Raw genomic sequence first — 115,343 nt, 5'->3', positions numbered from 1 at the left:
GAAATATGTATAATATTGAAGATTTCTTTACTAAACAATCTGGCCCAATATTGAAAAAAGTTCAAACAGCACTAGCTAACCTGCCCCGTTAGCCATCCATGCAGCGCAAAAATCAGCGCTGCACCACAGAGAATGAAAATATGTCGAACTGTTCATACTGATTCTTAATCCAGTCAATCCAATCCAAGTTCCATTAATTGCGGCCACTCTATTTTTTCAAACGAATTAGATGGGTCTTCTTTGATACTCTCATTTTTCGAAGCACTACTAATGGCAGTTGTATTAGGTATGAATTGCTTTCTATGAGGAGTTTTTTCCTTTAACTTATGTCAGAATAGCTTTATACTACGTTCTCTGCGATTTGCTTATACCATTTCTTATTATCTATAAAACCAGTTGTGAAATTCCAATTAATCAATAAGTATATTCTTTCGCTGGTTAACGTTATTATAAGTGGTTCTCCTTTTGTAAAATAACCGAGCCTATTGTCGCCGTTATTGTTATCCTTCCAAATAAATCGTCAAACTCACAAGTAATAGATTGAATTTCATCCAAGTTAATTTCTTTCCAATTTTCCAATTTAACCTTTTTATCTGTTAATTCAATATTCCCACTATACTTAAACCTACATTTTGGATGAATTAATCCAGTTACTTTATCTGATAAAGAAAAATTTTGTAACAGCTCATCAGTAGTACCAATATATTTTGCAATCACAATACCCACTCCTTTAATTTAGGATACTTTCTATGTACCCATTCGTACTAATCATACAATATTTTGTGAAAAAACCCATATTTAACCTACCAAGTTCTTCACCAATCTGTTCGATTGTTGAATAAAGGATAATGACAATTGTTAAACTATCCTGCCCCTTTAGTTGAACAAGGCTGTTAAGTTCAATAATATAGGCGAATTGCGAAGTAAATGGTCACATCAAATAAATATACAGGCACTCATTTTTTTCATTACAATATGATGTATTTGAAGGAGTGATGACTATGCCATGGCAACAAAAAGTTAGATACTTGATTGGTCAGCCTGTTGGTATTTCAATGACAAATGGACAAGGGGCGTCAGGAATTTTGTGCGGAACATCTGACGGAAAACTTCTTGTAATTGAATATATGTATCAAACACAATTCGCCTTAAAGCAATACGATTTTCATATGATTCAGGATATTAATGGATTCCCTCCTTGTCAGAACCAGCAGCCATTATATTAATGAACCTCCCCTTATAGAGGGGTTTATTTTTTTGCTTACTTCCGCAATATTTTTCAAATACGACATATAAGAGAGATGAAATACAATCTCTCTTGTTACACACACTATGCTCCATTAGTTGAATAATGATAAAGAAAAAGGCAGCCTCAGCAACCCATATTATTTTCAACTCTTGCAGCCTTTAAGTTCATTTCCAATAAAAAACGCTTCTCAACTTTTTTACAGTCATGCTAGATACCGAACTCTTTAGATCGAAATTCAATTTATTGTAACTTATATTATAATTAATTATAATTGTTATAGGTTGTCAACTAGCCATTTTTTAGGAATTAAAGGAGGCTCACTTTTGGAATTTAGAACTGAAAGATTAACAATTAGACCCTTTAAGAGTCATGACTTACATGATGTATTTAATATATATAACAACGATGATACATGTAGATTTCTTTTACATGATAGGTGGACATATGAAAATATGCAGGAGAAATTTAATACAAAGCGAGCAAATAGTAAACTTACAAAAGAAACAACTTTAAGTTTGGCAGTAGTAAACAATACTAAAGTAATTGGTGATTTATCTGTATGGTATACGGATATGAAAGATACCATTGAGATTGGTTATAGCTTTTCTGAAGAATCATCAGGTAGGGGTTATGCAACAGAAGCTGTGAGTAGTTTAGTAAAGAAATTATTTGAAAAATATAATGTGCATCGTATACAAGCAAATCTTGATGCAAGAAATAAAGCATCACAAAAATTGTGTGAGCGTATAGGTATGAGAAAAGAGGCTCATTTTATTCAAAATTTTTGGAATAAGGATGAATGGACAGATAGCGTTGTATATGGGATGTTACTTTCAGAAATAAATTTGCGGAACTAACAGAAGGCATACACTTAGATTTTATAAGACGACTTTATAAAATCTAAGCATTATAAAAAGATTACTCAAATTTTGAGCAATCTTTTTATAATGCAGATTCTATTCTAAACACACATACCAAAATTTGATGATCTCGTTGTCTTTACCCGACAAATATTTTTCGTCGATCATAGGCAAAGAAAATCATCGTTACACCTAAGATAGCACAAATCATGTACATAAAGGAAAATGAGAAAAGATCTGCCATTGGTCCCATAATGACACCACCTAGTGATACACCTAAATCAGCCATCGCAATAAACAAACCTAGTAACACGTTCCGGTTCACTTTTGGTAAAACAAAAGATAAATAGGTTGTTAATGTCGGATAAAGGAGTGACTGAGCTAACCCCATTAAAATGGCACCTACATAGAAAAAGATTGCTCCACCCATCATAGAAAAGCTTACACATTGGGCGGCAAGTGCCAAAATAAACATAGTTCCCATGATAAAAGATGAATGCCATTTTCCATCTGAAGGTATTTTTTTTCTTAATGCGAAACGAGAAAAGACTACTGTACCTGCCTGAAGCATGAGATAAATTCCAGCATTACCACTTTTTAATTGCATTGCGTAAAGTGGTATAAACGTCGTAATTGCCCCGAAGACAATGGAAGATACTAACATTAATACACTACATTTAAACAAATACGGATTTTTAGCGATCTGACTAAATGACTTGAGTGTACTTACTCCCTGCTCAGTACTATTTGTAACAGGCTCATCTTGCCCTTTTTCCATTTTGACACTATAGCCAAACACCCCTGTAAAGAGGGCAATTGTTATCATTACAACTGTAAAAGAATCCATACCTCCTTGCCAAATGCCTAATGCAAGTAAGGGACCAATAATACCTGGTATATAGGAAAACAAAGAATAAAGGGAAATGCCCTGAGATCGATCCTTCTCTGGCAGTGCATCAATAATGCCTATCTGTAATGCCATTGAAAAAAAAGCTGTCGATACCCCTTGTAACATACGGGCAACTAAATAGCCCCCTAAACCAGTAAATGTATATAAAATTAAAGCAAACCCATTGATAATGAGAATAATCCGTAGAACCTTTATCGGTCCATGCTTTTGAATCATTTGGCCTGCCCATGGGCGGAAGAACATCGTTGTAAACAAATATGCCCCCATGATCAGGCCGATTGCTGTATTGTTGGCCCCTAAAGCTCCCCCTTGTAAGGGGATAATCACATTTAGTATAGAATTGGCACTGAAGTAAAGAAGAACCAACAAATACAAACGTAGAAATGGCCATGACATAGCTCCACTCACAAATTTCTCCTCCTAGAGTCGTATAACAAGTTTGATGACTTTATGTATTTCATCTTTTCTAATTTTGTAGCCATTTCACTCATCACACAAAAAATACATTTTGTTTCTTTTCACATACGATGAAGAAGGTATTTAAGGATACACACACCCAAAAAAGATATCCCCGCTTGCCTTATTACTTCAGAGTAAATAGAATTAAAACGTTATTAATGCCTGTAATAACTTTCTTGCGTAAGCTGACTTAACGTCCTTTAATCGTTCGATTTCAACCATTTCTTCAATTTGACCATCTTTAAAAATAATTACTCTGTCACAAATATAGGCCGCAGCCTGTATATCATGAGTGATAAAAATATAACTCATCTTGTAAATCCTTTTTAAATCTATTAATAACTCAAGCACTTGTGTTTGCACAGATACATCTAAGGAACTGATTGCTTCATCTAGTAAAATACATTTTGGTTCTGTTGAAATGGCTCTTGCAATACACACTCTTTGAACCTCACCCCCTGATAATTCATGAGGATATTTATTTTTATAGGACGGATTTAATCCTACTTGAATTAATAGATGATCAATCTTGTCTTGATTTTCTTTTCTGACCTTATTATGAATGGTTAAAGGCTCAATAATTGCGTCTTCAACAGTGAAAAATGGATTAATGGAAGATTTATAGTCTTGAAAAACTGCGCTCATGTTACCTAATCTTACTTTTCTATCTAATACATTTTCTCCATCAAACAAAACGTTTCCACGATCAGGCTTCTCAATTCCTACTATCAAACGCCCTAATGTTGATTTTCCACTTCCACTTTCTCCGATAATACCGAGACATTCTCCATTCTTACATTCAAAACTAACATTCTTTACTACGTTCTGTCTCTCTGAAGAAAATAATCCACCTTTTTTATAAGATTTCTCAACACTATCAACCACTAGCAACGCTCGCCCCTCCCAACATTAGTTTCTTAAAATGATCACTCAGGGCTTGTCTAGTCGAAATTAAATATTTAGTATAATCATGTTTCGGTTCAGAAAAAATGGCTTGCGTATTTCCTCTCTCAACAATTTCTCCATCTTTCATTACTAATACTTCGTCCGCAATTTTTCTTACAACACCTAAGTCGTGAGAGATAAAGATCATCGAACATCCCGTTCTTTCTCGTAGCTTAATAAATTGTTCCACTACCTCAAATTGTGAAATCGTATCAAGCCCTGTTGTCGGTTCATCTGCGATAATAATATCGGGCTCCAAGACGATGGCTAGAGCAATCATCATTCGCTGTAACATACCTCCGGATAGCTGATGTGGATATTTGTTCAATATCTCTTTTGGATTTTCCAGCATGACACTTTCCATGGCATTTATCACTTTTTCTTCTATTTCGTTTTTACTCCAGTTGAAATGTTCAACAAGTGTTTCCTTTACATGAACACCAATCACACAAGAAGGATCAAATGCACTCATACCATTTTGTAGAATCATACAAAGGTTTTTTCCCCTTTTCTTTCTCATCTCTTTTTCAGATAGATTGTTTATGTTTTCTCCTTCAAATAAAATCTCCCCTGATTGGCGAAGTGAGGGTTTATTTAATCTCATTATTGCCCTACATGTTAAAGACTTACCACTTCCACTTTCTCCGACTATTGCTAGACAGCTACCTTTTTTTAAATGAAATGAATGATTATGAATAATCACTTTACCTGTATTAATGTCCCAAATCTTTAAATTTTCAACTTCTAATATATTCATCATTTAATTAGCCACCTCTTTTTGTTGAAGTTTCATTTTGGTGTGAGTTAGATGATCTTTATGCTTATTTTTTGAATTGACTAATTTTGGGTCTAAAGCTACTTGAAGTCCATCAGATAAAAAATTAAATGCCATTACGATCATAATAGTGGCTAAACCGGGTGCTAGCATTAACTCAGGTCTTGTAAACATAACTTCCCTCGCCTCATTTAACATCATTCCCCATTCAGCATTTGGAGCTTGCATGCCTAAACCAAGGAATGATAGCCCTGATATTTGCAAAATCATTGACCCAATCGAGCTACTTGAAATGACACAGATATCAGAAAATGTAACAGGTACAATGTGCTTATAGATAATCTTTAGATCACTAATGCCAGCTGCTTTAGAGAATTTCACATAGTCTAATTCTGTATACTGCATAACAGATGTTCGGATTATTCGCGCAAACCATGCCCACTTAATCAAAATAAACGCAATTAATATATTTTCAAGACCCACGCCTATAATACCAACAACCGCTAATGCCAAAACATATCCCGGAAATGAAAGCATTGTGTCACAAATTCTCATAATAAAGGTATCTACTTTTCCTCGATAGTAGCCTGCTAGAAAGCCTAATATAGCCCCAATCAAAACAGATAGTATTAATGCAACTAAAACCCATAAAACACTAGGTCTGATTCCATAAATTAATCGGGATAAAATACATCTTCCTAAATGGTCATTGCCTAATAGGTATTCCCAAGATGAGCTTGCATACCGTAGGCTCATATTTACTTCATTAGGACCATGTGGAGCAATTATAGGAGCAAATGTACCAGCGATAATAATTACAATAATGACAAATAAAGATATCGCAGCTAATTTATCTTCCATTACATTTTTCAATCGTGTCATTTAAAGATCATTCCTTAACTTCGGATTCATCGCAGCATTTATGATATCGGACATCGTATTAAACAAGACAAAGGCAACTGCTAATATAAGAACATACGCTTGGATTATTGGGAAATCCCTGCTTAGTATGGATCTAACACTAAGACTCCCTAACCCTGGCCAAGCAAACACATTTTCAATAACGACTGTACTCCCTAATATAATTGGTATCGCCATACAAAAGATTGAAATGGCAACTTGCAATGAATTCCTTACTATATGCATCGTGATTTTCCTCTCTGTTAGGCCACATGCCCTTCCATACAGAACATAATCTTCATTTAAATTGCTTAACATTGAACTTCTAACGACTCTAAAATAAATCCCGGCATAACTAACAGCTATGATAATAACTGGTAAAATGTAATTCTTATAGGTATCCATTCCACTAGTTGGTAATAAATCCAATTTCACAGAAAAAAACCAAATCATAAGAGCAGCCAGCCAATAGGAAGGCATGGCAGTTAAGAAAAATGAAAAGCCTCTAACCGACTTATCGATTAATTTCCCTTCATTCATCGCACAAACAACACCCAATAGTATCGACATTAGGATAATAACAACAGATGAAATGAACGTTAACTTGAACGTATTGACAAAAGCTGGCCCTATTAATGTCCAAACCGGTTTTCCAGTCACATAAGAATTCCCAAAATCTAACTGTACACTAGCCATAACCCAATCAAAGTATCGGTTAATAAATGGTTTATCCATCCCCAACTCTTCTTTCGTGGTGGCAATTAATTCTTCAGTTATTGTTGGTACCCCTTGTGCTTGTAAAACGACTTCGGCTGGATCTAAAGGGGAGAGATTAATTAATACAAAAGTTAAGAATGAAATGACTAGAAGTAATGGGATAGATATGAATATCCTTTTAATGATGTAACGTCTCAAAGAAAATCTCCTTTCATTAGAAAATAGCCTTCCCAACATATAGAACAAACCTTGCTATACGAATGAAGTGTTTATCATAAAAATCCTGCCCTTCATATAAATAAAAAGGAGAATTTCTCCTTTTTATTTTGTTATTCAAAGTTCATTCGTTCAAATGGCAACTCAAATTGGGTTTGCTTAAATGAAATGTCCTTTACATTTTTTGGAGCAACGACAGTGACACTCCCATTTGAGATCGGAATAAAGACTGCCTCATCATGAACAATGGTCAAAATATCAGCATATAACGATTTCCGTGTTTCTTCATCCGTGGACAGCATAACTTCATCAATCTTCTTGTAGAGTTCATCTGCTTTCGTTATCCCACTTGTCGTATGTAAATAAGAGGCCTCCGAAGTAAAAGCAGCGATTGTACTTTGTGGATCATATGCGAGACCCCATGTTTGATTGAATAATAGGTCATACTCACCAGTTGATCTTCGATTAGCAATTGACGTTGACTCCTCACCAATAATCTCTAGCTGAATACCTATCTCTTTTAATGAATATTGAATAAATTCAGCCTCTATTTTTTGGGAAGAAGAATTACTATCATAGTAAAGTTTCATGGCTAATTTGTTGCCGTTTTTCGTTCTAACTTCAGCACCATCGCTCAATTCCCAACCGGATTCTTCTAAGATCTCTTTCGCTTTATCTAAATCAAAACCTCGTTTCTTCAAATCAACATCCGCATAATTGACGTTAGATGAAAACAGTGTATTGGCTACTGTTTCTGTCCCATTTAAAAGATCCTTAGTAATTGTTTCCCTATCGATTGAGTACCAAATGGCTTCACGAACAGCCGTCTCACTCACTGGATTATCAGATTTACTACTATTAGCTACGATCATTTTTGTATTCATTGGTTCACTTCTAACAAGTTGATACTCACCCTTTTCAACTAATTGGTTCATTGATTCTACATCAAGACTGTCTGCACCTCTATCATCAGTGAAAGCAAAATTCACTTCTCCTTTTTGTAAGGCTAAAAATGTCGTTTCCCCTGCTGGAAGAACTTTAGAGGTAATTTTCTTAATTTTAGGTGAGCCACCCCAATAGTTTTCATTTGCTTCAAAAATGGCATACTCTTCGGCCTTATGTTCAGTGAGAAGGTATGGTCCAGTCCCGTTGTACCCATTTACACCATCTTTTGTTTCCCCGTTAATAAAGTTTTTCGGTGATATGAATACATAAGGTCTAGTCATAGACAATTCAACTAAAGTTGGATAATAGGCTTCTGACAGGACTAATTCAACTGTATACTCATCTACTACAATACAACTCTCTATTTTTGTAGCTAACTTAATCCAAGCATGCTTCTCTGCATTTTTTTGGACAGCATCAATATTTTGCTTTACTGCCTCTGCGTTAAAAGGTTCCCCATCATGGAATTTCACATCTTCCCTTAAATGAAATGTGTACACTTTTCCATCTGTTGAAATATCCCATGATTCAGCAAGTAATGGCTTAATTCCCTCTTCGGTATTTTCAACTAACGATTCATACACCATCCCTTGAGCTGGCATAGAGCCTGTGTACAAATGAGGGTTCATATCATTAATATCTTTGGCTGATGCATAAACTAATTCTTTTGTGGTATCCGTTACATCCGAGTCTACCTTTTCCTTATTATCAGTGTTTCCTGTAGCTGCTGAGCAGCCAACTAGAATAGTTAATGTAAATAAAACAATAGTCGCTAGCTTACATCCTTTATTGAACAAAAAATCCCTCTCCTTTAACTCTTACTAAATTGAATGTAAATCCTTTTGGTAGATAAACAGATAATGGTTTGCGTAGTCATAAAACTCATTTAATAAACCGAAATGATTCCTATTTAAATAATATGATAGTCCAGTACATTTATTACAAGTCTTAAACCGTCTTTGACTCAAAACCTTTTCCGATTTCACTGCAGATCATTTTTATGTCTTCATCAAAGCTTTGAACGGTAAATGCTTTAGATAGCCATTCACTCGGATGAGATTGTGCAACCATTACAATTTTATTCTCATAGGTTTTAATAAACTTATCTATGGTTGGGCAAGGTGTTTTTGTATAGTTGGCAATTCCTTGGATTATTTTTATTCGATAATAGTCTTCCTTAGGCATTCTCGGGACATCCAAATACCCTTCTTTATTAACGAACATTTTCCGAAATGGAACAGCAGAAAAATCAAAATATTTTCCTTCCTTATCAGGTTCCGAAAAGGGATCAATCAATAGTGAGGTATAACGTATATACAATAAATATTCTTGATGAATACTCTCTAATTGATTGAATTGATCAATATCATGACGTGATAAATTTTCCAATCTTACAGGATAATTATCATCTGTCATAAATTTAAGTAAATTCATCTGTTTTATATTCAATTTTTCTATGATATTCATAATCTCTTTCCATTGGGTCAGCATATCACGTATTAAATATTGCGTAATCGGCCCCTCAGGGTGAACTTTGTAGACATATTTCGTTGTTTCTAATTCATCAAATATGGCACTTAAAGAAAAATCATTCATAAACAACGGTGGATGTACATATAAAGAAATATTTCTTGTTTCCGCTTCAATTGGCGTTTTCATCATTTCAAGAGCAATACCTAATTGATCATACAGCTTACATAATCTTTCGACATTTTTAGACGGATAGTTTGTAGAGCCTATATAAATCTTTTTCTTTACCGCTGTTGTTAACACATTATTTTGCGGTCTGTCATCCATCCATCGAGTATCTCCAAAATATGTAGAAAAACTAATAATTTCCGCATCTGAATTAAGATCGTTTATATAATGCCGTATTAAACTATTCGAACCAAAAGTCGGAGATATTAAGACGATACATCTAACTTCTTTTAATAGCTTTTCATTGATTTGTTTTAATACTTCGATATATGCATCTGTTGTTACAGAAAAAATAATCGTATCCCATTCACCTTTAATTGTTTCATAGCCATTAAAAACTTGATCAACGAAGCATTCCCCTGCCATATTTCGATGCTTCTCATTTTGAACGCTTACACGAATTTGATGGTCACTTTGCTTAAGTGCCCCGAAGACTTTTTCAGAACGAACAGATTCTCTTCCCGAAATCCCCGTATAGCAATTCAATTGTTGTTTAAAATTTACCGCAAGTTGGATTGAGGTAGGACCAGTACCTACGATTAAAACTCTCTTAAACACACTCATAAAAGCCTCCTTTTTCTACAAACTAGTAAGTTACGCTTTTTTATACAAGGCAATATCAAACACATGATCTGCTCGGATTATGCTCTCAACCAACACCCACTTTTGTTCATCTACGTTTCTCATTGGAAAATTAAATAATGACTTCAATTGATCACCATATCTCATCGCCACAACCACATTTTCATTCGTCAATGTATGCAATTGATCCAATATCTCATATTTGATTTCAACAGTTGAACTAAAAATGATATGGGTCGCATCTTTTGTAAAATGGAGATTTTCTACTAATTCTTTTTCTAGTCTAATATTTAATCCATTTCCTAATTTCTCAACAACGCGTATTCCAAGTTGAATCGACTCATCATCAATATCAATGCCAACAACCTCTGCTCCTGTTTGTTGCGCAATTAACAACAATGTCATTGGGTAAGATCCTGAGCCTATTAATAATACCTTGGATTCAGAAGTGATTTGGAAACTGCCAAATTCTTTTTCAATACATGATTCTATATTTTGGAAATAATTAGTTATTTCCTCATTTCCATTCAGCAACTTCAAGGCACGATATTTCTCCATAATAGCCACACATTGTGCTGATTTTTTTCTTAGATCCACTGCAAGTTGATTCAAAACACTAGATTCCTGTAATTCAAGTTGTTCCCAGACTGCTTTATTGCTCTCGTCGGTAATGAATGTTGAATAGCCGTCTATTAAAATCTCTAACTCTGAACAATTATGGATTGTATGATCATATCTTTCAGCTAAATCGTTAAATTTTTCTAAGAAATCACTTAAATCTTTTTGAAACGTAGCTACCGCATTCATTTCTACTAGATTCATTCATTTCACTCCCATTCAACGTAAAATTAACCCGCTATAAAAGCTTTACCTTTTGCAACAATTCCGACAGATCCTTCAATCCTAAGATTGGTTAATTCTTCATCAAGACAATTAGCAACAACATTAATCGTGCCTCCGGGTTGCTTTATTTGTGCAACAATCTCCTCTTTATTCTTCCATGCTAGATAGGCGCCTATGGAGGCTGTTCCTGAACCACACCCCCTTTCCCAAATCATACTATCTAGATGTGGGATATAAATGAGCGGAGCCAATTCATCAGATTCCGATTTATACAATAATATCCCGATCAAGTTATCTCCTATCGTTATGCCAAGTAACTTTGCTAATGATTGCGCTTTTGCCCGTATGTTTTCGCTAAATTCCGCCACTTCTACCACAATATGTAGAAACTCATCATATCTAACGATAATCAGATCCAAATCGATACCATCATACTGAATGGTTCTCGGTTCTAACTTTTTAGGTATAGGCATAGTAACGGAACAGTAATATTCATCTAAGGTTCTTTTCACTTGACACTTTATTAATTTATCGGTCCCTGAAACTTCTAATAATAGTTCCGTCAAATCATTTTGTTTTAATCCTTTTTCAGATGCAATAAAAGCTGCTAATGCCATACATGCATTACCGCAAAACTCCCCTCCGGCCATCTGTAAATGTGCAGCTGCTATATGATTTATCGGTTTTTCGATAAAACCTACTTGTTCTGCATACACGCTATCATATGACATAATTTTTGAGGCAATTTGCTTATACTCCTCAACTGGGTAATTCGCTTTAACAAGAATTGTCATATTTTGTGTTGGATTACATTTTATAAAATCAATTTCCTGTTTCATCACAGCTACCCTGTACCTTTACCTTTTTTAATTGTTTCAAAAGTATCATCCTCCATACAAATCGTAATAATTACGATTTGTTATTTTCTACATGAATTATAACATGATGTTAGATAATGTCAATAATGTTCTTTTTATACTTTTTTCTAGTAGTTGAAAATGAGACGTTCCTATTCCGTTATCTATTTCCCTACAAACTGTATAAGAGGCGTGATTTAGATAGCTACATTTATCGTTCTAGAAACATAGAGGAATATAGGAAATATTGCAATGGAGAATGAAAATAATGATTGAACAATTAGCCTAAATGGTAGAGGGAAATTTAATAGGGCAGGTGTATTCCATAGATTTTGGAAAAAAGAAGGTGTTTCGGTGTCCCTTTTTTGCTGGATTGAGCATAGTAGAGAAAAACAAAAAACTGTCCTATCTTTCTTATCGGACAGTTTTTTCTCCTAATGACTCTTTAAGGAAAGTAGTTAAGTAATCGACATTTGTGATTTTCTTGTTGCATTCTGTGCTATCAAAGCAAATATAGTTTCCTATCGCCTTATAGTAATCAGGATTTTTAGCCTTTTTCGCTTTTGTAACAGTGGAGATAAAGGCAACCTGACCAAATCGATTACAGAAGGAACAGATATTATCCTTATTTAGCTTTGAAAATTTGCATTCTATACCCACTATTTTCTCATCTAGTTCATACACGATAAACTTCTTATTTGTTCCGGTATCCACCCAGCTTAAATACGTAAGTTGATTTAGATTCATGTTGTCTAAGTCAGGAAGCTTTAATTTTTTATTTTTGGGAAACAGCTTTTTCATTTGTGTTTCAGTGATCTTTGGAAATGGTATTAGATAGTCATAAAGCTGCTGAATGTATCTGTCATATTCCTGGTAGGTTTTAAGTGAAGAAAGATCTAACTTTTCCTTTTGCTCATTCGTTGCATCGGGAAACAGTTCGATTATTTTCGTGTTCGCTATGTCCTTTACGGCCTGGATTACATTAGGCGACACATTCTTTTTGTAGCTATCTTTAATCAGATCTACCTGTTTTTGAATAAAATTAAAGTCAGCGTTCTTCATATACTTTTCGGTCATATTTACGGCCCCCTTCCATTCATTATAAAAAATAACGTTGAATGGGGAAATGGAAAAGACAACTTAGAAATGTTCTTTACCTAAGACTGTTACCGCAAACTTCGTTGCTATATACCAAGTAGTTGGTGTTGTTGTTTACCGCTCCGATCAACGTTAATTCGTTTTCGGATAAATTACAGTAATCTATTAGAATAGAGCCATACCCATACATAAAAAAGCACGGACAAAATCATCCATGCTTTGAATACACTATTTTTTTGATTGTTTCGATTGAAAGAAAATATTCATCAGCTAACTCCTGAATACTGGTGCCGCTAATAAAGTCGCTTTTTATTTTAACATTGCGCTTATCTAGGAGTTTTCTTCCACCACTAAGGGTACCCCATTTTCGATAAGTCGTTTCCGGTTTCGGAATATAAATCGTTTCACCTTGTACATATTTTTGGATTTCCATGATTAGATTTTCAGGTAAAATGTTACATGCATTTACATATTTCATCACTGCCAGCCCCTTATTTGTTAATCGATTAAATAAGGTGCAAAGCCAAGATATGTAAGAGACGATAAGAATTTTATTTAGTTTTGCCCCATGCAAAGTATCGCCGTTTCCATATTAGGCTTTGCATGAGTGGTAGAAGTACCAGACAATCTCGAAGGATTCTCCAATTTTATGCACCCCCCTTTTTGACACTATTATAACAAAGGAAATCTATTTCTTGTTGATTTTTATTTAATAATTCTGGGATCGTCATTAATGTAAAAGTAAATGAGGATATCGTTTAAGAAGTATATCTTTGGGGAATTAAAAACGATTAAAAGAGAGAACCGTATTAGATATACCGGTGCTCTCTCTGATAGTAAACATGAAATTTTTCTACTATTTGTTCAAGAATAGTATATTCTGCAATTCGTTACTAGCTGTCTGGGACGAACCGCCACTCCCGAAAAAAACGAATTTATTCAAGGTAGAGTACCTAATATTTTCATTTTCACAAAATAGTCTTGGAACCTTAAGTATCCCCTGAACTATTGAGAATAACTTTCTCATTCTATGCTATTATCTAGGATATTCCAGTTTAATAGTCTCAATACCCAAGACATGAAATATAATTTAAATAAGAATAAATCAATTAAATGATTATGATTGCTCTCACTTCATATAACGATATTCCAGCAAACTATTTAAAATAGAGATTTCCTTCAATAATTCCTCGCCAACATTCGTTTCTAGCACTTTTTTTCTCTCTAGTTCTTTGTCCACCAATCTTTTTACGGATAATACATCTGTCCCATTTAGTAGAACTTCTTCTTTTGAATTAAAATGTTTATGGGCGACAAGCTGCATACCGAAGGAATTATATAATAACGTATATCCAGCAATACCTGTTGTTGATTGATAAGCCTTTGAAAATCCTCCATCAATAACAATCAGCTTCCCGTTTGCTTTAATTGGATCTTCCCCGTTAATTTCCTTAACAGGTGTATGGCCATTAATAATATGACCTTGATCTGGGTCAAGATCAAATTCTGCTAGGATTTGGCTGCAGGTATCCTCATTTTCACGTAAATAGTAGTATGGGTTCTTTTTCTCTTTATGGGTAGACTTATCCTTAATGAAATATCTTTCAAAGGTAGTCATTGATCTTTTTCCAAACAGTGATGAATTTTCACCTGTCCATAAATACCAAACCATGTCTGTTGCAAGGTCATCTGTCTTTTCAGGGTGTGCAAAAGAATAGCGTAAATATTGTTCAAACACGTCAAGTAATTCACGACCTGCATAGTTTTTTTCTTCGATGACCATTTTTTCCATATTCCCTTTCTCATCTAAAGGAATACAGCCATGTAATAATAAGTTTCCGTTATATTTTAAATAAAGACTTCCTTTTTTCATTAGAAAATTCATATGTCTGGCAAGCTTTTCTGAATGTTGCAAAGAAAATAATAGCTTGTCCATTACTTGCTCTTCCTCTTCTAAAAGTTGGTCAGGTTGCTCTGGATTAATCGTTGTAAAGCAAGGATTTTCAATTGGGTATGTATGGCCATGAATCGTAATTTCGTTGTGATCATAATCTATTTGTTCAAGTAAGAGCCTTTCTGACATATTAAAGGTCGGACGCCTCTTTATGATCGGGCTTTCAAGCTTGAACTGAATCATCGCTATCGCTTGATGGATTTTTGTAATTTGTAATTGTTCTTCCTCAGATAACGTTTCATCTAATTGAATCTTTGGTCTAAAGGCGGGATTGTCTAGATAGTATTTCTCCGCTAGATTAAGGAGTGGTCTAAGATTGATTCCATATACATCTTCAATAATATCTAAATTGTTGTATCTCGCACAGATTCGAATGATATTCGCAAGACAAACCTTTGAACCAGCAAAAGCACCTATCCAAAGAACATCATGATTTCCCCACTGAATATCGACTGAATGATAACTGATGAGTGCTTCCATAATTTGATCTGGTTCAGGTCCACGATCGTATATATCTCCGACGACATGAAGATGATCCACAACCAATCTCTGAGTTGTATAAGCAAGACCTATAATGAGCTTATCGGCTTGACCAAGGGAAAGAATTTGTTGAACAATTTTTGAATAATAGGGTTCTTTAAAATTTGTAAATTCATCTGTTTTATATAGTAACTCCTCAATGATATAGACAAACTGATCAGGCAATGCCTTACGTAATTTCGAACGTGTATACTTGGAGGAGGCATAAGAAATCAGCTTAGTCATACGCTCAATGATGACTGTGTACCATTGGTGTAACTCTTCTTCATTGTCAAAGTCATTTTTTATTAACCTTATTTTTTCCTCTGGATAATAAACCAATGTTGCAAATTCTTTAATTTCTTTATCCGTTAAGACCTTTTTATAAATGTCCTCTATTTTCTCTTTTACTTTACCAGACCCATTTCTTAACACATGCTGAAAGGCTTGATACTCCCCATGTAAATCACTAACAAAATGCTCTGTCCCTTTTGGAAGATTCAAAATCGCCTCTAGATTAATAATTTCAGTAACGACCTTTTCTTCACAATCATATTTTTGGGCCAGTAAATCTAAGAATTTTGTATTCAATTTGATGTATCCCCTTTCAAACTCCAACAATATTCTATGTCTATAAGATCAAATTAACTATTTATATTCTAAAGCTTTCGCAATAGAATAGTATCTTTAAAGTCATATGATCTCTATGTATAACCTGATTTACTCTCTATTTGTTTTTTGTGTCCTAGAAAATAGACACCGTATCTTTTAGTAGAATATAGGTAACCAAACAAATTTAACCAAATAAAGGTGTTACCAATATGTTATCTAAAAAATAATCATTTGTCCATCTCTCACGATGTATAAAAACAGATTTTTCAGAATTAAAAGGATGTAAATATTTTCTTTGGCAAGTAACGGAGTAGCACCCATAATAGTAATCTTTTACTGGTGACTCGATATATACACTTTATTCACTACATTTTGATTGTACTTCAAGTGAACACGAATTTTCGTGCCAATGATACTAGTTTAATGACGGCTACAATTACTGCTGGTAGCTTGTTATTGCTTTATCAAGTTTGAAAGTTGAGTTAATGATTAGTGAAGATCATTATTGTGATATAAAAAACCTAATGTCTCAGTGTTATATATGAGACATTAGGTTTTTTTATCGCGAAAAGTCCGGAGGTTCTTATTCATGTCAACACTGAAGTGTTAGCTAATTGGTACGACTAACTGTATTAAAGCAGAATCACATTTAAATCGGAACTATTGGATAAGGCACATGGACTCTTTCATTGACAACTTTATTTTGATAATCTATTAATCTACCTTCAAAAATCAATTGAAAATTATCTGAATGGGGCAAGTCACTTGGTTCAACCAGAGAAAGATCTTTTTCATAGTCAATGACTTTGCTTTCCTTTAGAACAGATGCCACAAACTGAGAACAGAAGAAAGCATTCTTTCTTTTTATCGGTTTTTTTAACATCACACCAAATAATCCTATAAAATTATAGCGATATTGTTCCTTTTTTGCAGCTATTGCTTGGATATATTGATACATCTTTTGGAATTCATCATTAGTTATGGTTAAAGAATAGATCGCGCCATTTGTTTGTTTAAATAAGACGGATTGAATATCTTCTCTAACAAACCCTCCAATAAAAGGGTTTTTCACTGTTTTTCTCCCGAAACTATATACCTCATTTAATTCAGCATCAAAGGCTATTGAAGCATGATTATATGGTTTTTTAGTATAGGACTTTATCAGTCTTGTTAACATCGTTCCTGTATCAGTTAAAAGGATATAAATCTTTTTTTCTATGATCATAATCCTCACCTTAAATCTTTTTATGTGATTATTATAAAGGAATAAACTTAAGAAAAACCTAACAATTTCTTATAAAAAATTTTAATTTATGACTATGCTAAAGATCCGACTTTTTTAAAAATGGATTCTTATCAGTTAAAAAATGGACCAGGTTCTTTCCAAGTGAATTCTTCCCCTTAACCTGCTTTAACGTTGCTACTATAAGAAAGCTAACAATCACTAATAATAGCCATGAACTCACCTTTCCTAAATGAACGAGACTCCATGCGTCGGTTTGGTTTGGATATTCCCAAGCTCCAAAGAACGTTGCAATATTTTCGGCTATCCATATAAAAAATCCGATGAGCACAAAAGAAAGTGCGAGTGGCATCCGGTAACGAGTTCCAGCAACCTCGTATGTGACCCATGATTGCCAAAAGACGATCATGACAAGTCCTGATAACCAATAGCGAACGTCAATCCAAAAATGGTGGGTGAAAAAATTCAAATAAATCGCCGTTGCCAGAGGGACTACAACCCAAAACGGTGGCCACTTAATCAGTTCAACCTCTAACCTCCTCCATGCCTGGCAAAGATAACTCGCTACACTTGCGTACATGAATCCGCTATACAAAGGCACTCCAAAAATTTTGGAATATCCTTCCTCAGGATATGACCAGGAACCCATATGTACCTTAAAAAGTTCAAGAACAAGTCCGATAAGGTGGAACAAAGTGATCACCTTTAGTTCATCCCGTGTTTCAAGCCCAGAACGCACCATCCACCACTGCATAAGAAGGCAGATGATCAGTAGCCAGTCATACCGTGGTAGGAAGGGAAGTGGCATGATTTGTGTAAAAGCCAAAGAAGCAAAAATAACGACAGGAAACAAACATGATAGTGCCTGCTCCCAACCAAAACGAACAAGTTGCTTTAGTCCTCTCATGATTTATGCCTCCTAAGGATTTTTCTGATGAAATGAAAGTCCTATTTAGTTGGTCTCTTCATCACTTCGGTATTCTAATACATCTCCGGGTTGACATTCTAAAGCCTTACAAATCGCTTCTAAAGTTGATAATCGAATCGCTTTTGCCTTACCGTTTTTCAATATCGAAAGGTTAGCCATCGTTATGCCAACCCTCTCAGAAAGTTCTGTCACACTCATTTTCCTTTTAGCCAACATCACATCAATATTAATTATAATTGCCATTGTTTTCACCTCAGACTATTAAGTCATTTTCTGATTTTATATCGATGGCTTCTTGTAAAAGCCTTTGAAGAACAGCAGAAAAGACTGCAATGACCATTGAAGCAAAGACAGGAACCATTCCAACTATAATAAGTCCTGGTGCATCGTCTAACTCTGCTACGAGAAAAACAAACGGGATCATTACCACATACAAGGTACTGATTGTGATTGCACAGTATTTTATTTTCTTTAAGGCTCTTACAGAAACTTTAGAGAAAGCTTTGTTCTTGTCAATGTAACTTAGAAGTCGAAACGCCTGATACAACGCAATAAAAAATGGGATCACTGATACATACATAATAATTACAATCGGATATAGGATATGGGCATAATCTGGATTTACAGGATTATTAGCTAACGAAATTAAGCCCCATATACATATAGCAAGAACTGGTATTGCCATAAAAAAAACAGCTATTTTTAAAAATATTGTTGTTCCTTGTCTCATAAAAGCACCTCTTCTATTTATTTTCAATTTGATTTTACCACCTTATTTATCGTTTTTCAATAAACTTTTATTATTTATTGTTCATTATTTATTGTTAACATTAGAAAAAAGCATTCCTTCCAACGAAGAAATGCTTTTAACGTTAACTATTTTATTATGGTGCACCGTTTATTTTTGTTTATATGAATTCATAGATAACCCAATACTATTCATCAGTCTATTAGACATAGATAAATAACAGTGCTTTTTCATTGCTTTCTCCTTTTTATTGTAAGAAGAAGGAGCAGTTTAAAAAAGACGTTTGATCTCGACTTAACCACAAATCATAGCTTCCTCGTTCAAGTTGTGAATGGAACTGGAATTCAAACCGACCCTCTTTCAATAAAATGAAAAGAAACTTCATCATTCGATAATTCCTCGTTTATTGCTTGAAGGAAAAGGTTTTTGCCCATTTCTACAAGCGGAATATCAATAGTTGTAATCTCCATCATTTTAGCTATTGGTTCATTATCAAAACCAATAATAGCAAGTTTGTCAGGTATTGATATCTCCTGCTTTTGGCAATAGGTCACAATTCCTGCTGCTACTTGGTCACTTGTAACCAATAATGCTGAGGGAGGATTTTTCATCATATTAAGTTGCTTTATGACTTTTTCTCCATCTTCAAAATAGAGACACTGATCAATTATATATTCAGGTTGATAGGATAGACTGTATTTTTTATGGAAGTCTCGATAGGCAAGTTCACGATGTTGACTATTGGTTCCTGATTTTCGGGCTATACAATAACCAATATTTTTGTGACCTTTTTGATACAAATATTCTAATGCTTTAATGAAAATGATATATTGATTTACGAAAGTTGATGATACCTGTTTCCCCTTTACATCTTCACATAATACTATGGGACCAAAGGGTAAATACTCTTGAATGGTTGACCAGTCGCAAGCCCTTGAGCAAATGATTAATGAATCAATCTGCTTCTGTTTTAACATTTGTAATGCTTCCAATTCCATCCTTTCCTTGTAATCGGTTTGAAATAAAACCAGCTTATAGTTATTATCCAATGCTTGTTTGGCAATGCCCTTTAATAATAAAGCAAAATAGGGAGTATCCGAGAAAGGGAGAACGACCCCAATCATCTGAGTTTTTCCCTTACTTAAATGAACGGCATTTATATTCTGGTGATAATTACTAACTTTTATAGCCTCTAATACGGAATTCCTTTTTTCTTCACGTACATACGGATGATTGTTTAATACACGAGATACAGTGGTGACCGAAACTCCAGCCATTTTTGCTAGATCTTTAATATTTGTCATTCTCTCACCTTGTTGAATTCATTTGTACAAATTTATTTACTGTGATACAAAAGTTGTTTCCAATTATTCTACCATTTTAATCAATGAAATAATCTTCGAAGGATTGAATTGTTCTTACTTCTAACGATTGTCCAGAAGATTTCAAACAAAAATAAGTTGAAATGTAAATAAAAAAGCAAAGTATAATTAATGGTAACATAAAATACTCTCCTCGCTTTCTGTTATTTGTTCTAAGTGTAAATTATGAAACGCGTTTCAGGTCAATCCCAAAATTACGTTTATTAAACGAGAGAAATAGGACCGTTATTAAATGGTCCTTAGTTAACGATGGCATAATAGATATGACTTTTTAACCGCTTTATTTTAAGTTTTATAACCGTAATGTATATACAGCCCGGTCGTTTGATAATAGAAACAAAAAAGAGCGTCAATCCTTGTTGGATTAACACTCTTGATGGAGCTATTTTTTAACATCTTACATATTTACGTTTAAAACCAAGCCTTCCCTTATCCATTTCTTTTTGGATACTTTCGGAAGCATTGAGGAAACTGCTTTTTTTCTTGTCGCGTTGGACTTCTACTATACCTACTGCCCTTGCTGTCTCTATTGCCTTTTCATTAAGCGGAGAATATGAAATCCCCACGGTATTTAGAAAATTATTCATAGCTGATTTCGTTCGTTCTGGAGAATCGTGAATCGTATTTTTCACAAGATCAAGCATATTTGAAATCTTGCTTTCTGAAAATTCTTCGTCTTTACGATTCCCTAAAAGCCAGCAGTAGCAACTCCAGCCCGCTGACATTCTCAGCTCTTCCCCGCTTGCGATCCATTTGTCAGCAACGTCTTGTGCAATAGGTGACTCTGATAAAGTTACTGCCACAACATAATCGGACAACATATAAAAATACGCCGCATCCAGCCAACGATCAAAATCCGATTCAGTCATTGCTTTTGGGTCTGCAATAATACCTGCAAAGTACATTGCATCATAGTTACCTGTGGCATAAAGCTCTTCAGCTAAAGGTTGATTTATTTTTATTTTCTTAGCAATTGGTTTCATAGCGCCTGTAGCCACACCAAAAAGCGGTTCGTGCGCACCATTAGATATGTATATTTTTTTCATTCGTTCTTTACCGAGAGCTTCAAGCTCCTGGATCACTGTTTCAAAATCCATTGTTTTGCACTTCCTTCCTACTAGTAATACTCATTTCATTATAAACCAGAAACAATTTTATAACTAAACTTATAGAAGGGGGAGCTTCAAGAAAATGCGGATTTACAACGTTTAGGAAATCCAAATATAAAAAAGCTTTATTCTTGGTGTTACTGACATCAAGAATAAAGCTTAATCCCTTCACGTTGTCACATACCAATAAGATCTCTTTCTAATTAGTTAACGCCAGCCATTGCCGTAATCAAGAATTGGCTATATGGATTATCTTCTGATAAATCGGGCCATGTATCTTTTAATGATTTTATGCTTGTCTTTTTGCGCCGTATGTTATCGATCAATTCAAATAGATCTTGTGTACTACGAGTGATTCGAGTTAAGTCTGTAACATACATGATGTCATCTTTCTGTAAATCCTCTAACATTTTTTGAAGTTTCTCACGATTCCTTATTGCTCCTGAAACTTTATCTTTATATCTAATATCCATTCCGATCTCGTTCAGCGGCTGAAATTGCCTTGAAGGATTCTGGCTAGCGAACTGACGAAAATAACCGATTTTTCACAAAAATATCACCTCGTTTTTGAGACAAGTCTTATGAGACACTGTTAACTATGAATGTACCAGTACAGTCTACTACACTTTTTCCAAATGGGACTTAGAAATCATTAACAAGCGAAGGAGAGAGGAAAATTGTTTAGGGTTTGCTATTCAATTAGCTGTTTTTCGGTATCCCGGTTGGCTATACACATAAAGGAACCATCGGGGGCAACCTTCACCCCGAAACATTTCTAAGAGTAATAGAACGACTCGAATACATACGAGGAATGGATTTAGAACGGTACAAATTAGTCATTTACATCTCAATCACCTGTTATAGCTATCTCGCTTGGTAGGACCCCTATAAGAGATTAATATGATACAACCAATTTGGAATGGGGCATTTATTATTAGCATTAAATTTTTATAATCATTCGTTCCTCCATCATCTAACGGTAGCTCATGATGAACCTAATAAAGGTGCCTTTGACCCAGTATAGTCATACTTTACTACACGGGGGCAGGCACCGCTTTTTAATAAATATAGGCTTTCAAGATGGGTTCCATCTCACAGGTGATCAGTTCCCCATTTCAATTTAGCTGTCTATGAAAATTTAAACCCTTAGAGAACCACGGAACCCTCTGGCACCATAGTAAGAGTCCGCACCGTTGTGATACGTGAAGACGTGCCCAAAGCGAAAATCGCAAAAAAGGGCACCGCCGAGTTCTCTAATATCAGAGGGGGTTTGCACCCAGCTCGACGTTTTTAGATCGAAAGTTCCAAGTTTCTGCAGCTCTCGGTATTGTTCTTCTGTTAATAGTTCAATGCCCATGGCAGTTGCCATATCAATAACGTTATTTTCTGGTTTGTGTTTTTTCCTTGATTCGAGCGCTTCAAGATCGTAACAAACACTTCTCCGACCTTTAGGGCTTTCCGCTGAACAATCATAAAAAATGTGTTCGTCCTTACTTTTATCATGGCCAACAACATCCGGTTCACCGCCAGTTCCTTCCATTTCATTGAGCGACCACAGTTTTTCAGGATTAGCTTCGAGTTTAGCTTGTACTTTAGCCCAGTCAATATCTTTATGGCGGTTCATGTTTTTCTCAAAACGGGCTTTTAAAGTTTTAAATAGTTCTTCACGTTGTTCTAGTGACAACTCTTTATTTTTCTTTGTCATATTCGTTTCCCCCTATTGTTTTAACTCATAATGTTTAAGGACTAACCTTCTCTTTCACACAATAAGTACAAAGCGATGACATAGCTAAATTACATTACATCATCGCTAACAAAAAACCTTAAAACATAAAAATGATTATAACAAAGATTAGAATTTCAATAAAATATCTATCATTCTGTAAGGTATTCAGCCATTACAATAATTCGATATACCCTTCTGTTCCATGCACGCGAATTCGTTGTCCGTCTTTTATGATTTTAGTAGCATTTTCCACTCCAACAACTGCTGGTAAGCCATATTCACGTGCGATAACAGCTCCATGGGTCATAAGTCCACCAACTTCGGTGACCAGGCCTTTTATGGATACAAACAACGGTGTCCAGCTAGGGTCAGTAAAAGCTGTGACTAAGATATCTCCATCTTCTAGATTTGCCTCTTCCATGTTTAAGATAACACGTGCTCTCCCCTCTATAGCTCCGGAAGATACAGGTAGACCTACAATCGCTTCGGCTGGGAGATTTTCACGTTTGTATTTACCTGCGATGATTTCACCATCAGATGTAATCACACGTGGGGGCGTTAGTTTTTCATATAATTTGTATTCGTCTTTTCTTTTGCTGATGAGTTGGTCATCCAATTTATTAGTCCGTACGACTTCGTGAAGTTCTTCAAAAGTGAGATAGTAAATATCATCTTTCTCATGAAGAACGTTAGCTTGGACGAGTCGTTCGGCTTCTTTCAGTAAAGCCTGCTTATAAACGAAGTAGCGATGAATCATGCCGTATTTTGGATATTCACGATAGCCGATGAAATTCCGGATTAGGTCGATCATTTGTTTTGTTTCTTTGGCTTTTTGTTCTCCATCCGGTAATTGCTTCAATCGACCTAGTAACTCTTGTTCTTCTTTCAAAGCAACACGCAGCCCCTCCTCAAATTTTGGATTACTGGCATTGGGCTCAAAGTTTTTTATATTACTGAGAATCATCGGTACAAGCGTCGTTGGTTTTTCGCTCCAACGTGTTCTTGTTATATCGATTTCACCCGCACATCGCATTCCGTATTTATTGAGGTAATCTTTTATTGCTTCTTGAGCTTCCAGTCCACCATCATACATAACCAGTTCATCCAAAAAGGTATCATCTTTTACTTGTTGTAAATAATTGATTACTTCTGGATATGGACGAATCACGTCTGCTACGTCCATTAGATCCAGACCCATTTTCGACGTAATATTGTTAGGTACAGATTGAGAAAGCGTGTCTGCCACGTTCGTTTCACCTAACCACTTCTTCATTTTATCATTGATCCATGATGAAGCATTCATAGCAGCCATAATCACAACCGAACTTTGAGGGTCAAATAAAATCTTCTTTAATACCTGGATATCATCTAAAATAAAATCAAATAAATCAGATCCTGTTTTCGTTTGGATGTTATGCTTTAACTCTTCTATCGAAGTTTGACTTTTCTTAATCAAATCAGAAACGATTGTGGGATTGTTTTCGATTTGTGCTTGAAAATCTGTATCTTTTCCACTGGGACTCGGTGCTTTTTCATCGTTTGGTATCGATTTAATAAAGTCTCCTCGCTCAATTATCGTTATAAGTGCGTCTTTTATGAGCGGATCAGATTGTCCCAGGGTATTTATTAACATGTCTCTGCTAACAGGTGAAGCCAGATTATGTGTGATATCAACAAACAACCTTCCACCAGCTTTACGCATTGGGGCAGGCGTCGTTAACAGGAAAAAAGACAATCCTAATGGTTTCATGGAATCGGTCATCATTTGTTGATGACCAACGGATACATAGACGTGATTTTCTTGATCATTCGCTTCAGGAATGGGGTATAAAGTAGTGATTGGACGACTCTGGACAATATAAAATGTATCATCAACCAAACACCATTCAATATCTTGTGGGCAACCAAAATTAGCTTCAATCTGCCTTCCGATGCGTGATAGGTGTAAAATTTGTTGTTCATTTAGAGTTTGAATCTTTTGCTGATCAGGAGCGATCTGTTTTGTCTCAGTACCGCCTTCTTTTAGTCCATAGATCGCTATTTTTTTGGTTGCTATCATCTTGTCGACGATTTTATCTTCCTGTACTTTATAACAATCGGGAGAGACCAAGCCAGAGACCACTGCTTCTCCAAGTCCAAAACTGGCATCGATTGATAGCAGTTTTCGGTTAGACGTAACCGGATCAGCGGTAAATAAAACCCCTGAAGCCTGTGGGAAAACCATTCTTTGTATGATAACGGATAAATAAACTTGTCTGTGGTCAAATCTATTTTTCATTCGGTAGATAATCGCACGATCCGTAAATAGGGAAGCCCAGCATTTGCTGATATGCTGTAAGATTGCTTCTTTTCCAATAATATTTAAATAGGTATCTTGTTGACCAGCAAAAGATGCTTGTGGTAAATCTTCAGCAGTCGCACTAGAGCGCACTGCATATGCATGTTCATCACCAAACTGGGAGAGATAATGATCAACTGCACCCGCAACATCGGAAGGAATGGCTACTTCGATAATGAGTTGTCGAATCTTCCTACTGATTTCACTAATTTGATCTCGATCCTCTACTTTTAGCTTTGTTAGTTGATCCAACAATGCTTGAAACGTTTCGTTTTGTTCGATGGCTTTTTGATATCCTACTGTTGTAACACAAAATCCTTCTGGTACCTGTATTCCTTGAATTTTTGATAATTCCCCTAAATTTAACCCTTTTCCGCCAACGAGCAAAAGCTGTGTTTTTTCCATTTCCTGAAAATCGAGAACTAAAGAACTCATATTATATCTCTCCCTCTCAACAATTCTAATTAAAGTTCTATTGTATTTTAGCAGTAGCAAATGAGAATAAATAGTCTATTTTGACCGTTTTTTATATGCTATAATTAAACTAGGAAGAGAATACAGGAACCTGATAACCCGATTTATCCCCTCAAAAGTAACTCATATATCTTTAACTTTTGTCATTTTATATAGCATAGGTGTAGTCGATAAAACTATGTATAGTCATTAGTGTCTATACAGCTTTTTAGTATTGAATAAAAGGGGAAATAAACATAAAGTTTCAAAAAATCAATGCCAACCGTTAATTCGTACTATTTTTGATACAGCAAGAGTAGGAAAGGAAATCAAAATAGTACGAATAACCACTGATGTTTTTAAACCTCCGCTTTTTTCTTTTTTTCTACTATCCATAGATTCAGAAGGATGACCACAAACATTAATAGAAAAGAGGCCACGCTAATCATAAGGATTGTTTCATCACTCCAGCTCGTAAATCGCGTAAAAACATCTGGAATAAAAAGAAGAGCTGGTAGCCAAATGGGAACCCACGCTTTACTCCAAATCGCTGTTGAAATAAAAATACAACTGCAAATCACAATGACAAAAACATCTGTTTTCCTATCACCTATATAAAACGGTTCAACCACAAAATGACTTACCAGCAATATGAGAATTGCTGTAAATGTTACTAACGAACTGGCGATCATTCCCCCAATAAAAAACCTCTTCTTTGAATATTGCTTCCTACCAGCTTGCTGTAAAAAGTAAACGTAAATGACAAGCCCCAACACAGCTATAATAGGTAACCCAACAACCTGTATGATGTTTAATTCAAACTCCCCTCTTATAGCAGGTCCCATCAGGAAATAGGCAATGACCCCCAGAATATAGATTGGAAGGTGTTTTATTAGATGTTTATAATCCGTCTTCATTTCCTTTTTTAGTGATGCCATATATTGTTCTGGTGTACGATCAATCATATCATCTATGCTTCTCCCACTTTTCTCCGCTTCCATGAGATGATCCTTTAATTCCTCTATCAATTCCTTAATTTCTCGTTCATTTTTCCCTGACATCATCAAGTACATTCTAAGATTATCTATAAATGCCTCACTTTTCGTTGAAAGCATATTCTTACCTCCTATCCCTTGGCTTACACACCTTTTATTTTTTTACTCACATACATGGCTAACAAAAGTACGCCCCCAACAAGTAAAGATGCCCACCAAGAAAAGTCATATGACGGTCCTATTTCAGGTAGAAATTTAACTACAACCATTACAGCAGCCATTCCTATTGCACCAACAAGGCCTGCTTTGATTGTATCTTTACGTGTATTGCGTTTTTCTTTGAACAATGAGCGTTCTACAAGCTTTAGGATATATACAATCGTTAAAATGACAAAGACGGCAATGACAAGTGCAATCCATAACACGGAAAACGGGTAAACCGTTGTTTTCACTTCAGTAAATTGTGATATGACAAGGAGGAGAACACCTCTAATGATTAATACCCAGCTGACAATATCCCCAATGATTCCTCCTAGAAATGGAATAAGCTCTCGTTTTTCCTCCTTTGGGAGATGATCAATAATTTCATCTGCAAAGCTCCTTGGGTCATCACCAAATATGTCTTTCGCGTTTTTACCAGCATGTTGTGCATCAAGTAAATGATCGAGCATTTCCATCAATACCTCTTCAGATTTCTGCTCTGAAAGGGTAAATTTGAGTCGAATGTAAATGAGCAAATCACTATAATATGCTTCATTTTCTTGAGTTAATAATTCTCTTTTTTGATTGTTTTCTTCAATTAATTTTCTGGCGTTCATCATTCTCTCCCCCTTGTCATTAACTTGTTTACCGGCCGCGAGATTTGCTCCCATTCTTCGGTAATGACCTCTAACGTTTCCTGCCCTACTTCTGTCAAAAAATAATATTTCCGATTTGGTCCTGATTCAGAAGGTCGCATTTCTCCCCGAATAAGTCCATTCTTTTGGAGCCGTAATAAAATTGGGTAAATGGTTCCTTCACTCACATCGGCTAACCCGATATTCATCAGCTTTTGTGAAAGTTCATAGCCATAGACAGGCTCCTTTTCAATCACAGCCAATACACACCCGTCTAATATTCCTTTTAACAATTGGCTTCTTATTGACATTTTCATTATCCTTTCTTCACTAACATGTTATACAAGATAGCGAACAATAAAAAATAAGGTTCTCCTTAGGTACTTGGTAAAACAAGATATCTCTTTAAAAAACTTCTATCTTGTTATACATGGTAGTTGTTTTTAGTGTAAATATTTTTCAATTTTTTGTCAATAGGCTTTTTTCTGTTAATACCCAGTAGCTTGTTATACCCAGCTAAACTTCTCATATGAAGATAGCTGGGTTCTATTAGTTGGTGGTGAAAAATAGCACTTAAAATTAGTGCAAATTATTGTCCAAAGTGACGGATAGGTAAACATTTTTGAAATGACTTTGTTAAAGAATAGGCATAACTCGGTGACACTGTTCTTTAATTGATATTTACTGATGACTTCATTGATAACTTTAGGTGTTTTATTATGTTTTTTAATCAACTAGTAACTCCAGATAATATTTATCATTTTCTTCTATTCCCCTTAAAAATTCTTCAAAAGAAGTCGCAATTTGAATATCATAATAGTAAACCGGACTGCTATTATTTTCATTCAATTCGATTGACATTAAAGCTGATTCACTACCTTCAAAAAATATTAGTTTGTCACTTTCAAATTCATCATAGATTTCTATGTCGGGATAGAACTCAAAATCATTCATTCTTAACCGAAAATCTCTTACTGAATAAGGGTCCATGATACGATTAATATTAAACTCTGAACCTTTAATAAACCCGTAGCCAATCTCTATATAAAAATTAACTAACACCTCAGGAAATTTTAAATCGAGTTCCTTCTCAACCTCCTTTATTTCGTTTTCAGCCACTGGATTAAAACAATTTTCTTGGTTTGCCTTAATAAATTCATAGCTCATTATTTTTTACCTCCTTTAATTTCCTGTAAGCCCACCCTGTCTATTTCAAATACTTCTTCATTTAATTTGGCTCCACTAATTCCTTCTTCTCTGAAAATATGTATCAAATTCAAGCCTTGTTCCTTACAGGGGTAGCGTCAGGAAAATGCGGATTTACAACGATAAGGAAATTCCAAATTAAAAAGCCCAACTTCTCTACAAATCAAAATAGAGAAATAGAGCTTTTCAGTTACTTCATTTATTTATTGAATTCATTAACTGGAAGAAGTATTCAGGTTTATGAGTCTTATTTAGGTTATACCATGAATGTAATGTATCTGGTGTAAATACATCTATTTTTTTCAGTACCTCCATTGCAAATTCCAGAGGAGCTATTCCTGATGCAGTAACTAAATTCGCATCAGATACCGCAGATCCCAACTCATAGAACTTTTCTCCTTTATAGTTAGGACATACCATTTTAGTATATTCTAAGTTATTACTTGTATGTTTTCTAGTATCTAAGTATCCCATATTCGCGAGTCCCTCAGTTGCACCACAAATTGCAGCAACAAAAGTGCCCAGCTTTAATGCTTGACCAATTCTTTCCAAGATAGGTTGATGAATTTCTTCACTCCAAGTAGTCCCTCCTGGTAAAATTAAAAGATCTTTACTCACAAGAGTACATTCATCAAGGGAAATATCTGGTTTTATGCTCAGTCCTCCCATAGTAGTAATCATTTCTTTATTAGCTCCTACTGTAATGACTTTTAAAGGTGCTAAATCTTTTTTGAAATATCTTCCTGAGTTTAGTTCAGCAATTAAATATCCATATTCCCAGTCCGACATTGTATTAAATACATATAGAAAAACTTTTTTTGTTTGCATCCAATAACACTCCAATCACAATTGATATAGCTATTATAATATAACTTCCCTGACAGATAACGTCAGGGAAGTTATCATACTTGATGAAATTTTATTAATTCTGACAGAACTTCAATGAGTCTTTTCTTAAGACTTATTGGCTCAATAACTTTAATAGATTTATTGTAGGGTAAAAGCAAATAAGGTACATATGTATGTATCATATCTTTTTCAAGAAGAAAAACTGCTTGATTTGAAGTCCGTTCTTGTAAATAATGTCCTAAAAACCAATGTTGGCAAATATCAGCCAATACACTTTTATCCCCATTAATAACCAAAGAAATAATCCCTTCCTTATCTTCTATAGTTGGAAGAAGACTTTTTATAAAAAAGTCACGTGCTGAAAAATTTTCTGGCCGGTTAAACTTATTTTCGGTTAGCATTAGACTTTCAATTCGATCTACTCTAAAACTACGGATATCATTCCTAAGATGACAAAATCCAATCACATACCACTTATTATTCCAATAGATAATTCTGTACGGATCGACCAATCTATAATTTAATTGCTTTTCGCCACTTTTATGGTAAAGAATTTTTACTGAGTACCCGTCAGCTACGGCCTGCTCCAACTCCTTCAAAAAAGGTTCTATAGAGAGTGAACTTAATCGACTTATTACTTCAAGACTAGTTAAATGTTGGTTTATCTTTGTTTCCTGCTCTTGATTTGAGTATTTACTTAGTTTTGAAATGGCTCTATTTAGTGCTTCACCTCCATAATATCCGGCTTCTTCTGCAAAAACAGCAGCGTGAAATAGTGAAGTTTGCTCCTCAAAATCAAAAAAAAGAGGAGCCTCAATAAAATTGTTCATTAAAGTGTATCCACCGTTATGTCCTGGTTCTGAAATTATAGGTACGCCACTTGTTGAAATTGTATCAATATAACGATACACAGTCCTTATATTCATCTCTAACCTTTCTGAAATTTGTTTTGCAGTAATTTTTTCACCTGAACGAAGCATCCATAGAATTGCTAACATATTGTCAATTTTAGGCATATAATTCCACCTCTATATGAAATTTATTTTCTATTATATATTTCCGATTTTTGGTATAACTCATCAACTGTTCCTTTCCGATAGCTTTCTATATAATGAGGCCCTAGACACATTTGTAATTTCACAAATTTGATTTACAGTCATATCTCCCTCTTCATAAAGCTTTACTGCATAATTCATTCCTGTATGATTTTTATGGTACTTCTTTAACCGACCTTTAAACTTTCCTTCTTTCTTAGCCAGATCAATTCCTTCACGCTGCCGCATACGGATAAGATCACGTTCTAATTGGTTCCACCCGCCATAACCGTAATTAAGAATTGGCTGTAGGGATTATCTTCTGATAAATCTTGCCATGTATCTTTTAAGGATTTTAAATTTGCCTTTTTACTCCGTATGTTATCGATTAATTCAAATAAATCTTGTGTACTACGAGTAATCCGAGTTAAGTCCGTAACATAAATGATGTCACCTTCTTGTATATCCTCTAACATTTTTTGAAGTTGCTCACGTTCTTTTGTTGCTCCGGAAACTTTTTCTTCAAAAATAATATCCATTCCGATTTCGTTCAGTTGCTGAAATTGCCTTGAAGGATTCTGGCTAATTGAACTGACACGTATATAACCGATTTATCGCAAAATATCACCTCATTTTTGAGACAAGTCTTATTAGACGCTCTTAACTATGATTTTATCAGTCTCCTACACTTGTATCAGTAGAGTACACTCTATTGATACATAATTGAACTAATTAACTGAATAATTACAGAAATGAGATGATACTGTATGAAATTTGCGAGAGGTAGAGAATTGCTTACACCAGAACAGCGGCTGGCCCTTATGCAAATTCCTGAAGATGAGTGGGTGCTAGGAACCTACTACACTTTTTCCAAACGAGATTTAGAAATTATAAATAAACGATATTCGATATTAACCGTCTATTTATTACATCTTACTCATGAGTTAACGGATAAAGCTTTCGAAATTCATGACAGACAAATATTAGATGGACCATTCATGCTAAAACCTAGGTTATCATAATAATCTGAATTTAGTAGTCTATTAACGCCGTCTCTAACCCCATTAGCAAAAATAGTACCACCGCTTACTTCGTCACTTACAAATTCTCTTGTTTCTACTTTGAATCCTTTAATAATCTCATTCTTTTTACCATCTTTTATTTTTATATCGTTAGCTACACCTTGTAATGATCCTCTACCATCAATAGTAAGTTTTGACATACTTGGCTTAGGTTTGGTAACTCCACCAACCACTGTGCCCGCTCCGCCTGTTAGTATACTTGCCATACCGAGGCTGCTATACCAGTGCTCTTTTGAGAAACTTTCCTCTGGGTTTATTGCTCCGTTTCCCAGATCTAATGTGCCATTGCTTAGGTAATTCACAAAATCATAAGGAGAGTTCATCGCGACATTAACTCGATTTTCCATGCCTTGGTAGGAGGCTTTTGCTCCATCGAAGGCTCCTAAGGTCAGATAATTTCCGAAGTCGTACATTGAATTGAGTTTGTTTTCATTTCGATTATCTAGGCTGTCAAGAAATCATTGCCCATTTCTTTGAAACTATTCATTGATTTTTCAGAGGTTATTAGTCTTCAATTTCTTTCGACTAATGATTCGGATACACCAACACCCATAAAGTATATTCACTGTCTAATTGATGACCACTCCTAGCAAAAAAACCTTGAAGGGCATCTAGCCATTCAAGGTGGTGGAAATCACTTTAAGTAATCCAATATTGAATATACACTTTTTACAAACTAACTTGGTTTTTTATAGTGTCCATTATTGGGTTTTAGTGTACCCTGCATCAATACTTCGTATATTTAAAAGATTATCCCGATATAGTTATTGTTCTTATTTTTATAATGACATTCCTTTATACAACTCTATAATGGTTCCATCTGCCACTGCTTTTTCTTTAATCATTCTTTTTTGATGTGCAGTTAAATTATCTACACCTGGAAAGGATTTACTCCATGACCATTAAAAAAAGCACTCGTCACCTAACCAACAAAAATTCAAAATACTACATACTTCCCTAGTTTCTTAGTCTAGTAATTTATCTAGAAAAAATCCTACCTCTTGCACTCTCAACTGTTACTATATTCCAACATTTACTCGATTTATGTCCAATACGTATGATATCTTTTTCTCACTCATCTTTTTAAGTAGATACTCATGACCTTTTTCCAATGCAAGATTTCTTTCTTCTTCATAAATTGGAACGAGTTTATAAATCTGTATGTTTCCCTGTTTAGTATAAACGTTATTTAACCCATATTCTTTGGGACGACATACCATTATGCATGATAACTTTGTATTTGATGCAAATGGCTGAGGGGGTTCTCCATTTGGAAGAATAACCCCTTCCTCAAGCCATCCATCATAAATATGTGGAATATGAGCCACTTTCCTTAACCATCCAAAAGGCCAATAATTATTTTGATCTTTCATTTTATCTTTCTCAACTATCCAACTTGAAGGTAATTTTAATAACAACTCTGCATATTTAAAAACACTTTCTTTATCTGAATAGTCCATAGGTTCATCACTCATACCTGTAGTTACGAGAGTTACGAAATCTTTATTCATTGTTGGAGGAATTAAATGAATATTGACCGACACTTTACTACCAGGAACAGTTTCACTTATAGTGTTTTTGATAGGGCCAAAGTATTTAGCCACATGCTCTAAAATCTCAGTATGATGGTCTTTATTATTATCGTTTGTTTCAGTTGCAGTAGTAGAAAACTCTTTTTGATTTTCTAACAACTTAACGATTTCTTCTTGCCCTTGTTCCCTAGCAAAAGTTAATGCGTCCATATCTTTTTGAGATTCACCACTATATTTAACATCAGTATCTATACCACTTTCAATTAATAGTTTTGCTATATCAACATGCTCATTACTAATTGTACCAAACAAAGGATTTCTCTCTGGTTCGCTTACGTCCATATCAGCACCACAAGATAATAAATATCTTACTATATCAATATGTCCTGCAGAAGCAGCTTCGTTCAATGCTCCACCACCGTATACTCCGCCTAGAACATTAATATTTGAACCAAGTTCTATTAGTTTTTTGACAATATCCAACTCTCCTCTAGAAGCAGCAACATGAAGCCACGTACCAAAAGGAGTCATCATATTTAAAAGTTCAGCATTAGAGTCGATTAATTCAACTACTTTTTCAATATGACCTTTTTTTATAGCAGACCGAATTTCTTTTGCAACATGTTTATTATCCATCTCTTAACTATTTCCTCCTTTTTGCAATATCATCAAGTTTATTAAGCATTTCCACCATATCGTCTCTGTCTCCACCAGCATCCCTTACTTTTTTAATGTTATCAACAACATTTCTAAGTGCTTCAATCCCATGTTGACCTTTAACTCTATTTGGTGCCCAAACCAGGTTATCGAGTCCCCAAATAGGGTCAATGTCATATTCTCTTAATACTTCTTGACCTTCCTTTACTAGTTCCTTTTGAGCTTCCCCATTTCCTTTCTTAATGGATAGGTTACATTTAGTTGGACAGATAAGATAAGATAAGGGGCTGTAAACTCAGACTATTAATATAAGGAGCGTGGCTACTATCCACGTCAACGTCGAACTTTTACACCCGAGTTTAAACTGCAATTAGTGAAGCTTTATGAAAATGGCAAATCTCGTACGGACATTGCCAGAGAATATGATATTACACCTTCAGCTTTAGATCGTTGGATTAAAAATCATCAGGAAACATGTTCGTTCTCAGCGAAGGACAATCGGACATAAGAAGAAAATGAATTGGCTTGTTTACGTAAAGAAAACCCACGTTTACTGATGGAGAATGATATTTTAAAGCAAGCAGCGCTGATCATGGGACGAAAATAGATGTGATTCGAAATAATGCTCACAAATATTTAGTATCAGCAATGTGTGACGTCCTTGATATTCCAAAAATATAAAGAGCTTTTAAAAGAAATTGGCCAAATATTTAAAGAAAGTCGTAACAATTATGGTACACGCAAAATTAAGAAAGAATTAGCGAAGTTACCGGAACCAAAGCAAGTTTCACGTCGCCGAATAGGTCGATTAATGAAAGAATTGGGAATTGTTTCAACTTACACAGTGGCACAATTTAAACCCCACAAATCAACATGTAATGAAGCACCTGTGAAGAACGAATTACAACGTCAGTTTAAGCAAGACGAACAAATCGCTGTTATCGTGAGCGATTTAACATACGTACTTGTCGGAAAAAAGTGGCATTATGTATGCATGTTTGTCGATCTTTTTAATCGCGAAATCATTGGTTATAGTGCAGGTAGAAATAAGACAACAGAGCTTGTGTATCAAGCAATCGCCAGTATTCAAACAAATCTGAATGACGTGAAAATGTTTCATACAGACCGTGGTAAAGAGTTTGATAATAAACTAATTTCAGAGGTACTCGAAACATTCAGAATCCAACGAGCCTTGAGCATGAAAGGATGTCCTTATGCAATGCCGTGGCTGAAGAAACATTTAAGGTATTTAAAACAGAATTCACTAACGGAGCTCATTTTTCTTCCCTTGAACAACTAGCTCTTGAACTTGATGATTATGTTCATTGGTTCAACAACATTCGGATTCACGGAACACTGGGCTATTAACGCCTATGGAATTCAAGCAACAGCCCTTATAATTTTTGTCCAGTTTAGTGTTGACAGTTTATCGCAACGAGCCTTGTCATTCTCGTTAGTTTTTTAGCTATTCCATACAATAACTACCCCTGCCATGTAAAATGTCATCTCGCCTATTTATCTTATTATTTTCACAAACCAAGTATTAAAGCAGAATGCCTTGATGGTACAACCATCATGAGTTATGAATTCCTTACAATTATGTTATAAGTTCTCCAAAGCAATAATCACTCACAAAAAAAGCATCTGTTGCCTTTAGACAATCAAATGCTTTAAAAATCATTGTACAATTTATTTGAGTATCTCTAAAAATTCAGTAAAGTTATCTGCAATTTTATAAAATACAGGGTCAAACTCACCTGCTTCTTCATGTGACCAGACACACACTGCAGGATTCTCTTTATTAACTCTAAAATCCAAACATACAAAATCACCTGCGAAAACAGCCGATATTGGCAATACTTCTGCACCTAGTAAATCTTCATTATTAGTTAATCTTTCCCCTATTTGTGAAAATACAACATCAACATCATAGATACCATTAGGATTATTTTCAATGTCATCCAACATACATAAAAACCTTTCAATCACATAAATACGACTGTTACATTCAAAGGTAGCATCTTCTACCTCTGCTCCGTTATTTTTTTTTAAGAAATTCAAGTATGATTCAGGTAACTTTAGTCTCCAAAACTTTTCATGTTTCTTAATCAAATCTTCTGAAGGTAATGGTTTTACAATAGTATCCTGTTTTATTATCATATTATTACCCCTTCCTTTAGTTTAATTATCTTGGAGCATCAGCCCACATTCCATGTGACCTTCCACCATTGTGTATGGTAATATTGTGTATTCCAAAAGGGACTAATTCCATCTTACCTGGTATTTCTGTGTGATGCCAAGTCATACCTTATGGTCGTCCACCTATTGCTTTATCAAGCCATTTAAATTGTTCTTCGTCTGGTAATAACCATAGCTTTTCTGGTAATTGCTTAGTATCAACAACAAGCCCAACACTTTTAAAATCAGCATACCCATATCTCATTCCTTCTACTTTAGTAACTTTCACATCAGGAATCAAACCATCAGCCATTGCTTTTTCTTTAATCAATCTTTTTTGACGAGCAGTTAAATTATCAGCACCTGGAAAGGATTTATTCCATGACCATGTCGTATTTGAGATAATTTTCTCTTGGTACAACTTTGCATAGTCTTCAATGACTTCATCAAATTTCTTATTGCCATATATAAAATCATCAATATTTCTTAAATTAGTTTCACTAACTCCTTACCTTTAACCGTAGCCTTACCACCATTACCTCTTAAAGAAAACTTACTCAAAACACCATCTATCTTATCCTGAATTACCTTAGGATTAAATACATTCCAAGGATTAGATGGACCATTCATGCTAAGACCTAGCTTTTCATAATAATTTGAATTTAGTAGTCATTAACACCGTCTCTAACCCCATTAGCAAAAATAGTACCACCACTTACTACGTCACTTACAAATTCTCTCGTTTCTACTTTAAAACCTTCAATAACCTCATTTTTTTCACCATCATTTATTTTTATATTATCGGCTAGACCTTGTAAAGATCCTTTACCACCATTATCAAGTTTTGACATACTAGGCTTAGGCTTGGTAATTCCACCAACCACTGTGCCCGCCCCGCCTGTTAGTATACTTGCCATTCCGAGACTGCTATACCAGTGCTCTTTTAAGAAACTTTCTTCTGGGTTTATGGCTCCGTTTCCAAGGTCCAATGTGCCCATGCTTAGGTAATTCACAAAATCATAAGGGGAGTTCATCGCGACATTCACTCGATTTTCCATGCCCTGGTAGGAGGCTTTTGCTCCATCGAAGGCTCCTAAGGTCAGATAATTTCCGAAGTCGTACATCGAATTGAGTTTGTTTTCATTTCGATTATCTAGGCCTGTCCAGAAATCATTGCCCATTTCTTTGAAACTATTCATTGATTTTTCAAATGGATTTAGGTCTTCAAGTTCGGCTTCTGTCTTTTTGTTTGCTTGTATTTCTTCATTAGATGTTCTAAGTTCTTCTTGTCCCTTTTTGTAGGTGAGATAGTCATTCGTTTGCTGCTCCAATTGGTGTTTATATTTATAAATCTCACTATTTTTGTAAGCGTCTGTGTTGAAATGGACTGGTGAGATCGTGTTGCCTTGCCGGGATGCTTCAATTAGTTGTTGAAAAAGTTTGAAGGCATATTCTTCTTCACCTTCTGATAATATGTACTCTACTTTTAAATCATAGTCTAGTTGTTCAACTGCTTTTATTGTTTCTTTGCGTTCTTTTTCTGCTTTTTCGATTGAGTCATCAAACTTCTCTTTTGAGATTGGGTTTAAGGATATAATGTCATTAATTCTGTTAAAGATCTGTTTGAGTTCATCTTGTTGATCTGACACTCTTTCTTTATTTCTTTTTTCATGATTTGATAATTCGTTGTCGAGAAATGGGACTTGGATCGTTGTATTTCCTGATAACTCCATGTTTTCAGTTACCTGAGATGCTGTTAAAAAATGCGATGTGGCGATCGACAAGGCGTAGCCAAAGTTATTGTACTAGAAAAAGATCTTATAGGTATTAAACAGATTTCCCCTATTGTCTTTGTAATTAATTTCACCCGGTATTAGGGAGTCACAAAAAAACCTTGAAAGGATTTTCTAGTCTGAACCACATAATCGGGATTCAGCTATTAATCCAATCAAGATTTTTTCTATTAACTCAAAAAAGTTGGCAATTGATTTAACCATTCTTCAAAGTTGTCAGCTTCTTTTTCTATATTGTTTTCTTCATGTGAATAATAATAGACTCCTGTGTTGGGACACTCATTTGAAAGAACGCAAAAGTAGTCACCATTCCCAATGCTATAAAATAGAATAAATTCCTCCTTCCATCCCCCTTGTTTCATTTCATAGTCATAGGTAAATTCAATAGTATCATTTCCGTTTGTTTTACCATTGGAAACATTTAAGATGTCCCCGGGAAAAGAATATTCAGACATTAATTCGATAAAAAATCTAAATTCCTTTGGAAATTGACACCCGAACTTACGCTCTATCTTTGACCAATCACTGGCTTTAGTAATATCTAAATCCCCTAATTCTTTATCTAAAATACCTTCTAATAAATTTGCAATATCCTCTTTTGTCATTAAAGTTTCCTCCTTTAAATCCCTTCTCCTGGTAGTATATACTCTTTTCCTCTTTCTTTATAATGTTCTCTAATTTCCTTGGCTCTTTGAGAAGGAATTAACTGGGATGGTTTATCATGACGTGTATGATTTCCCCCTCCTCTATGAGTTCTTTGTTCTAATTCATCTAATATCCCGCCTTTTTTAACAGGGACTTGTTGTCTATGATGTGCTTCTATATTTTTATCACCATGTGTCATTTTAGTTGTTGGTCCTTTTCCTGACGCATTCTAATGACTTCTTCTATTGTTTTTGTCTCATATCTTACAGGTGGTAGATACATTGGTGGATCTGGATTTCGATAATTCGAAGGACTTAGTTTAGCAGATTAAAAAACCACCTTAAAAGGTCTTTAGCCCATTAAGGTGGTTTTAATTATATTTTAATACTTCATCTACAGAATTGCTAAACATGTTTGGGTCTTCACTTTTTATGTCTCTTAATAAGTTTATTATTACCTCTTTTGTCTTGTCATCTAACTTAGCTAGTACACTACCGTATATTCTTCTTACTTGTTCATGATTTAAAATTCTGTAATGTAAAACTTCCATCCATTCTCTTGCCCTATCAATAACACTAGGGACAGCTAAAGCGATTAAGTATAATCCTTCTTCAATATTTTCTTTATAGAGATGCTCTATGCCATGTACTAATCCGAACATTACTTTATATTGTTCAGTATCATCATCAAATCCCATACATAATCCTGTAATAACTGATTTATCTCCTAAACCAATGAGATTACCTAATGCTTCTTCAAATGAGGATATTTCTTTTTGAGATTGTAAAAGCCTATTTGTGTAGACTTTCTTTAATTCCGATTTCACATCCATACACTCCACCCCCACTTACTTATTAAATAATTCAGGATATAATTCTCTATTCTTTATAATCGTATTTAAAAGCCCTGCTCTTACTTCAGGTGTGTAGACACCATTCTTCATGTATATCCTTCTTGCGTCTAATATATCATGAGTAAGGGCATCACGGTAACCTAGGTTTAAATATTCTACTAATTTATTTCCACTTAAACCATAAGTATATGTTTCTCTATGCCTACTACCTACTCCTGGATGGGGCTGTTCCATATTCATACTAACTCCATCGTTCCTCTTTACTCCTGCCTGTTTCATCTTAGCAGCAGAAGGCATATGATGCGGTGTAATATTATCAAACGCTGAACCTTGTTTTGCAAGTTCCTTAAAAGTCCCTACTTTACCTTCCGTAGGTAAAAGAGGATTATCTATACCCTTACCTACAACTTTCGATACTTCCCTGACTTTCCCTACTTCACCTGCAGTATCATTCATCTTATCTAACAATTTCCCTGATTTATTAAATAAAAAGAAACTGGATAAAGCTTTTTCCTCTAATGAAGCATCATCGCTGATAATTGTTCCAACGTCCTCAAACATAAAATTTAATACGTTTGAGGCAATCGCCCCAGCTTGTAGCATATCACCGGCTAATTCAGAATTTGGATTACCAAAGACCCTTTGATAGCTATAGAAATCTAGTGTCCTATTAGTGTCTACTTGACAGGGGTAAGACCATTGTTCCGGGGTCATCTTTTTTAACCCCCATTGGTATCGGTATGAATTATAGTAAGCCATATAATCTTCAATTACACTACTTAGTTGAGTGAGTGTTTGACATGAAGACGCATCAATCTCATCTTTTAAGTGACCAAAGAATGATTCTATTGGTGCGTTATCCCTGCAGTTTCCTTTACGAGACATTGATTGTGTAAATCCAAGCATTTTAATCCTTTGTCTATACTCTGGATTTGTATAGTGAAAACCTTGATCAGAATGGAGAATGGCTTCTGGATGGACGTTTCCATCCAAAGCAGCTATCAAGTTATCAAGTGTGCGATAAACAAGTCTCATTTCTAATGTTGTCGAGAGATAATAGGCCAAAATTTCACGTGTAGAACTGTCTTTAACACATGACAAATAAACAGGTGTACCGTTTTCTATATAAAGATAAGTGATGTCTGTAAGTAACACCTTGCCAGGTTCGCTTTGATCGAAATTTCGATTCAAGATATTAGGACAAGTCCGGTGTTCGTGTGTTGCTTTAACCATTCGTTTGTAAGGATTGGACCTTCTAATCTTTGACTTTAGGTTGAACTTCTTCATAATGCGATAGATTTTCTTAAGATTCATCACGATAAAATAGTCATTTTCTAGAACCATTCTTATATCTCGTCCACCTGATTTACCATTTTTTTCATCATAGACTAGTTTTATAAGTTTATAATCATCTTCATCCTTGCGCTCTCTGTCGATACGCTTAGATTCAGCCTTGAGCCAGGCATAATAACTTTTACGTTTTACCGCAGCTAATTCACAAAGGTAGGAAACCATCCTGATTAGACTATGTTTTCGAATGGTCGTCTCAATTAGTTGGAACTTTTCAGATATTGTTAGTCTTGTTCTTCGCCTCCCTCTCTAGTTCTTCTAACTTTTTTAAGAAGTCGTTCTCCATCTCTAAGAAGGCAATATCCGCTTCTGCTTTTTTTAGTTTTTCTTCTAATGTAAGTTCCTTTGAAGATGGACGTCCTGTGTGCTTCCTTTTCCACGACGCTCATTTCTAAAACCTTCCTCACCATACTTTTCATATGGTTTTCTCCAACGTTTTAAACATTGTTGGGGCTTCTCAGATCCAATTATGTCTAAATCAAATCCATGTTCAATAAAGATATCCATTGGTTCTTTGCCATTTTGATTTTCCTTAATGGCAGCAATTTTAAAGTCAGGATTGTACGAAATCGATCGATCTGATACATGATTGACATTTGGATTGATCTCTAATTGTTTGCGTTGAAATTCATTAAAAATAATTTTACTCATATCTCGTTCCCCGTTCTCTCTGTTTGATTTGATTATAACGGGTTTTCTATGTTAAAACATAAAAAATCCCGAATAATGGACTTTTTTATAAGTGTCCATTATTCGGGATACAGTTCATTGCCACTCAAGGTTTTTTATAATCTATAAATATAATCAATACTGTCTATCTATAAATCATCTCCACCTCCAGTTAATTTCCCTATCAGGATAAACTGCAGGTATGTATATACCCTTTCTCCCATTTTCATCATCAATAATATACCAATTGCTATCATCTAACCATTCTTCGTTATAATTAGATTCTTCAAAATCATTTTCCTCATCAACAATCGCTAGAAAAAATTCGTTGAATTTGTCTATATTTTTTGAAGGGGTAATCTCAGCATTAATCCACATACCATCAACATTAATATTGCGTATATCTCCTAAAAACTCGTTTAGAAAGTATAGTTTCAAAATTCTCACTCCTTAGACGAAACCTTAATATATTGGCTAGGAACTTCCCCTTTAATCAAATACTCATTATCCCTTTTAGTCCAGTTAATTGCTCTATTCTTCCAAAAATCAGAAGAAATAACATCTCTTTCAATTAACTTTTGAATTTGTTTTGGAGAAAGTATAACAACATCTTTTACCTTTCCAGACTGTATATCTTTCCTTAAGGCTGAAATATCTAGTTCAATTGAATTTTCCCCATAATTTCCAATCACATTTTTGTTATTTGTAAAACTAGTATAAGGGCTATTAGATTTAGCTCCTTTTCTATAACCTCCAAGTATATGCTCTGTAACAGTCACTTGTCGCTCTTTATATAAACCATCCTTACGGGCTGGAACTAAATCACCTGAACTCGATATATGAGGTTTACCAATTCCATTTGGTCTAGTTGGAGAGTGAAGTAAACTATCACCCCTATATAAATTACTTTTGTTGGTTACAAAAGCATTATCTATACCCTTACCTGCAACTTTCGATACTTCATTAACTTTCCCTACCCCACCAGCAATATCATTCACCTTATCTAACAATTTCCCTGGTTTATTAAATAAAAAGAAACTGGATAAAGCTTTTTCCTCCAATGAGGCATCTTCATTGATAATTGTTCCAACGTCTTCAAACATAAAATTTAATACACTTGAGGAAACTGCACCGCCTTGTAGCATATTTCCTGCTAATTCAGAATTTGGGTTACCAAGGACCCTTTGATAGCTATAGAAATCTAGTGTCCTACCTATATTATCTAAATTTTGGTGGTTTGTGAACTTCAGGTTTTCTGGATTGGCCATGAAGTCTCGAATACTATTTAACTGTTCTTCACTGAATTCCTGTTCTTGATTGATTTTAACGGTTGAATTCTTTAAAAGATCTTTGTTTTCTAAATCTATTTTATTTGTTTCTTTTGATCCGTCTAAGAAACTGTTATAAGTTTTTCCTAATGGATTTAAGTAATCAATTTCTGAAACTAGGTTTTTCTTTGTATCTATTTCATCAATATATGTTCTAAGTTCTTCTTGTCTCACTTTGTTATTGATATAATCAATGGTTTGCTTCTCTGCTTGTGGCTTAAATTTATAAATCTCACTATTCTGGTAAGCGTCTGTGTTGAAATGGACTGGTGAGATCGTGCCTTGCCGGGATATGAGCTAAGAATTTCAGTAAAGCTTCATACATGTTATCCAAAATCTCATAAAAAGCAAAAAATACCTGTTACCTAATTGGCAATCAAGTGCTTTATGGTTAGTTATATAAAGTAATCTACTAACGAATCCTTATCTTTAAACCAACGAGTCTGATAATATCGTAATTTTTAGACTTTTTCCTTTATCGCTTTTTATTCTTTTTCATCCATCTTCTGTTTTAAATATTCAGCAATTTTTATTTCCCCTCTTTCAATAGCAAATTCATAAGCTCCCATATCTTCATTGTATCCCCTGTATACTTAACATTAATATCAATACCATTTTGTACAAGATACTTTACAATATCAAAGTGCCCACCATAAATAGCTGAGAATAGAGGATTTCTATTTGGTTCACTAACATCTAATATTACACCATTATCAAATAAGTACTCTACAATACTTATTTCGCCTTCACTAGCTGCATGTGCAATAGCCGCTGACTTTGGTACACCTTCGTTTATGTTAATACTCATACCAGATTCAACTAGACATTTCATCATATCCAGTTTTCCAACTCTAGCAGCTACATGTAGCCACGTTCCAAAAGGTGTTACAAAATCAAGCAAACTTTTATCAGTAACAATAATCTCTTTCGCTTCTTCTATATCACCTTTCTTAATTAAATTATAAATTTTTTTTGCTTTTTCCTTATTATCCATAGAACCCTCCTAAAAGATTTTTATTTCATCGATTGGTGCTTCATCACCTAATAGCTTAAGCATTTCAATCATTTCTTTACGAGTTCCAGGAAAACTATCTACTTTCTTCAACTTATTAACAATATGGTGAAGAAGTTCCATACAGTGTAGGACTGCAATTCTATTTGTTGGCCAAACAAAATTTTTTTACCAATTATCTGTCCTATTCCATATTGTTTTAATATTAATATTTATTGATCTTCTCGAACAAGTTTTAGAGTTTTATAAAATAATTATTTTCAAGAAAAAAAGCACCCGTTGCCTATAATGGCAATCAAGTGCTCAACAGAAAGCATGTTTTCGCAAACTCATTTCCCTCATGTTAACCTTGAAAAGTGGTACATTCACCCCCTATTTAACACAATCAAGGAGAAGTGAATACTCAAAAATTCATTGAATTATTCTATAGTTAACTCAACATACTCTCCTATTGAGTCCTCACCGTTAATATTTCCTAACCAAATTGAGACACATCCTTGTTTTTCCATTATAGTATCCTCCTACTTTCCCTGAAAGGCATCTGGCAATTCAAGGTGATGGTGGAAATCACTTTAAGTAATCCAATATTGAATTTACATTTTTTTAAACCGTCTTAGTTTTTATAGTGTCCATTATTGGGGGTATAGTTCAAACGAGAATATCAAGTGCTTTTTCAGATTATTATTCAATACTATCCATAAAGTATTCAGCGTCCTCATCAATCTTTCTTATAAATTCCACCAATGAATCAGCTATTTGGGTTTCAAAAAAATATATTGGAGTTTGCTTAGGCGTATTTAAATCCAGCGTTAAATATACCCCCTCGTTCACTTCAAAAAACACTAATTTATCATCTTCCTCATAAATCCCTTCTAAGTCTGGATCAAACTCATAAATCCCTTCTCGCAACGTAATATCAGCTATAGTATCCGGATCCATCATTCTATTTATAGCATTCCCATTACTTCCTTTAATAAAGCCATAGCCAATTTCTAAGTGAAAATCTCTAAGTTCATTTGGTAATCTAAACCCTAATCTCTCTTCCGCATTTAACAGTTCGTTTTCTTGTAGATTAATAAATTTATGCTTCCCATTTTTCACAAAATCAAATGTAGCCATTCAAACTACCTCCTTGGAAATAACTTATTTGAGGGTGAACCTTTACCATGAATTCCTGCCTGGTGTTCATCTGGAAATTTAGCAGGATGTATATTCCACCATTCGTGAGGACCACCAAAATTATTTTCTATAATATGATGCGCATCATATGGTTGACCTATATCCCTTGCTAATCTACCTTTTTTATCATAAATTTCCTCAGTATATCTTGGCCATGTTTGCCCCGTATTTACTTCCCATTCATTAATCAATTTATTTTTTACACTATTGAATTTACTTCTGTGTTTTAAAGTTTCCAATGATGTCATTTTTTCATACTTATTTTCCCTTAAAGCATACTTTAAATTCTCTATTTGTGATTTATGAAGTTTCAAGCCTGTTTTTGACTCAACATCTCTAATATAATCTTTAGCTAAATCGTAATCAATTTTTACCGTACTATCAGTACCATTACCCCTCAAAGAAAACTTACTCAAAACACCATCTATCTTATCCTGAACTACCTTAGGATTAAATACATTCCAAGGATTAGATGGACCGTTCATACTAAGTCCTAGGTTATCATAATAATTTGAATTTAGTAGTCTATTTACGCCGTCTCTAACACCATTTGCGAAAATAGTACCACCGCTTACTACGTCACTTACAAATTCTCTTGTTTCTACTTTGAATCCTTCAATAATTTCATTCTTTTTGCCATCTTTTATTTTTATATTATCGGCTACACCTTGTAAAGATCCTTTACCACCATTATCAAGTTTTGACATACTAGGCTTAGGTTTGGTAACTCCACCAACCACTGTGCCCGCTCCACCTGTTAGTATACTTGCCATTCCTAGGCTGCTATACCAGTGCTCTTTTGAGAAACTCTCCTCTGGGTTTATTGCTCCGTTTCCCAGATCTAATGTGCCATTGCTTAGGTAATTCACAAAATCATAGGGAGAGTTCATCGCGACATTTACTCGATTTTCCATGCCCTGGTAGGAGGCTTTTGCTCCATCGAAGGCCCCTAAGGTCAGATAGTTTCCGAAGTCGTACATCGAATTGAGTTTGTTTTCATTTCGATTATCTAAGCCTGTCAAGAAATCATTGCCCATTTCTTTGAAACTATTAAGTGATTTTTCAAATGGATTTAAGTCTTCAAGTTCGGCTTCTGTCTTTTTGTTTGCTTGTATTTCTTCATTAGCTGTTCTAAGTTCTTCTTGTCCCTTTTTGTAGGTAAGATAGTCATTCGTTTGCTGCTCCAATTGGTGTTTATATTTATAAATCTCACTATTCTTGTAAGCGTCTGTGTTGAAATGGACTGGTGAGATCGTGTTGCCTTGCCGGGATGCTTCAATTAGTTGCTGAAAAAGTTTGACGGCATATTCTTCTTCACCTTCTGATAATATGTATTCTGCTTTTAAATCATAGTCTAGTTGTTCAACTGCCTTTATTGTTTCTTTGCGTTCTTTTTCTGCTTTTTCGATTGAGTCGTCAAACTTCTCTTTTGAGAAAGGATTTAGGGATATAATGTCATTAATTCTGTTGAAGATCTGTTTAAGCTCATCTTGTTGATCTGACACTCTTTCTTTATTTCTTTTTTCATGATTTGATAATTCGTTGTCGAGAAATGGGACTTGGATCGTTGTATTTCCTGTTAAATCCATGTTTTCAGTCGTTCCTGCGATGCTGTTAAAAAATGCGATGTGGCGATCGACAAGGCGCAGCCAAGCTTCTACAACATCAATTTGTCCTTGGTAGAAGCCTTTAATAGCATCCGCACCTTTTCCTTGTAGGCTGTCGTCAAGGTTAATGATACCTGTGAATTTGGTTATTAATTGTTCTAGCTTTTCCCGTAATTCTTTGTAGCTTTTAGACCTTTCTTCCATTGTATCAATTAATGTCTTGGCTTCATATATTTTCAAGGTTATGTTTGCCCTTTCTTTTAGGCTATTTTCTACTAATTTGTTGCAATCAAACTATTTGAAGTTACTTTAAAAGATATTGGCTGAGTAATTTAGCGAAAAGAGAACGAAGATAGGCTACATTCGTAAAGTGGTACTTATTACGAATCAGCCAACTTTTTATTTCCTTCCAATGGCTTCATCCTGTTCTTTTAGTGAACGTACATTTGCTTTTGTGTCTTCCACGTTTTTCTCGACAACTTCAACGTATTGATCAATGAGTTGCTGAATTCTACGTTCTCTTTCAAGCCAAATGGTTGTAAAATCCAATTTATTTTTCCCTAGATTACTAGATTGCGGATTAGCAATGTTTACATTGGCTAATGCCGACTGTACTTCTCTCAATTCTTTAATAACTTCTTGATAATCTAACTTAATTGTGACCATTAAAATAATCGCCCTTTCAATTCACTAATCTTATTTGTAAGATCGTCAATTGCCTCTTCACCTTTATCAACTAATTGATCTGCTTCATTGGCAATGGCTCTCGAGATAGCTAATATTCCTTGTTGCATTTCTAGGCTATTGATCTTACTTTCTATTGATTGTTGATAATTAGCATAATCGCTTTGCCCGATCTGCTGCATGACTGAGTATGCGTCCTCACGGTCACGATCATACTCAGTTGCTCTTTTTCCAATCCAATCTTTTTCTAAGTAGGGTTGCTTGATTTTCTTTATTTCTTGAAGTAATTGGTCTTGTTCTTGACTTATTTGTCGTTTTGCTTGTTTTAGCCTTTCAATTTTTTCAGCAATTTCATTTGATTGTGATGAGATTGCTCTTTGAAGAGAGTACAAAGTATTTACTAAACTCATCATGATCACCTCTTTATTTGTTTGGATGAGAAGTGCCTGTCACCGAAACGATTCTGTTCTATCTTCTATACACAACTAGTTGTCCATTTGATCAAGGGTAAAACATTATCGTAATAAGTCATTTTAATCTGGCCTTCCTGAATAGGAGGTTGTACATCCCTATTTGAATTTTTTACCAACCAGTATTAAGTATAAGGAATATTACTATTATTTACATGATTCTTTTCTCTTAAATCTGCATATTGAAAATAGAACTATATTCACATTTACATTGATTTCTCTATTTTAAAGTAGATACCAAATACCTACGTATTTTCAAGTGAATGATTTATTGGCTCGTACTAATTGAGCTACCACTCAATGCTCTTTAATTATTTTGATATATATATATGATACAGATTTATAATTTTCGTGGTTGAATGACAAACGTTATAAGGATTATGAATCTCCACAAAGTAAAATAGCCCTAATTCATTTAGAAATTAGAACTGATTAATCTGTTATTCGATTTGATTTTTCCTATTTTTGGAAATAAACTATTTTACATTTATGCAAACAGAAAGTAAGTTTACACCTTTTCATCTTCGTCACCATTGTCTTGATGACTAGTCGTTTCTTGCTCACTTTTCCATTCTATAAACTTATCAAGATCTTTTTTCACTTTTCTCAATGTGAGTGCAACAACAGCGGCATCATCTGTAAAACCTAACGCAATTATCGCATCGGGTAATGCATCTAATGGCATTACAAAATATAAAATTGCACCTACTATTATTAGCAAAGATCCATAAGGAATATTTCTGTAATCCCCCTTTATATAGGCTTTCATAAGATCGAACATTGTTTTTAAGCTGTCCCATGTCTCTTGAACGAATCCTTTTTTAGCCTTTTTGTCGATTGCTTTTTCTTCAGCATCATTAAGTAAGGTCGTTAATTTTTGTTTATCCTTTAAATATTCATCAGCTTTATTCATTGTTTCTTCATTTTTGGTTTTGATCTCTGCATCTATATCTGCTACATCTACTTTCTTTTTCCAAAACATGTTTATCGCCCCTATTTTTGATATGAAAATGAAACTCTTAATTTCTTTAGGTACCTCTCCAAAAATTAACTTTCTTTTTTGATATTATTTCATATCTACCTATATAATATAAGCTACAAATGTACTTTTCTACTATTAATAGCAGATGGAAATGAAGATAACATAACTAACGAATGGCTAGGAAAGTGATGCAATTTTAAAACTTACCGCTACCCATCCTTCCCCTTTTCTCTATATAAAAGGTGAAAGGAGGTGAGAAACATGGCGCAGCAAGTATTAATAGATTCTCAGCTACGACTCGTTTTCGACACGGGTATGGACGAGAACGGAAAAACAATTTTCAAAAATAAGAACTACAACAACGTCAAGACTTCTTCGACACCTGAACAATTGCTTCAAGCAGCACAAGCGATTGCAGGCTTACAAACTGAAACATTAGCATTAGTAGAGCGTAACAACTCGAATCAGTTTATTTCGTAACACTAATCACAGAATTATAATGAAGGTAACGAGATAAAAATAGATTGACTAGCAGTTAGAGACTATCATAGTCTCTCGCACCTTCAACCAATACAAGAAAGGAGGAGAAAAAATGGCTAAAACATTAGAACTTCAATTTACCAATTTGGAAGGGAAAATAGCAAAAATTAATGTCGATTCACCGATTGATCCAGTTGACCCACTAGCGCTTTCAGCTGCTATGGATGAGATCGTCACATCAAATGTTTTCATTACCAATGGCGGAGAATTCGTCTCGAAAAAAGGTGCAAGAATCATTGACCGAAATGTAACCGAAATTGAACTTGGATAAATGAGTTAAGGGCTGACATTGAAGCATGGTGTCGGCCCTTTCTTACAAAAAAATAAGAAATGAGGTGTATTATTGATGGAACAATTGATCTCAGTCATTAGTGATGTCGGCTTTCCGATTATCGTCACGTTGTATTTACTAAACAGGATTGAAAGTAAGCTAGACACATTGAATCACTCGATCCAATTGCTGCCTTCACAGTTGCGGGAGGAATGATTAACATATAGGAGTTTACTGAGTAAGGACCGTTTTATAGATGACGGTCCTTTTAGTATGAGGCTTATCTAATCACTAATCAGTTTTTTTAGAACGTCTTTTTTCTCTTAATTATTTTATATCTGGTATCCACCATAAATTTCTGATAGCCAAGCATTGAAAAAAGATCTTCAACCAGAAGATCCTTTTTGCTGCTTGTTAAATTAAAGAGCACCCGTTCGATAACCTTACTCCCAAAACCACGACACGATCAGGGTTGTGCTTAATATTTTCCGAACCCATCCTCACATGTAATATTCAATTCAAGAATACCGTCTAAGTTTTTTTTGGAAGTATCTAATTTTTTTTGAGCGTCTTCTATTTCTGATATTTTTTCTTTAATGATGCGTGTTTGTTCCTCATTTGACATTCCATTTTTCAAGATCATAGCTTTAATTTCATTAATTGAAAAACCGACAGCTAAACAATTTTTCACAACTTCTAAATGTTGAGTAACTTCTGAAGCATAATCCCGATAATTATTCAGGTCTCTCTGTATGAAATCGTCAGTAATAATGCCTATTTTCTCATAGTAACGGATAGTTGATATTGGAAGGTCAACCTTTTTTGCGACTTCACTTATCTTCATATTAATCACCTCAAAGTTTGCTATTGCTATAAAGTATACTTCATAGTTTAGACTATTCATAGTGAGGTCAAACAAACAGATGCTCACAACTAATATAGATGAAGGAGAGAACATTACATGAACACTATCGTCGGAGAATTCCACAAAACCAACAATTTTAATGAAATCGTCCTGGAGCGCCGTTCAGTTAAAGTCTACGATCCAGAAGTGAAAATTAGCCGGGAAGAAATGACCGAAATATTAGCGGAAGCTTCCCGTGCCCCTTCTGCCATTAACATGCAGCCATGGCGTTTCCTGGTCATAGACAGTGCTGAAGGCAAAGAAAAACTTGCACCGCTGGCTTCCTTCAACCAGACGCAAACTCTGACTTCCTCGGCTGTCATTGCCGTATTTTACGATGCTAACAACATTGAATATATTGACGAGATTTTTGGCAAAGCAGTAGAACATGGGTACATGACACAGGACATCATGAACATGCAGTTACAACAAGCGAAACCCTATTATGCGAACATGTCCGCATCCGAGCTACGAGACATGAACCTGATTGACTCTGGTCTCGTATCCATGCAACTCATGCTTGTTGCACGCGCCCATGGATATGACACGAACCCGATGGCTGGATATGATAAAGAACAGATTGCTGAAGCTTTTGGTCTTAATAAAGACCGGTTCCAACCGGTTATGTTGATCTCGATCGGAAAAGCAGCCAAAGAAGGTTATCCTTCCTACCGCCTGCCCGTTGATACGATTACTACTTGGGCATAATCATCCTATGCTAAAGAAAGCCAAAATGAAGCTGCCGATCGATGCCGGCAGCTTCATTTTGGCTTTATTTAACTATCGTTCCCTGGTCCTACTACCACTCATCCACCAAACTGACAATCAAAATAGTTAAAGTAACTTGGCTTCGCTTGCCCACTTAAATCTTGTGCACACATACCCAAGAATGTTCCAGTAAATCGAATATAATCCGCATCGTCGTCAGATAGATGACCGATATCTATTTTCGAGCCGATCTCTTGCCACTCACCTTTATCATCGGTATAGAAAAATTGCAGCCATTCGTTGTCAATCTTTGCTTTTAATTTAGTAGATTCAGAAGGTAGTGGAATATCCTTTTCTAATCGTTCATCATATTTTCCGTGCTTTGATTCAATAATGCCGATACACTTTCCAAGCTCCTCATCATGAGTGACTCGGAGGTAGACATAATCCTCGGTATCATAATACGCTATCAAACCTGCCATTTGTTGAAAATGATCTGGATCAAATTCAATCTCTGTTTCTACTTCCGTTTGAAAGCTTTCCAATCTACGGGCTAACAGACTTTGGTGGTGAGTGGATTGCATTGATTCTCCACCTTTAAGTGTCAAATATCCAGGACGATCGGTTAATGAGATCCAATCCTCTTTAAACGGACGTCTTAGAGAATTCCAGTATTTTTTCAAAGTATCCCCAGTAAAGTCATCATAATTACTTTCCTGTTCGAACGGATGTGGCTTTAAATCCGGTGCCTTTACTTCCATTTGCGGATGTGGTCCACCTTCTACTCGGATCCAATCATCCTCAGTCCAATAGCATTTCTGTATAGCTGTTTCCCGACCCAGAATACATTTTTTATCGACAACAGGACGTCCACATAAATGCGCCATATACCATTCACCATTTTGCGTTTCTACAAAACTACCATGACCGCCCTTTTGTAATTGTTCCAAATCATCCCGTTTCGACGTCAGAATCGGATTAGTTGGATCCACCTCGTAAGGTCCATCAAGTGATCGAGACCTTGCAACCGTTACAGCATGTGTATACGAAGTACCACCTTCTGCAGTCACTAAATAATAGTAACCATTTCTCTTATAAATATGAGGAGCCTCTGTGCGACCAATACTTGAGCCCTTAAAGATATTCTTAATCGGACCTACTAGCTTTTTTTCTTCGACAGAGTATTCCTGAAGGGCAATCCCTGCAAAAGAATTTTTCCCTTTTCGGTGATCCCAAATCATATTCACTAACCATTTCGTACCATCCTCTTCATGGAACAAAGATGGATCAAAGCCACTACTATTTAAATATACGGGCTCTGACCATGGCCCCTCGATATTTTCAGCAGTTACTAAATAGTTATGGGTATCCTTAAATGCCCCCATTCTACTTTTTACGTCCGTATAAATTAAATAAAAGAGTCCATCAGAGTGACTTAAAGCAGGAGCCCATACGCCGCCAGAATCTATATCTCCAATCATATTCAACTGAGAACTTCGTGTTAATGGATACGTAAGAAGTTTCCAGTTAACCATATCCTTCGAATGATAGATTTGTACGCCAGGAAACCATTCAAACGTCGATACAGCAATGTAATAATCATCTTCAACTCTTATCATGCATGGATCAGGATGATAACCAGGTAATACAGGATTTTTTATTGTACTCATAAAGCATCTTCCTTTCTATTATATCTTAGATTATGCGTCTTCATTTAGGATATCGTAACCTCCTAAATAAAGACGCTTATATACATAGATTCAGTGACTCAAGGTCCAATCGATGTTATGGAAGCAAAGAACCGTCCTCTGCTTTATGCATTTCGTGCTTGCAAATCTTTAATAATTTGTGGGTATTTTTTATCTAGGTTATAAAAAGTCATTAAAACAATCATTAGAACAAATTGCTAGCCATTGTTATCCACCTCACGATTTTGATTTTAATTTCGCTTACATTTTAAATCCATCTAACAATACGCTAGTCGTATGAGTGGCTTTTACGAAAAAACGACTCTTAAACTAGCATATTGTTAGATTTTGCAAAAAATGCCCTTACATGTTAGTAAGCTCACTCTCTTTCGCCAACGCCTTCACACCAGCGTCCAAAACCTCTAGAATTCTGTCAGTATCATAGACACTTCCACGCCATGTACCTCCACTCACTGATTGAAGGGCTGCCCACAATCGAGTATCATCATGTAAATCAGGGTGTGGCTTAAGGTCTGGATGTGGGTCACGTTCATTTAATAGTTTGGTTGCTTCTTCTATCGAAACTCTCTTGTTTTCAGTTCCAACGAAATTGACGGAGCCTTCTAATTCAAAACAGTTCACATAGATTTCAATTACATCTCCATCACGTAGCTTTCCGATTGGACCTCCACCCAATGCCTCTGGCCCAACATGTCCAATACATGCACCTGTTGAGACTCCAGAAAATCTCGCATCCGTAATAAGAGAAACATATTTTCCAAAAGGCAAATACTTCAAAGCAGAGGTTAATTGATACGTTTCTTCCATTCCAGTACCTGAAGGGCCACCACCCATGACAACCATGATATCCCCAGCTTCAATTCCACCGGTTTTAATCGCTTTAATCGCTGATTTTTCTGAAGTGAAGACCTTCGCAAAACCAGTATGTTGATAGACGCCATCTTCTCCTACTCGAGAAGGATCAATTGAAGTTGATTTAATGACTGAACCCTCGGGTGCAATATTTCCGGTCGGGAAGGTAACGGTTGAGGTTAAACCTCTTTCTTTCGCCTTTTCAGGGTCCATAATAACGGTATCAGGATCGACTCCATCTGCTTCAATCAAACGCTTTCTAATTTCCTTGCGTCGTTCGGAGTTTTCCCACCAATCCAGGTTCTCGCCTAATGTATTCCCAGTAACAGTCTGAACATCTTCATGTAATAGCCCTAATTTTCGTAAATGAAGCATGACCTCAGGAACTCCTCCTGCCAAGTAAACGCGTACAGTTGGATGAGAATCTGGTCCATTTGGTAGCACACTTACTAAACGAGGCGTTTTTCGATTGATTCTGACCCAATCTTCTACTGTAGGAATCTTACATTTAGCAGCATGTGCAATTGCCGGAATATGCAGTAATAGGTTAGTAGATCCTCCAAATGCTGCATGAACGACCATTGCATTCTCAATTGCCTTATCTGTAAGAATATCCTTCGTCGTTACGTTGTTTTTCTCCATTTCTAAGGTTGCACGTGCAGACTGTCTAGCCATTTCTCCCCAAATCGGCTGACCTGAAGGGGCAAGAGCGGCGTGTGTAATCGACATTCCCAATGCTTCCGCAACAACCTGAGAGGTAGCCGCTGTCCCAAGGAATTGACATCCACCACCTGGTGTCGCACAGGCAACACAGCCAAGCTCAGCAGCCTCTTTCAACGTAAGTTCATTTTTTGAAAATCGTGCGCCAATTGTTTGAATTTTTCCTGCATCCTCACCGACTGTCGGCGGGAGCGTTACACCACCAGGGACAATAATCGTTGGCAGATCGTGCATGCTAGCGAGAGCAATCATCATGGCTGGTAGACCTTTATCGCAGGTAGCAACCCCGATAACTGCCTCACGTGTGGGGAGCGAGCGAATTAATCGACGATAAACCAATGCGGCATCATTTCGAAAAGGAAAAGAATCGAACATGCCTAAGGTTCCTTGTGAACGACCATCACATGGATCACTTACGTATGCGGCAAATGGAACACCTTTTGTTTTACGAATCTCATTTGCTGCTTCGATCATTAATAAGTCTACTTCCCAATGACCAGTGTGATAGCCTAACGCAATCGGACTACCATCATGGTCCCGAATTCCGCCTTTGGTACCAAGGATTAATACTTGTGTACCAAGTAACTCTTTCGGTTCCCAGCCCATTCCTACGTTTTGAGAGAGTCCAAACAGGTCTCCACTTGGTGATTCTTCCAGCATCTGCGGAGTGAGAGGAAGTAATCCCACCGGTCCTTTTGCATGCGTTCTCACGTTGTATAAAGATGAATCTTCATCATTAAAAATTGATTTAACTGACATATTATCACTCCAATTTGAAAAAATTTTTAAATAGTTTTGGTATCACGACCAGATATTTTTCTATAAAACGATTCTTTCAGATAAATTAGCTATATACAGCTATGCTATCTTACGGTTGGTGGAATGACCATGGCATTTTCTAAGATTTCCTTTACCTGTTGAATTTTTTCCTCACTAAGCGAGCTAGATGGCGGCAACACATAGGTCGAAATATTCAATCCACACAATTTCGTTGCTTCCTTCACAACATTCACAAACGGACTATCAATTTGATAAAGAAGTGGTAGAACAGCCAGTTTCCTGTGAAGAGACACCGTCTTCTCTAAGTCACCAGTCATGAACGATTGATAAATATCCACTGATAAATGAGGGGCGAAATTTCCACTTGCTGAAATCGTACCATCCCCACCAAGCTGAAGCGTGTTTAAAAGATGATTGTCAAACCCACAAAAAACAGAAAAATGAGGATACTTACCTTTCACCTTTACGATCATTTCATGAATATGACCAATCGAATCAATCGTCTCTTTAATCCCAACAATATGATCATGCTGATCGACAAGGCGGCTTACAAAGTCAGGAGTTAGGTCCTGCCCTGTGAGAGTTGGAAAATTATAAAGGATAATTGGAAGTTCAACAGATTGAGATATATCACTAAAATAATGAAAGAGGTTTTCCTCTGATAATTTCCAGTAATACGGATTAATGACAACGACTCCATCCGCTCCCATAAGCTGAGCATGCTGACTTAAAGAAATGGCCTCACGAGTACTTGTACTTCCTGTCCCAATTAATACAGGTACACGATTGTTCACGTAGCTAACCGCAAACTCTGCTACTTCTTGTCTTTGTTCGACCGACATTTGTGAAAACTCTCCACCAGTTCCAAGGAAAAACAACCCGTCAACTCCTGCTGTAATCAATGAATCTATTAAAAGTCCCATATCTTTCTTATTAAGGTTATGATGTTCATCAAAAATAGTTGACACCGGAGGAATGATCCCTTTAAATTCTCTTATTTTACTCATTCTTTTCTCCTTTTATTGTATTTAGTAGAAATAATTTTTAAAAATAAATCGTCAATTTGTTTTACATTATAAAACTATATTCTACTATTTAGATTTATTGAGAAAATTATACCATACACATTGTAAATGTAAACACTTACAATGTAACTATTTCTGTATAATGGACACAATGTTACAAAACACTTTTTGTCACGAAATGGGCTGATTTTGATTGCAATTTCAGATTGGCTATATTAATGTTAAAAGTATACAGGTAGGATTTTGCTCTATTTCCGCACTGCCAATAATACTTATGAACATGAGGGTTGATTATGCCAATTATCCAATCTGTCCAACGTTCTCTTCGAATTTTAGATTTATTTAATGAACACACAACTGAACTTAAGATTACTGATATAAGTGAAAGAATGGAACTTCATAAAAGTACTGTTCACTCTTTATTGAAGACTCTCCAGGAGTCTCGTTATATCGATCAAAATCCTGAAAACGGAAAATACAGATTAGGTATGAAGCTGGTTGAACGAGGGAATTTAGTGATTAGTACATTAGATATTAGACAACTAGCTAAGAAGTATCTGATAGATTTATCGTTAAAAACTGGCCAAACTTGTCATCTCGGAATCTTAGATGGTGATGCGGGAGTTTATATTGATAAAGAAGAAGGTGAAAGGTCGGTCATTCGTTATTCAAGAATTGGTCGGAGAATCCCACTTCACTCCACAGCTATTGGGAAAGTGCTCTTATCCTTGCAAAAACCAGAAAAAAAGATGGAGTTGTTAGATGGGTATGACTATACCCAACCCACTCAGAACACGATTAAAAATGAAAAAGAATTTCTAGAAGAACTTGAAAAGGTACGCCAACAAGGATTTGCGATGGATAACGAAGAAAATGAATTAGGTGTCTGTTGCATAGCTGTGCCAATTAAAAATGAACATACTCAAGTACTTGCTGCCCTTAGTATTTCTACCCTATTATCCAGCGTTAATGATCAAAAACTGGACGAATATATCCACTTGCTAAAGCAAATGGGTCAAGAATTATCTAATCAGGTACGGTATGGAGTGCCAACCAAATAATTTCTAGCCACAATGAAAGGCGTACTTTATCAAAAGTATGCCTTTCATTGTTGGAGCAAGGGACGGTTCTCTGCTTCAACTTTCGCAATGCGGGAGTCAGGCACCACAGACTAGTGATGAATCGGAACCCCCTCCCTCTTAAAATATCCCGCTATTGCTGGAAAGCTCATGAATTCCCTTCTCATATCCCGAAACGATTTCACACCATTTCCTCTTGCAAGTTCGAAATCCAACGAATATTCAAGACAGTTCAATGGGGCTTGCTGAAATGATTCGGTATAGAATTGGATGGCCTGTTGCTGACTGCTAGCAAAGATAAAGACAAAATCATTGTGGTTCTTCTTCAGTGAGTAGATGCCAACTTTATGAATACCTAATACATTGTTTTGAATCAATTCCGCTACCTTCTGATGATCTACTTGTTCAAGGTCTATTTTGGATATGTTATCATCCAATGTAATTTTCTGCTCTTCAAGCAAGTAGTGGATGTAATGGGCTAATGAGGATTCTTCAAAACGGATAGAATCAAAGTAAAGATCTTTTACAATCATGTGATAACCCCTCTTTATAAGAATTTTTATCGCTTTTTCTCTTCGTTCTTAGGTTACTCAACAGTAAGACTCTGTTCCCTTTGCTCCTCGATATGTCCTGTATACTCGTTGTAATTCACTGTGATGGTACCAACTGGACCATTTCGATTTTTTGAGACAATGATTTCAAGTGAATGATCCTGGAATTCCTTGTCATAATACGCTTCACGATACAAGAACAAAATAACATCGGCGTCTTGTTCAACACTGCCCGATTCCCGAATATCTGACATCATCGGCCGTTTATTCGCTCTTGATTCCACCGATCGATTTAGTTGCGCCAAACAAATAACTGGGCAATTAAAATCCTTTGCCATTGTTTTGATCGATTTCGATATTTCAGTCACTTGCAAATGAGCATTCCCTCCGTAAGATTGTCCAGAATGGATTAGTGTTAAGTAATCAATAAAAATGATCGGTTTTTTGCTTGGAAATTGATTGATTAATTTTCGCGTTTTTGCTCTCATCTCAGCAATCGTTTGTCCAGCACCATCAAATATTTGCATATGAGTTTCATTGAGTTCCCCAATCACATCCGACCATTTATTCTTTTGGTTTTCATTTAGCATTCTTTTCGGATCTCGCATTTTGGTACGATTAAAGCCTCCAGTTGATGCAATTAAACGAGATGTTATCAGCTTTTCAGGCATTTCCAAGGAAAAGACAAGTGGCAAGTAACCAGCCCATCCTGACATTTTTGCAAAATGAAGCATGACGTCGGATTTTCCCATCGATGGTCTTGCCGCTAGAATCGTCACTTCCCCATCCTGAAAACCACCGGTCACTTCATCGAGCTTTTTGATACCTGTTGTCGCACTTTTCAAGATGATTTGATCTTCCCAAGGTGCCTCATAGATCCTTGACAACGCTTGTTGTAAGGACGTGTGATCGTCCATCTTCGTTTGGTTAATTTTATCCAGCTCGCCAATGACCTTAGCAATTTCCCAATCATTCTTAGCAGCAACAGTTAAAATATTTCTCTTTTCCCGTTCCTTCCAAAGATCAAGGATGAGCTTCTCGATTCCTTCAAATTTCTCAAGATCCGCATACGATAACAGCTCAGAAAGGTAAGACATTCCACCGAATGAGTCAAGGTTGGGTAAGGTTGTCAAGGTGATTAAATCAACTTTCTTCCCGGCACACTTTAAATCGACCATTCTACGCATTAATTCTCGATGCCGTGTACTTTCCAATTGCTCAGGTTGAATAATGGTATCCTTGAGTAGATACTCCGCCTTAATCAAGCTTCCTAAGAACGCTTTTTCAGCAATACTCATCACTCTTCACCTGCTGTAATATCTAGTTCAAATCCACTTGGAATCGCTCTTCCCGCAGGAAACGAATTGATAGATTGCTTATGCTTGGAAACTGTTTGGTTCTCCTGATAAGAATCAATTTCTGCAACGCTCAGTAAAGATTCATTTTCCCAGTTTTTAAGAATCCCAACGACATAGTTTAGTTTTCGCTTGTTATTCGCACAGGCAATAACTAATGCTTTTAACACCACATCTTTAGGCTGTAAAAAGCTAGAATCATCTAACCAAGATAACAGCTGCTCTTTCGCGTTCACATTCGAATAACCAAATCCATTGTTGTCCCAAAACTCAACGATTTCTTTAACATCTCTCGTTTTTTGAGTTTGTGATTGTTCCACACTATCAGGATGATTCTCTACATATGGGTTAAAAGCTTTTTCTTTTTGTTGTTGTTTTTCTTTTTCTTTTTCTTTTTCTTTTTCTTTTTGCCCACGTATCGTATCACGACACATAGAGGTATCTTCCCATTCATCACTTTCGGTATCTGGAGATGTATCAACTTCCTCTTGATCGTGATCCTTCTTCTCAAGATCTTGTTTAAAAAACGATTCATATAAGCGACGAATTTCCTCTTTAAGAATCGTTTCAGAAACATAGGGAATAAGCGAATGATCTTCAACTTCTTTTAACTCAGAGATGATACAATCCATGACCGGTTTCCCACCTTTATGAAGGTTATCTTTGCCCCAATTTTTGATGGCGATTTCCCTCGTCTCAGGATTGTAACGAATTAATTTGTGATGCTTGATAAATCGATCCATTAACGAAATAACACTTTCAATTGAATACCCCAAATCAAAAGCCATTTGTTTTTTCGTTATTCGATAGATTCCAATTTGAGTCGTATTTGGATTTGTAAGAAGATAAAGATAAAAATACCGATCTTCTGGGGTCATCTCCTCTGAAACAATCGGATTCTTCCAAAACTCAGTACGCACCATTCGATATTTTGCCATTTTAGCCACTACCCTTTCTTCTATGAAAATTCTTTTCAAAGAATATATATAGGTAAATGGAGAAAGGGTAGCGTGTTTTTCAAAAAAATTATGAAGTTCTTTTTAACAATGTGATTTGTTGTCCAATTTCTCCTGTTAATCTATTAAAAGATTTGTATGTTGTCCAATCATTTTTGTTCAACGCTATTCTCGTCAACACTAAAACCATACTCTAAGATACAGATTGCAGGTTCTCGGGCTTACTCGCTATTTTCTTATTTTTGTAGTAGTTGAACTACTAGTACCATTTTGTATGACCAGCAACTATTACTCTTTTCCTTCTTGTCTTAGCGGATATACTAAAAAGGCCAAATAACCATACCTCTATCATGATAAAATGATAAACTCTCATCATGTATTTTTTGACGGTAGCTCACACTTCCAATAAGATAAAAGAAAGAACTGAATGTTAGGATGAGCTAAATGAAAATATTATTGGTCGAAGATGATCGAACGATCGCTTCAGGTTTGGAGTATTCCTTGAAACAAGAGGACTTTAAAACCGTACTTTGTCATAATGCAGCTTCAGCATTTGAAGTGATTCAGCATAATATAGAGGAATTCGATTTATGCCTATTTGATCTGAACTTACCTGATGGAAGTGGTTATGACTTATGTGAGCTAGTGAAAAAACGTCGTGATATTCCGGTCATTTTTTTAACTGCTTATGATGATGAAGTGAATGTCGTCATGGGTCTTGATATGGGAGCGGATGATTATATTACAAAACCCTTTCGAATCCGTGAACTTGTTTCGAGAATTAAAACGGTACACCGTCGTTATCATCGACATACTCAAACGAAAAACCTCATTGAAATTGAAAATATCCAAATTAACATATTAGAAGGAAAAGTATATAAAGCTGGCAATGAAATCTTATTGACGTCATTAGAATACCGGCTTTTCCTGATTTTCACTAACCACATTGGACAGGTTCTTACAAGAGCACAGCTCCTAGACCGGATTTGGGATGTCGGTGGTGATTTTGTTAATGACAACACCTTAACAGTCTATATCAAAAGATTACGAGAAAAACTAGAAGATGATCCTCAAAACCCAACCTTAATTAAGACACTACGAGGCATGGGCTATAAGGTCGGTGATTGAGTTGCTTCGCAATCGAGAAGTTCAAATCTTCGTGACCATTCTTCTTCTGATAGTTGCAAGCGGATTTACCTTAGCTGCTAGTTTCGTTTCCATGCTTGCTGCTAGTATGGTGCTAGGTGTATCGGTTTTACTGATTTGTTGCATGCTAATTTTCACGAAATGGCGATACCGGGAAATTGCTAAACTTTCAGGCTATTTACAACAAATTAGCAGTGGAGACTTTCACTTAGATGTCCGTGATAACTTTGAAGGTGAGCTAAGTATTTTAAAAAGTCATATTTTCAAAGTGACGAATTTGCTTTCTGAACAAGGTGCAGTCTTACATGAAGATAAAGCGAAACTTACAAATGCGATTTCAGACATCTCTCACCAACTAAAAACCCCACTCACCTCGATGATGGTCATGGCAGATTTGTTACGTGATAAACGATTAGATGATGAAAAGCGATCCGAATTCACACGGAATCTTCAATTACAGATAGAAAGGATGGAATGGCTTGTTTCTTCCTTATTGAAGCTTTCGAAAATCGATGCAGGAACGATTGCTTTTAAACAAGAGAACGTCTTGGCCGGTCTCCTTGTTCAAAATGCAGTTGAACCGCTATTAATTCCAATGGATATTAAAATGCAACGTTTGGATGTCAAAGGTGATGAAAAGGCTGCATTTATTGGAGACGTCAATTGGACCGTAGAAGCGCTCATCAACATAATAAAAAACTGTGTCGAGCACACCTCAGTAGGTGGTGAAATTTCGATTCGGTATTCAGATAATCCTCTATTTACGGAAATTAGCATCTCTGACAATGGGAATGGAATAGCGAAGGAGGATCTCCGTTACATTTTCAAACGGTTTTACAAAGGGAAAAATGCGAGTGATGATAGTGTAGGAATTGGCCTTGCGATGGCGTATAGTATCGTCACGAGTCAACAAGGTGATATTGAAGTGACAAGTCAAATAGGTGTTGGGACAAGGTTTCAGATTAAATTTTACAAGCAGGTGATCTGAGTGATCGACCTGCTTTATTTTTTTTGTTCCCCTCCTACCCACTAAAGTGAATAAAATGTCACTTTCGAGTCACTTTAAAGTCATATTGGCACGATATACTAACCTCAAACAAATAACTTACGGAGGTTATCTCATGAACATATTAGAAGTTCAAAATCTATCAAAGGTTTATGGCAAAGGTGAAACGGCTGTTAAGGCGCTAGATGATGTTTCTTTTACAGTGAAAAAAGGTGAATTTGTTTGTATCATTGGACCTTCTGGTTCAGGGAAATCGACTTTGCTCCATTTACTTGGCGGCGTTGACCGACCGACAAGCGGGAAGGTTCTGATTGATCAAACTGATATTTATAGCTTAAATGAAACACAACTAGCCATTTTTCGACGTAGGCAAATTGGTTTAATCTATCAATTTTATAATCTGATTCCAATCTTAACAGTCGAAGAAAATATCACGCTGCCGATGCTTTTAGATGAACAAAAAGTGGATCCAAAACAATTTACCAAAGTTGTTGACATTTTAGGTTTACATAACCGACTATCCCACCTACCTAACCAACTATCTGGTGGTCAACAGCAACGCGTATCCATTGGGCGAGCGTTAATCAGTAATCCGGCAATTATGCTTGCCGATGAGCCGACAGGAAACCTTGACAGTGAAAATAGTAAAGAAATCATGGAGCTCTTTAAAATGTTTAACAAAACCTACAACCAAACCTTAATTGTCATCACCCATGATGAGCGCATCGCTCTTCAAGCAGACCGAATCATTTCCATTGAAGATGGTAAGGTCGCTAAGGATGAGGCGATTCGTCCATGAATATTATCAATAAATTCACCTTAAGGCATTTAAAAGAAAACAAACGCCGATCCCTTGTAACCATCATCGGTGTCATCATTTCGGTGGCAATGATCACCTCTGTTGCAACACTCGGGATTTCCTTTCTAGACTTAATGATTCGACAGGATATCGCCAAAAACGGAGAATGGCATGTTCAATACAAGAATGTCACTTCAGACCAAATCAATGCCATTGAAGAAGACAGTGACACGAAAACAGTGGTCATCTCAAGTGATGGCTATGCTGACCTTGAAGAATCAAACAATGTCTATAAACCCTATCTATACTTTAAAAATTATACTAAGACCGGGATGGAGCATTTCCCGATTGACGTCGTTGAAGGAAGACTGCCACAGAATGAAAACGAGATTACCATTTCTGAGGCGATTTTAAGCAATGCAAAGGTAGACTACCAAATTGGGGATCAACTCACCTTTGACATAGGTTCACGTAGGAACAAAACAACCGGGGAGGTCCTAACTCAGACTCACTCCCTCGTACAGAATGAAGACACGATTAACGAAGAACTGAAAATCAACGAAACGAAAACGGTGACCATTGTTGGAATAATTGAAGGCCCTTCTTGGGAACCCTCTTGGTCACCTGGATACACCGTTCTCGGCAATATTGATGAAAAGTCACTAAGCGAAAATGATACTGTTGATGCCTTTGTAGTGTTAACGAAAGTAAAAGGGTCCCTTTATGAAGACGCAAAGAATCTTGCAGCGGAACATGATATAGATTCAGTAGCATATAATTCAGATCTCCTCCGCTACTATGGGGTAACAAAGAACGATCAATTGAGAACAACGCTATTTTCGTTAGCTAGCATCATTATAGGTGTCATCATCATTGGTTCAGTAGCGTTGATCTATAATGCGTTCGCCATTAGTGTTTCCGAACGAGCTAGACATTTAGGGATGCTCTCGAGTGTCGGAGCAACAAAAAAACAAAAACGAAATTCCGTCTTTTTTGAAGGAGCGGTAATTGGCGCCTTCAGTATCCCTATTGGAATTCTTGCTGGACTTGTAGGGATTGGGACAACCTTCACCTTTATTAACACGATTATACAAGATGCCTTGGGGATATCCGAAAAACTAGAGCTTATTGTCAGTCCAGCTTCCATGATGATAGCCTGTGGAATCTCAATAGTAACCATCTTTATTTCAACTTATATCCCTGCTCAAAAAGCATCGAGGATATCAGCAATTGATGCGATACGCCAAACCCATGATATTAAATTATCAAGTAAAACGGTGAAAACCTCTAAGCTTGTGCGAAGAATCTTTGGAATTGAAGCAGAAATTGGACTGAAGAATGTCAAAAGAAATAAAAAAAGATACTTGGCAACCGTGTTTTCCCTGGTGATTAGCATTGTTCTGTTTCTATCGGTCACCTTTTTTACCGATAATTTAAAAAAGTCCCTTGAAATGTCACAAAGGAACCTAAACTTTGATATTCAAATTTCCAGCAGCGAATTAGAAAAGGAAGAGTTAGAAATTTATACGAAACTGGATTCTGTCAAGAAATCCACCATTGTGGATGAAGTGAATGTTGAGACACTTATTAGGATGGAAGAACTTCCAGAACAATTGAAAACGCAAATCCAAAATAACGAGTCTGCTCTTGAGGATGGAAAATATAGTTATTATGTTGTACTACATGCTTTGGATCAAGAGAGTTTTAATGCTTATGCCAAACAAGTTGGTACAGATCCGGAAGATTTTGCCCAAAAAGATGATCCAAAAGCGATTGTTATTGACCAAATTGCCTATGAGGACGTTGTATCGGGAAAATTCATCGAAACGAAATCCATTGTCTCGGAAATTGGAAAATCCATTGACCTATTTACTGTTGCCAATGGGGATATGGAAAATGAACCACCTACAAGGGAACTGGTGAGCAGTGTTAAAATCGCCGCCCTAACTGACAAAGTTCCAATGGGCATTCAAACCGTTTCGCTCGGGGGCCTGAATATCGTTGTGCCTGAAGCAACGATGGACGTATTGGTAAATCCGCAAATGGATGTTAGCACATATGTGAGCCTAAAAAGTTCAGACCCAATTGCCACTCAAACAGAGATTGAAGAACGAATGGACACGAGCATACATGTAACTAATGTCTATCAGCAACGCCAACAAGAAGAGCAGATGATTTTGCTCATGTCCGTCTTCACCTATGGGTTTATTACGTTGATTTCCTTAATCTCGATCGCCAATATTTTCAATACGATCTCAACAAGTATTACGCTAAGAAAACGTGAATTTTCGATGCTTCGATCCGTGGGCATGACGCCAAAAGGCTTTAATAAGATGGTTCATTATGAAAGTATTTTTTACGGAGTGAAGGCCTTGGGTTATGGCCTCCCAATCAGTGTGCTTGTTATGTTTGGAATCCATCGCTCAGTAGGTTACACCTTTGAATATGAATTTAGTCTTCCGTGGATGAGCATCCTATCCGTAATTGTCGTGATTTTCTTGATTGTAGGCTCAGCGATGCTATACTCAATTTCCAAAATAAAAAATGACAACATTATCGAGAGTTTGAAGCAGGAGAATATATAAGTAAGTTGAAACGCGGTTAGCTACAAGGCTAATCGCGTTTTTTTTTTTTTAATGCTTTCCAAACGTCTTTCATAGCACCTTTGATAGTTAGTATTAACTATTTTTTTGTGAGATGTGCCATCCAGTAAACATAATAATCCCAAAAAGGAGAACCGTCTAATACTGGCGCAAATACCTTGTACTCTTCAGCCAGAAATAATTCTATGTCTTCTTTTTTTATTTCTTTCAGATCGTTAACAGGTAATCCTTCATGAATAGGAAAGTCTATCTTATTCATGAAGGATTAATGTCTGTTGTGAAAAACAATATGTTTCTTTCAAACTGAACTTTATATTCTGATAGTACATTACGTAAGTAGATTTCAATTTCATGTTGAAGACTAAATTCATTGTATAAATCGATTTCGTTCGTTTTTGTATAATTGAAGAAATCGATGATGTATTGAGATGAATTTTACCATGTTGATCAGCCCTCCTACTTGCTTTACTTCTATCTGTTCTTTTTATTGTAAACAACAGGCTATACCATTTTTGACTCACCCTTCTCTTTATACCCTGCGCCATCAAAGGCACTAAAAATAGGAATCAGAATTTTACAATATTGATTCCTAACTCAACGACCTAAGCTTTTTTTACAAATAAGTCTAATAGCTCTTTGGCACTATGTACTTCTTTATCTGGTTTATAGGTAGCATTGGCTGGTAAATCTCTCTTTCGATGATTCATCCAGACCGCCTGCCAGCCTGCTTGTTTTGCTCCGATAATATCTTTTTCATAATTGTCCCCGATATAAACCGTTTTGGTTTGGTCAAGATCCATTTTCTCTTCAATAAAATCAAATACTTCTCTTTTCGGTTTTGCATGACCGATCGTTCCAGAAATAAAGGTCTTTTCTGCAGGAATCCAGTGACTCAGACCGAGCTGCTTAATTTTCATTGCTTGATGTTTTTCCACACCATTTGTAAGAATCCCAAGCTGTTTTCCTTCTTTGAAAAGTTCATTTAGTAATATTTCCACTTCCGGAAACAAAGTAATGTTCTTTTGTTCGGCAACATACATATCATGAAAAATAGCTGCTTTTTCAGTATCTATAGGAATATTAAAGTCCTTACAGGAAGCTATAATTCGTCCTGTCTGCCATTCAAATTTTGATATTTCTCCCGCTTCACTTTGATCAAATAAAATCTCACTATACTTTCGACTAGCTTTATATAATTGATCAATTTCCTCGTTTGAAAGTGGCTCTTGAAACAACTTCCTTACCGTTTTATGAAAAGATTGTGCTTGATCATATAGTGTATCATCGACGTCAAAAATTATTGTATCCATTCGCAAATCCCTCCTCATAATTATTATGATACCACTTATTTATGCTTGACTCAGTAACAAATCGCATACACTGATCCTATTGCTCTCCAACGTTAGAGTGGTATATTTATTGTCTTAAAAAACATTTTGGACAATACTAAATTTACAAAACTATTAAAATCAATAAACCTTGATAGGAAAAAACGGTTAAATTTATCACCCTTGCAATCTTTATACTGAGGAAAATGTTTAATAAATTGTTATCAACAATAGGAACTAATCCATTCTCGATTATTTCTATATTTGATTCATTGAGGGATTCAGGATGATTATCTAGTAATTCATTAACATTTTTTGAATATGATTTCCCCTAAAGATAGCCAAATGTTGCATGAATTTGAAAATGAATAAACCAACGAACATAGTCATGTAGTTGTATTGTCTACTCCGCTAAACTATCAAAATGACGGCCATTTACAAACTCATTCTGTTTGTTTACTACAAAAGCTTAAAACAAAATAAACCTTGAAAGGCATATTGCCAATCTAGGTTTAAAGTATCTATGAATTTTCTTTTATTGAACGATAATTAACATTTAAAATACGCCTTCAAGAACTCAAATAACGTTGACCAAGTTTCCTCTAACTCTCCCTTTAAAAGCAGTTCATCTCTACCCTCAAAATTTACTATATAAACTTTATCTGTTACAGTATCCAGCACTAATACAGCATTTGCTGACATTTCACTTAAAACCAGATACTACTTAGGAAAACCATGTTCTTTTCGAGAAATAAATGTAAAACGAATCCGAATCCTACCCTTTCCAACCGTTTTCCCACAAAACAAAAAACACCCACAAACATTGATATACTAACATTTGTGAGTGTTTTATCGTTTCTTAATTTATCTCATTTTCACCTAAAGATACCGGTGGTCGGAGTCGAACTCACATTAATTCCATTATAAAAAATTCTGTGTTGGACAGGCTTGAACTGAACCCACAGTTAAATGGCTATTATCCATATGTTATATGTTTTTTTGTAACTCTATTTATACGAAGTATGCTGCAAAACTCTAACCTACGAAAAAACCAAAGGATAAAATCAAAAATCTAAATAATTATCGAATCATATTCAACTTCATTATTTTAGTCTTTTTTCTTATACTTTTAAACTTTTCTCTTTTTCTTTTAGGAAAAAAGGATAGGCTATATGTCACATGTATGAATAATCTCCATTAATTAGCCTTCTCCACCCCATTAATAATCTGCTTCCTCTCTTCTTTTACACCTTCTATATGTTTGGTGAATTCCGACTCTCCTGAATAAGATAAACAAAGATATTCCTGTGCTCTTGTCATACCAATATAAAACAACGAGACTTCCCTTTCTTTATTTTCAACCAAAGGAAAAGGCATAGAATCGATGTTCATGATGAATACTGCTCGGAAATCCAACCCTTTGCTGCTTTCTATTGTACTGATTTTTATTTTCCCATCATCTTTTTCATAGGATCTTTTGGAAACATCACTTTCTGTAATCCAATAAAAAGGTAAATCAGCATCAGTTAAAGCTCGTTTAATTACATCAATTATTGGTGTTTGATAGGTTTTTTTCACTCGATAAAGAATCAACATTTCATCATACGATACCTTTTTCTCTTCATGTAGTTTCTTTATTTGGCGAGCAATTAATTTTGTTTCTTCAAAGAAATTTTTGGCTTTTATTATTCCTGGTTCTGGCCCCTTACGTTTTGTACTTTGAGGGGCGATAATCTCACCTTCTAAATCTCCATTTACTACTTTATTTTTAAGCAAAGAATGTTTACGGTAAAAGTCCCAAGCAAAAGTAAGGATTTGATGAGTATTACGATAATTAATGGATAAAACCTTTGATCTCCCTTGAAAACTTAATCCTGTATCTTGGAGGTAGGAACGTTTCCGATTATAGATTGTTTGTGCTCTATCCTCCACTAATAATAGTGATTGAGTATTCACATTAATTAGTGAGCTAACAAGACGAAGCCAATCTGCTTCAAAATCCTGACCCTCATCTATCAAGACAGCATCATATAAAGGTAAAATCGTTTCCTTTTTTAATGATTTATCTATAATAGTAGGAAGTTGATACTCCTTAATCTTTAAATCATTCTTTAACCATGAATGAAAGTTTCGTACAATAATATTTTCATTAGTAACAACCTTTGAATCTGGATTATAATCAAACAAATCTTCAGGCTCATTTAACATATGAGTGATCATTTGTTGAATCGAGTTTGCTAAAGAAATATTGTAACAAAGAATGAGAATCTTCCAATCAGGATTTTGCTTAGACAACATCTTTGCCCTGCTTGCTAAAATAATCGTCTTCCCGCTTCCTGCTACTCCTCGAATTAAACGATTTTTATCCCCTATTTGCTTCGCTAAATTTTCTTGATGAAGATCCATGGTTTTTATATCATGTAACGACAGTAAAAGTTGATCTTGATATGGAACAGGTTGTTTATACTCTGCACTTATTCGAACCTCTGGGAATAAATGATATCGAATCGCATTAATATCGTCTATTGAAAGAGGTTCTCTAAGTCTAAATGGAACGACAAACATATTAAGGATTTTCTCCATCAAAATTTCTTCAGAAAACGCCTCTTTTTCAGAATCAATTTCATCTCTCGTTAAACATAAGCTTGGTTCAATAACAGAATAAATCCCATGTTCAATAAAATCCTTTGAATACAATCTTGTAAAAACAACTCCATGACCATATGGGAATTTCAATTGAAATTTATATTTTCCATCTAATTGAACTAAGCTTTTATCTTTTTTTAGAGCATCAACAACATGAAACATATTATCTCTTGCTTGCTTCATCGGACTTTTCACAAACGCATTTTGTCCCGATGAAGATACAATTTGCCACTCATCATGATTAATCTGAAACAATGTGTTTTTTGTATAATCTTTCACTTCTAAAACCACAACGCCAAGATCAGGACCAATGATAACAAAATCTGGCCTTCTCCCTTGTATTTCTGGTTCATAATAAACAATATAATCATCAGGTAAATAGGTCTTAAGAGTACGAAAAAATAACCTCTCTCCCGCCGTAGCTGATGAACGAATATTTTCAGGAATTGTAACAGCCATACCAAACGCTCCAAAAAATGTATTTTAGATAATTATATCAATAAATAGTTACATAGACTTACATTTTGTTAAATTCTATGCCGTTTTTCTTACATTTGTGATAAAATAATACAAATTATCATTAAAAATCATGATCAAAGTTTTACAATTTACTTAAATATATTTTTATTAAGAGTTATGTACCATGCCTTTTGAATCAATAAGTCCAAGGCTGAAACTCATTTGAAAGAGGAAGTGAAGAATTGATTAAGGGGCTCCTGGAGAAATTATTAAAATCAAGACAACAAACAACTTCAACAGAAAAACAATATATAAGTGAAGATCAGGTTCAAGCTATTGTGGATCAAAGAATAAAAGAACATGCATCAACATTACAACAAACAACTAGAACCGAAGAAGAACACTTGCTTACAGCAAAACAAATTGACTATGCCCTTTCTTTAGTACATAAGCTTGATGAATTCACCCTTGCGATTGATCCAGCTAAATTAACTGTTAAAGATTTGAATAGGTTAATAGCTTATAATCGGTATAAGAACAAGGGGACAGTTGTTAATTTGGTGAAAAAAGGTGTGTTAAGGAAGAATTAGCATTATTAATCTTCCTCTCATAAAAAATAATATCCATTTTCTATTAGGTTTTTTTTGTTTTCACGCCTTACTTATTCAATATTTTGGCCTTATTATGGTAGGTTTCGCCGTGGTTTCTGAATAGAAAAAAGGCATTGGTATCTTTAAACCAATGCCTTTTTAAACTTTTCCTAAAATCATTAATTTTTTCTATAGTTTTGCTTATCGTTCATGTGTGTTCATTACTTATTGAACTTATAAATTCTCTCCATTACTTGCTATAACATCAATGTACCAATTGAAAGATTTTTTCCTTTTTCTCTCTAATGAACCACTACCGTCATCCTGTTTGTCAACATAAATAAAACCGTAACGCTTAGACATTTCGCCTGTTGAAGCACTAACTAGGTCAATACAACCCCAGCTTGTATATCCCATTAGTTCAACACCATCTTCAATTGCTTCGCTCATTGCTTCGATGTGACTACGTAAGTAATCAATTCGATAGTCGTCGTTAATAGATCCGTCTTCTTCTACCTTATCATATGCCCCTAATCCATTTTCCACGACGAATAAAGGAACTTGATAGCGGTCATAGAGTTTATTTAATGTAATACGTAAGCCTTCTGGGTCAATTTCCCAGCCCCAATCACTAGCTTTTAAGAAAGGATTTTTCACTCCTTCAAGAAGGTTTCCAGGAGCTATCTCCAAACCTGTCTTATCTTTCGCTTGTGTTAGGGACATATAGTAACTTAATGCGATATAATCAACCGTATGTTCCTTGATTAATTCTAGGTCCCCTTCGCGAATATCTAAGTTAACATTATGCTCTTTAAAGAAACGTTTTGTGTAGGTTGGGTATTCCCCACGTACTTGGAGATCACCACAGAAATAATTAAAAATTCGTTCCTCTTGGAGCGCATACATGACATTTTCCGGATTACTATCATAGGCATAAACAGGAGCAGATAAAAGCATACAACCGATAGTAGCATCTGGGATTATTTCATGGCAGACTTTCACAGCCAGACTACTTGCTACAAATTGATGATGGAAAGCTTGGAAAATTGATTGATATTTATCTTCTTCCTTGTCAATCGAGAAGCCCATGCTCATAATTGGGAAATGTAAGGCACTATTAATTTCATTAAACGTCATCCAATATTTCACCTTATCTTTATAACGATCTAATATAGCATTCGCGTATCGTTCAAAGAAGGGTATCACTTCTCGACTTCTCCACCCACCATACTTTGTAACTAGATTTAGTGGCATTTCATAGTGAGAGATTGTAACAACTGGCTCAATTCCATACTTGTGTAATTCATCAAACACACGATCATAAAAAGCTAGTCCTTCATCATTCGGTTCTAACTCTTCCCCACTAGGGAAAATTCGCGTCCATGCAATCGACATACGATAGGCTTTGAATCCCATTTCTGCAAATAACGCGATATCCTCTTTGTAACGGTGATAGAAGTCAATTGCTTCATGATTCGGGTAGCTATATTTATCATGATCAATTTCAAAGTTAAAACCTGGTTCTTTTAATACACGTAATCTCTCTTTTCCTCCAGGTAGAACGTCTGCAATATTTAATCCTTTGTTTCCTTCATAAAAACCGCCTTCTATTTGATTAGCAGCAGTTGCTCCCCCCCATAGGAATCCTTCCGGGAATTGTTTGTTTGTATTCATATGATTTTCCTCCTAATTTATAAGTAAGAAGGGGAATGTCCCCTTTCTGGTTAAACAATAAGTGTTAATAAGTCATTATTAGCTTGGATGTCTTTTTTATCAGTCTCAACAATTTCTATATAACGATCAGTATTCGTAATAATGACAGGCGTTATAATATCATATCCTGCCTCTACTATTTTTTCTTTGTCAAAATTCACTAATGACTGACCTTTTGTGACAGAATCACCTTGTTTTACAAGTGATGTGAAATGCTTTCCATTTAGTTGGACAGTATCAATTCCAATATGGATTAAGATCTCTGCTCCATCATTTGAGGTGATACCGATAGCATGACCAGTAGGGAAAACAACTGAAATCGTTCCATTTACTGGTGATACTACTTCACCGACTGAAGGGACAATCGCAACACCTTTACCCATTGCTTCAGAAGAAAATGCTGCGTCATTTACTGCCGCTAATGCTTTTACTTCTCCTGTTAAAGGGCTAACTAAGGTTTCTCTTTTTGTTAAAGGTTCAGATCCTACTGAATCCGATGCAACGGTTTCCTCTCCAGTAACATCTTTCTTTTTACTTTCAAAGCCTAAAATTATTGTTAATAAAGCGCCAATTACAAAAGCTGCCAACGCACCAACGATGAAAAGGCTCATTGGAGAGAACGCTGGTATAGCAAGAAAACTAGGAAAACTAAATACCATTGCTTTTGAACCAAGCACACCATTTATCGCCCCCCCAATCGCTCCAGCAACAAGGACATAGATTATTGTCTTTTTATAACGAAGAATAATTCCGTAAAGAATAGGTTCTGTGACACCTGACAGTGCTGCAGGAAGCATAGCTGAACCTGCTAAAGCTTTCAATTTTTTATCTCTAGCTTTAATAAAGATAGCAAAAGCGATACCGATTTGAGCAAAAACTGCACCTGCTAGCATAGCAGTAAGCGGGTCTCCTCCTTTAGCAAGATTCTGAATGATAATTGGCACTAGGCCCCAATGCAATCCGAATAGTGTTAAGAATGTCCAACCAGCACCCATAACAGCACCAGTTAATAAACCACTTCTTTCAGCTAAAAATTCAATACCAGCACCAATCCCGTTACCTACATACGTTCCAAATGGTCCAAATAGTAGAACCGTTAATGGAACAATAACAACTAAGGATATCATTGGGACTAAGAACAATTGAATATCTTTGTGAATCATTTTCTTTAAGCCTTTTTCTAACAAAGCATAGATACACCCAGCAATAAACACTGGGAATACGGTTGAAGAGTAATCAACAACAATCGCTGGAATTCCTAAAAATGAAGCAGAACTATCTATTAATCCGGTTAAATTAGGCTCTAGTAAAGCTGCACCTATTGCGCCACCAACATATGGATTTGCTCCCAGTTTAATCGAAAGTGTAATTCCTAGGAAAACAGGGAGAAAGTAGAATACTGCATTCCCGGCAGCTGACAAGATTTGGTACGTACTACTTTGATCTGATAACCATCCAACCATCACTAGGACAGTCAATAATGCTTTGAGCATACCTGAACCTGCAAGTACAGGTATTATTGGCGAAAAGCTTCGCGATATGATATCAAATATCTGTGAGGTAATCGATCCCTTTGATTCATTAGAAGATCCTCCCCCAGTATTTATATTGGCAACCTTACCAATTTCCTTATAAACTTCTGACACATGGGATCCAATAACGACTTGATACTGTCCACCACCTTGCACAACACTAAGCACACCTTCCATATCTTGTAATGCTTTTTTATTCGCTTTACCTGTATCTTTTAATGCAAATCGTAAGCGAGTTGCACAGTGAACTAAGCTTGAAATATTCTCTTGGCCACCAACGTTTTTTACGATATCTTTTGCAAATTGTTCGTAACTCATTGTATTCCCTCCTATATTGTGTGTTTATCTATCTTTCTCTATTTCTACAAAAATAAAAACCTAAACTGACCTTTTCACATTATTGAAAAGATCAATTTAGGTTTTGCCTGATTAGTAACAATCCTAAATAGATATTATTTATTTTTTCACTACTCTCTGAATATGAATCGTTAAATAAAGTATTTCTTCCTCTGTTAATTCATATCGATATTGTTTTTCTACGAATCGCTTAATTTTCTCAGAACATTTATATGCTTCAGGATACTTATCCTTAATCACTTGTAACAGGTCATCTTCGTTGTTGTTCTTATAATGTGTTCCCTTTACCAATCGATGCGCGAAGAATTTTAAATGGGTGACAAAGCGATAATAGTTTAACGAATTCTCATCAAAATCCATTTTAAGATGATATTTCACGATTGTTAAAATATCTTGGATCACCTTCGTCATATCCATAACATTCGTCATATCCTCATTAAGTTGGGCATTTACAAGATGAAGCGCAATAAACGCTGCCTCATCTTCGGGTAAAATAACATTAAATTGATCACAAATTATGTTTAATGCTTCTAGCCCGATTTCAAATTCTTCTTTGTATAGATGTTTTGTCTCCCATAGCAATCCATTTTTAATTGGCAAATTATCTTTATGACGCTCAATAGCAAAATGAATATGATCTGTCAAAGAGATATAAATGCTGTCATTTAGCTTTTTACCAAGTTTAAGTTTTGCATATTGGATGATTTTCTCAGAAATATCCATATATTCCATTGGTATATCAGAAATTAACGATTTGAACTTCTTCGTTATATCTTCATCTTCCAAAGTAAAGATTTTTTCAATTTGTTCCTCGTTTATGTCATCACCGGCACGTTTATGAAAGGCAATACCTCGTCCCATGACAATCACTTCTTGCTCGCCTTTTTCAGAGACTACGACATTATTGTTTAACACCTTTACAATATTCACTTTTTCACCCCTGACCAAAAAAGGCAAAACCCCTCCTTTGATAAGGAATCGGTTTTGCCTGATTTAACAGTTACAATCCGTTTTATATTAGCTTTGAGTATATATTACAACACTACCTTTTGATATGCAACCCCTTTCTTTCAGGTTTTCAGTTTCCAATAAATTCTTTACTTAAGTACACCACAATCTGGATCGTTTGTTGGATAATAAAAATATCCTAGAGGTATCCACCAAAGGCACATATACTATTTCCGGATCAATAAACCTAATATATATAGAAAACTATCTGAACACTAATTAACCTTTTATCCATTACGATTTAAAGGATTCTTAATAAATTATCAATTTTATTTTTGGCAAACTATCACTTCTCAAAACATTGCTCTCTTCTCCATGCAAAAAAAAGCATAATTAACACTAAAATATTGATCACACTCTGGCAGCGTAGCGGTCAATCAAACTAAGAAATCCGAACAATTCCCAACAACTTGTCATGAATATCATTCCAATGTTCAGTTAAATCAACTGTACATATCCTCACATTAAATCCGTGAATCTTGTAATTCAAATCAATCGCTTTTTCTACTTTTGGATAGAGAAGAATTCCTGAGGCTTTACGACCTGTGTAGTATTCATCATTTTTAAGATAGGCAAATAATTGATATAAATGCCCACTACGTACTGTTTCTTTATTCCAATTAGCTCCAAAAATATCTTTATAAAATTTTGTATCCATTATGACCTTTTGATTTTCAAACTCTAACGAAATATCGGTCTTCATCTTAGGAAGTAAGTCCGTACTTTCACCTTCTGCTGGCCAATAGAATGACTCACTTTTCACTTTGGATCCGTGTATTTCTTTTCTATAAAAGTTCTTAACAAAGTTTTCAAACAATTGAGCCATTTGTTGATGCTCTCGAGAAAAATCCTGAAATACCTTCTCACTTTCTCCTTCATGGAGTAATGTACTCTCCCAAATAAATTGACACACGTTAAATAAAAATTGATAATGTTGATTATTTCGATGTATGTTAATCACTTTAAATAGTTGGGGATTTACATGTATAAGAGTGATTTCTTTAAAGTAATTCAGTATCATTCTTATTTCTTCTTTATACTCTTTTAGTAAATCTTCGTGATTTACTAATAAGTGCAATGTTGCTTTTATTAACTGGTTATGGAGAATATCATAAGACATATCCTCTTGTGACACGTGTAACTTACCTCTTTTATGTGAAAAAGTTTGTATCGATTCTTTAAACAGTATTTTCCCTCGGATAATACCTGATTCTTCTTGCTTCTCCACATACTCCTTATAAAAACCCCTTTTAACGAGGGCTTTTACTTTCTTTATTAGTACATTACTTAGTAGGTTCAATAAATCCTTTTCGTCTTCTTCATGTACAGAAATGATATTTTTCTCTTGTGGATGGTTCCAAGCATAAACAAGCATATAATATATATTCCTAATGGGGACTCTATTAGGAATTTCTGATGAGATCATCAACTTTATCCTCCTGGTCAAACCAATATTCACTTAGTAATGGTTTAATCTCCAGACGTATAATGCGTTCATACCACGTTTGTTCATCTTGAACGTCTCCATCTGGACAAAAATAACTATGTCCGATTTCGAATCCTTTCCCTAAATTCGTAAAATCTCCTACAATTTCCTGATTAACTTCATGTATGAATGTTCTAATTCTATCAATAAATCCCTGGCTGACACCTTTGGCTTTTAAGTATTCGCCGAAAGCATTAGTATGGAACCCTGGTAATAAGTTTATAAAAGCAAATCGTCTTCTTAATGCATAGTCAACCATTGCTAATGAACGATCAGCTGTATTCATCGTAGCTATGACAAACACATTTCCGGGAATATAAAAGGTTTCTTCCTTCTTACTGTAAGCAAGTTTAATGGCATGTTCGTTACCGCGTTTATCTGCTTCTATTAACATCATGACTTCTCCGAATATTTTTGATAAATTACCTCGATTGATTTCATCAATAATAAAATAGTAGTTTTCATCTGGGTTTTCTTGCGCCTTCCGACAAAAAGAGAAAAACAAACCATCCTGTAGTTCAAAATGACCTGCTTCATTTGGTTTAAATCCTCTTATAAACTCTTCATAGGAATAGGATTGATGGAACTGGACCATTTCTATATTTTCTGGTAGTTTCTTTTCCATATGCAAATAAGCTAATCGTTTGGCTACATATGTTTTTCCTACACCCGGCGGCCCTTGCAAGATAATATTCTTCTTATAGTCCAGGGATTCTATTGCATCTTCTATTTTCTCTAAATCCATAAATACTTCACTGGAGATATTATCTATTGTATAAGGTCTAATTTCTTCGTTTACTACTTCTCCTATCTCATATGGTGTATTGCCTTCGCGAATCTCTACCCGATTTAATAGTGATTCCAAATACTCTTCATAAGGAGTAATATCAGTTAATGTTTTCGTATGAACTGGTAAATCAGCTACATCCCACTCTCCTTCTCGTAACCAGGTAATTCCTCGATAAGAATGATGTTCACCACTCTTAATTTCATGTTGGTAAGGGGAGATAATTTCACCTAAAGCAATAATTTTTGTTCTACCTGCCTTAATAAATACATAATCGCCTTCTTTCATTTCACGAACAAATTGTTCATTTGCTAGTGCATCATTGGTTGGCGTGTGATCCATTTCATATATCTCTTTTAACTTTTCTGAGATTTCCTTTTTATCGTTATATTGTTTTAGGTCACCAAGTTTATTCCACCCAATGGATATTTGATTTTTCATTTTAAATTCATCCCAAAGTTTTCCGCTTTCTCCTGCAGCTAATAGCCAGTATCGAGGTTGATACAGCTCATCCTCATCCTGTAGTGCTAATTTACTTTTTTCAAATACAAAGCTAAAGAACTGATCAACTTCATAATTAATTGGAAGCTCCGTTCGTATACCTATAATTGATTCATATTTACTAGCAATTTGATTTTCTTTTAAAGAGTTCTGAAACTTAATAAATTTTTGAGAGAAGCTATCTCCTCGACTATACTGCGGGTCTATCCCCAACTCGTTTTCTACTGCGACTCGGTCTCTTTGGTTATAAAAACAATATTCTTCAGGAAAAATGTTTCCTATCATTTCACTAAGTGCATTTGCACCGATACCAAACAATTTATAGTCTGGATGATTTAAAAATTGATTCATTCGTAATTCAATTGAATCATTGCCATGTACAAGGTAATAAAAACTTTCCCTATATTTCTCCAATGATGCATTCATACGACCAAATGCACGGCTACGAGCAATCGCCATTCGATAGGCATTGATATGATCTCCTATTTTCTGAAAGTCTTCCCATTGCATATTCATAATGAATTCAGGATCTCTAAATTGCTGGAAAAACTGGTAACTTCTCTTTATATAATCAATTCCGGTTAAAAATTCTTCCACTTTTTCTTTATAATAGTTAAGATATTTCTCAATGATAGGTAGATCAGCATTCTTAGCCAAATCAATTGGATGATTCCAATAATTGATTAAAGAAGTATACTCTTCGTCAGTTAGTTTATAATTTGTCATTTGAGGTGCTCGCAAAATTAGTAATTGCTTCGTTTCAGGCATTTCTTTTAATTTATGCCTAAGTAACATACCTGTATCCTCGGTTAATCTACACTCAACTACTTTCAATTCAACAGTCGAAATCCCATCTTCCTTGTTATATGGTTCCATAACCACTTCAGTCAAAGCGATAATTCCACCACTATTCCGCTCTTCACCATCAGAGCGCCATATAAACACTTGATCACCACTTTGAATATCTTTAATATGATGTTTTTGTCTAATACTCCATTCAATCTTTTCACCTTTCTGTACATAGCTATCGATATCATGAAGGTCAGGGTATTTTTCTTTATCTATTGTGAAACGTCTTGGGTTACCTTGAAAAATCCAATGCGACATAGTTGTTTCCTCCTTCATCTATTTGTACTATATTGAATTAATAGTATTACCTATAAAATAGGTGTAGAAAATGATTCTTTATATTATTTTAACATAATTTAACAACGGTTTTCTTAGTACTATAATATAATCTGTAATTATGGAAATATCTTGGAACGGTCGTAACCTGTTCTTTACAATCAATCTTTCTCTCAAAATACATCTATTTAAGCGAAAGAAGGAAATGATAGAATTGTGAACAGGAATAACGTGCTCCTGAGCAAAAGTCTGTACATATTAAGACTTATTTTCTATTTTTTATTAACCACCAAAATGTTATCATAAACTAGAAATATAAGTTATGGGGGACATGATGAAAAAGACTGTTAAAGTAGTAGCTGCTGTTATTGAAAATGAAAATAATGAAATTCTGTGTGCGCTTAGATCTCCTGAGATGACACTTCCGAATATGTGGGAGTTTCCTGGTGGGAAAGTGGAAAAGGATGAAGATATCTACTCGGCTTTAGTTAGAGAAATTCATGAAGAATTGGGTTGTACTGTTGAAACCATTGATTTATATAATGATAATACCCATGAATATGATACGTTTATTATTAATTTGATTTCGATTACTTGTAAAATTGTAGCTGGAACCCCAACACCAAGTGAACATTCTACCTTAATTTGGTTGAAGAGAGAAAATCTTGATTCATTAATATGGGCACCTGCTGATGTTCCAGCTGTTAACCAGCTTATTCATGAAAAATAGTCTTCTCATAATGAGAAGACTATATCTTTTTTGTGAATTCAGTATAAAGATTTACTGGTACTTCATTTTCTAGTTGAATCTTTACCGTGATTGGTTTTTATCCTTCGAATTCTACTGAATCCCCTTTGCCGATGTAAATATACGGTTCTGTTTTACCATCAATTTCTTTATATTTCCGCACAAACAGATGTAATTTCACATCTCTTGCTTTGTTATAAATAATATTTTTTCCTCGTTCAGATGACTGACTTGTGCTATTTTGGGTTTGCCATTGAAAATCCCGTTGACTCATAAACTTATCCTGATAATTAATACTTTCTTTAATATCTTCTTCTTTGTGAAGATCAATATATAAGAAATAATCATTTCCGTTAGCAAGTAAACCTGACCCTCTAAAGGAACTATGTGTTTTCCGATAGTTTGATAATAAAGCTGCGTCGATCATTTGATATTGTTCATATAACTTGAAATGTGGAACCCCATAATATTCGTGCTTATATTCTTTTTCATACCGATGGATCCCATAGTTTAGAACATCTTCAATGTACTTCTTGTATTCAGTGTTTTTTAACACTTTTTGTAGAGCATCTGTTTTAACCAATCGACCATTTGAATACTCTACTAGTTTTTCTTTTGTTCTTAATTGCGTGCTGTCATAGTACTGCTGATTTAAGTACTCGAAAGCATGAAGGATGCTATCTTCATCAACGTAATCAATTACTTTAAGTATTTCAATTTTTGCTTCTTCAACTGAAATCTCTTCCTGCTCTAGTAAATATTTAATCACGAGAAATTCGTATATTCTTTTTAAAGGTAGTTTACTTGATAACTCCTTTAAGATACTTTCAAAGGAATCATTAACAAGTAACGCCTTTAGTTGATCGTCCTTTTCCACCTTAGCAACAAATTGAAGATACGACTTTTCTCTTTCTATAAATTTAATCGGATCTGGTGCCCCATCAAATTTAAGATAATCTAGCAGATATAGTGGTACTCGGCCTTGGTTTAGCTTTTTAAATTCAAAATACTCTTCTTTTAGATATTTCATCGATTTAAAGTTTTCTCTATCAATTTGTTCTAATATCCGATCTTGTGCAATTTGATCCATTTGGATATGGGTTGCACCTGGAATATTAGCAAAACCAGTCGCAATCGCAACCTTTAAACTTTCTTTGTCATAATACCTGCTACCATTTAGGGCGATGGCTATCAAAAATACTTTACTATGATTGCCAATGAAATCTAGTACTGTTAAAAAGCTTTTACTACCGTGTTTTCGAAGTCCTCTTCCTAATTGTTGAATAAATATGATAGGTGAATTTGTAGGCCTAAGCATCAACACAGAGTTTACAGTTGGGATATCTACCCCTTCATTGAAAATATCCACAGTGAAAATAAACTCTAGATCATCCTCGTCATTTTCCAATCGTTGAATATACTTATCTCGGTCTTCTACAGAATCTCGACCTAATAAGCAAATACTAGTATACCCCCGCTCATTAAATTCATCGGCCATATATTTTGCATGTTCGATACTAGCACAAAAACCTAAGCACTTTCTCTTTTCACCGTCGTGACCATAAAACTGCATCTTCTCAATAATAAAGTCGACTCGTTTGTTTACATTTAGCCTTTTGGTTACTTCGGCAATATCATCAATGGATACATCACTAAGATCTATTCCTTCGACGTCTGTAATACCAAAATAGTGAAAGGGAATGATTAACTCATCTTCTAATGCTTCATGCAATCTCACCTCTAATGCGACGTTATGATCGAAAAGATCAAATACATTATAATGATCACTTCGTTCAGGTGTTGCAGTCATACCTAAGGTGAATGTTGGTTTAAAATAGTCCATTACTGCTTGATAACTTGGACTTGTCGCATGATGGGCCCCATCAAAAATAATATAATCGAATTGATCCACTTTATAGTCTTGATAACATTTAGAGAGGGTCTGTATAGTTGAAAATAGATAGTCTGCATGTCTTTCCTTATGATTCCCTGTCAAAAGCCCAAATGTTTTATTGCGATTCGTAATTAACGTCTCAAATGTATTTTTAGCCTTCTTAAGAATTTCTTCTCGATGAACAATGAACAACATTCTTTCAGGGTCGAAATTCTTCACATCAAATGCAGACATAAACGTTTTACCAGTACCAGTTGCTGAAATAACTAATGCTTTATTTTCACCGATTTTCCTTAAGCGATCTAAATTTTCCATTGCGCTTTTTTGCATACGATTTGGAACGATGTATTCCACATGTTCATAAATTTGTGTAGTTGATTGCCTAGATTTAATATTTTTTAAAAACTCAGCATATCTCTTTATAAACTCAGCATTTGCCATAGTACTACTTTCCCATAAGTGATTGTACTCTTTTAATACATTTTGAATAAAATCATGATCATTTTTTGAAACGATCTCTAAATTCCATTCAATATTACTTTTAAGGGCACTTTGCGTTATATTTGAAGAACCAATGATTACCTTATATCGATCTGTGTATTCAAATATATAAACCTTTGTATGAAAACCAATTTCTTTATCCGTAACAAATACTTTTAATTCGATATTATTGAATTCTTTTATTTTCTCTAGAGCCTTAGCTTCAGTGAAATTGAGATAGGTCGATGTTAGAATTTTCCCTTTTGTACGATGCTCTTCAGCTTCTTTTAACGAATCTAGAAGGAGCTGCAGTCCGCTAAAATTAATAAATGCGACACTAAAATAGAACTGCTTGCATTCTTTAATCGATTTTGTGAGTTCGTTTAATAGATTCCCATTGCTAGAATTCGTTATTAACTTCTTATCTACATCCATGCTCATACTCCTTACTTTTCTGTCAACACGATAAATACCTACAGCTAGTTTTGTTATAAAGGTTACATATGCTTATTTCTATATGTTTTAATGCCATCTAATGTAGCTACTTCTTTTTTCTATCATACCAATCATTACACATTATGTATTTACCATCATTGATTCTAATTATAGCTCGCCAATACCTATCATAACCCTTTACTTTTCGTTGATCACTTATTGGTATATTATTTTATACCTTTTTAAATAAAGGGTAATTGTTTTTATTCCCCTTGTTTTATCATACTCAAGCATTTAACCATTTCCATTTCATTCTAAATTCAGGCAATAAAAAAGGACACCCGTAATGGATATCTGTTTCATTATAATATCACATTGATAAAGCTTTATTTGCAAGGTTTATGTCGTTATTTAGAAGCTTTTCTAAATTGTATGATGGGTAATATCCTCTTTGGTACATGTAATTGTATATCCTTGCATGACAATTTACAGCTAATTGTAATTGTTTTGCTAATACATTTCTTAGTTCTGGTGTTGCCGTTTCAGTAATAGCTATTGCATAATTTCTTACCGCCGTTTTCGCAAATGCTAATAAATCGCCTGCGTAAAAAGCCTTATCCATATCTCTACTATCTTCATCATCACGAGGAGCAAAACGATAGAATTGTAATAATTCTCTTATGTTACATTCTAATTCGTTAATTGATTGGGCATATATTCCTTTTAGAGTTGGACATTGAATTTTCCCAAGTCCTTTTTTCAATTTTATTAAGCCAATTGATGAAAACGCTACGAGTTCATGCAACTCCAATGTTTCATGCCATGCTAGTGTTTTATGGTGGTGCATTTGATTAGGATCATAATGATTATGCATGTTTCTCCCCCTAAAATTTAGTCTTAACACTAATATTCAAGGTGATTCAATATAGTTATTTGTCCTATTCAAATTAGATCGTGTATACTGAACACCCCTTTATAAGGGTGTTCAGTATACACGATCTAATTCTTTCATTTAAATATTAATCATTCAGAGAAAAAATCGGTAATGTTAATTTCATTCGTTGTCGTTTGATTAACCTTCTTCTGTAAACTACATCATCTTTTCTCACCTTCGACTTTTCTCACCTTCGACTTTTCTCACCTTCGACCCAGGACTCCAATAAGTATGTACTCCATCAACTTCACAAATAAAATGATCATTTACCTTGATCTCCACTATGCTTATCACCTCAGGTAACTAATTCTACTTAATTTTCTAGTCTATCAATTAATATAAAATAAGAAGCACCCTTAGAGGATGCTCAAAAATAATTCATTCTACTTTTTGTCCTGTATTCTCTTTAAACTTCTCAACAGATATTCCTAATAACTCCGAGGTAAATTCTTCTGTTGATTTATGGTAAATTTGAGCATACTTTGTGTCATATTCTTCATTTGTAATAATACCCTTTTCTATAAGGAGATCTATTAAAACCTTTGTATTAACACGATTTTGTATAGCATCATGGCCAACTTTAACAAATAATTCACTTTCTTTCATTTGGTTAGTCATATTATCCACTCCCCCAAGAAATTTTACCTACACGTATATAATTTGACATATTGCGACCGGAATCCTTTTTTATTTACAATATTTTTACAGACACAAGCCGAACAATAGGCGAAACACAAAATCCAGATATCAGTCTACCTGAATCCGATAATTAAATGCACAAACACAAAAAGCCATTCAATTTGAGAGTGGCTTTTTCTAATTATGCGTAAGGGAGATTGAGTATAATAAAAAATTAGTTCGTATGGGAATTTTAAAGAGAAAAACACTCTATAAAGAGTGTCAATCCATTAAGCTCTCATCTATGTACACTTCCATACCTTCTTCTTCTAGACATTCACCAAAGAACAAAACATCTTTCTTATGGTCAAAATTGAGTATATTTAAGTCTTGATCATCTGCATCATATACACCAATGACGGCACCATTTGCATAAAGGTTTATATGATCATCTGATCCTTTTAGTTGTGCCTCAACGCTAAATTGCTCGCCTTTTATTATTTCTTTATTCGTCTTCATTGCTCTAGATAATAGCTCTTTAATTTCATTCATTTGAATAACCTCCTATAATTAACTCTTTATAGGTTGTATCATATTAAACTGTTTTAGTACAATTTTCTATCAAAAGTGAATTTCACTTAATGTTCTAAAATAATTTTCTATGTACTCAAATTATACTTCCGTAATTAAAAGTAAAGCCATGCTATATATAAGCATATGTTCCTTATAAAAATAGTTCATTTGAATATTGACTAGCAGGGTTAAATAATTGTTTTTACAAATTCATAAGTCATTTCAGCGACTCTTTTATTACCAGCTTCTGAAAAACCATGACCCTCTCCTCGAAACACTTCAATTTTAGCATGCGGATATAACATTTCTGCCCTCTTCCCATATTCAAGAGAGACAATTTCATCCTGATCTCCATGAAAAATCAAAACATTTTTATTGAATTCCCCAATATGGTCGAACACATTATATTCGTGAATCGATTTAAAAAAGATTCCACCCAATCGAACTCCCCACAACTCATGTGTATCAGGTATACTCGCAAGTGTTGGAAACCTTTTATTCCAATCGTCTGCAATACCTAGCGCTGGAAATAGCAATAAGAGTCCTTTAATTCCCTCTACATATTCATCCGCTACTAATGCTGATACTAATCCTCCCTGACTTCCTCCAAATAAAAAGATATTATCAGGGTCAACATTCTCCCAATTTTTTATGGTATCAACAACAGCACACAAATCTTCTTTTTCTGTAAATATCGACATTTCATTAGTCTTAAGGTCACTCTTTGAATTTATGGAACCACCACAAAAATCGAAGCAAAATGCACCCACGTCATTTTTTGCTAAATAGTCACTATTCATAGCAAAATCGACATTTGTTCCATTAAAACCGTGGCTGAAGATTACGACAGGGCACTTTTTCTTACTAATAGGCATGTAAGAGACACCATAAATTTCCCTCCCATGATGTTTAATCTTCACAATTTCTTTTTGATAACTGCTCATTTTTATATCCCTCCATGTCTTAGACATTTAAATGACATAACTTGTTAATCCCATTATATAAAATAATCTGAAGTTTATATTATTTTACGCTTTATTATTTTATCATCTAAACTAGATTCCGTTGGTAGTTCTTCTGCAACTAAAATGTCATCATTTTAAAAAGGCTAATGCCTTGCCTGACATCTTTATAAACGTTAGGAAGCGCTAGAAAGTATACATTATATATCCATATTTTCATAAAAAACAAGCGATTCTTGAACCAAGAATCGCTATAAGAGTTATTTTATCAGTTATATTTTGTTATTAAACTAATTATCTTTATCATAAAAGGTGTGAATTCTGTAAAAAACAACTTCCTGTATAGATTGTTAATAATCACAGGTACTCTTTTTTGTTTAAACACGTTCCCATAAGGTCCGGATACCATCGTTCAGACTCCTTGCCCTCCGGTAGCATGCCGTTAATGCCGTCGTAAGCACTTCGGCGATGTACCGCACCTTTTCCTCCATGCTCAATTCGTTGCCAGTGCCGTTTGAAATACCAGTCCATCCCCCACCAGGCATTAGCACCTCAAGCCGAGGCTGAAGCTTAGTGGTAATATGGTGTATCGTACTCAACGCCGCACGGACCTCCATTCGGATTGCTCTCAAGTTCCACCAGCGTGCCGTCTGCACGGAAAAGAGGACGATAATGAGTGGCAATGCGTGTTGCCGAACTGTTAGCGTAGTGGCAAATGAACGAGCGGCGGAAACGATCTTTTGTTTTATTGCGGTACGAGCCGTGAATCAGATTCCCATTGAAAAAAATCACATCTCCCCTCTCCATCACTGCCGGAATTGCCTTCTGATCCTTCGGTGGCTTAACGTAGTGTGTAGTGAAGGATTCATTGGAATCGGAAAAATCAGGACATACGATATCATACGTACTCGTCTTTGGCACAACTAGCAGTCCGCCGTTCTCCACATCGGCCGGATCAATCGCAGTCCAAGCGGCGATGCAGTTGCCTGGCTCGACCTTTAAGTAAAAGTTATCTTGATGAAGCGCCTGTCCCCGTGCTCCTGGAGGCTTATAATAGAACATGCTTTGGGCTGCCAACGGTTCTTCCTCATATATATCAGTAAGTACATCCATTACCGGTTGATGCAGCATATACCGTTTAGCTGTTTCATTAAACCGGTGCGGATGCATAACCCTCGGATAACGCTTTAGCGGGTCGTTCATTTCCTGCTGCAAATCCGGCTCAAAAAGCCCTGGGATCACCTGAAGGCTAATGTCCTCAAAGGTTCTGTCAATCTCCTTCAGGTGATCCTCTGTAAACAATCCTTTGACTATTAAATAACCTTCCATCTCAAACTGTCGCTTTTGCTCATCATTTAACACTTGATTGTTATACACCATGTCTTCATCCTCCCCTAATTCTACTATATGTGATATCTACCACATCCTTATTATATAGATGGAATGACTATTAGATGAAGGAGCGATCATGCTAACATTGCATACGATTCTGCTATTTCTAAAAAAAGATACTTGTGCATCGCCGTAAGTTTAGCTACACTATTTTTGATAAAGTACACTTAGAAAAGGATGAGTTCCATGAAGCAGAACACCCCCTCCAACTATGACGGATTGTCCTACGGAATGGTGATCGCCGGACATTTTCATGAGAGCGACACTTATTCTACTCTACGGCCTGACGGCATGAGTGACTGGCTTATCACGTACACGCTAGGAGGTGAAGGTTACTTCGAGACAGACAACTGCAAGCGGCGGGTAAAAGCAGGAGAGGTAACACTGTTGAAGCCAGGAACACCCCATCGTTACGGCACATCTAAACGAAAAAGTTGGCATTTTGTTTGGGCGCATTTTACTGGAGGATTCATGGAAGTGAGTCTATTGCCACACGAACCGCTGACCGTTCGTCAGGTTGAGCAGCAAGCGGTAAGGGAGCGCATCTACAATGCTTTTTGCCGTATTCTGTCCGACTCCCGAGAACGAGGCGCTTATTGGCACGAGATGTGCTTAGGTGGGCTGCGGGAGATCCTGATGCTGCTCGCAAAGCAGCAAACCAGCGGATTTGACCCGCGGATTGAAGAAACGCTTTATTTGCTCGCCCAGCGAATGCATGAGACGGTCCGAGTAGAGGAGCTGGCCCACAGCGTTGGGCTCTCCGCATCGAGATTGTCGCATCTATTTAAAGAAAATACTGGCGAATCGATTGTGGAGTCACTTAACAGAATGCGTATTAAGCAGGCTGCCTTGCTTCTTGCACATACAAATCGAAATGCAAATGAAGCTGCCCTTAAGGTAGGCTTTCAAAATTATAACCACTTTACTCGGCAGTTTCGCAAATATATAGGGCTAACTCCAAGCGAATTCTGCAAAAGTGTCCGGTCTAAAGAGAAGCACCCCCCATATTAGTTGATTTTACAGGGGATATAAATGCCTCGCTTGGCGAACTTGTCGTTTTCAAAACCCTATTTGATAGAGTAACAATCGATGAACTGTTGCATTCAAGCAAATACACCAGGAATATTTGCATCAATTGTACCAGGTTTAGTTAATGTATCCATTATTATCAATCTGTTCATTTAGGAGTCAGTATTTGGGCGATAACCAATAGCAACATTGGATAAATTATTCTTTACCTGATAAATTGTTTTAACTTTCAATCCAGTTATTCCACTTTCATCTTTTAACACTTCGACTGGAGTCATGTTTAATGACTTCTCGAATGGATTACCGTTTCTTTAAGGATATAGATTAATTTTTTTGAGTTTTACTATTTTTTTTACAGAACGGGTATTAAATTATACCAAGCAACGTATCTACCAACTTACCATCCTTAAACAAAATCAATGTACGGATGCTCTGATAATACCGCACGGTGAAGCTAATTCAGGTTCTTCGTCTAGATGAACTAACCACATGTCGCTTGTCCTTTCATTTCCTCAGCTAATTCATTTACTATAGGAAGTTATAACAACTTTACGAGTTAAAACATTACCAGCCCCAGACATTGCTTCAAGTTTATTAAATATTTCTTTTCATCTTCTCTTCTTGTTATAGAGTGTATAAAATCATTATATAACACCAGTTACTTTACTATTTTCAGAGTTCATTACTATTTCAAATTCTCCAAAATAAATAAAAATGTCTTCATTTATATTTTGATTTATACTCCCCATAGTCTACTCACCTAATCTAATTAGAATATTTATTAAATTATTTCCCTTCTACCATTTCTATTTTTTGTCTACCAGTTCCTTCTTTTATCCAACAACAACCTGGCGATTAATCACCTATAAGCAAACTCTTTACTCTACATACTTTCATTCACAAAAGAAGGAATTGTTGCACAGTATGAGTCAAATATGAAGAGATGATCACTTTGAACGTAATCGTCTCTTAGACGTTTATTCTATTACCAGTATTCTTGTACTGTGCATCAAATAGAACTGGTGTTTTTCGTCATGCTTTTTCACCATTCCCCCCTCATTAGAGGTCATTTGTTACTTTAGAATAAAGATTGATAGAAATGTTACCCTAACCTTATATTTAACATCAATAAAAATGACTTCATTTTAATAAAAAGATTGATTAAAAAGGGGGTGACTTTTACAGAATCATTAAAAATTTTAAAGTTAGGTTTGATTTTTTGCATCGTTTAACAACTATCTAATTTTTAATATTATTTTGCCTTTCGCCCTTCCAGATTCCGCATATTCCATCGCTTTTTGAGCATCTTCAAATGGCAAAACTCTATCAATTATAGGTTTTATTTTGCCAGTCTCAATATAGTTTGCGATTATACGTAATTGCTCTCCACTCGGCTTCATAAACAAAAATGTATATTGTGCGTTATGCTTTTTTTCAAGTGTAGTAAGTTTATGACTTGCTGCTGCAAACAACAACGTTTTAAAATACCCCGAACCATATGCTTTACCAAAACGGGCATTCGGTAATCCCGAAACGGAAACAATTTTCCCTCCGCTTTTTATCACTTTGAATGATTTTTCGAGGATCTCTCCACCAAGTGTATCAAATACTGCATCATAGTTTTTCAGTTTCTCTTCAAATTTCTCTGTTTTGTAATTTATTATTTCATCTGCACCAAGCGATTTTACTAAATTCGAACCAGCGTCACTTGCAGTTGTTGCGACATTGGCACCCATTAACTTTGCCAGTTGAATAGCAAATGTACCAACACCACCAGCCCCAGCTTGAATTAAAATCTTTTGTTTCTTTTGTAATTGCAAAATGTCTGTTAGGGCTTGATAGGTGGTTAGCCCAATCAGTGGAATCGAGGCTGCTTCTTCAAAGCTCAAATTTTTAGGTTGTAAGGCGATGTCATCTTCATGAATAGCGATATATTCAGCAAAAGTACCGATTTTACTCTTACGTGGACGTGCATATATTTCGTCACCAACTTTAAAACGAGTCACTTTTGAGCCAACCTTTGCAACAACACCAGAAAAGTCATTCCCTAAGATAAGAGGCATTTTATATTTAACTAACAATTTTACTTTCCCATCGCGTATCTTAAAATCAACAGGATTAATACTAGCTGCATGAATTTCTGCGAGTACCTCATTTTCACCAATTTCAGGTGTGGGCATTTCTGCTAAACGCATTGGCACTTTCCCATATTTATCAATAATCATTGCTCTCATAGTTTTTACCTCCAATTAATGTGTGTTTCATATTCCATTATTTCAATAAAATTTCTGCATGAACTTATCAATATCCAGCACTAGAGCTTTTAATAAACCTAATTCTGAACTTACATTAATATAATAAAAGTTTTTTGTCCCTTCTTTACGCATTAAAATAACGCCAGCATCACGTAATACTTTAAGGTGATGGGACACGGCAGGTCGAGAAAGATGTGTTTGAGCAGTAATTTCACCAACACGTAATCCTGTTTGACAATCCGTCCCCATAAGAACTAACAAGATCGATTGACGTGTTTCATCACCAATTGCTAATAGTACTTTTTGACAGTTAATAAAATCCTCTTTAATCATATTTAGTTGGTCCTGTTTATTCATTCAGTAAAATACCTCCAACAATTAGTTTAATGGTTTAAGTTGATGAACCAAATTACTGAATACAACAATATACCATTGTTATGTTAGGTGCAATATTGAGAAAGCAAATCGAGACGAAGTATTTATGTTACACAGTAAGAGTCAAATGAACAGCAGCTTATTGAATCAGATACTTTTTATCCTGCCCTCGCTTTCGCTCATGAGTAATCTTTGCATACCTTAGTGTCGTATCAGGTGAACTATTACCTAAGAGCTCTTGAATCGCAACCAATTCAGCACCATTATTTAACGTTAAAGTAGCAAAAGTGTGTCTTAAAACATGGGGACTTACTTTGTCTTGTAAACCTGCTTTTTGAGCGATTATATCTATTTCTCTTTGTATTCCTCGTTTAGATAATCTTCTATAAGGTCTTCTCTCTGTAACCATCAAGGCTTCACAATTGTCATTTCTTCCTTTTATATATTTACCTAAATGATACATTGCTCTAATTGAAAAATAGACTTCCCTTTGTTTATCACCTTTACCAATAACTAATGTGCTCATTTTTTGTAGATTGATATCAGCTTTATCTAATCCATGAACTTCAGACAATCTACAACCCGTTGCATACAATATTTCTAGAAAAGCACGCTGCCGGACTGTATCGCAGGATTCTCTTAACATTTCTAGTTCTTCGATTGATAATGATTTTGGAAGTCGGTATTCATCTTTTGGAGCTTTTAATTTGGTAGTTGGATCACGTTTAATATATTCTTCTGAAGCTAACCAACTAAAAAAACTCTTTAAAACAGATAATTTCTTTCTAATTGTGCTCATTTTTAAGGTCCCATCTTGACTTAAATACATTCGAACATCAGCTGTAGCTATGTCCTCAGCCTTCTTTTTTATAATATCAGCAAACATACTTAATTCCATGAGGTAGTTGTCTTGAGTAATAGAACTTAAACCTTCTAGTTTTTTTGCCGAGATGAACAATTGTATTTTATCCTCAAGGTCAGGATGTACCTCACCTAAGTCAACTCTTTGAAAATAATACTCTGATAGAACAGTAGATAATTTATTCTTTGTACTTTCCACTTCAATATCAGGATACAAATCTTTTAAAGCACCAACTAAATCTGATAATATTTGCTCACCTAGATTCATAATAATCAGCTCTCCTTAGTTCTTATTAGTAACTAAGGATTACCTATACACACCCAAAAATACCAACTGAGTAAGTATGAACCGCTTTTTTGATCCTTTGAATAAGAAAGAGACGATTACTTTTGGGGTAATTGTCTCAAAATGGTTGTTTATAGCTAGTATCCTTGTACTGTGCAGTAAATGACTTTGTGTAATTAGTTGTTCTTGTTCAACATAAGCACCCTAAAGTTTAAGTACATTATTTCACAAACCTTTTATACACATAGACAAAAGGTTGCTCCAAATTAGGAACAACCTTTTTAAAATATTAACCAAACTCCCTCATTAGAGATACAGTAAATGGTCAATTTTTATAGCATTAGTTTGAAACATTCTCTTTAACTTGCTTTGGTGAGCGGATAAACAGAAGCGCCACTATTGCACCTAAAAATGCAACAATCCCACCCCAGAAAAACGCTTGTTGATAACCATTGTTTAGAGCGACTATCTGGTTCCCTGCAGTTGCATTGGCTGTTGTAGCTGCAATGGAAACCAGAATGGCTAAGCCTACTGCCGATCCTACTTGATATGTGGTGTTATATAAACCAGATGCAAGGCCTGACTCTTCTGATTTAGCCTCCGATACAGCTGCTGTAGTTGCTGGTAAATAAGCAAGTGCATTTCCAAGAGCGGCCAAAAGAAGTGCGATGAACACATCACTCCAATAGTTACCCTCAATTGTATTTCCAGAAAACATGACACCAGAAATACCAAGTATAATAAATCCGACGAACATAGTAACCTTCATACCAAACTTCGCCATTGCTTTTTCTGCTAGAACAATCATGAATATTGCCATCAAAATCGGTGCTGGTAACATACCCATCGCGGCCATGAAAGGCTCAAATCCCAATACCTGCTGTAAGTAAAGAATTAGGAAATAAATAAGAGGAAACCACGATACCGCTAATATAATGAGCGCAACGTTCCCCGCTGCTAAGTTTGGCGTTCTAAAAATACCAAGTGGCATCAGTGGTTCTTTTCTATACAATTGGATAAGGATAAAGATGATGAACAATAGGGCTCCAATCATCATTGGCAGTATAGTAGACAGTGCTTGCCAACCTTTATGTTCTGCGGTTACGATCCCGTAAACAATCAAAATTAATGCTACCGTAACAGAAATCGCACCTGCATAATCGATACGCCCCATTTTCCTTTTACCTTTATCCAGGATTTTTGGCGACAATACCAAAACAAGAATACCAACAGGAACGTAGAATAATAGTGTCCACCTCCAGCTGAGCAACTGGGTAATGACACCTCCTAGAACGATCCCTATGGATCCACCCGCCGCACCAGATAGCCCCCATATGGCAAGCGCCTTGCCCATTTCCTTTTTATTCGCACTAAACAAAATCATAATAATCGAAAGTGCTGCAGGTGCGATTAAGGCTGAACCCGCACCCTGGACGGCTCGTGAAATGTTAAGTAACATTTCATTCCAAGCTAACCCAGCGAATAAGGATGAGATCGTAAGGATCGAAACCCCAAACATGAAAATTCGTCGTTGACCAAATAAATCAGCCAGCCTTCCCCCCAACAGCAAAAGCCCTCCGAATAAAATTAAAAATGCGTTCATTACCCATTGCAAGTTTGCCTCCGTATATCCTAGGGATTCTTTGATAGACGGCAAGGCAACCTGGATGATTGCGGTATCCATCATGACAAGGAAATTTGCAAAGGCTACCAAAGCAAGTGCTTTCCAACGCATTGGATTAGGTTGCGCAATCGTCTGTGATTGTGTTGACATAAAACAATCTCCTCCAATTTTTTAGATGTATTTTTTATTAGGTAGATTTAATTCCTTGGCTTGGTAATTTCACCACTAAGGACAGGTATTCTACCCTAACTTGTTAATTTATCTTTACCTAATCGCTTCAAAAACTTAAAAAGTGGCTCCCGTTTCTTACCCATTTCTGAATAGGCAGCGATGATCTTTTCTACTGTTTCATACATTTCTTCCTCTGTTAGATTCTCCTTCAGCATAGTACCAACCTCAGCATCTTTTCCTTTTGCTTTTCCTCCAACATATAAATTGTAATGGTCTTTAATTTTCATCACACCGATGTCGCTTAACATCGGTTCACCACAACCGACAGGGCACCCTGTATAAGCAACTTTTAAGGTAAAAGGTACAGCTTTTCCTGCAATACGACGATTTAGCTCTTTTGCTACCGGCATTCCTTCTTCTTCTTCACCTTTACAAAAGTTGCAGGTTCTTAAGCTTTTCACGTAGCTCCCTACTGGGTAACATGCTAATCCAACACGCTCAAATTCTTCCATGATTTCTTCTTTTTTATCTTCTGTAATCTCTAGATAGAGTTGTTGGAAGGTGGTTAACTCAAGTTCCTCATCTTCATCCATATATTTTGAAATGGTTAGCAGTTGTTTTGAGTTTAGTTTAGCTCCAAAACCAATTCCTCCATTTATAGCAATCTTAATCTTTTTACCGGCATCAGCCATACAAATTCCCTCCCTTTCGCAATTAACTACCATACGCTGGTAAGGTATATTTTCTAGCGAGATTCTACCTGCCACTATATACAGTGACAGGTAGATCAACTAGTTCTACTATAACTTCCTTATTTAAAACTATATTTTGTTTAATAGATTGAGGATGTTTCAAAAGATTGAACAACTTTTTTATCTATCTAATTTCACTCTTTGTAAACGCAATGCGTTTAGAACGACCGACACTGAGCTAAATGCCATCGCTGCCCCCGCTACCCATGGTGCAAGCAATCCTACTGCGGCAATTGGAATCCCTATCGTGTTATAGGCAAAAGCCCAGAATAAATTTTGTTTAATATTGCGCATTGTTTTACGGCTCATTAAAATCGCATCAGCAATACTGTTGAGGTCACCACGAATAAGAGTAATATCAGCTGCTTCCATTGCCACATCAGTGCCTGTACCGATGGCCATACCGATATTAGCAGTAGCAAGTGCTGGCGCATCATTTATACCGTCACCGACCATTGCCACTTTTTTGCCTTGATCTTGTAGTTTTTTCACTTCTTCTGCCTTCCCTTCAGGAAGCACTTCCGCGATCACTGCATCAACACCTACCTCTTTACCAATCGCTTGGGCAGTACGTTCATTATCACCTGTCATCATGATTACGTTAATGCCCATTTCCTGTAATCTGCGTACAGCTTCCCGTGAGGTTTCTTTAATGGTATCCGCAACTGCAACGAGCCCTGCATATTTGCCATTAATTCCAGCTAACATCGCTGTTTTACCATCCATCTCAAGTTTTTCCATCGTTGGTAGAACGGATTCAATATCAATACCATACTGCTGCATGAGTTTTCGAGTGCCGATGACAACTCCTTGACCTGAAACTGTTGCTTGCACCCCATAACCTGGAATCGCTTCAAAGAATTGAACATTCCCTAGTTCAATGCCTTTTTCATGAATACCTTCAACTATTGCTTGTGCAAGTGGATGCTCAGATTGTTTTTCGGCTGCCCCAATTAGTGACAATAATGTCGCTTCATCTTGACCATCTGCTACTAAAACATCCGTTAGTACAGGTTTACCATGTGTGACGGTACCTGTTTTATCAACGACTACTGTATCAATCCCTTGGGTTTGTTCTAAATGTTCCCCACCTTTAAATAAAATCCCAAATTCAGCTGCACGACCGGAACCAGCCATAATGGAGGTCGGCGTTGCTAAACCAAGTGCACATGGACAAGCAATAACAAGGATTGCAATTAACACTTCAAGTGCTGGTGTAACCTCACCAGGTTGAACCCAAATTATCCATACTAGGAAGGTAAGGATGGCAATCCCCACTACAATTGGAACAAAAATACCTGAAATTTGGTCCGCCATACGTTGGATCGGTGCTTTCGAGCCTTGTGCATCTTCTACAACTTTAATGATTTGGGCTAATGCTGTATCACGACCAACTTTTGTAGCTGTCATTTTGATGAAGCCATTTTTATTAATTGTTGAGCCATATAATACCTCACCAGGTTTTTTATCGACTGGTAAGCTTTCACCTGTTAACATGGATTCGTCAACAGCTGTTGTTCCTTCTAGTACCTCACCATCAACAGGAATTTTTTCACCAGGTTTCACTAAAAGAGTGTCGCCAATCATGACTTCTTCTAGCGGAACTTCTTTTTCGATTCCATCATGTAAAACAATCGCTGTCTTTGCTTGAAGCCCCATTAACTTTTTAATTGCTTCAGATGAACGACCTTTTGCTTTTGCTTCAAATAATTTCCCTAAAAGGATAAGTGTAATCAATACCGCACTTGTTTCAAAATACAGATGTGGTCCGTGGTGTGTTCCCACTGTAACAATCGATTGATAGACACTGTAAAAATAGGCCGCTGAAGTACCCATGGCAACGAGTACATCCATGTTTGCACTTTTATTACGAAGTGCTTTATATGCACCAACATAAAACTGCTTCCCGATAATAAATTGTACCGGTGTTGCCAAGATCAGTTGTATCCAGGGATTCATTAAGAATTCTGGTACATATAAAAACGATGTAAAGGAAAAGTGACCTACCATCGTCCATAATAGTGGTAACGATAAAATCGCTGAAATAATGAACTTTCGTTGTTGATCTTTAATGTGCTTTTCACGATGGTCAACTTGTTCTTTATCCTCTTGCTTTTGGTGTGCACCGTAACCAAGCTTTTCAACCTTCGTAATAATGTCAGCGATTGTTACTTCCGAAGGGTTAAATTCAATCGTAGCTTTTTCAAGCGCTAAATTAACGTTTGCAGTTGCAACACCTTCAATTTTATTTAAGCCTTTCTCTATACGCGTTGCGCATGCGGCACAAGTCATTCCTGTAATATCAAATTCTGCTTTTTGTTTCACAACACCATAGCCAAGTGCTTCAATTTTATTTTCAAAATCAGCTTCACTCAGTTTTGAAGCGTCATATTTAATAGATGACTTTTCAAGTGCTAAATTGACAGATGCTTGCTCGACACCTTCCATTTTATTTAACCCTTTTTCAATTCGGGTCGCACAAGCGGCACAAGTCATCCCTGTAATTTGAATACTCGCCTCTTTTACCTTACTTGCTGCTTTAGATTCAGTACTCATGATTCTGTCACACCTTTCTTATACCTGCATAGGGTATATTTTGACGAAAATGAGAGAGTGCTATAAAGCACTCTTATTCTACATCATATCCTTGATCTTCAATGGTTTCTTTAATTTTTTCGACGGACACTTGGGCTTCATTGAAGGCTACTTCCATCAAAGCTTCATCTAATTTGACACTAACTTGTTTAACACCTGATAATTCACCTACACTGCCTTCTATAGCCTTCACACAATGTCCACATGACATTCCTTTTATGTTTATTGTTACATTTTTTATGTGTTCTCTCTCCTTTAAATGATATTTTTTCTAGTTTAAAATACACCGTAAGGGTATATAAAAGATAAAGTTTTTTATTTTTTCATTAACTTTTGAAACGTCACTAGTAATTCGTCTAAGACCTCATCATCACCTTCTGAGAGTCGATCTACTACACAACCTTTTAGATGACCTTCCAAAAGAATTTTAGCAACACTGTTTAGTGCAGATTGTGTTGCAGAAATTTGTGTAATCACATCATCACAGTATACGTCTTTGTCTATCATTCCTTTGATTCCTCGAATTTGACCTTCAATACGATTTAATCTAGTTGTTAAATCCTTCTTTACACGCTCTGGATGATGACTTTTTCGACAAGAGGTACCATCTTCTGTATGGCAAGTTTCTACCTTCACTGAGTTTTCCATAACCTCACCTCCCTAACCTGATGAAAGTTTACCATACCCCAGAAGGGTATGTAAAGAAAAAGAAATTGATTTTTCTTCAATCCTTTTAATTCTACATTTCAATAATATTGGCGGCGGGAATCATGGAAAACAGCCGCCATTCACTATCGTGCAGCCAAAACTCTACTTTTTCCTCCATGAATGTATACCATCGTTCATAAGGCTTTTTGATTGGTTGATAGACAGGATCATTCAAAAATTTTCGCTAAAAACATTTTTCATCTCCACCTCTATTTCTTAGTAAGCTGAATCAGCTTATTTCATCTGAACTAATTGTTGTAATACTTCCGCAATATTGCCGTCGATACCAATAGATTTAGCGGCAATGATATCTGGAATATAAAGCTCGCTGCCTCTATTAAAAGTAATGTAAGTAGCATGTTCTTCATTATTGGTTAAATTCATAAAAGGAGCTTTAATCAATTGATTTCTGGCACCTACGCCTAATTCCAGTAGAACTAATTTTTTACCATGGGCTTGATCGATAAAACTCTGATAAGCTTGATAGCTGGCTTGCCAAGACTGGCCTCTTAGAAAATTCCGATCGACTTCGACATGGACTTGCATCGGACCGCCACACTCAGGACACTTTGGAATCAGATCGGAAGGGACTTTTCCATTCTCTTGGTTTCGGGCCATTTTACTCAATATTTCGTCACCTTGATAAATTCGATTATGGCAACCAATAGAACATTGTAAATACCGACTATTGCCCTCTATTTCGAAAAGGCGTTCCTTTTGAAATCCTGCCAGTGTAAAATGAGAATCTGTATTAGAGGTAACCACAAAATAATTTTTATCCTTCACCAGTTCATAAAGATTCTTCATAACAGGACTAGCTTCCTTGTTGTTTAAAAAGTAGGCGTACATACGGCTGAAAAATGCCCACTTTTCTTCCTCGGAAGGATATGGATAAAAAGATCCCTGTAGGATACTACGAAAACCATACTTTTCACGAAAATCACCAAAATGTTCCAGAAAGGACGAATCCTCAGCAAAAATATTATACCCTTCCGAAATGGCGAGGCCGTTACTTGCGCCGATTACAATGCTGTCAGCCTTCTTGATTTTGCTTAAAACTTCTTGATACTTCTCTTCCATATAAACCTCCATTTTTTTTCAAAATTTTAATGAATCTATTTTGCTTATTGAATTCGTGTAATGCGAAGCCGTATTGCTCATTATTTATCCAATATCCACATCTCTTTTTTTCTCTTGTTCAATGCATCTTGTAATACCACGGCAATATCTTCATGAATGGCGAGTCCCTTATCCTTCAGTTCCCTTGGCAACAATGCATCCTTTGGATTGATGGTAATGTAGTATGCATCCGGCCAACTGTAAGTCATGTTCCAGAAGGGTTCTTTGATGAACATCGGTGTCATTGTGCCAACACCTAATTCCAGAAAGAGAACCTTTTTATCTTTGTTTTTAATAAGAAACTCATTGTATTTTCTTAATTCATTTCTGTAAGAGCTGCCTTCTAGAAATACATAAGAGCGCACCCATGGTTCCATTTCCTGCCCGCACTTTGGACATAATGGAATTAACTCTGTTGGAATTCTGGTTCCATCTATGTTTGCATACATGTTCTCGACTCGCTCTTTATTAAAATAAACCTGATCATGGCAACGGGAGCTGCATTGAAAATAACGCAAATCCCCTTAAATTGGGGAAACTTTCTCTTCAGGGAAAGTTTTGGAAAACAGTGCGTCTTGATTCGTTGTAACAATGAAATAGTTTTTGCCTTGAAGTAGTTGCGATAAATCAAGGTAAGGGCGACCGGCTTCGGCATCATATATAAATTTGATTTCAGTTGCAAGATAAGCCCACCGTTCTTCACTTGTAGAAAAACGGTAATAAAAGCCATCAAAAAGGTTTTTAATACCATATTTATCTGCAAATTTCCCAAAATGCTTCAGAAATTTTTCATCAGTATGATAAAAACTATGTCCGATAGCCTCAGACATCCCAGCAGCGCCACCAACCACAATCGCGTCCGCTGCTTCGATTTTTTCAAGTAATGTGTCTATGTTGACTTGATATAGTTGTGATAACATCATTTTCATCCTCCATTTTAATGATTTAATTTGTATCTAGGAACTTTCAATTATCCCCCGGCCGATCATTGACCGGTTTTTTCCTTCTCTTTCACAGCATCTTGAAGTACCTGAGCAATGTCAGAGCATAATCAAGAAAATTAAAGGAGCAAAAAGGGTATAATACAGTATTTGAGGATTTATACACTTTTTGCTGTTTTTATTTGATCTTAGAGATAAGGTAAACATATATTGTCATGTGGCAGTCAACGGATTCTGTTCTTTAATCTCTTGTATGGATAAATATATACTATAATTTCCATATCCAAGAAGGTTATTAAGAAAAAGATTTAATTGATCTTGAGAATTAACTTTGAATGATCATCACAGGTACAACCTAGACCTTTTATTGTTCCAAAGGTGCTTCGTGCTTTTCTAATTTTTTCGCTAAGCTTTCTCCCAATTGGTTATCTTTCCACATAACTGTAATACCGAAGCAATGTATAATCATTGATGTGAAATACCTCTCCACAATACTGTCTACTCTTTTAGAAGATTTCGTTCAAAAAATAGCTAAGGAGCTCATGATTATCAATAATCATGAGCTCCTTGTATCACTACAGAACAAATAAATATGCTTAGAAACTGCACAAAATATAATTAAGATTCACAATTAACCTGAGTTTCTATTCAAGAACAGAACTTTATCCAACTAAAGGATTCAACACCACAAATCGGTTGCCAACAAATCTTCACTGACAATGCTAGTGGAGACAAATCATCAAGAACCGGACTAGACGATGCTTTTGATTTTTTAAGAGAGGAAGACACATTGGTTATTTGGAAAAGTGCTTCATAAAAACGACGAACTTATTCGTAATTGGTTTCAATTGACATGATTGTCTTTCCACTCCTATAAAATTAAAACTACAACTTCTGTCTCCTCTATTCTTTAAAATGAATATGTTTCTCCGTCTTCAGGTACTAAAACTTTCGAGGAGATTCCTTTTTCATTAATAAAGCTTTTTAATTCTTCTTTTGATAATGTCCAATGATTGACAGCTTCCATATGGACAGAAATGATTTTTGCATCTGGAGCAGCTTTATAAACTTCATAAATGTCATCTTTCCCCATAATTAGAGAACCACCTTCAGAGAGTTGAACATCCCCGCCGTTGACAACAATGATTTCTGGTTTTTGTGTTTCAATTACTTCCTGAACAGCTTCATACCAAACAGTATCTCCAGCTACATATAAAGTTTTCTCATTTGAGTGTTTGAAGACAACGCCGCACACTAGACCAGTAACCTTTAGGATTTCGCCTCTTCCATGCTCACCTTTTGTTTTAATTAATTGGATTCCTTCAAAGACTGTATTCTCTTGTAAAACCTCTACATTTTGGAAGCCTGCATTTCGAATTTCATTCGCATCTTCTTCATTTTGGGAAAATATTTTAATCTCTTTGGGCAGCGCTTCTTTAGCAGCATCATCCCAGTGGTCATAATGTAGATGAGTGACAATAACAGCATCAACATTATGAATGATATCGTCAATGGATATTGGTAAACTAACTAAAGGATTATTTGAGTTGTTTTGTCTTAATGAAGGGAAAGGCGGGTAAGTGCCTTTTTCTGATAACATTGGATCGATTAAAAATTTCTTTCCCGCATATTCAACGACAATTGTTGCATTACGAATTTGATGTATATTCATATATATTAACCCCTTTATCTTTTAAATTTCATCTGAACAATGTATAGTCTACACTATGGACACTTAACAGATACATAGATTAAGTAAAGTCTTTTGGCGGTTTGACTTTATTTATGAAAGAAGTTAAATAAATGTTAGATAACACAGATATGCATATCTTGAAGGAACTAACTAAGAACAGTAGGATTACAATGAAAGAATTGCGTGAAAAAGTCCATTTTATTGGACCGGCTACTTCAGCTAGAGTGGAAAAATTAGAGGGAAATGGGATTATTGAGGGGTATACCATTAAAGTAAATCAAGTAAAAATGGGGTATATTGTTCACGCAATTATACATATTTATACGAAAAGCACGAATGATCAACCTTATCTGTCGTTTATAAAAGAACATGTTCAATTCGTCATAAACAACTACAAAGTCAGTGGAGAAAGATGTTACCTTCTCGAATGCAAATTCCCAGGCAATGAAATATTAGATGAATTCTTGACAGGTTTGAGCAATTTGGTGAACTATAAATTATCCATTGTGATTAACAAATAGTATCAATAAACATGCGATATTGTGAAGGAATACAGTTAAACAAACGGAGGCATTAATCCAAGAAGGAACGATGGCTTTTAAGTTGATGTTACTTATTGAATGTAGTGTATTGTTTAGAGGAAATCAAAGTTCGTCACTCAAAGAAAAATCCCTTTTTAATAGAATTAGAAAAGTTTCTAATTATTCAAGAAAAGCCTTCGTTACTTCCTTAAGTTCGAGTTTACATCAGTTATCCTTTCAACCTTAATTGCAACTAGTTCTTTGTGGTAATAATTTTAAAAGCTACTTATGGTCTTTTCACCTTAAAAATCATAAAGAAAACCTTAAAGGCTTAGAGCCATTCAAGGTAACTTGTAGTGTTTCTACTCTATTTCAATTCCATCATAAGCACCCCCAACTCATAGTATAAATAAAGCTATCCGTTACATATCTAATGCGCAGTAATTGTCTACTACGTAATTAAGGTTTTACTCAATAAACTTGACCGAATGCTGCAATATGAGTTATTGAGTTTTCATGAGTGGGTACTTGGATTATACAAGTATGTTTTTTCTTAAATTACCTCTCTATATCTCCTTACCCCCAGCAAATTTTCCAATCTATTAATTCAATATTACTATAAATACTTAAGCTGTTTACTTTTTCACATCATAAACATTTCCATTATTTGGCCCAAATAATATCTATTATTCTACCGATAACCAAGTATTTTGATAAACATTTTTCAACCAGGAGGTGAATAATATGGCAACTGTCTATCAAGAAAAGCAAAGTAAGCATCTTTTCCACCATCAAAAGGAATCGAGTTATGTTCAATCACTTTCAGTTAATATAAACATCACTGTACCTGCAGACAGCGTAATTATATCTAGAGTTGAGCTACAAGAATTGAAAAAACTTCAGTTAACAGGCATCTACTGGTCTATGAAAGATCTCGAAAAACGAGTGAATAGTAAAAGCGAATGGATCAAAGAAAATATCCTTTATCAAACACGTTTCAAGAAAGTACTAGATGCGGAGAACGGTGGATTTGTATTCTATCCAAAAAGCAAAGGACAAACATGGTCATTTCAAGCATCAAAAATGGCAAAGTTCTTAGATGTAAACTTTGATCGGATTTTTGCATAAAAACTACTAACATATGGTAATACCAAGCACACCCTCTATACCGTGCTTGGTTAAACCCCAGACAATAAGAAAGGTGACATCATAGAATGGCAAGTATACAAAAACGGGGTAAAACCTATCAATTCACTGTAAGTCATATGGTGAACGGAGCATCGAAGCTGAATAGAAAAGGTGGATTCAAAACCAAAAAGGAAGCACAAATTGCAGCAGCAGAAATTGAGGCGAATTTAGCAAAAGGTATTTTACCACATTGAAGCAAATGCCTTTTGATGAATATTTTGAAAAATGGATGACACTCTATAAATCTAATTTAACAAAAACCACCAAACTCCATTACGATTATACGTCTAGAGTGATTAAAGAATATTTTGGCGGAAAACCACTCCAGGAAATCAAACGCCATGATTACCAGCTTTTTTTAAATAACTTTGGAGCTGATAAGGCTAAAGAAACTGTTGAAAAAGTGAATATCCATATTCGATCATGCGTTCAGGATGCGATTGAAGAGCAAATTATCCTGCATGATTTCACAAGAAAAGCCGTATTAACCTGGAGCAATCCTGCGAAGAAGCCAGAAGAAAAGCATTTAAATTATTTTGAAACTAAAAGATTACTAGAAGTGATATATAGCTTGTTAGGTGAAGGACTAGGTTATTATTTAATTCTAGTAGGATTGACTTCTGGTGCGAGGTTTGGAGAGTTAGTGGGATTGACGAGAAAGGATTTTGACTTTAAAAACAACACAATAATCGTTAACAAAACATGGGGTTGTGCCAAAAGACATCCTGAAGGGTTCGGTCCGACGAAAAATGAAGCATCCATCCGTACAATCATACTAGATTAAAAGACAATGAACTCATTTAGAAGACTTTTCGAGAAAGTAACACCTAATCTTTATGGATTAGTCTTTTATAGCCCAGAGTCCAAATACAGAGTAATTAGCAACACCAAAGCCAAGAAGCTCCTACAAAAAAAAACCTTACAAGAACTTGGTATCGATTCAATTACCATGCATGGCTTAAGACACACTCATGCAAGTGTCCTATTATATAGGAAAGTTGATATTAATTACGTAAGCGAGCGTTTGGGACATAGCACTATCGAAACGACTTATAAGCACTATTCTCACGTGCTTAAAGAACTACGGGAGGAAGAGGAGAAACTGACGATTAAAAAACTTTTGAGAATATGTGGGTTCAGAGACTATCTCTGAGCTTACATATATCACAATTCATAGAACCACTCTTTGTTGAAAAAATCATTTTATTGCATAGTATGGTTGTACTATGCAACAAACGATGTTTAATATATCAATGTTTCTTTGGAAAAGGTCTGGTTGTTGAAACATTCTGATAAAAAAATCACTATTGAGCATTTTTATTTTAATAGAGTTTTTTAATACATTTTGTTATCTCCATTTTTCTTCATGATAAATGGTGAATTCTGACTAACTCCTCCCCCTCCTAGAGTAATAAGTAAGTATTATAGTCGGGAAAACACTTTAACATAGGAAACCTTAGATTTCAGTACACTCCCTTATCTAAATGCATAGGATAATTTCACAAAGAATTGTGAAGGGATTGAGAAGAATGTACCATGTTCCTTATGTTTATCCGTACCAAAATCCATACTATTTTGGTCCAAAGTATAATTATGAAAGACACTATGTTCCATGGACTACTCCTAATGTTATAGGGTCTGTAAACAGATCTGATTTAGGCTCTTTCAACAATCATGCAGGAATTTCTTTAACAGATTATGGAACAAAACCATTTGTTGTTAATATCAATGAAGTCACGAAGAAAAACAATACGTACCGTACTGCTTTATGGACGGGACTACATTTACAAGTTACTTTAATGAGTATCGATGTTGGTCAAGACATTGGTTTAGAAATGCATCCTAACGTTGATCAATTCTTACGCATTGAACAGGGTCAGGGAATTGTTCAAATGGGAAACAGTAAATATAATTTAAACTTTAAAAAGAATGTCTATGATGATTCTGCAATAATGATTCCTGCTGGTACATGGCACAATCTAACCAATACAGGCAATGTTCCACTTAAACTTTACTCGATATATGCTCCTCCAAATCATCCATTTGGTACTGTTCATGTTACTAAAGCAGAGGCATTGGCTGCAGAGGAAGGCCATGTTCAAAGCCCTGGACGGTAAAATGATATTTAGAGGATATTAAAAGAGGTTTAATTGCTTCTCCCACGGTTTGTTAATTTATCCAAAATAGGGAAACCCTTTGACCGAGTCTCCCTTTAATTTCAATTAAACTTCTTAACTAAGAATATCCAACCAAATCTTAATTGAAGTACCCAAAATTAACAGTGCTAATATCCTTTGCAGGAGTTTTGTATTTACTTTCTGCCCCATTTTTGCTCCCAATGGAGAAGCAATTAAACTCGCTATAACCATGATAAATGCTGGTAGAAATTCTACCTGCCCAGTTGATATTTTTCCAACTGTAGCACCAATTGATGAGATGAATGTAATGGCTAATGAGGATGCAATCGTCACACGTGTTGGTAACTTTAAAATAACTAACATAATTGGGACCAATAGAAAGGCCCCTGCTGCCCCAACGATACCTGCCCCTATACCTACAATAAAGGCAAATAATGCTGCCAACCATTTATTGAATGTAACTTGATCAGGTGGTATATCCTCTCTTCCTTTTTTCGGTAGGAACATCATAATGGCTGCAAGTAATGCTAAAATACCATAAACAAGGTTTATGATTTCTCCAGACATCATCCGCGAACCATAACTTCCTATAAAACTACCAATTAAAATACTTACTCCCATAAAGGTGATAAGTGTCTTATTTAAATATCCACCTTTACGGTAAGCCCATACCCCACCAAGCGTTGCAAAAAACACTTGTACCGCACTGATTCCTGAAACTTCATGTGCACTAAACGCTGCTAATCCAAATAATGGAGGGATATAGAGTAACATTGGATATTTTATGATTGATCCACCTATACCAACCATACCGGATATATATGAACCAATGAAACCTATCAGAAAGATAGTTATGATAAATAGTAAATCCATTTCGTTTTACCTCCTATACTATAAAAGGGAACCCTATTGGTCCCCTTCATTATTTTTTAGCCTTTTTTAATCCAGAACTTTAGTACACCATTATCTTCTGAATCTTTTAGCAACTCATGACCACCTGACTTTGCCCATGCAGCAAGATCACTTTTTGCCCCTTTATCTGTTGCATGAATTTCTAAAACTTCCCCTGCTTCTAATTCATTGATTGCCTTTTTAGTTTTTACAATCGGCATTGGACATGCTAGATTTTTTGCGTCTAATACTTTTGTTACGTTCATCTTAAAATTCCTCCTAATAAATTTAGTTTATTTGTACTCTCAAAAACTATATAAGTTAAGGTAATAGGGATAATAAAAGTCTAACTATACCCTTACTTTCAGAAATTTCTTTTTTATCGAACAGCACAACGGTTTGGACCAATTTCCATCTCACGTTGTTTTTCATCATCTGGACTGATTTTCCCCATGTTCGTTTCACGGATTTCTTGGTAAGCATTTGGTTGTGGCGGTAAATTTTCCGTTACTAATTTTCTAAACTCGTTTTCGTCTTCAATGTTTAACCCATGGTTTTGAGTAAATAGAGTACCTAATTTTGCAGAAACACTACCGTCTTCATTTAATTCGTCAATTATCATAAAATGGGCTGGAAGAACAACAAGTTCCTCTGATAATTCTCTATAACGTGTGTAAAGACTCTCTCGTAAATCGGCTACCCAATCTTCTGCCATACCTGCTAAATCTGGTCTACCGATAGAATCAATGAATAAAATATCACCTGAAAGTAAGAACTTTTCATCGACAACAACAGACGTTGAACCAATCGTGTGACCTGGAGAATATAAAGCATGAATATTGATAGTTGTGCTACCAATGGATACATCAGTACCACCTTCTAATGGTTGATACTCAAATGTAACATCTGTTGCATCTTTTGGCGGTAACCAGTACGTTCCATTTGTTTTTTCGGCTATTACTCTACCACCTGAAATGTGATCCGCATGTAAATGTGTATCAAATACATGTGTTATCCTTGCACCAATCCTTTCAGCAAACTCAGTATAAATATCTGTCATTCTTGTAGCATCAATAATGGCAGCCTCACCATTTGAAACGACCATGTAAGATAGACAACCTTTTCCAATACGAACAAATTGATAAATTTCTCCACCGTCTTTTAAGTCCCCTACTTTAATAGGCTCTAAGTGTTCGCTCCATGCCTTCATACCACCTTTTAGATAGGCAACATTCAACCCCTCTTCAGAAAGCATGTCAGCAACCATGACAGATGAACCCTCTTTGGCACAAACAACTAGAATTTCTTTGTCTAATGGAAGTTGATCCAAGATACCCTCCACACCATCTAATAAATCGAAATAAGGTACATTTAAATAATCAAAGTTTGATCCTTCAATTTTCCAATCACTAAAAGCATCTTCATTTCGAACATCTAAAATAAATACCTCTTGGTTAATTACTTTCTGTGTTATTTCTTTTGCAGTCATTTCTCTTATACTCATCCAAATACCCCCAGTGGTATAATTTTAGTTAAAAAAATATTAGATAATAATTTATAGTTATAATGTTAATGTTACATCAGCATCTTTCGCAAACTCAAGGAACGTTACGGCTCCCCCAACCTCAATACCATCTATAAACGCATCTTTTTCTAATCCCATAACATCCATTGTCATCTGACATCCAATGAACGTTACACCCATTTCTTTAGCCATATCCACTAATTCTGGAATAGAAGGAACATTTGCTTTTGTAAAGCCTTCTACAAACTGTTCTTTTCCCTCTGGCATTGGTAGTTGTCGATACCCTTCTTTATGAATCAGATTCAATCCTTCAAAGGTAAAGAAAATGGCCACTTCTTGACCTGTAGCTGCAGCAGCCGTCGCAATGTTGAATCCTTTATACGCATCAAACAATCCGCCATTACTTGCATAATCGCTACTTTTTTTGTCATCTAAGATTCCTCCTAATACATTTTAAGTTATTTTAGTAAACTCATTAGAGTATTCGAATCAAATCCTAACACCCATTTCCCGTTCACTTCCGTTTGTGGAACTCCCAGTTGACCCGTTGTTGCCACTAATTTATTTGCAGCAGCAAGGTTTTTCTGTACATTCACTTCATTAAATAGAATATTGATATCCTTTAAGAAATTCTTCATCATATCACAGTAAGGACAAGTTGAAGTCGTATAAACGGTAACACTGTTTTTCATTTCATACTTCTCCTCCTTTTAAACAACTAATCTATTACTTTTTCAGTTTGACCTACCCATTTACTCATACCTGGAACAACATTTATTACTTTTGTAAATCCTTTTTCCGTTAGTTTTTGTGCTGCTAAATCACTACGATTACCAGTTCTACATACGATATAAATTGGAGTTTCAGGATTTAATTCGTTTAATCGATTCTCCAACTCACCAAGTGGAATTGATTTTGCCTTTGGAATGTGACTAAATACGTATTCGGCATGTTCCCTAACATCTAGCACAATCAATTCTTCATTGGATGAAAGTTTTTGATCTAACTCATCGTTGCTTACGACATGAGGATGCTTCTTTTCTAACTTTTCTTCTTCACTTGCTTTACGAAGATAATGCTTTAATACATCGCCTTCTTCGAGTGTTCCCAAATAATGATGTCCTGAACTTTCTGACCATGCTTTAATATCTGCCTTAGACCCTTTATCCGTTGCTTGAACTTCTATGACTTGCCCAGCCTCTAGGTTATTCATGGCTTTTTTCGTCTTTACAATCGGCATTGGACATGCTAGATTTTTTGCATCTAAAATAACATCTGTTTTTATCATTTCCATGTTATACAACCCCCAAATTTTAATTACCCACCAGGGTATATTTTCATCTAAAAAATTTTATTCGATTTGCCCTTCCCATGCCAGCATTCCACCTGTCATGTTAATCACATTGAAACCGTGACTTTCGAGAAATATTGATGCTTGTGCACTTCTTCCTCCTGAACGACACACCATAATATATTCTTCTGATTTATCTAATTCATGCATACGAAATTCCAATAATCCTAGTGGAATATTTACTGCACCAGGAATTTTCCCTTGTGCTACCTCTTCTACTTCACGCACATCAATCACATTCAACTCTTCACCAAGTAAATCTTGAACTTGTGTTGTTGTATATTTTCTCATTGTTTATACCCCCTATCCTCTCCAGGTGCTTACGCCACCTTTTACATTCGTAATTTGTTTAAATCCTTGTTTTTTTAATACTTTACTTGCTTTCTTGCTTCTCATACCACTTTGGCAAATAACGACAACTTCTTTATCCTTTTTCAAAGTGCTTGCCTTTTGTGAGAGTTGATGTAACGGAATATTTTTAAAGCCTGGAATATGGTATTGACCAAATTCACCTTGTGTACGTACATCAACAAATTGAAACCCCTTCTCTTTCAATAAACCTTTTAATTGAGTTGTATTGACCTGTTTTACACCCTTCACAGGCATAAAACGTAGGGAAATAAAAAGTATAACTAAAGAAATAATCAGCGTATCAGCACTAAAGATATTCAAGGAATGACCTCCTGTTCTAATAGCTACTAGATAAATAAGTTTACATTTCCTTCTTCTGCGTCACCAATGTATGCAGCAACTCCAGCGTAATCAAGCCCATCAATTAACTCTTCTTTTTGTAATCCAAGTAGATCCATTGTCATTGTACATGCAATCAACTTCACATCTTGTTCTTGTGCCATTTCTATTAGTTGTGGAAGTGGCATAGCATTATGCTTTTTCATCACATGCTTAATCATTTTAGGTCCCATTCCTGCAAAGTTCATGTTAGAAAGCCCCATATTATCAGCACCACGAGGCATCATTTTGCCGAACATTTTTTCTAGGAATCCTTTTTTTACTGCTACTTGTGCGTCTTTTCTAAGAGCGTTTAATCCCCAGAATGTATGAAAAATGGTTACCTCATGATCGTAAGCCGCTGCTCCATTTGCAATAATATAGGCTGCCATTGCTTTATCATAATCTCCGCTAAATAGAACAATCGTTGTTTTCTTTTTCTCTGACATTCTAATTCCTCCTCGATTTAATACCACATAGGGTATGTTTGTGTTTAAAAAAATTTAATCTTTCTAAAGTTGGAAGATAAATACATCGTTCTCTTGTTTACAGTCAAGTAATTCATGTCCAGTTGATTTTGCCCAAGCAGTTAAGTCACTCTTAGCACCTTTATCTGTTGTATGAACTTCTAGGCCTTGACCTGTTTCAATTTCATTTATGGCCTTCTTTGTTTTAACAATAGGCATTGGACATGCTAGATTTTTTGCGTGTCTAAAACTTTGGCTACGTTCATTTATATTTCCTCCTCAATTTTCGTTTTTACCAATACCCGTATGGGTATATGATATTCTAAATAAAAAAGGATGTCAACCCTTTGTTATCTGCTTTTTACAAGCATGTTAACAGCCTCTTTTACCAACTCATCGCTGCTTTCCCCATTTTCTTCTGCTTTTCTAACACATTCTATTAAATTGGCACTCACTAAAACACCAATTGTACGATCAATTGCTGTTCTACTAGCAGACAATTGGGTAATGATGTCCTTGCAATCTTTGTCCTCTTCCATCATTCTCAAAATGCCTCTGATTTGACCTTCAATGCGTTTTAAACGATTCTTTGTCTTAACATCATATTCCATAGTGGCACCTCCATATTAGATAAAGATTTCCTGATTCAAATAAAGTAATGAACCTAGGTTTTTGTGATTCGATAAATCGATTATATACCCACCTGGGTATATTGTCAACTTGTTTAGATTATTTTATTTCTAGTCCACTCACACATAAATTCTCTATACCTTTTCGCTTTAACTTATACCTCTCATTACAAACTTCTTGAGAAAGTAACGAGTAACTGACTGCTTTGAACCCTTTTTTCGTAAAATTCGAGTTCCAACGTTTTTTTCCAGAGCATTTGAACATATAAGTGTACTGTTTCATATGGAATTTCATTATAAAATCTATTCAAATAAGCAACTGGAATGTTAATTGCTTATTTCATTTGGTGTTTATAAGCAACGTTGTAATCCTTAATATCTAATATAACCTTATAACTTTCCTTATTTATATCACTTATATCAAAATAGGACATACATAGAACAGGAACGTATCTTTTATAAATACCTATTAAGATAGGCATACATAATAAAATAAAAACAAGATTCATCAATACACTTTCACTCTCCTTAGCACCCAGGAGCAACTAACCATTAATATTATATACCCCCTATGGTATATCGTCAACAGAACGAGATATAAACTGTTTTACATCTCCTTCTTCTATTTTTTCATACAATACTTTTGTCGATGCACTCTACTACGTATTAAGGAGTGACAATATTCTTATCTCATTTTGATCGTTACTTTAAGTGCATTTCTTCACAACTTATATTATACTTTAAATAAATTCTTTGTAAGTGTTCTTCACAAACAAGCCTGATTACACATAAAAAACTAGCTAATTTTTTATAAGAGAATCGTTGTCTGAAAAATGTTTTTAAAAATCAAAAAACACTCATTAACGTTGATTTATCAACATTTATGAGTGTTTTATCATTTCTAATATAAACTCGTTTTTTTCTAAAGATACCGGTGTTCGGGGTCGAACTGACATCTCTAAAAAGCCACTCTTCACATTACTAAAAATTAGGATTTTTATCATTCCCACGAACAATTTCATTTAAAATTGTAGTACATTATTTACTTACACTTAATAACATATTTCACTATTCTCGCCATGAGTACAATAGTTAAAGACCTTGAGTTATATAAACCTCAGTTAAAAGGATCGTATTACTCTCTTTTTACTGAGGTTCGTGTCCACTAATTGGTGAACCAGTTGAAGTATGTTCATTTATCCAAGCAAGAGATTCCTTCGAAACTGCAGACCAATTAGGGATTTGGTTGCTATGTTGCTCTACCCAACTCATACAATATTGTGGGTCTATGCTATTTTCCGTGCACTGCGATAGGAAAGACTGAATGTTTTCCTCAGTACTGTTTTCCCATGTACCACACGTTTTGTTCCATATGAGTTCCATTTTCTGTTTGATATTGTTTTCCAAATTTAATTCCTCCTTGCTTTTATTTTGACAAATTAAGTTTGTCCAAGAAAAAGGAATTTACCCACTATAATTCGAATCAATTTGTTCTTTAAGGAGAAATAAAGTATCTTTATTATTTGCTTATAAGTAAATTCTTTATTACTATTTTCGAAAAATAAATGAAAACTCCCATCATTTTTTAGACGGGAGTTTTCTCGTTCTTATTTAAACTTACCTTCAATTATCGATTCTTTTAACGCTCTACGGATTGATGGTTGCTCGCGAGTTTGAAAGTTTTCTGGCAATGCGTCCTTTTCTCCTTGGTATCCAATGGCTATAACTACTTGCACATCATAGTTATCTGGGATATGTAACACTTCACGTGCTTTTTCTCTTTGGAATCCACCCATTGCATGAGTGATTAATCCTTCTCTATTAGCTTGTAAAGATAAGTAACCCCAAGCCGTACCAGCGTCAAATGTATGTACTGGATCTTCTTGATCTGAGATGAGGACGGCTAATACTGGAGCTTTTTCACACCATAGACGATTCCCATCATTGATAAAGGAATGAAATTGTTCCCGGTCTTCTTTCGTTCGAGCAATAATGAACCGCCACGGTTGCAAATTATTCGCGGAAGGTGCCCAACGTGCAGCTTCAAATACTCGCATTAGTACCTCTTCTGGCACTTCTTTTTCTAGATAAGAACGTGGAGACCAGCGATTTAAATAAACTTGATCAATGTCATGGTCGGCTTGACGAAATTGCTTTATTTCTAGTTCACTCATTAGTATCCATCCTCATACATTATTTTCCTTCAATAACAGTTTACGTATTATGATCGTTCGAATCAAATAAAACGAACTCTGTTTTTCAATAATGGCTTCGGTTTTCGAGTACAAAACATTAAATAACATCCAATTATCAGTCCAAATCTCGTCATACCTGAAACGCTATTATTTGTGTTGATTTGACAGGATTATTAGATAAAGCCAAGGTAAATAATGAACAGAATTCGCACTATTTTTAGCGGATTGACATAAGACGTCATTTGAACTCATAAGTTAATATTCTTTCCACTAACGATGATAAATGTTCATTCTCTGTGGTGCAGCGACTATCTTTCTGCTGCATGGATGGCTAGCGTGACAGGTTTAATAAAGAACAACTGATAGTAGATGGAGGTTAATGGTGGCAACCTTTTTTCTTTTATCACTATTTTTAGTGTATAGGAACTTCTAATTGGAATATCATGTTAAATTTATATTATTAACTATCATTCTTCCGAGCTGTTTGTTTAAAAAAATCTCCAAATAAGAGTTGATTTTCGGATAAACATTTATTTACAATTGATTGTTTTGCACCTGTATTTTGGATTTATCAAGTAACTAAGGGGTGTTTATTTATGGTTATTAATAAGAATAAAAATGCACGTTTCATTGGAAACCCACTATTCATTTTAGATGTCGAGATTTTTGACCTCACTGACCTGGCCGCTGAGGTGACCTTATGACAGGAATGGAAAAGCAACATATTTCACAATTGATGAGGAAACGTAGACTTTGGGGTTTTGGTGCTGCTATTGCAGTAACACCTTATTTGTTAATCAAGATCGCCTGGACTTTCGGTCTCTTCATGCCAACTGAACAAATGGGCGATCCAAGTTGGCGCACTGCAAACGCCGTTACCATGGTTCTTGCTGCGGTTGGTATTCTGTTAGCGTTAGCGTTCAGTATGCCATGGGGTGAGCGGCTGCCCGCTTGGTTGGTCGCTTTGCCCGTCTGGGTTGGTACTGGGTTACTTATTCCAATGCTGCTACTTGCACCGGTGCTTGGTCCTGCTGCTATGATACGCGATCAGCAGGCGGGAGCTACCAACGTTTGGGTCTATGAGCAGATCTTCGTCATGGTTTCACTTATTGGGGTCGGCATCTGCCTACCTTTAGCATTAGCGGGATACGCTCAGTCACGTTGGCCAGAAGCATTTTCCGGTCCGATCGACGACATCGACTTACTTCCTGGAAACAGCCAGAAGCTGCAAATCACCTTAGCTAGGCTTGTCTCGGCTGGTTGTATTCTGCTAGGATTTATTAAGGTGTTCTGGGCAGCAGGTGGAACTTTTGGCATCAATCCGTCCATGTTAGATGACCGCGATGTATGGTGGCACCTATTAAGTTTAAGTACCGGGGTTTGGGCTTTCGCGGGAGCGTGGGGGTTATTGGTATTGACCACCCGCCGTGGATCGAAGAGGTTTCTGCCTCCTATGGCTGCAGCATGGATTTCCTCAGGAATGCTGTTCTCTTATAACCTTTTTAACCTCTTATCCGCCACTCGGCCAGATGCACAGCCTGCCCCAGAGTACCCAATTGCACAAGTGTTGACCAACGAGGCAGGTAGCGTCTTGGGAGTTATGATGGCAATGGTTATCCTGATGGTGTTGCATGACCGCAAAAAAGTGATGCGCAAAGAGGTGTGAGAAGAATTCGTTTGGGTACAACGCCTAAGAAGCCGGCGGTTGAACACTCATACAT

112 protein-coding genes and 10 pseudogenes are annotated in these 115,343 nt (G+C 35.6%); 25 read left to right on the top strand and 97 right to left on the bottom strand.

The annotated features are described in order from the left end of the window. Window positions 1-447: 447 nt before the first annotated feature. Window positions 448-717, bottom strand: coding sequence for a hypothetical protein (locus AC6CHR_RS06800; RefSeq protein ID WP_498247795.1), 270 nt, complete (start codon window positions 715-717; stop codon window positions 448-450). Window positions 718-1,001: 284 nt separating this feature from the next. Here AC6CHR_RS06800 and AC6CHR_RS06795 point away from each other — a divergent pair, with 284 nt between their 5' ends. After that, window positions 1,002-1,226, top strand: a complete 225-nt coding sequence (locus AC6CHR_RS06795) for a hypothetical protein (protein WP_498247794.1) — start codon at window positions 1,002-1,004, stop codon at window positions 1,224-1,226. Window positions 1,227-1,572: 346 nt separating this feature from the next. After that, entirely contained in the window at window positions 1,573-2,106 is a 534-nt protein-coding gene (locus AC6CHR_RS06790; protein WP_498247793.1) for a GNAT family N-acetyltransferase, read from the top strand. A gap of 142 nt (window positions 2,107-2,248) precedes the next feature. Here the strand turns inward: AC6CHR_RS06790 and cntE are convergent, their stop codons facing one another. The 19 genes and pseudogenes from cntE to AC6CHR_RS06695 form a co-directional block, all read right to left on the bottom strand. Beyond that, window positions 2,249-3,427, bottom strand: coding sequence for a staphylopine family metallophore export MFS transporter CntE (gene cntE, locus AC6CHR_RS06785; RefSeq protein WP_498247792.1), 1,179 nt, complete (start codon window positions 3,425-3,427; stop codon window positions 2,249-2,251). A 195-nt stretch (window positions 3,428-3,622) separates the two neighbouring features. Next, window positions 3,623-4,369: an ABC transporter ATP-binding protein gene (locus AC6CHR_RS06780; protein ID WP_498247791.1), complete on the bottom strand. Its 747-nt coding sequence runs from the start codon at window positions 4,367-4,369 to the stop codon at window positions 3,623-3,625. Next, window positions 4,356-5,180 (bottom strand): staphylopine uptake ABC transporter ATP-binding protein CntD, encoded by an 825-nt coding sequence (gene cntD, locus AC6CHR_RS06775; RefSeq protein WP_498247844.1) that lies wholly within the window; start codon window positions 5,178-5,180, stop codon window positions 4,356-4,358. The genes AC6CHR_RS06780 and cntD overlap by 14 nt, the downstream gene beginning before the upstream one ends. A gap of 3 nt (window positions 5,181-5,183) precedes the next feature. Beyond that, window positions 5,184-6,080, bottom strand: a complete 897-nt coding sequence (gene cntC, locus AC6CHR_RS06770; protein WP_498247790.1) for a staphylopine uptake ABC transporter permease subunit CntC — start codon at window positions 6,078-6,080, stop codon at window positions 5,184-5,186. Further along, the gene (gene opp1B, locus AC6CHR_RS06765; protein ID WP_498247789.1) at window positions 6,081-7,013 is read right to left on the bottom strand and encodes a nickel/cobalt ABC transporter permease; all 933 of its coding nucleotides are present in this window, start codon (window positions 7,011-7,013) and stop codon (window positions 6,081-6,083) included. A gap of 131 nt (window positions 7,014-7,144) precedes the next feature. Next, a complete protein-coding gene (gene cntA / locus AC6CHR_RS06760; RefSeq protein ID WP_498247788.1) occupies window positions 7,145-8,773 on the bottom strand; it encodes a staphylopine-dependent metal ABC transporter substrate-binding lipoprotein in 1,629 nt (542 codons plus the stop codon). 151 nt (window positions 8,774-8,924) lie between these two features. Next, window positions 8,925-10,238 (bottom strand): opine metallophore biosynthesis dehydrogenase, encoded by a 1,314-nt coding sequence (locus AC6CHR_RS06755; protein WP_498247787.1) that lies wholly within the window; start codon window positions 10,236-10,238, stop codon window positions 8,925-8,927. 30 nt (window positions 10,239-10,268) lie between these two features. Then, window positions 10,269-11,063, bottom strand: coding sequence for a class I SAM-dependent methyltransferase (locus AC6CHR_RS06750; RefSeq protein ID WP_498247843.1), 795 nt, complete (start codon window positions 11,061-11,063; stop codon window positions 10,269-10,271). Between the two features lie 41 nt (window positions 11,064-11,104). Continuing rightward, window positions 11,105-11,938 (bottom strand): histidine racemase CntK family protein, encoded by an 834-nt coding sequence (locus AC6CHR_RS06745; protein WP_498247786.1) that lies wholly within the window; start codon window positions 11,936-11,938, stop codon window positions 11,105-11,107. Window positions 11,939-12,370: 432 nt separating this feature from the next. After that, window positions 12,371-13,033, bottom strand: coding sequence for a FusB/FusC family EF-G-binding protein (locus AC6CHR_RS06740; RefSeq protein WP_498247785.1), 663 nt, complete (start codon window positions 13,031-13,033; stop codon window positions 12,371-12,373). Between the two features lie 229 nt (window positions 13,034-13,262). Continuing rightward, complete coding sequence (locus AC6CHR_RS06735; RefSeq protein ID WP_498247784.1) at window positions 13,263-13,532, bottom strand: CD3324 family protein; 270 nt, start codon at window positions 13,530-13,532, stop codon at window positions 13,263-13,265. A gap of 651 nt (window positions 13,533-14,183) precedes the next feature. After that, window positions 14,184-16,118 (bottom strand): fructose-1,6-bisphosphatase, encoded by a 1,935-nt coding sequence (gene fbp / locus AC6CHR_RS06730; protein WP_498247783.1) that lies wholly within the window; start codon window positions 16,116-16,118, stop codon window positions 14,184-14,186. 670 nt (window positions 16,119-16,788) lie between these two features. Beyond that, window positions 16,789-17,364, bottom strand: a complete 576-nt coding sequence (locus AC6CHR_RS06725) for a hypothetical protein (RefSeq protein ID WP_498247782.1) — start codon at window positions 17,362-17,364, stop codon at window positions 16,789-16,791. Between the two features lie 97 nt (window positions 17,365-17,461). Then, window positions 17,462-18,289 (bottom strand): DUF817 domain-containing protein, encoded by an 828-nt coding sequence (locus tag AC6CHR_RS06720; protein WP_498247781.1) that lies wholly within the window; start codon window positions 18,287-18,289, stop codon window positions 17,462-17,464. Between the two features lie 45 nt (window positions 18,290-18,334). Beyond that, window positions 18,335-18,553, bottom strand: a complete 219-nt coding sequence (locus AC6CHR_RS06715; protein ID WP_498247780.1) for a helix-turn-helix domain-containing protein — start codon at window positions 18,551-18,553, stop codon at window positions 18,335-18,337. Between the two features lie 10 nt (window positions 18,554-18,563). Continuing rightward, window positions 18,564-19,040, bottom strand: a complete 477-nt coding sequence (locus AC6CHR_RS06710; RefSeq protein ID WP_498247779.1) for a DUF2975 domain-containing protein — start codon at window positions 19,038-19,040, stop codon at window positions 18,564-18,566. Window positions 19,041-19,402: 362 nt separating this feature from the next. Beyond that, window positions 19,403-20,362: a LacI family DNA-binding transcriptional regulator gene (locus AC6CHR_RS06705; protein ID WP_498247778.1), complete on the bottom strand. Its 960-nt coding sequence runs from the start codon at window positions 20,360-20,362 to the stop codon at window positions 19,403-19,405. 467 nt (window positions 20,363-20,829) lie between these two features. Further along, window positions 20,830-21,537, bottom strand: a complete 708-nt coding sequence (locus AC6CHR_RS06700) for a DNA alkylation repair protein (protein WP_498247777.1) — start codon at window positions 21,535-21,537, stop codon at window positions 20,830-20,832. Window positions 21,538-21,755: 218 nt separating this feature from the next. After that, window positions 21,756-22,091, bottom strand: a pseudogene (locus AC6CHR_RS06695) (recombinase family protein); the annotation flags it as partial. A gap of 76 nt (window positions 22,092-22,167) precedes the next feature. Between AC6CHR_RS06695 and AC6CHR_RS06690 the strand changes: the two are divergent. Beyond that, window positions 22,168-22,284 (top strand): annotated as a pseudogene (locus AC6CHR_RS06690) (DUF4158 domain-containing protein); the annotation flags it as partial. Between the two features lie 403 nt (window positions 22,285-22,687). Here AC6CHR_RS06690 and AC6CHR_RS06685 read toward each other — a convergent pair. From AC6CHR_RS06685 to AC6CHR_RS06645, 9 genes and pseudogenes are all read right to left on the bottom strand, one after another. Continuing rightward, entirely contained in the window at window positions 22,688-23,254 is a 567-nt protein-coding gene (locus AC6CHR_RS06685) for a DUF4256 domain-containing protein (protein ID WP_498247776.1), read from the bottom strand. A gap of 193 nt (window positions 23,255-23,447) precedes the next feature. Further along, entirely contained in the window at window positions 23,448-26,048 is a 2,601-nt protein-coding gene (gene ppsA / locus AC6CHR_RS06680) for a phosphoenolpyruvate synthase (RefSeq protein WP_498247775.1), read from the bottom strand. A 377-nt stretch (window positions 26,049-26,425) separates the two neighbouring features. After that, window positions 26,426-27,181, bottom strand: coding sequence for an HAAS domain-containing protein (locus AC6CHR_RS06675; protein ID WP_498247774.1), 756 nt, complete (start codon window positions 27,179-27,181; stop codon window positions 26,426-26,428). Between the two features lie 23 nt (window positions 27,182-27,204). Continuing rightward, window positions 27,205-27,879 (bottom strand): DUF1129 family protein, encoded by a 675-nt coding sequence (locus AC6CHR_RS06670; protein ID WP_498247773.1) that lies wholly within the window; start codon window positions 27,877-27,879, stop codon window positions 27,205-27,207. After that, the gene (locus AC6CHR_RS06665; RefSeq protein WP_498247772.1) at window positions 27,879-28,208 is read right to left on the bottom strand and encodes a PadR family transcriptional regulator; all 330 of its coding nucleotides are present in this window, start codon (window positions 28,206-28,208) and stop codon (window positions 27,879-27,881) included. Before AC6CHR_RS06665 ends, AC6CHR_RS06670 begins: the two co-directional genes overlap by 1 nt. Before the next feature lie 415 nt (window positions 28,209-28,623). Then, window positions 28,624-29,064, bottom strand: a complete 441-nt coding sequence (locus AC6CHR_RS06660) for an SMI1/KNR4 family protein (RefSeq protein WP_498247771.1) — start codon at window positions 29,062-29,064, stop codon at window positions 28,624-28,626. A gap of 234 nt (window positions 29,065-29,298) precedes the next feature. Further along, entirely contained in the window at window positions 29,299-29,931 is a 633-nt protein-coding gene (locus AC6CHR_RS06655; protein ID WP_498247770.1) for a type 1 glutamine amidotransferase family protein, read from the bottom strand. A 74-nt stretch (window positions 29,932-30,005) separates the two neighbouring features. Then, window positions 30,006-30,968, bottom strand: coding sequence for a helix-turn-helix transcriptional regulator (locus tag AC6CHR_RS06650; protein ID WP_498247769.1), 963 nt, complete (start codon window positions 30,966-30,968; stop codon window positions 30,006-30,008). A gap of 63 nt (window positions 30,969-31,031) precedes the next feature. Continuing rightward, window positions 31,032-31,597: pseudogene (locus tag AC6CHR_RS06645) on the bottom strand (recombinase family protein). Window positions 31,598-31,753: 156 nt separating this feature from the next. On the opposite strand from AC6CHR_RS06645, the pseudogene AC6CHR_RS06640 reads away from it, so the two are divergent. Continuing rightward, window positions 31,754-31,888 (top strand): annotated as a pseudogene (locus tag AC6CHR_RS06640) (DUF4158 domain-containing protein); the annotation flags it as partial. 65 nt (window positions 31,889-31,953) lie between these two features. Here AC6CHR_RS06640 and AC6CHR_RS06635 read toward each other — a convergent pair. After that, complete coding sequence (locus AC6CHR_RS06635; protein ID WP_498247768.1) at window positions 31,954-32,415, bottom strand: hypothetical protein; 462 nt, start codon at window positions 32,413-32,415, stop codon at window positions 31,954-31,956. A 672-nt stretch (window positions 32,416-33,087) separates the two neighbouring features. After that, window positions 33,088-34,236, bottom strand: coding sequence for a suppressor of fused domain protein (locus tag AC6CHR_RS06630; protein WP_498247767.1), 1,149 nt, complete (start codon window positions 34,234-34,236; stop codon window positions 33,088-33,090). A 385-nt stretch (window positions 34,237-34,621) separates the two neighbouring features. Here AC6CHR_RS06630 and AC6CHR_RS06625 point away from each other — a divergent pair. After that, window positions 34,622-35,657, top strand: a pseudogene (locus tag AC6CHR_RS06625) (IS3 family transposase). Window positions 35,658-35,946: 289 nt separating this feature from the next. Here the strand turns inward: AC6CHR_RS06625 and AC6CHR_RS06620 are convergent. The 18 genes and pseudogenes from AC6CHR_RS06620 to AC6CHR_RS06535 all read right to left on the bottom strand — a co-directional run bounded on the left by AC6CHR_RS06620 (window position 35,947) and on the right by AC6CHR_RS06535 (window position 49,007). After that, entirely contained in the window at window positions 35,947-36,417 is a 471-nt protein-coding gene (locus tag AC6CHR_RS06620) for an SMI1/KNR4 family protein (RefSeq protein WP_498247766.1), read from the bottom strand. Between the two features lie 25 nt (window positions 36,418-36,442). Further along, on the bottom strand, window positions 36,443-36,562 hold the full coding sequence (locus AC6CHR_RS06615; RefSeq protein WP_498247765.1) for an HNH endonuclease: 120 nt from the start codon (window positions 36,560-36,562) through the stop codon (window positions 36,443-36,445). 3 nt (window positions 36,563-36,565) lie between these two features. Next, complete coding sequence (locus AC6CHR_RS06610; RefSeq protein WP_498247764.1) at window positions 36,566-36,856, bottom strand: hypothetical protein; 291 nt, start codon at window positions 36,854-36,856, stop codon at window positions 36,566-36,568. A gap of 65 nt (window positions 36,857-36,921) precedes the next feature. Next, window positions 36,922-37,065 carry a hypothetical protein gene (locus tag AC6CHR_RS06605; RefSeq protein WP_498247763.1) on the bottom strand — a complete coding sequence of 48 codons (144 nt, stop codon included), beginning with the start codon at window positions 37,063-37,065 and terminating at the stop codon, window positions 36,922-36,924. Between the two features lie 32 nt (window positions 37,066-37,097). Beyond that, the gene (locus AC6CHR_RS06600; RefSeq protein WP_498247761.1) at window positions 37,098-38,168 is read right to left on the bottom strand and encodes a T7SS effector LXG polymorphic toxin; all 1,071 of its coding nucleotides are present in this window, start codon (window positions 38,166-38,168) and stop codon (window positions 37,098-37,100) included. 230 nt (window positions 38,169-38,398) lie between these two features. Then, window positions 38,399-38,833 carry an SMI1/KNR4 family protein gene (locus AC6CHR_RS06595; protein WP_498247760.1) on the bottom strand — a complete coding sequence of 145 codons (435 nt, stop codon included), beginning with the start codon at window positions 38,831-38,833 and terminating at the stop codon, window positions 38,399-38,401. A 14-nt stretch (window positions 38,834-38,847) separates the two neighbouring features. Next, window positions 38,848-39,072: a hypothetical protein gene (locus AC6CHR_RS06590; RefSeq protein WP_498247759.1), complete on the bottom strand. Its 225-nt coding sequence runs from the start codon at window positions 39,070-39,072 to the stop codon at window positions 38,848-38,850. Window positions 39,073-39,243: 171 nt separating this feature from the next. Continuing rightward, window positions 39,244-39,705: an Imm30 family immunity protein gene (locus AC6CHR_RS06585; RefSeq protein WP_498247758.1), complete on the bottom strand. Its 462-nt coding sequence runs from the start codon at window positions 39,703-39,705 to the stop codon at window positions 39,244-39,246. A 726-nt stretch (window positions 39,706-40,431) separates the two neighbouring features. Then, window positions 40,432-41,727 (bottom strand): annotated as a pseudogene (locus AC6CHR_RS06580) (IS3 family transposase); the annotation flags it as partial. Between the two features lie 174 nt (window positions 41,728-41,901). Beyond that, window positions 41,902-42,192 carry a hypothetical protein gene (locus AC6CHR_RS06575; protein WP_498247757.1) on the bottom strand — a complete coding sequence of 97 codons (291 nt, stop codon included), beginning with the start codon at window positions 42,190-42,192 and terminating at the stop codon, window positions 41,902-41,904. After that, window positions 42,189-43,247, bottom strand: coding sequence for a hypothetical protein (locus AC6CHR_RS06570; protein ID WP_498247756.1), 1,059 nt, complete (start codon window positions 43,245-43,247; stop codon window positions 42,189-42,191). Before AC6CHR_RS06570 ends, AC6CHR_RS06575 begins: the two co-directional genes overlap by 4 nt. A gap of 311 nt (window positions 43,248-43,558) precedes the next feature. Further along, window positions 43,559-44,067: pseudogene (locus tag AC6CHR_RS06565) on the bottom strand (ankyrin repeat domain-containing protein). Between the two features lie 9 nt (window positions 44,068-44,076). After that, window positions 44,077-44,208: a hypothetical protein gene (locus AC6CHR_RS06560; RefSeq protein WP_498247755.1), complete on the bottom strand. Its 132-nt coding sequence runs from the start codon at window positions 44,206-44,208 to the stop codon at window positions 44,077-44,079. 558 nt (window positions 44,209-44,766) lie between these two features. Then, entirely contained in the window at window positions 44,767-45,204 is a 438-nt protein-coding gene (locus tag AC6CHR_RS06555; RefSeq protein WP_498247754.1) for an SMI1/KNR4 family protein, read from the bottom strand. 5 nt (window positions 45,205-45,209) lie between these two features. Continuing rightward, window positions 45,210-47,111, bottom strand: coding sequence for a ribonuclease YeeF family protein (locus tag AC6CHR_RS06550; RefSeq protein ID WP_498247753.1), 1,902 nt, complete (start codon window positions 47,109-47,111; stop codon window positions 45,210-45,212). 159 nt (window positions 47,112-47,270) lie between these two features. Beyond that, window positions 47,271-47,537: a YwqI/YxiC family protein gene (locus AC6CHR_RS06545; RefSeq protein ID WP_498247752.1), complete on the bottom strand. Its 267-nt coding sequence runs from the start codon at window positions 47,535-47,537 to the stop codon at window positions 47,271-47,273. Further along, window positions 47,537-47,965 (bottom strand): YwqH-like family protein, encoded by a 429-nt coding sequence (locus tag AC6CHR_RS06540; RefSeq protein WP_498247751.1) that lies wholly within the window; start codon window positions 47,963-47,965, stop codon window positions 47,537-47,539. The genes AC6CHR_RS06545 and AC6CHR_RS06540 overlap by 1 nt, the downstream gene beginning before the upstream one ends. Before the next feature lie 568 nt (window positions 47,966-48,533). After that, window positions 48,534-49,007, bottom strand: coding sequence for a YkvA family protein (locus AC6CHR_RS06535; protein ID WP_498247749.1), 474 nt, complete (start codon window positions 49,005-49,007; stop codon window positions 48,534-48,536). Between the two features lie 261 nt (window positions 49,008-49,268). Between AC6CHR_RS06535 and AC6CHR_RS06530 the strand changes: the two genes are divergently transcribed. The 3 genes from AC6CHR_RS06530 (at window position 49,269) to AC6CHR_RS06520 (ending at window position 50,034) form a co-directional block, all read left to right on the top strand. Then, a complete protein-coding gene (locus AC6CHR_RS06530; protein ID WP_498247748.1) occupies window positions 49,269-49,487 on the top strand; it encodes a DUF1659 domain-containing protein in 219 nt (72 codons plus the stop codon). Window positions 49,488-49,599: 112 nt separating this feature from the next. Further along, window positions 49,600-49,818 (top strand): DUF2922 domain-containing protein, encoded by a 219-nt coding sequence (locus tag AC6CHR_RS06525; RefSeq protein WP_498247747.1) that lies wholly within the window; start codon window positions 49,600-49,602, stop codon window positions 49,816-49,818. Window positions 49,819-49,893: 75 nt separating this feature from the next. Then, window positions 49,894-50,034, top strand: a complete 141-nt coding sequence (locus AC6CHR_RS06520; protein WP_498247746.1) for a YvrJ family protein — start codon at window positions 49,894-49,896, stop codon at window positions 50,032-50,034. A gap of 262 nt (window positions 50,035-50,296) precedes the next feature. Here the strand turns inward: AC6CHR_RS06520 and AC6CHR_RS06515 are convergent, their stop codons facing one another. After that, on the bottom strand, window positions 50,297-50,662 hold the full coding sequence (locus tag AC6CHR_RS06515) for a MerR family transcriptional regulator (protein ID WP_498247745.1): 366 nt from the start codon (window positions 50,660-50,662) through the stop codon (window positions 50,297-50,299). Window positions 50,663-50,779: 117 nt separating this feature from the next. On the opposite strand from AC6CHR_RS06515, the gene AC6CHR_RS06510 reads away from it, so the two are divergent. Further along, the gene (locus tag AC6CHR_RS06510) at window positions 50,780-51,430 is read left to right on the top strand and encodes a nitroreductase family protein (RefSeq protein ID WP_498247744.1); all 651 of its coding nucleotides are present in this window, start codon (window positions 50,780-50,782) and stop codon (window positions 51,428-51,430) included. A 98-nt stretch (window positions 51,431-51,528) separates the two neighbouring features. Here AC6CHR_RS06510 and AC6CHR_RS06505 read toward each other — a convergent pair whose 3' ends face one another. The 3 genes from AC6CHR_RS06505 to AC6CHR_RS06495 all read right to left on the bottom strand — a co-directional run bounded on the left by AC6CHR_RS06505 (window position 51,529) and on the right by AC6CHR_RS06495 (window position 56,498). Continuing rightward, window positions 51,529-53,100: a glycoside hydrolase family 43 protein gene (locus AC6CHR_RS06505; protein ID WP_498247743.1), complete on the bottom strand. Its 1,572-nt coding sequence runs from the start codon at window positions 53,098-53,100 to the stop codon at window positions 51,529-51,531. Between the two features lie 381 nt (window positions 53,101-53,481). Next, on the bottom strand, window positions 53,482-55,470 hold the full coding sequence (locus AC6CHR_RS06500; RefSeq protein ID WP_498247741.1) for a YjhG/YagF family D-xylonate dehydratase: 1,989 nt from the start codon (window positions 55,468-55,470) through the stop codon (window positions 53,482-53,484). 104 nt (window positions 55,471-55,574) lie between these two features. Continuing rightward, window positions 55,575-56,498, bottom strand: coding sequence for a dihydrodipicolinate synthase family protein (locus AC6CHR_RS06495; protein ID WP_498247740.1), 924 nt, complete (start codon window positions 56,496-56,498; stop codon window positions 55,575-55,577). A 311-nt stretch (window positions 56,499-56,809) separates the two neighbouring features. On the opposite strand from AC6CHR_RS06495, the gene AC6CHR_RS06490 reads away from it, so the two are divergent. After that, window positions 56,810-57,577 (top strand): IclR family transcriptional regulator, encoded by a 768-nt coding sequence (locus AC6CHR_RS06490; RefSeq protein ID WP_498247739.1) that lies wholly within the window; start codon window positions 56,810-56,812, stop codon window positions 57,575-57,577. 110 nt (window positions 57,578-57,687) lie between these two features. Here the strand turns inward: AC6CHR_RS06490 and AC6CHR_RS06485 are convergent, their stop codons facing one another. The 3 genes from AC6CHR_RS06485 to AC6CHR_RS06475 are packed head-to-tail and all read right to left on the bottom strand — an operon-like array spanning window position 57,688 to window position 60,439. After that, entirely contained in the window at window positions 57,688-58,128 is a 441-nt protein-coding gene (locus tag AC6CHR_RS06485; RefSeq protein ID WP_498247738.1) for a hypothetical protein, read from the bottom strand. A 53-nt stretch (window positions 58,129-58,181) separates the two neighbouring features. Beyond that, window positions 58,182-59,444 (bottom strand): replicative DNA helicase, encoded by a 1,263-nt coding sequence (locus tag AC6CHR_RS06480; protein ID WP_498247737.1) that lies wholly within the window; start codon window positions 59,442-59,444, stop codon window positions 58,182-58,184. After that, a complete protein-coding gene (locus AC6CHR_RS06475) occupies window positions 59,444-60,439 on the bottom strand; it encodes a DnaD domain-containing protein (protein ID WP_498247736.1) in 996 nt (331 codons plus the stop codon). Before AC6CHR_RS06475 ends, AC6CHR_RS06480 begins: the two co-directional genes overlap by 1 nt. Window positions 60,440-60,901: 462 nt before the next feature. Between AC6CHR_RS06475 and AC6CHR_RS06470 the strand changes: the two genes are divergently transcribed. From AC6CHR_RS06470 to AC6CHR_RS06455, 4 genes are all read left to right on the top strand, one after another. Continuing rightward, the gene (locus AC6CHR_RS06470) at window positions 60,902-61,585 is read left to right on the top strand and encodes a response regulator transcription factor (protein WP_498247735.1); all 684 of its coding nucleotides are present in this window, start codon (window positions 60,902-60,904) and stop codon (window positions 61,583-61,585) included. Between the two features lies 1 nt (window position 61,586). Then, window positions 61,587-62,591 carry a sensor histidine kinase gene (locus tag AC6CHR_RS06465; protein ID WP_498247734.1) on the top strand — a complete coding sequence of 335 codons (1,005 nt, stop codon included), beginning with the start codon at window positions 61,587-61,589 and terminating at the stop codon, window positions 62,589-62,591. Window positions 62,592-62,724: 133 nt separating this feature from the next. Further along, window positions 62,725-63,408: an ABC transporter ATP-binding protein gene (locus AC6CHR_RS06460; RefSeq protein WP_498247733.1), complete on the top strand. Its 684-nt coding sequence runs from the start codon at window positions 62,725-62,727 to the stop codon at window positions 63,406-63,408. Beyond that, entirely contained in the window at window positions 63,405-65,993 is a 2,589-nt protein-coding gene (locus AC6CHR_RS06455) for an ABC transporter permease (protein WP_498247732.1), read from the top strand. Before AC6CHR_RS06460 ends, AC6CHR_RS06455 begins: the two co-directional genes overlap by 4 nt. 97 nt (window positions 65,994-66,090) lie before the next feature. Here AC6CHR_RS06455 and AC6CHR_RS06450 read toward each other — a convergent pair whose 3' ends face one another. From AC6CHR_RS06450 to AC6CHR_RS06435, 4 genes and pseudogenes are all read right to left on the bottom strand, one after another. Continuing rightward, entirely contained in the window at window positions 66,091-66,270 is a 180-nt protein-coding gene (locus AC6CHR_RS06450; protein WP_498247731.1) for a hypothetical protein, read from the bottom strand. 343 nt (window positions 66,271-66,613) lie between these two features. After that, window positions 66,614-67,321 carry an HAD family hydrolase gene (locus tag AC6CHR_RS06445; protein ID WP_498247729.1) on the bottom strand — a complete coding sequence of 236 codons (708 nt, stop codon included), beginning with the start codon at window positions 67,319-67,321 and terminating at the stop codon, window positions 66,614-66,616. A gap of 567 nt (window positions 67,322-67,888) precedes the next feature. Continuing rightward, window positions 67,889-68,101 (bottom strand): annotated as a pseudogene (locus AC6CHR_RS06440) (SMI1/KNR4 family protein); the annotation flags it as partial. A 435-nt stretch (window positions 68,102-68,536) separates the two neighbouring features. Next, window positions 68,537-70,444 carry a 3'-5' exonuclease gene (locus tag AC6CHR_RS06435; protein WP_498247728.1) on the bottom strand — a complete coding sequence of 636 codons (1,908 nt, stop codon included), beginning with the start codon at window positions 70,442-70,444 and terminating at the stop codon, window positions 68,537-68,539. A gap of 242 nt (window positions 70,445-70,686) precedes the next feature. Between AC6CHR_RS06435 and AC6CHR_RS06430 the strand changes: the two genes are divergently transcribed. Continuing rightward, a complete protein-coding gene (locus AC6CHR_RS06430) occupies window positions 70,687-71,034 on the top strand; it encodes an ABC transporter ATP-binding protein (RefSeq protein ID WP_498247727.1) in 348 nt (115 codons plus the stop codon). A gap of 234 nt (window positions 71,035-71,268) precedes the next feature. Here the strand turns inward: AC6CHR_RS06430 and AC6CHR_RS06425 are convergent, their stop codons facing one another. The 5 genes from AC6CHR_RS06425 to AC6CHR_RS06405 form a co-directional block, all read right to left on the bottom strand. Further along, entirely contained in the window at window positions 71,269-72,708 is a 1,440-nt protein-coding gene (locus AC6CHR_RS06425; protein WP_498247726.1) for a glycoside hydrolase family 1 protein, read from the bottom strand. Window positions 72,709-72,758: 50 nt separating this feature from the next. Continuing rightward, on the bottom strand, window positions 72,759-74,597 hold the full coding sequence (locus AC6CHR_RS06420) for a beta-glucoside-specific PTS transporter subunit IIABC (protein ID WP_498247725.1): 1,839 nt from the start codon (window positions 74,595-74,597) through the stop codon (window positions 72,759-72,761). Between the two features lie 138 nt (window positions 74,598-74,735). Beyond that, window positions 74,736-75,566: a BglG family transcription antiterminator LicT gene (licT, locus tag AC6CHR_RS06415; RefSeq protein ID WP_498247724.1), complete on the bottom strand. Its 831-nt coding sequence runs from the start codon at window positions 75,564-75,566 to the stop codon at window positions 74,736-74,738. A 460-nt stretch (window positions 75,567-76,026) separates the two neighbouring features. Continuing rightward, window positions 76,027-77,070 (bottom strand): 5-methylcytosine restriction system specificity protein McrC, encoded by a 1,044-nt coding sequence (locus AC6CHR_RS06410; protein ID WP_498247722.1) that lies wholly within the window; start codon window positions 77,068-77,070, stop codon window positions 76,027-76,029. Beyond that, the gene (locus AC6CHR_RS06405; protein WP_498247720.1) at window positions 77,048-79,525 is read right to left on the bottom strand and encodes an AAA family ATPase; all 2,478 of its coding nucleotides are present in this window, start codon (window positions 79,523-79,525) and stop codon (window positions 77,048-77,050) included. The genes AC6CHR_RS06410 and AC6CHR_RS06405 overlap by 23 nt, the downstream gene beginning before the upstream one ends. A gap of 352 nt (window positions 79,526-79,877) precedes the next feature. On the opposite strand from AC6CHR_RS06405, the gene AC6CHR_RS06400 reads away from it, so the two are divergent. Continuing rightward, on the top strand, window positions 79,878-80,273 hold the full coding sequence (locus AC6CHR_RS06400) for a (deoxy)nucleoside triphosphate pyrophosphohydrolase (RefSeq protein ID WP_498247718.1): 396 nt from the start codon (window positions 79,878-79,880) through the stop codon (window positions 80,271-80,273). A 97-nt stretch (window positions 80,274-80,370) separates the two neighbouring features. Here the strand turns inward: AC6CHR_RS06400 and AC6CHR_RS06395 are convergent, their stop codons facing one another. The 6 genes from AC6CHR_RS06395 to AC6CHR_RS06370 form a co-directional block, all read right to left on the bottom strand. After that, on the bottom strand, window positions 80,371-83,100 hold the full coding sequence (locus AC6CHR_RS06395; RefSeq protein ID WP_498247716.1) for a DEAD/DEAH box helicase: 2,730 nt from the start codon (window positions 83,098-83,100) through the stop codon (window positions 80,371-80,373). 370 nt (window positions 83,101-83,470) lie between these two features. Further along, a complete protein-coding gene (locus AC6CHR_RS06390; protein ID WP_498247842.1) occupies window positions 83,471-83,947 on the bottom strand; it encodes a spore coat protein in 477 nt (158 codons plus the stop codon). 465 nt (window positions 83,948-84,412) lie between these two features. Continuing rightward, the gene (locus AC6CHR_RS06385) at window positions 84,413-84,652 is read right to left on the bottom strand and encodes a death domain-containing protein (RefSeq protein ID WP_498247714.1); all 240 of its coding nucleotides are present in this window, start codon (window positions 84,650-84,652) and stop codon (window positions 84,413-84,415) included. Window positions 84,653-84,934: 282 nt separating this feature from the next. Beyond that, window positions 84,935-85,204, bottom strand: a complete 270-nt coding sequence (locus AC6CHR_RS06380; protein ID WP_498247713.1) for a hypothetical protein — start codon at window positions 85,202-85,204, stop codon at window positions 84,935-84,937. A 209-nt stretch (window positions 85,205-85,413) separates the two neighbouring features. Then, window positions 85,414-86,169: an alpha/beta hydrolase family protein gene (locus AC6CHR_RS06375; protein WP_498247712.1), complete on the bottom strand. Its 756-nt coding sequence runs from the start codon at window positions 86,167-86,169 to the stop codon at window positions 85,414-85,416. Between the two features lie 588 nt (window positions 86,170-86,757). Further along, complete coding sequence (locus AC6CHR_RS06370; RefSeq protein WP_498247711.1) at window positions 86,758-87,567, bottom strand: phytanoyl-CoA dioxygenase family protein; 810 nt, start codon at window positions 87,565-87,567, stop codon at window positions 86,758-86,760. Window positions 87,568-87,765: 198 nt separating this feature from the next. On the opposite strand from AC6CHR_RS06370, the gene AC6CHR_RS06365 reads away from it, so the two are divergent. Next, complete coding sequence (locus tag AC6CHR_RS06365) at window positions 87,766-88,590, top strand: helix-turn-helix domain-containing protein (RefSeq protein ID WP_498247710.1); 825 nt, start codon at window positions 87,766-87,768, stop codon at window positions 88,588-88,590. A gap of 170 nt (window positions 88,591-88,760) precedes the next feature. On the opposite strand, the gene AC6CHR_RS06360 is transcribed toward AC6CHR_RS06365, so the two are convergent. From AC6CHR_RS06360 to AC6CHR_RS06305, 12 genes are all read right to left on the bottom strand, one after another. After that, a complete protein-coding gene (locus AC6CHR_RS06360) occupies window positions 88,761-88,886 on the bottom strand; it encodes a hypothetical protein (protein WP_498247709.1) in 126 nt (41 codons plus the stop codon). A 957-nt stretch (window positions 88,887-89,843) separates the two neighbouring features. Beyond that, window positions 89,844-90,842: an NADP-dependent oxidoreductase gene (locus AC6CHR_RS06355; protein WP_498247708.1), complete on the bottom strand. Its 999-nt coding sequence runs from the start codon at window positions 90,840-90,842 to the stop codon at window positions 89,844-89,846. A 42-nt stretch (window positions 90,843-90,884) separates the two neighbouring features. Beyond that, the gene (locus AC6CHR_RS06350; protein WP_498247706.1) at window positions 90,885-91,220 is read right to left on the bottom strand and encodes an ArsR/SmtB family transcription factor; all 336 of its coding nucleotides are present in this window, start codon (window positions 91,218-91,220) and stop codon (window positions 90,885-90,887) included. 157 nt (window positions 91,221-91,377) lie between these two features. Continuing rightward, on the bottom strand, window positions 91,378-92,367 hold the full coding sequence (locus AC6CHR_RS06345) for a tyrosine-type recombinase/integrase (protein WP_498247704.1): 990 nt from the start codon (window positions 92,365-92,367) through the stop codon (window positions 91,378-91,380). 358 nt (window positions 92,368-92,725) lie between these two features. After that, window positions 92,726-94,159: an MFS transporter gene (locus AC6CHR_RS06340; RefSeq protein WP_498247702.1), complete on the bottom strand. Its 1,434-nt coding sequence runs from the start codon at window positions 94,157-94,159 to the stop codon at window positions 92,726-92,728. Between the two features lie 95 nt (window positions 94,160-94,254). Next, window positions 94,255-94,872 carry a nitrite reductase gene (locus AC6CHR_RS06335; RefSeq protein WP_498247700.1) on the bottom strand — a complete coding sequence of 206 codons (618 nt, stop codon included), beginning with the start codon at window positions 94,870-94,872 and terminating at the stop codon, window positions 94,255-94,257. A 180-nt stretch (window positions 94,873-95,052) separates the two neighbouring features. Continuing rightward, a complete protein-coding gene (locus tag AC6CHR_RS06330) occupies window positions 95,053-97,488 on the bottom strand; it encodes a heavy metal translocating P-type ATPase (protein ID WP_498247698.1) in 2,436 nt (811 codons plus the stop codon). Between the two features lie 73 nt (window positions 97,489-97,561). Further along, window positions 97,562-97,768 (bottom strand): copper chaperone CopZ, encoded by a 207-nt coding sequence (gene copZ / locus AC6CHR_RS06325; protein ID WP_498247841.1) that lies wholly within the window; start codon window positions 97,766-97,768, stop codon window positions 97,562-97,564. Window positions 97,769-97,842: 74 nt separating this feature from the next. Continuing rightward, on the bottom strand, window positions 97,843-98,175 hold the full coding sequence (locus tag AC6CHR_RS06320; RefSeq protein WP_498247696.1) for a metal-sensitive transcriptional regulator: 333 nt from the start codon (window positions 98,173-98,175) through the stop codon (window positions 97,843-97,845). A 294-nt stretch (window positions 98,176-98,469) separates the two neighbouring features. Then, complete coding sequence (locus AC6CHR_RS06315) at window positions 98,470-99,315, bottom strand: SIR2 family NAD-dependent protein deacylase (RefSeq protein ID WP_498247694.1); 846 nt, start codon at window positions 99,313-99,315, stop codon at window positions 98,470-98,472. An 80-nt stretch (window positions 99,316-99,395) separates the two neighbouring features. Next, on the bottom strand, window positions 99,396-99,803 hold the full coding sequence (locus AC6CHR_RS06310) for a hypothetical protein (RefSeq protein ID WP_498247692.1): 408 nt from the start codon (window positions 99,801-99,803) through the stop codon (window positions 99,396-99,398). Window positions 99,804-99,878: 75 nt separating this feature from the next. Then, a complete protein-coding gene (locus tag AC6CHR_RS06305; RefSeq protein WP_498247690.1) occupies window positions 99,879-100,274 on the bottom strand; it encodes an SIR2 family NAD-dependent protein deacylase in 396 nt (131 codons plus the stop codon). Window positions 100,275-100,941: 667 nt separating this feature from the next. Between AC6CHR_RS06305 and AC6CHR_RS06300 the strand changes: the two genes are divergently transcribed. After that, complete coding sequence (locus AC6CHR_RS06300) at window positions 100,942-101,112, top strand: hypothetical protein (protein ID WP_498247840.1); 171 nt, start codon at window positions 100,942-100,944, stop codon at window positions 101,110-101,112. 93 nt (window positions 101,113-101,205) lie between these two features. On the opposite strand, the gene AC6CHR_RS06295 is transcribed toward AC6CHR_RS06300, so the two are convergent. Beyond that, window positions 101,206-101,967 (bottom strand): MBL fold metallo-hydrolase, encoded by a 762-nt coding sequence (locus AC6CHR_RS06295; RefSeq protein ID WP_498247688.1) that lies wholly within the window; start codon window positions 101,965-101,967, stop codon window positions 101,206-101,208. Between the two features lie 131 nt (window positions 101,968-102,098). Between AC6CHR_RS06295 and AC6CHR_RS06290 the strand changes: the two genes are divergently transcribed. The 6 genes from AC6CHR_RS06290 to AC6CHR_RS06265 all read left to right on the top strand — a co-directional run bounded on the left by AC6CHR_RS06290 (window position 102,099) and on the right by AC6CHR_RS06265 (window position 105,814). Beyond that, on the top strand, window positions 102,099-102,509 hold the full coding sequence (locus tag AC6CHR_RS06290; RefSeq protein WP_498247686.1) for an Lrp/AsnC family transcriptional regulator: 411 nt from the start codon (window positions 102,099-102,101) through the stop codon (window positions 102,507-102,509). 744 nt (window positions 102,510-103,253) lie between these two features. Continuing rightward, window positions 103,254-103,637, top strand: coding sequence for a DUF771 domain-containing protein (locus AC6CHR_RS06285; RefSeq protein WP_498247684.1), 384 nt, complete (start codon window positions 103,254-103,256; stop codon window positions 103,635-103,637). An 86-nt stretch (window positions 103,638-103,723) separates the two neighbouring features. Further along, complete coding sequence (locus AC6CHR_RS06280; protein WP_498247682.1) at window positions 103,724-103,891, top strand: Arm DNA-binding domain-containing protein; 168 nt, start codon at window positions 103,724-103,726, stop codon at window positions 103,889-103,891. 5 nt (window positions 103,892-103,896) lie between these two features. Then, window positions 103,897-104,481 (top strand): tyrosine-type recombinase/integrase, encoded by a 585-nt coding sequence (locus AC6CHR_RS06275; RefSeq protein ID WP_498247839.1) that lies wholly within the window; start codon window positions 103,897-103,899, stop codon window positions 104,479-104,481. 6 nt (window positions 104,482-104,487) lie between these two features. Next, window positions 104,488-104,850, top strand: coding sequence for a tyrosine-type recombinase/integrase (locus AC6CHR_RS06270; protein WP_498247680.1), 363 nt, complete (start codon window positions 104,488-104,490; stop codon window positions 104,848-104,850). Between the two features lie 376 nt (window positions 104,851-105,226). Beyond that, on the top strand, window positions 105,227-105,814 hold the full coding sequence (locus AC6CHR_RS06265) for a cupin domain-containing protein (RefSeq protein WP_498247838.1): 588 nt from the start codon (window positions 105,227-105,229) through the stop codon (window positions 105,812-105,814). A gap of 114 nt (window positions 105,815-105,928) precedes the next feature. Here the strand turns inward: AC6CHR_RS06265 and AC6CHR_RS06260 are convergent, their stop codons facing one another. The 13 genes and pseudogenes from AC6CHR_RS06260 to AC6CHR_RS06200 all read right to left on the bottom strand — a co-directional run bounded on the left by AC6CHR_RS06260 (window position 105,929) and on the right by AC6CHR_RS06200 (window position 113,601). Next, entirely contained in the window at window positions 105,929-106,708 is a 780-nt protein-coding gene (locus AC6CHR_RS06260; RefSeq protein ID WP_498247678.1) for a sulfite exporter TauE/SafE family protein, read from the bottom strand. 56 nt (window positions 106,709-106,764) lie between these two features. Further along, window positions 106,765-106,992: a sulfurtransferase TusA family protein gene (locus AC6CHR_RS06255; RefSeq protein WP_498247676.1), complete on the bottom strand. Its 228-nt coding sequence runs from the start codon at window positions 106,990-106,992 to the stop codon at window positions 106,765-106,767. A 113-nt stretch (window positions 106,993-107,105) separates the two neighbouring features. Continuing rightward, entirely contained in the window at window positions 107,106-108,230 is a 1,125-nt protein-coding gene (locus tag AC6CHR_RS06250) for an MBL fold metallo-hydrolase (protein WP_498247674.1), read from the bottom strand. A 57-nt stretch (window positions 108,231-108,287) separates the two neighbouring features. Continuing rightward, window positions 108,288-108,682, bottom strand: a pseudogene (locus AC6CHR_RS06245) (DsrE/DsrF/DrsH-like family protein). Between the two features lie 27 nt (window positions 108,683-108,709). Continuing rightward, the gene (locus tag AC6CHR_RS06240) at window positions 108,710-108,943 is read right to left on the bottom strand and encodes a glutaredoxin family protein (protein ID WP_498247672.1); all 234 of its coding nucleotides are present in this window, start codon (window positions 108,941-108,943) and stop codon (window positions 108,710-108,712) included. A 26-nt stretch (window positions 108,944-108,969) separates the two neighbouring features. After that, window positions 108,970-109,545 (bottom strand): sulfurtransferase TusA family protein, encoded by a 576-nt coding sequence (locus tag AC6CHR_RS06235; RefSeq protein WP_498247670.1) that lies wholly within the window; start codon window positions 109,543-109,545, stop codon window positions 108,970-108,972. A 57-nt stretch (window positions 109,546-109,602) separates the two neighbouring features. Further along, window positions 109,603-109,893 (bottom strand): rhodanese-like domain-containing protein, encoded by a 291-nt coding sequence (locus AC6CHR_RS06230; protein ID WP_498247669.1) that lies wholly within the window; start codon window positions 109,891-109,893, stop codon window positions 109,603-109,605. 12 nt (window positions 109,894-109,905) lie between these two features. Then, a complete protein-coding gene (locus tag AC6CHR_RS06225) occupies window positions 109,906-110,208 on the bottom strand; it encodes a rhodanese-like domain-containing protein (protein WP_498247837.1) in 303 nt (100 codons plus the stop codon). 92 nt (window positions 110,209-110,300) lie between these two features. Beyond that, complete coding sequence (locus AC6CHR_RS06220) at window positions 110,301-110,780, bottom strand: DsrE/DsrF/DrsH-like family protein (RefSeq protein ID WP_498247667.1); 480 nt, start codon at window positions 110,778-110,780, stop codon at window positions 110,301-110,303. 63 nt (window positions 110,781-110,843) lie between these two features. Beyond that, window positions 110,844-111,064, bottom strand: a pseudogene (locus AC6CHR_RS06215) (sulfurtransferase TusA family protein). A gap of 84 nt (window positions 111,065-111,148) precedes the next feature. Next, window positions 111,149-111,409 (bottom strand): metal-sensitive transcriptional regulator, encoded by a 261-nt coding sequence (locus tag AC6CHR_RS06210; protein WP_498247665.1) that lies wholly within the window; start codon window positions 111,407-111,409, stop codon window positions 111,149-111,151. A 1,164-nt stretch (window positions 111,410-112,573) separates the two neighbouring features. Then, complete coding sequence (locus AC6CHR_RS06205) at window positions 112,574-112,834, bottom strand: hypothetical protein (RefSeq protein ID WP_498247664.1); 261 nt, start codon at window positions 112,832-112,834, stop codon at window positions 112,574-112,576. A gap of 200 nt (window positions 112,835-113,034) precedes the next feature. Beyond that, window positions 113,035-113,601: a nitroreductase family protein gene (locus AC6CHR_RS06200; protein ID WP_498247663.1), complete on the bottom strand. Its 567-nt coding sequence runs from the start codon at window positions 113,599-113,601 to the stop codon at window positions 113,035-113,037. A 721-nt stretch (window positions 113,602-114,322) separates the two neighbouring features. On the opposite strand from AC6CHR_RS06200, the gene AC6CHR_RS06195 reads away from it, so the two are divergent. Further along, a complete protein-coding gene (locus tag AC6CHR_RS06195; protein ID WP_498247662.1) occupies window positions 114,323-115,288 on the top strand; it encodes a hypothetical protein in 966 nt (321 codons plus the stop codon). Window positions 115,289-115,343: the final 55 nt, after the last annotated feature.

The sequence above is a fragment of the Metabacillus sp. GQ13 genome (genome assembly GCF_059758525.1).
The sequence above is the reverse complement of the archived record's forward strand: the minus strand, read 5'-3'. Positions and strand labels throughout refer to the sequence as shown.

Excerpts from the sequence above, each read along its gene's own strand:
- AC6CHR_RS06795 (WP_498247794.1), top strand. The coding sequence starts at position 1,002 with ATGCCATGGCAACAAAAAGTTAGATACTTGATTGGTCAGCCTGTTGGT.
- cntD (WP_498247844.1), bottom strand. The coding sequence starts at position 5,180 with ATGAATATATTAGAAGTTGAAAATTTAAAGATTTGGGACATTAATACA.
- cntC (WP_498247790.1), bottom strand. The coding sequence starts at position 6,080 with ATGACACGATTGAAAAATGTAATGGAAGATAAATTAGCTGCGATATCT.
- AC6CHR_RS06755 (WP_498247787.1), bottom strand. The coding sequence starts at position 10,238 with ATGAGTGTGTTTAAGAGAGTTTTAATCGTAGGTACTGGTCCTACCTCA.
- AC6CHR_RS06750 (WP_498247843.1), bottom strand. The coding sequence starts at position 11,063 with ATGAATGCGGTAGCTACGTTTCAAAAAGATTTAAGTGATTTCTTAGAA.
- AC6CHR_RS06745 (WP_498247786.1), bottom strand. The coding sequence starts at position 11,938 with ATGAAACAGGAAATTGATTTTATAAAATGTAATCCAACACAAAATATG.
- AC6CHR_RS06740 (WP_498247785.1), bottom strand. The coding sequence starts at position 13,033 with ATGACCGAAAAGTATATGAAGAACGCTGACTTTAATTTTATTCAAAAA.
- AC6CHR_RS06735 (WP_498247784.1), bottom strand. The coding sequence starts at position 13,532 with ATGAAATATGTAAATGCATGTAACATTTTACCTGAAAATCTAATCATG.
- AC6CHR_RS06725 (WP_498247782.1), bottom strand. The coding sequence starts at position 17,364 with ATGATCATAGAAAAAAAGATTTATATCCTTTTAACTGATACAGGAACG.
- AC6CHR_RS06720 (WP_498247781.1), bottom strand. The coding sequence starts at position 18,289 with ATGAGAGGACTAAAGCAACTTGTTCGTTTTGGTTGGGAGCAGGCACTA.
- AC6CHR_RS06715 (WP_498247780.1), bottom strand. The coding sequence starts at position 18,553 with ATGGCAATTATAATTAATATTGATGTGATGTTGGCTAAAAGGAAAATG.
- AC6CHR_RS06710 (WP_498247779.1), bottom strand. The coding sequence starts at position 19,040 with ATGAGACAAGGAACAACAATATTTTTAAAAATAGCTGTTTTTTTTATG.
- AC6CHR_RS06705 (WP_498247778.1), bottom strand. The coding sequence starts at position 20,362 with ATGACAAATATTAAAGATCTAGCAAAAATGGCTGGAGTTTCGGTCACC.
- AC6CHR_RS06700 (WP_498247777.1), bottom strand. The coding sequence starts at position 21,537 with ATGGATTTTGAAACAGTGATCCAGGAGCTTGAAGCTCTCGGTAAAGAA.
- AC6CHR_RS06685 (WP_498247776.1), bottom strand. The coding sequence starts at position 23,254 with ATGACAAAGAAAAATAAAGAGTTGTCACTAGAACAACGTGAAGAACTA.
- ppsA (WP_498247775.1), bottom strand. The coding sequence starts at position 26,048 with ATGAGTTCTTTAGTTCTCGATTTTCAGGAAATGGAAAAAACACAGCTT.
- AC6CHR_RS06675 (WP_498247774.1), bottom strand. The coding sequence starts at position 27,181 with ATGCTTTCAACGAAAAGTGAGGCATTTATAGATAATCTTAGAATGTAC.
- AC6CHR_RS06670 (WP_498247773.1), bottom strand. The coding sequence starts at position 27,879 with ATGAACGCCAGAAAATTAATTGAAGAAAACAATCAAAAAAGAGAATTA.
- AC6CHR_RS06665 (WP_498247772.1), bottom strand. The coding sequence starts at position 28,208 with ATGTCAATAAGAAGCCAATTGTTAAAAGGAATATTAGACGGGTGTGTA.
- AC6CHR_RS06660 (WP_498247771.1), bottom strand. The coding sequence starts at position 29,064 with ATGAGCTATGAATTTATTAAGGCAAACCAAGAAAATTGTTTTAATCCA.
- AC6CHR_RS06655 (WP_498247770.1), bottom strand. The coding sequence starts at position 29,931 with ATGCAAACAAAAAAAGTTTTTCTATATGTATTTAATACAATGTCGGAC.
- AC6CHR_RS06650 (WP_498247769.1), bottom strand. The coding sequence starts at position 30,968 with ATGCCTAAAATTGACAATATGTTAGCAATTCTATGGATGCTTCGTTCA.
- AC6CHR_RS06635 (WP_498247768.1), bottom strand. The coding sequence starts at position 32,415 with ATGGAAAATCGAGTTAATGTCGCGATGAACTCTCCTTATGATTTTGTG.
- AC6CHR_RS06630 (WP_498247767.1), bottom strand. The coding sequence starts at position 34,236 with ATGGATAATAAACATGTTGCAAAAGAAATTCGGTCTGCTATAAAAAAA.
- AC6CHR_RS06620 (WP_498247766.1), bottom strand. The coding sequence starts at position 36,417 with ATGATAATAAAACAGGATACTATTGTAAAACCATTACCTTCAGAAGAT.
- AC6CHR_RS06615 (WP_498247765.1), bottom strand. The coding sequence starts at position 36,562 with ATGACTTGGCATCACACAGAAATACCAGGTAAGATGGAATTAGTCCCT.
- AC6CHR_RS06605 (WP_498247763.1), bottom strand. The coding sequence starts at position 37,065 with ATGAATGGTCCATCTAATCCTTGGAATGTATTTAATCCTAAGGTAATT.
- AC6CHR_RS06600 (WP_498247761.1), bottom strand. The coding sequence starts at position 38,168 with ATGGAGTTATCAGGAAATACAACGATCCAAGTCCCATTTCTCGACAAC.
- AC6CHR_RS06595 (WP_498247760.1), bottom strand. The coding sequence starts at position 38,833 with ATGACAAAAGAGGATATTGCAAATTTATTAGAAGGTATTTTAGATAAA.
- AC6CHR_RS06590 (WP_498247759.1), bottom strand. The coding sequence starts at position 39,072 with ATGACACATGGTGATAAAAATATAGAAGCACATCATAGACAACAAGTC.
- AC6CHR_RS06585 (WP_498247758.1), bottom strand. The coding sequence starts at position 39,705 with ATGGATGTGAAATCGGAATTAAAGAAAGTCTACACAAATAGGCTTTTA.
- AC6CHR_RS06560 (WP_498247755.1), bottom strand. The coding sequence starts at position 44,208 with ATGGAACTTCTTCACCATATTGTTAATAAGTTGAAGAAAGTAGATAGT.
- AC6CHR_RS06555 (WP_498247754.1), bottom strand. The coding sequence starts at position 45,204 with ATGGCTACATTTGATTTTGTGAAAAATGGGAAGCATAAATTTATTAAT.
- AC6CHR_RS06545 (WP_498247752.1), bottom strand. The coding sequence starts at position 47,537 with ATGGTCACAATTAAGTTAGATTATCAAGAAGTTATTAAAGAATTGAGA.
- AC6CHR_RS06540 (WP_498247751.1), bottom strand. The coding sequence starts at position 47,965 with ATGAGTTTAGTAAATACTTTGTACTCTCTTCAAAGAGCAATCTCATCA.
- AC6CHR_RS06535 (WP_498247749.1), bottom strand. The coding sequence starts at position 49,007 with ATGTTTTGGAAAAAGAAAGTAGATGTAGCAGATATAGATGCAGAGATC.
- AC6CHR_RS06530 (WP_498247748.1), top strand. The coding sequence starts at position 49,269 with ATGGCGCAGCAAGTATTAATAGATTCTCAGCTACGACTCGTTTTCGAC.
- AC6CHR_RS06525 (WP_498247747.1), top strand. The coding sequence starts at position 49,600 with ATGGCTAAAACATTAGAACTTCAATTTACCAATTTGGAAGGGAAAATA.
- AC6CHR_RS06520 (WP_498247746.1), top strand. The coding sequence starts at position 49,894 with ATGGAACAATTGATCTCAGTCATTAGTGATGTCGGCTTTCCGATTATC.
- AC6CHR_RS06515 (WP_498247745.1), bottom strand. The coding sequence starts at position 50,662 with ATGAAGATAAGTGAAGTCGCAAAAAAGGTTGACCTTCCAATATCAACT.
- AC6CHR_RS06510 (WP_498247744.1), top strand. The coding sequence starts at position 50,780 with ATGAACACTATCGTCGGAGAATTCCACAAAACCAACAATTTTAATGAA.
- AC6CHR_RS06505 (WP_498247743.1), bottom strand. The coding sequence starts at position 53,100 with ATGAGTACAATAAAAAATCCTGTATTACCTGGTTATCATCCTGATCCA.
- AC6CHR_RS06500 (WP_498247741.1), bottom strand. The coding sequence starts at position 55,470 with ATGTCAGTTAAATCAATTTTTAATGATGAAGATTCATCTTTATACAAC.
- AC6CHR_RS06495 (WP_498247740.1), bottom strand. The coding sequence starts at position 56,498 with ATGAGTAAAATAAGAGAATTTAAAGGGATCATTCCTCCGGTGTCAACT.
- AC6CHR_RS06490 (WP_498247739.1), top strand. The coding sequence starts at position 56,810 with ATGCCAATTATCCAATCTGTCCAACGTTCTCTTCGAATTTTAGATTTA.
- AC6CHR_RS06485 (WP_498247738.1), bottom strand. The coding sequence starts at position 58,128 with ATGATTGTAAAAGATCTTTACTTTGATTCTATCCGTTTTGAAGAATCC.
- AC6CHR_RS06480 (WP_498247737.1), bottom strand. The coding sequence starts at position 59,444 with ATGAGTATTGCTGAAAAAGCGTTCTTAGGAAGCTTGATTAAGGCGGAG.
- AC6CHR_RS06475 (WP_498247736.1), bottom strand. The coding sequence starts at position 60,439 with ATGGCAAAATATCGAATGGTGCGTACTGAGTTTTGGAAGAATCCGATT.
- AC6CHR_RS06470 (WP_498247735.1), top strand. The coding sequence starts at position 60,902 with ATGAAAATATTATTGGTCGAAGATGATCGAACGATCGCTTCAGGTTTG.
- AC6CHR_RS06460 (WP_498247733.1), top strand. The coding sequence starts at position 62,725 with ATGAACATATTAGAAGTTCAAAATCTATCAAAGGTTTATGGCAAAGGT.
- AC6CHR_RS06455 (WP_498247732.1), top strand. The coding sequence starts at position 63,405 with ATGAATATTATCAATAAATTCACCTTAAGGCATTTAAAAGAAAACAAA.
- AC6CHR_RS06450 (WP_498247731.1), bottom strand. The coding sequence starts at position 66,270 with ATGAATAAGATAGACTTTCCTATTCATGAAGGATTACCTGTTAACGAT.
- AC6CHR_RS06445 (WP_498247729.1), bottom strand. The coding sequence starts at position 67,321 with ATGGATACAATAATTTTTGACGTCGATGATACACTATATGATCAAGCA.
- AC6CHR_RS06435 (WP_498247728.1), bottom strand. The coding sequence starts at position 70,444 with ATGGCTGTTACAATTCCTGAAAATATTCGTTCATCAGCTACGGCGGGA.
- AC6CHR_RS06425 (WP_498247726.1), bottom strand. The coding sequence starts at position 72,708 with ATGAATACAAACAAACAATTCCCGGAAGGATTCCTATGGGGGGGAGCA.
- AC6CHR_RS06420 (WP_498247725.1), bottom strand. The coding sequence starts at position 74,597 with ATGAGTTACGAACAATTTGCAAAAGATATCGTAAAAAACGTTGGTGGC.
- AC6CHR_RS06410 (WP_498247722.1), bottom strand. The coding sequence starts at position 77,070 with ATGATCTCATCAGAAATTCCTAATAGAGTCCCCATTAGGAATATATAT.
- AC6CHR_RS06405 (WP_498247720.1), bottom strand. The coding sequence starts at position 79,525 with ATGTCGCATTGGATTTTTCAAGGTAACCCAAGACGTTTCACAATAGAT.
- AC6CHR_RS06400 (WP_498247718.1), top strand. The coding sequence starts at position 79,878 with ATGAAAAAGACTGTTAAAGTAGTAGCTGCTGTTATTGAAAATGAAAAT.
- AC6CHR_RS06395 (WP_498247716.1), bottom strand. The coding sequence starts at position 83,100 with ATGGATGTAGATAAGAAGTTAATAACGAATTCTAGCAATGGGAATCTA.
- AC6CHR_RS06390 (WP_498247842.1), bottom strand. The coding sequence starts at position 83,947 with ATGCACCACCATAAAACACTAGCATGGCATGAAACATTGGAGTTGCAT.
- AC6CHR_RS06385 (WP_498247714.1), bottom strand. The coding sequence starts at position 84,652 with ATGACTAACCAAATGAAAGAAAGTGAATTATTTGTTAAAGTTGGCCAT.
- AC6CHR_RS06380 (WP_498247713.1), bottom strand. The coding sequence starts at position 85,204 with ATGAATGAAATTAAAGAGCTATTATCTAGAGCAATGAAGACGAATAAA.
- AC6CHR_RS06375 (WP_498247712.1), bottom strand. The coding sequence starts at position 86,169 with ATGAGCAGTTATCAAAAAGAAATTGTGAAGATTAAACATCATGGGAGG.
- AC6CHR_RS06370 (WP_498247711.1), bottom strand. The coding sequence starts at position 87,567 with ATGGTGTATAACAATCAAGTGTTAAATGATGAGCAAAAGCGACAGTTT.
- AC6CHR_RS06365 (WP_498247710.1), top strand. The coding sequence starts at position 87,766 with ATGAAGCAGAACACCCCCTCCAACTATGACGGATTGTCCTACGGAATG.
- AC6CHR_RS06360 (WP_498247709.1), bottom strand. The coding sequence starts at position 88,886 with ATGACTCCAGTCGAAGTGTTAAAAGATGAAAGTGGAATAACTGGATTG.
- AC6CHR_RS06355 (WP_498247708.1), bottom strand. The coding sequence starts at position 90,842 with ATGAGAGCAATGATTATTGATAAATATGGGAAAGTGCCAATGCGTTTA.
- AC6CHR_RS06350 (WP_498247706.1), bottom strand. The coding sequence starts at position 91,220 with ATGAATAAACAGGACCAACTAAATATGATTAAAGAGGATTTTATTAAC.
- AC6CHR_RS06345 (WP_498247704.1), bottom strand. The coding sequence starts at position 92,367 with ATGAATCTAGGTGAGCAAATATTATCAGATTTAGTTGGTGCTTTAAAA.
- AC6CHR_RS06340 (WP_498247702.1), bottom strand. The coding sequence starts at position 94,159 with ATGTCAACACAATCACAGACGATTGCGCAACCTAATCCAATGCGTTGG.
- AC6CHR_RS06335 (WP_498247700.1), bottom strand. The coding sequence starts at position 94,872 with ATGGCTGATGCCGGTAAAAAGATTAAGATTGCTATAAATGGAGGAATT.
- AC6CHR_RS06330 (WP_498247698.1), bottom strand. The coding sequence starts at position 97,488 with ATGAGTACTGAATCTAAAGCAGCAAGTAAGGTAAAAGAGGCGAGTATT.
- AC6CHR_RS06320 (WP_498247696.1), bottom strand. The coding sequence starts at position 98,175 with ATGGAAAACTCAGTGAAGGTAGAAACTTGCCATACAGAAGATGGTACC.
- AC6CHR_RS06315 (WP_498247694.1), bottom strand. The coding sequence starts at position 99,315 with ATGGAAGAGAAGTATCAAGAAGTTTTAAGCAAAATCAAGAAGGCTGAC.
- AC6CHR_RS06310 (WP_498247692.1), bottom strand. The coding sequence starts at position 99,803 with ATGTATGCAAACATAGATGGAACCAGAATTCCAACAGAGTTAATTCCA.
- AC6CHR_RS06305 (WP_498247690.1), bottom strand. The coding sequence starts at position 100,274 with ATGTTATCACAACTATATCAAGTCAACATAGACACATTACTTGAAAAA.
- AC6CHR_RS06295 (WP_498247688.1), bottom strand. The coding sequence starts at position 101,967 with ATGAATATACATCAAATTCGTAATGCAACAATTGTCGTTGAATATGCG.
- AC6CHR_RS06290 (WP_498247686.1), top strand. The coding sequence starts at position 102,099 with ATGTTAGATAACACAGATATGCATATCTTGAAGGAACTAACTAAGAAC.
- AC6CHR_RS06285 (WP_498247684.1), top strand. The coding sequence starts at position 103,254 with ATGGCAACTGTCTATCAAGAAAAGCAAAGTAAGCATCTTTTCCACCAT.
- AC6CHR_RS06280 (WP_498247682.1), top strand. The coding sequence starts at position 103,724 with ATGGCAAGTATACAAAAACGGGGTAAAACCTATCAATTCACTGTAAGT.
- AC6CHR_RS06275 (WP_498247839.1), top strand. The coding sequence starts at position 103,897 with ATGCCTTTTGATGAATATTTTGAAAAATGGATGACACTCTATAAATCT.
- AC6CHR_RS06270 (WP_498247680.1), top strand. The coding sequence starts at position 104,488 with ATGAACTCATTTAGAAGACTTTTCGAGAAAGTAACACCTAATCTTTAT.
- AC6CHR_RS06265 (WP_498247838.1), top strand. The coding sequence starts at position 105,227 with ATGTACCATGTTCCTTATGTTTATCCGTACCAAAATCCATACTATTTT.
- AC6CHR_RS06260 (WP_498247678.1), bottom strand. The coding sequence starts at position 106,708 with ATGGATTTACTATTTATCATAACTATCTTTCTGATAGGTTTCATTGGT.
- AC6CHR_RS06255 (WP_498247676.1), bottom strand. The coding sequence starts at position 106,992 with ATGAACGTAACAAAAGTATTAGACGCAAAAAATCTAGCATGTCCAATG.
- AC6CHR_RS06250 (WP_498247674.1), bottom strand. The coding sequence starts at position 108,230 with ATGAGTATAAGAGAAATGACTGCAAAAGAAATAACACAGAAAGTAATT.
- AC6CHR_RS06240 (WP_498247672.1), bottom strand. The coding sequence starts at position 108,943 with ATGAAAAACAGTGTTACCGTTTATACGACTTCAACTTGTCCTTACTGT.
- AC6CHR_RS06235 (WP_498247670.1), bottom strand. The coding sequence starts at position 109,545 with ATGGAAATGATAAAAACAGATGTTATTTTAGATGCAAAAAATCTAGCA.
- AC6CHR_RS06230 (WP_498247669.1), bottom strand. The coding sequence starts at position 109,893 with ATGAGAAAATATACAACAACACAAGTTCAAGATTTACTTGGTGAAGAG.
- AC6CHR_RS06225 (WP_498247837.1), bottom strand. The coding sequence starts at position 110,208 with ATGCCTGTGAAGGGTGTAAAACAGGTCAATACAACTCAATTAAAAGGT.
- AC6CHR_RS06220 (WP_498247667.1), bottom strand. The coding sequence starts at position 110,780 with ATGTCAGAGAAAAAGAAAACAACGATTGTTCTATTTAGCGGAGATTAT.
- AC6CHR_RS06210 (WP_498247665.1), bottom strand. The coding sequence starts at position 111,409 with ATGGAATATGATGTTAAGACAAAGAATCGTTTAAAACGCATTGAAGGT.
- AC6CHR_RS06200 (WP_498247663.1), bottom strand. The coding sequence starts at position 113,601 with ATGAGTGAACTAGAAATAAAGCAATTTCGTCAAGCCGACCATGACATT.
- AC6CHR_RS06195 (WP_498247662.1), top strand. The coding sequence starts at position 114,323 with ATGACAGGAATGGAAAAGCAACATATTTCACAATTGATGAGGAAACGT.